Here is a 115,343-nt window from a genome sequence, read left to right as displayed (position 1 = left end):
AGCTACGACAAGTACAACGGAAACACGTATAGATGCAGTAAATGGTGTAGTTTTAGCTGCAACTCAAACCAATACCGATACATCAGGGCAATCAACAACGACTGAGCAGAAAACTACAGTTGGTGCTGGTCATGTGACAACCAATCACCTTGTTGCTGATCGTATTACTTTACAGGGTAAAGATGTACAAGGTGAAATTAATCGTCTGGATAGTCGCGCAGATCAATTGAATCGCCGTGTTGATGATGTGCAAAAAACAGCTTATCGCGGAATTGCTATAGCATTGGCGGCTCAGCAAGCTGTCCCGAATATTCAAGCAGGTCAAGTGGCTGTGTTTGGTGGCGTAGGTCATTATGAAGGTGAAACAGCTGGATCAATTGGTGTTGTTACATCTTTCACGGACCGTGTTTCAGCAAGTGGTGCTTTAGGTTTCGCAGGTGGAAGTGAATTTGGTGGACGAGTCGGAGTTGCTTACTTATTTGGAGGTAAGTAATAAATAATCGAGAGTAAAATAATAAGAATAATGAAGAAAATCTGGGACGGATATCAATTGGCTAGCATTCGTCCTAGATGTTCTTCACACAGGTCTTGGCCTTTTAGATTGTCTTTTTAGCCTGAAGGCAATCTTTTTTAACGGAATAAAATAATCATCCAAGTAAAAAAGATAATAGCCAAAGAAACAAATTGCGCAGCACTGCCCATATCTTTGGCATTCTTAGATAGTGGATTTTTTTCTAAAGAAACACGATCAACCACCGCTTCAATGGCTGAATTAAACAGTTCCACAATGATCGCCAATAAACAGACAGCAACCATCAGGGCTTGCTCAACAGCAGAGACATGTACAAAAAAACTTAGTGGAATCAGAATAATATTCAGCAATAGAACTTGTCGGAAGGCGGCTTCATAACGGAAAGCTGCTTTAAACCCCGCAACAGAATAGCCTGTGGCATTGAGAATCCGTTTAATACCATTTTTGCCTTTATAGGGAGAATATTGCGTCATTACGATTTAGGAATGTTAGAAAGCTCTAGTATAAAAGCAAAGATGTTGCAGTAAATTGGCAATATGTCGCATGCGTGTAGCATAAGCCACATCTTTCTGCCATTAATCTCTACGAAGCTTGCATTTATAAATTGTCAATTTGTGCTGTGCTAAGGATAATAAGCACAGAATTATTGAAGGAAAGCGCTGCATGAAAATTATCGCAGATGAAAATTTGGCATTTACCGATTATTTCTTTGCGGAATTTGCAGAAATACAGCACCGAGCAGGACGTACTCTGACCCATGCGGATGTACAGGATGCCGATGCACTTTTAGTTCGCTCAGTGACCAAAGTAAACCATGCCTTAATTGATCAGAGTAAAATTAAGTTTGTAGGCAGTGCCACTATTGGAACTGACCACCTTGATATTCAAGCCTTAGAGCAAAAACATATTGCGTGGAGTAATGCCGCAGGTTGTAATGCACAAGCTGTTGCAGAATATGTGATTACTGCGTTACTACACTTAGATATCAATCTTTTGGAAAAAAATAAAGCCTTCACTTTAGCCATTGTTGGTTTAGGGAATGTCGGTAGTCGACTTGCCGTGATGGCACAACTGCTTGGTTGGAATGTAATTGGCTATGATCCTTATGTGCAATTAGGCAGTATTGAAAATGTTTCTTTTACTGAGCTGTTAAAACGTGCCGATGCAATTTCAATTCATGTGCCTTTGACCTTATCGGGTGATTTCCCGACGCAGCATTTATTTGATGCGGCTGCTTTGGCTGCAATGAAACCCTCTGCTATTTTAATCAATAGTGCGCGTGGTCCTGTGATTGAACAGGCTGCATTAATGGCTGATATTATCACCACGCAGCGTCAAGTCGTTCTCGATGTATTTGAGTTTGAACCAGAAATTTCTGAGCAACTGTTGGATTTATTGGCATTAGCAACGCCACATATTGCGGGTTATAGTCTGGAAGGGAAGGCCAGAGGCACACAGATGATCTATCAAGCGTTTTGCGATAAGTTTTCTTATCAAGCCTCAAAGCGTTTTGAGAGTCAATTGCCTCAGGTGGAACAATATTTCGGGCAGCAGGATTTAAAAGTTGTGCTTAAACAACATCTGACTCAGATTTATGATATTGCTGCTGATGATCAGCAACTTCGTGCTTGTGTTCAGGGTGGCAAGGTTGAGCAAACCGCATTTGATTTACTTCGAAAAAATTATCCTTTGCGCCGTGAATGGGCTGCACATGGTGGGCCAAAAGCATGAGTCAAGATATGAAAAGCTACCAACCGACCTGTTCACTTGAGGCCTTAAAAGCGCGTGCTGAGATGTACAGCAAGATTCGTCAATTCTTTGCGCATCGGCAAGTGCTGGAAGTGGAAACACCAGTTCTGTCGCAGGCAGGTGTGACGGATGTCCATTTGGCTTCTGTTCAAGTACAGCGTCATATTCACGGTAAATTAAATACCCAGTATTTACAGACCTCGCCTGAATTTCCAATGAAACGTTTATTGGCCAGTGGCAGTGGGGCAATCTATCAAATTTGCAAAGTATTTCGTGATGATGAACATGGGCGTAAGCACAACAGTGAATTTACCATGTTGGAATGGTATCGACCGGGATTAGACTTAAAGGGCTTGATGCATGAAACTGCGGATCTGTTAGAAACCTGTTTGGCACATCGTTTTGGCGATATTCGTCCAGTTGTTCTCAGTTATAAGCATGCTTTTCAGGATCGTTTGGATATTAATCCTTTGCAAGCGAGCTTGAAACAACTCAAAGATACAGCCAATCGTGTTGGGCTTAATCTTGATTTGGGTGATGATCGTCTAGCTTATATGGACCTGTTATTCTCGCACTTTGTCGAACCTAGTCTAGGCTTCGATGCACCTGTATTTTTGACTGATTTTCCACCTGAAATGGCATCACTGGCAAAAGTAAAACAGGATGAGGATGGTGAATCCGTTGCCGCACGTTTTGAGGTGTATATTGAAGGTTTAGAGCTGGCCAATGCCTACGATGAGTTATTAGATGCTGAGGTTCTAGCATCTCGTTTTGAGGCAGATAATGCAGAGCGTGCAAAGCAGGGTTTGGTGGTGATTCCAACGGATCAGCATTTATTGGCAGCTTTACCCCATATGCCTGAATGTTCTGGTATTGCTTTGGGTATCGACCGCTTACTCATGGTTGCCATGAATCAAGTCAAAATTGACCAAGTGATTGCATTTCCTGCTGAGATTGCCTAGGACTTTTATTTTCAATCCTTATAGAAGTTGCATTAATAGCTGCATCAACTCACTTTGGCGATGGGTTCGGGTTTTTTTAAAAATTGATTGCAGATGCTTCTTCACTGTATCGGCTTGAATTTCATGTGAAAGGGCAATTTCTTTGGTGGTTTTACCTTCTAGAAGTTGCTCACATATTTTATGTTCAACAGGCGTAAACATAAACAGCTGGGTACAAATGTCTTTTTGATATTTTGGCTTCTGTTTTAATCCAGAGAAGGTGGCAAGTAAGACTGGACGAAGGCCAAAAATCTTATGAGTTTTATCAGGACTAAGCAAATCCAGCGTTAAGAATAAATGTTGATCTAGCAACATGATTTTAGACCGTTCATGATGTGTCTGTTCTGGATTGTTTTTATAATGGCGTTCGAGCTCAATCAGGTTTTGATCAAACTGAATTTGTCGGTCCTCACTGAAAATAAAGCGACGTTGTTGGATGTGGATATGTGGATTATTTTTCAGTAATTGCTCAGCTTCAGCATTAATTTCTAAGATATCTCCATTGAGATTAATAATCGCAATCGGTTGGTTCATTTTTTGAATTAACTGTGACCCAAGTAGGGTCATGGTGGAATATTCAAAATGATGGCGATATTGTTGAATTTTCTGCTGTACGATCGGCAAAATTTCATAAATCGGCTGAAGTTCAGTACAGCTTAATGCACCACGCTCAGGGCTGGTGAGAAAAGCGAGTAATACACAGACTTTATGATCATAAATGATTTGGATGGCTGAACAGAAACGTAGATCTAAGGGTTGTAAAACACGTTGGTATACTTGGGTTTGAATAATTTCATGCTCTTGAAAATGTTGAAAACAATGCATCCATCCCGTCATCGGTCCCAAAAGCATTTTCTTTAAACGTGGGTCATCATCTATGGCCAAGCGGATTTGGGTCAGTGCGGCTTGTTCAAGTTGATTGGAGTCAAAATTCACACCGTGATGGACGCTAAAGGAGAGTGCTTGGACTTCAAGGTCAACAGCCAACAGTTGCGAAGCTTGCACATCAAAATAGTGATTCAGTTGCTCTAAGAAAATCATCCAATCATCAGCATGTTGAACTTTATTCAAGATGTCCACGACTGGGCTGTGTTGGCTTAGAGTCATCTAAAATCCCATCGAAAATAGAATATATTCCATATAGTTTATATGGATTTTAACTAAATGAAATTATTAAATTAAAAAAATGTGACTTCTTATGCAATTATCAGATGAAATGAGTATTTAAAGTTAAATCAGTTTTGAACGAAATATGCCTAAACGCATTAGCAGGTTTAGGCATATTGGGGTTTAGCAGCGTCCTTTTTTGGCTTGTCCTGGAGGGCAGAAATCACCACGACCATCATGATGGTTGTCTGGATCAACAATTACGCTGCCATGTGGGGTATGTACGGCACAGGCCGATAAGCCGAATGTAAGTAAAGTGCTGAAGCAGAGCAGTATTATTTTCATCCTTGCATCCTATTGTTATTGCTTTCCCTTCTACTGTAAATCGATCAGTCGGTTTCAGCTAGCAGAAGGATACAGGTTTTTAACATAGATTTGTATCATTCTGCTGTACGTAAAACCGTTCTAAATCCGACATGCGTTGCCGCCAAGTCAAATTCTTGTGGATAGCGGCTGCTATTTCGATAACGGGCGCAAAAGTTGGAGGCACATAGAAAAGAACCGCCTTTAAGTACATATTGCGTTGCGGTGCTGTTTTGTTGACGCAGTTCTGCATAATTGCCCATGTGTTGATCATGTGCGCCGTGATAAACAGATGAGGTCCACTCCCAGACATTGCCAATCATATCGAACAGCTTAAAGGCATTGGCAGGGTAGCAGCCGACGGGCGCGACACTTTGAAAATGATCTTCAACTGTATTATTGAAAGGAAATTCACCTTGCCAATAATTGGCTTGTGGATGTTGATGGGCATCCTGTGGTGCTTGGTGTAAAGGGGTATCGGTTTTCGAACCAGCCTTGGCTGCGTATTCCCATTCTTGCTCTGTAGGTAAATCCCGTCCCAACCAAACGGCATAGTGTTCAGCATCATTTTGAGTGACATAGCGAACTGGTTCAGACGGCAATGGGGGCTGACCTTGAGCACCATTGGGTGTTTTCCATGTGTAATCTGTTTTTAGTTGCCACCATTGATTTGGGTTATTCACATCAGGAGAAAATACTGCAGCTTGTTTCTGTTTTTCCGCATCAGTGACATAGCCTGTGGCTTTGATGAAACTGGAGAATTGAGCAACGGTCACTTCGGTTTGATCAATCCAGAAGCCAGCCACTTGCCGCTGTGCTTGGCCAAAATTCAGCTCATCAGGGTAGGCTAAGTTTGAACCCAGATGAAATGAACCTTTAGGAACCCACACCATCCCAGCGGTTTTACTGTTTTGCCATGCTTCGGGTAAGCCCGAATACTGTTGGCATTGCTGTAATGAACCTAGTTGAGCCTCGGTGCTGTTTTGTGTATGTGAATGAGTGGCAGCAGGCTTAACTTTGCTACAGCCTGTCACGAGGGACAGACTGCTCAGTGAAATTAAAAAGCATACCCACTTCATTTAAGGTTGTATTCCTTAACACCATTTTGCTGGGTGTATTGGTTATACACATTTACCAGCTCTTGTAACTTGGCAGGATTATCTTGAGCAAGGTTTTGCGTTTCACCTCGATCATTTTTGAGGTTATACAATTCCCATGCACCTGTTCCGAGTTCTGATTTACCTTGTAATGCAATTTTCCAGTCGCCTTGACGGGCATATTTACTGCCATGTAATTCATCGGCAAAACTAAAGTTGACTGGGCGAATGGCTTGGGCTTTATTGTCGAGTACGGGTTTCCATGAATAGCCGCTTGGTGTATTGATTTGACGACCTTTGTATTGACCTTGTGGGACGGCAATATTTGCGTAGTCGAGCACGGTTGGGAACACATCCAAGACTGAGGCAAAACCATGATGCGTGGCTTGAGCCTTGGTTTGATATGGCAGTTTTACAATTGCAGGTGCGGTGGTTGCACCTTCACCTGCAGTATCTTTCCAGAGATGGAATGGCGCAGCACTGACTTCAGCCCAACGTGGTCCAACATAGTGATAAGAGCTTGAAGTCCCGACATTATTAACGCTGTTATCAAAACCTGACTCGGCTCCATAATTGCCACGAATAAAACCTTCTGAGCCGTTATCGGAAACAAAGAAAATTAAAGTGTTGTCATATAAGTTATTACGTTTTAGATACTGAATCACTCGACCAATATTGGCATCCAGATTTTCCACCATACCTGCGTAGATTTCCATTCTGCGTGCTTCAAGCGCCTTTTGCTCGGTTGAAAGCTCATTCCACTTAGCATATTTTTGTGGTGCATTTTGCGTGGCGATTGGTTCAGCTGCTTTAAAATTTGCTGGAATTAATCCGAGTTGTTTTTGACGGGCTATGCGTGCATCGCGAATCACATCATAGCCAGCATCATAAACACCACGATAACGATCACGATATTCAGCAGGTGCTTGTAAAGGCCAATGTGGTGCGGTGTAAGCAGCATAGGCAAAGAACGGTTTACCTGAGTTTTTACCTGATTCTAGATAGCTGATCAGTTTGTCGGTGAAGTAGTTGGTAGAGAAGAAATCATCAGGTAAGGATGAAATCGGAACTTGTTTGCCGTCTTCGGTATAAGTGGCATTACGCTTATAGGCACTTGGTGCTTGTTTAAAATGTAGATCTAAGCCTTGCAATAACGTAAATGAGTGATCGAATCCTTTGGCATGTGCGTTGGTTGCATCGGTCAAGCCTAAGTGCCATTTACCACTAATATAGGTTCGGTAGCCATTGTCTTTCAGGACTTCGGCAATCGAGAGTGAGCGTTCATTTAAATAACCCTCATAACCCGGTTGACCTTTTAGATGCTCAGGTGTGAGCTCAGCCATTGCACCAATGCCTGCTAAATGGTGATCAGTCCCCGAAATCAATTGTGAGCGTGTTGGAGAGCAGGTCGGCGCGGTATGGTAATCCGTTAAAATACGACCTGCTCGGGTCAGTTCATCGATATTCGGGGTATGAATTTCCCCACCAAAAGCACCTAAGTCGGAATAGCCTAAGTCATCTGCCATGATGAATAAAATGTTGGGCTGTTTCTTGGTTTCAACCACGGTATTGGAGTCATTAGAATCATTATTGCTGCAAGCTGAAATTGAAAGGCTAAATAATGCGATAGAAAGTGTGCTAAGAAGGCTATTACGAGACATTAGAATCGACTTAATTTTATAGAAGAATTAGGGCGAGTTTAGAGAGATGATTTTTATGATAAAAATAATTAAAATTTGATTATTAATCTTAAAAAAAGAAAAGCCCCAATATAGGGGCTTATTTCTAAGATGATTTAAAATGGGATTTTGGTGAGTTGATTCAAGAAATGTGGAACAACCCTTGGTTCCAAGATGATGGTCACCACCACGCCATAGGCAGCACCCCAGAGATGGGCGCTGTGGTTGATATTGCTATTGCCGCGTTTACCTGACCAGATGCTATAGGCCACATATAAAATGGCAAAAATAATCGCAGGAACTGGAATGAAGAACACAAAAATCAAGTTCCAAGGCTGGAACAGGATATAGGCAAACAGTACCGCTGAAACTGCACCAGAAGCACCTAGGCTCGCCCATCGTGCATCATGACGATGTTTCAGATAGCTCGGTAAAATGGCAACAATCAATCCGCCTAGATAAAATAAGACAAAGCCCATATCATAGAAAAACTGACGATAGAAGCTTTCGATAATATTGCCGAAGAAAAACAGCGTGATCATATTGAACAATAGATGCGTGCCATCAGCATGAATGAAACCATGCGTGATAAAACGGTCATATTGCCCACGTTGCATTGCGGGAGGCCAAAAGATCAAACGGTTCATCACCGCCTGATTGGAGAAGGCCAATAAGGAGATTGCAACAGTAATAATGATGAGAGTCACAGTGTGACCAAAGGGTAGATGTAACATATAGGTTTTAAATTGATCAGTGTCTAAGCAATAATGCCATTAAAAACTTAATAAACAATGTTCTTGCATAGAATTCCTACAAAAATGGTTGATTTTTTTTTATTACCCTCCATCTTCGGTTAATATAACGACATCAGCTTGAGGATTATTGTTATGTCGACTGAGAACACCAACACTGCTGTCGCAGAAGAAATTCCAAACCTTTTAATTACTCCATCTGCACAAGAGTATTTAGGTGATTTATTAGCAAAGCAAAATACCCCAGGAATTGGCGTTCGTGTTTTTGTAGAGCATCCAGGTACTCCACGTGCTGAATGTTGTATGGCATATAGCGCACCTGAAGAAGTGGTGCCGACAGACTATAAACAGGATTATCCTAATTTTCCTGCTTATGTTGATGCACCTTCAATTCCGTATTTGGTTGACGCCGTAATTGACTACAACAAAGATCGTTTTGGTGGTCAATTAACATTCCGTGCACCAAACTCGAAAGTACCGCGTGTCGGCCCAGATGCTTCAATTGAAGAGCGTATTACCTATGTACTGCAATCTGAAATTAATCCAGGTCTAGAAGGACATGGCGGTAATTGTAGTTTGGTAGAAGTAAATAATGATCCAGAACATGGTCTAACTGCTGTATTGAAATTCGGTGGTGGTTGCCAAGGTTGTTCTGCGATTGATGTTACCTTGAAGCAAGGGGTAGAAACCACTTTAAGACAGCATGTGCCTGAATTACAGCGTGTAGTGGATCAAACCGATCATACGCAAGCAGAAGGCGCTTATTTTAAATAATTGCTGGAAATTTACTGTATTTTTAAAAGCCCTTTCGAGGGCTTTTTTTATTGTTTAATCAAAACTGAGATGATTTTTCTTTATCCTATAAATAGATGTATGCAAAACAAAGTGAATATATAAATAATAATAATTATCATTTTTATTGAGTTTTATTTGTTTTTTGTTAGAATTCTCATGAATTTTTAAGCAAATTTTAAGATTTTTTCTGAATCGGGTGAAAATATGTCTAATACAATCGTGCGTCAATCGCTCCTCACAATTTCTGTGTTGAGTAGTATGATGACCGTTGCACATGCAGCAGAAACTCAAACCAATAAAGATGCTGTCCAACTTGAAAAAATTGTTGTGACTGCTAGTAGCCAAGCTGTAGATGTAAAAGATGCACCTGCAAGTATTAGTGTGATTACGCGAGAAGACATAGAAAAACAACCAGTAAGCAGCATTGGTGAATTATTGAATAAAGTTCCTGGTGTTACAGGTGGGACGAGTCCTAATGGCGACGGTTCAAAAATTAAATTACGTGGTTTACCAGATAATTACACTTTAATCTTAATTGATGGGAAACGTATTGGCTCTTCGCGTGATACCAATTATCGTCCTGATTTAGGCCGTCAGGATTTAAACTGGATTACACCTGAAATGATTGAACGAATTGAAGTGGTACGTGGCCCAATGTCATCACTTTATGGTTCAGATGCAATGGGTGGGGTAATCAACATCATTACCCGTAAGATTCCAACCAAATGGGGCGGGAGCTTAACTCGTAATTATACTGTTCCAACGACTTCCGGGGATTTAGGACATACTGACCAAATGGGCGTTATGGTGACAGGTCCATTAACTGATAGTTTAGGATTACGCTTAACTGCTGGTCGTACAGAGCGTGAAGCTGATCAGAATATTAAAGCTGGTAAAGGGACTTCTGGATACATTGATGAAAACTATAACGCATTATTGAATTATAAAATTAATGATAAACATCAAGTTGCTGTCGAAGCGGGAATTTCAACTCAAAAAAATAAGGCAGGATTTGGTGAGGTCGTTGGACGTGGTGGTGCGATTAGTGAGGGCGAGATCTCTTGGGGACCAGATAATTTAGAACATCACACTTATAGTATTTCCCATGATGGGGATTGGGGTTTTGGTAAATCTAAACTATCTGCGTATTACAATGATTACGATAGTAGTAATGAGACTGGCATTGCGAAGTCAAATGAAACAATTGTTGAGGGGAATTTGAATATCCCATTCAATGTATTGTTTGAACAATCATTAACGGTTGGTGGGCAGTGGAAGAAAAATGAGTTAACCAATACTCAAACCATTGGAACATCACCAGATGGAAGTTGGGATGGGCAGAAATATTCAGATCCAACTGTTGATAATAAAACTTGGGCAGTTTTCTTGGAAAATAATATAAGTTTATTAGACAACTTAAATTTAACGATTGGTGATCGATTAGACCATGATGATAAATATGGTTCACATCATAGCCCACGAGCTTATCTTGTCTTCCATCCAGTCACTGATTTCACCATTAAAGGTGGGGTTGCAAAAGGTTTCCGAGCACCATCATTAAAAGAAACAACTGCAGGTGCTGCGACTTTTTCTAGAGGAGGTGGTTGTAGTTCTCTAATCCCACTGGGTTATACGACAGGTGGTTGTTACATGGCAGGTAATCCAAATCTGGAACCTGAAGAAAGTACCAACTATGAAATTAGCTTCAATTATACGGGCTTTAACGCTGATCTTGGTGTGACGTATTTCCATACTGATTTCAAAGATAAAATTGATTACGCAGCGTTAGATAAGATTAATGGTCGTTGGTATACCCGTTATGAAAATATTGGCAAAGCACGGACGAAAGGTTTAGAGGTTGTTGCAAACTTCCCACTCACAGATACGTTGTATTGGAATAATAATATGACTTATTTCTTTGAGGCAAAAAACTTAGATACGGGTGAAGAACTAATTACTACACCTAAAATTACAGTGAACTCAGCTTTAAATTGGAAACCAACAGATGCTTTTGCTTTTGAATTCAATGCAAAACATTCAGGAAAACAATATTTTGGTAATAATGTAACAACCAGTAGTCTGCAAAAACCGCATACAATTTTTGGGGTGTCTGCAAACTATAGCTACAATGATAATCTTACCTTTAGAACGGGTTTGAGCAATTTATTTGATAAGAACTTATCAAATGGTGATGATTCATATTTAGTAGAACGTCAACGTGCATTTGTCGGCGTAACTGTTAAATACTAAGTGAATAAGTTAGAAAGATCGTTTAACGATCTTTCTGACTAAGAATGTTTTTAGTTTTTTCAGAATAATAAAATTTCTCTAAATACACGCGTGTGCGTTGTCTTAAATAACCTGTTTGGATGACTTGCTGTAAAACTGGTGAGAGCAGGTCGGTCAACTGATTTTGAATCAACTCTTCATCAATATTTAGGTCACGTAGTAAAAGATCAAAGGTTCGCTCCTGATTACGGGCATACCATGCATAGACGCCATCATGCACTTGCTGTTTTAGGTAAGGGGTTTGACGGATATGCTCCCAAATTTCATGTCCCATACCCACTGTCTTAGGTAAATCTTGTACCTCGAAATAATTACGCAAGACCGATAAAGGCATGACTTTAATTTTATGCCAGAGGTTGGCCTGAAAATGGTAGAGCTTGTCATCATTAAAGTGTTGATTTAACACCTTTTCACTCATTTGACTGATTTTTAAAATGTTCTTTTGTAAGTAGTGGTTAATGGTGTCATTCAGATTGGAATCGGTCACTGTTTCTAAAACAGATTTTCCCATTTTCATAAAATGTCCAACCCCAGGAACACGTTTTGACATGGAATTATCCAGATAATCTTGGATTGAGTGTTGAATCAGTTGGGTAATCAATGCAGAAAAAGCAGGGTTATTCACTACTGTTTTGATCAAGCGTTGGCGATGTCCACTCTTGCTCGCTACATACTGGGCGATTGAGTCGATGGTCAGGACTGGAATGACCTGTTCAATCGTGGTTTGATCATTGATCGGATGAATCAAGGCAAAACGAATATGTTCAGCAATTTGTTCGATTAAAAATGGACTGGCAGGTGTGGCCAAAATCTGCTTTTCAATCAGTTCAAAGATTTGTTCAAACGACCAAAGATGCTGTAACTGTTGTAAGCGTAACCAATGATAGTACTGTTTAAACTCGTGTTGAATCGTTTCTGCCTGTGCAAACTCCTGCTCTAGAAAATCAAGTTGTGCATCAATCAGTTGTTCTATCATGGGGTGTTTCGACATAAAATCTCAAATCGCTCATTAAATTTAGGGTGAAGGTATTGCTGCAGGCTTTTGTGCCTGAATCTTACTGAGGAAAGGTAGATATTGCTGAACCACCAATTGATCTGCCTCCAAGATTGGCATATGTCCAACATTGTCTAAGATTACAGGTGCTTGTGCATTTTTCAGCAGTGATTTTAACTCAGGTGCAACTTCAACATTAATAATTTTATCTTGTTTACCCCATAAAATCAGGGTGGGTGCATCAATTGAGCGCGCCAATAAGGCAAATGAGTCTGGTGTGTAGAGCTTATTCAAGGCAATGATTTGATCAACCATCTTTTGAGTTTGTTCAACCTGACCAATCATCATTTTCTCTTGCGCTTGGGCAATTTCTTTAGGAATGAATGGTGGTGTATGCATGGCTTGTTGCATCAAGAAGTTAAAGTCTCCTTTTTTGCTCACAATCATGTTTCTGACTTGAGTTGGATCTTTAAGATAAGGTGTGGTGGCAGATTTATATACCCCAGCCGCATCAATCAGGAATAAGCTTTTGGTTTCAAATGGATATTGACCTGCATATAGCATCGCAATTGAACCGCCAAGTGAATGACCTGCCACATGTGCTGGGCCGGTGAGGTTGGCTGCTTCAACAAAACGACGTAGTTTTTCAGTCACGTTGGGTACAGAATAATCAAAATCTTTTGGCACCTGAGTTTCACCACTGGCAGGCAAGTCAGGGATGACCACATGATAATTAGCAGTTAAGGCACGTGCGACGCGGTTCCAGTTATCGCGACTGCCAGCCAAGCCATGGATCAAAATCACAATCGGTTTACCTGCTTGGCCACCTTCACTATATGACCACGTAATGTCACCTACTTTTAAAGTTTTACTTTGCAAGCCTGCCCAAGCACGTTCTTGTTGCAGTAGGTTTTGGAAACTCATTTCAATTTCCGCAGCCTGTGTGGTGCTGATTGCAACTGTGGTTAAACTGCATGCCAGTAACGCCGCAGTGAGCGTCCTACGAAAGGGCATTGCAAATTGGGTTTTTGTATTCATTGTTCTGTCCTTGATCTATTTTTACGCCCATTGATTATTGGGGAAAGCGCTAAAGGAGTCATTTGCATAATCTACAACTGTATGGAAATTCTTGCCAATGAAATCATCAATTTTCCATTATTTTCCTGATTAAAACATTAGCAGACATACTGAGAGTTTTTATTTTTGTCAGTGACTTTCAAACAGGCGCACATTACACTATTTGCTCATGTCAACCATAGATGGATTTAAGCATGCTCACTGCTCAAGAAGCCCTAGAACGTTTAAAAGCTGGTAATGCCCGTTTTGTAAAGGGAGAGGCAGTTCAACAAAAATTATTGTCTCACCAAGAACGTGCCGAAATGGCAAGTGAACAAAATCCTTTTGCGATTGTTTTAGGCTGTTCTGATTCCCGAGTACCTGCGGAAATGGTATTTGACCAAGGTTTAGGTGACCTGTTCGTGATTCGTGTAGCCGGTAATATTGTTGCACCGTCACAGGTGGGGAGTGTTGAGTTTGCGGCAGAACGTTATGACTGTGCTGTTGTGGTGGTGTTAGGCCATAGTCACTGTGGCGCGATTCAAGCGACGATTGATACCTTGATGAACCCACAGCAACCGCCATCGTCAAATTTGATGTCGATTGTCAATCGTGTACGCCCTTCGGTTGAAATTTTGATGCAAACAGATTTAAAAAACGATTTGAAAAAACTGTCAGCTCATGCGGTTCGTTCCAATGTATTTGCTTCAGTGAATCAATTACGTCATGGTTCAGCCGTGTTGGAAAGTCTGATCGAGAAAGGCAAAATGATTGTGGTTGGCGCTGAATATTCACTGGAAACAGGTGAAGTCAGTTTCTTCGATTTTTAAAGCAGATGGCGAGTTGAGAGACTCGCCATTATTTTATCATTCATGTTTTATCCTTCATTAATAAAATTTGGATGTTTCACTCAAAGAGCAACTCCACTATGAATATTATGCCGATATCTGAATCACAATTATCAGATTGGCTAGCATTAAGAAGTTTGCTCTGGCCTGATCATGACGATGCGCATTTATTGGAAATGCGTCAGCTACTTAAACAAACTGATACTTTACAATTATTGGCTTATACCGACACCCAACAAGCAATTGGCATGTTGGAAGCTTCGATTCGATATGAATATGTGAATGGTACACAAACCTCACCCGTGGCTTTTCTTGAAGGGATTTATGTATTACCTGAATATCGACGTTCAGGTATCGCGACTCAGTTGGTTCAGTTCGTAGAGGAATGGGCGAAACAATTTGCATGTACTGAGTTCGCTTCAGATGCAGCGCTGGACAATCATATTAGCCATGCAATGCATCGAGCACTCGGTTTTCATGAAACTGAACGTGTGGTGTATTTTAAGAAAAATATCGGCTAAGCGACTTTAGCGACTCAACTGGTGCTTATAAAGCGCCTTTGATATAGGGATAAGCCACATTCAGCATAATTGGTTGTGCTTTGGCATTGGGATGGATTTGATCATTCTGGATTAAATGTTTCTGCCCAGCCACACCTTCAAGGAAGAACGGCAACAGTTTCACTTTATATTGCTGACTTACAATTTTGTAATTATTTTCAAAAGCCGTGCTATAGGCTGTCCCATAATTCGGTGGTATTTTCATACCAAACAGTAAAACATTGGCTTTCTGTTTTTGGCTCAGCTGTACCAATTGAGCGAGATTCTTTTGAATCATTTGTGGCGGTTGACCACGTAAGCCATCATTGCCGCCAAGCTCAATGACCACAATTTCAGGCTTGTAAGTTTGTAATAACTTCGGAAGTCTTGCCAATGCACCGCTGGTGGTTTCACCGCTGACACTTGCATTGACCACTTTGTGTTGTTTCGGATACTGTTGGTCTAGGCGTTGTTGTAATAATTGCACCCAGCCTTGTTTTACATCGATGCCATAACCTGCGCTCAGGCTATCACCCAAAATTAAAATAGTCTTTGCTGAAACCAGTGTTGGGATCAAGCCAATGGCGATGATTCCAACTGCTTTTGATAGTGACCAGATAACTTTAGATTTTTGCATCGTATTTCAAATTTGTCCTAAAGGATACGTGACATCATGCCACAACCGATTATCTCTGCCCAAAAAGTTACACAAAATATTCAAATCAATCAGCAAAGTCTCAGCATCTTAAAAGATATTAATTTAGATATCTATCAAGGTGAACAAATTGCCATTACAGGACGTTCAGGCTCAGGAAAATCAACCTTATTAGGTATCCTCGCGACATTGGATCGACCGAGTTTGGGTGAGTTATGGGTCTGTGGAGAAGCAGTTCATACGCTTACTGAAGAACAACGTGCCCGTGTTCGTTTAGAAAATATTGGCTTTGTCTTTCAATCTTTTCAGTTGTTGCCGCAGTTAAGTGCATTGGAAAATGTGATGTTGCCGTTACGTTTGCAACCCGATTTTAATTTCAAGCAGGCAGAACAAAAAGCATTGGCATGGTTGGAAAGGGTAGGATTGATTCGACAAGCACAGCAAACACCGAAAGTGCTTTCAGGTGGAGAGCAGCAACGTGTTGCGATTGCACGGGCGTTAATTGCAGAGCCAAAAATCATTTTTGCGGATGAACCCACAGGGAATCTGGATGGGCAAACTGCGGAAGAGGTTGAACAACTGTTATTTGATTTAAATAAAGAACTCAGTACAACCTTAGTGCTAGTTACTCATGATCAAAACTTGGCTGCACTTTGCCAACGCCATGTGAAACTCGCCGATGGTCAAATTCAGGAAATCGTTAAGTTGCAGGAGGGGGTATGAGTTCAGTCCTGAAACCCTTACTGTTACAAAGTTTTCGTACTGGGGGCTTATATCTGCTGATTATTGCCTTGTCTTTGGCAATCAGTGCCACTACGGCGCTCAAGTTTAGTAATACTCAAGTCCAAAATGCGGTGGCGCTACAAGCGGCTGAAATGCTGGGTGGGGATTTAGTCCTATCAGACAAGGATCCCATTCACCTGAATTGGCTGCAACAGGCAGATGAACTGAAGTTAAAACATGCTCCAGTGACCGTATTTAGCTCAATGGCACATACCCAAGATCAATTTGTGATGGTGAATGTCAAAGCGGTAGATGCAAATTTTCCCTTACGTGGTCAGTTGGTGATTCAACCCAAAGCACAGGCGATACAACCAGGAGAAGTCTGGTTAAGTCAGCGGGCGATGGATTTATTACATGCAAAAATGGGGGAGCCATTGGCAATTGCCGATGCTCAGTTTAAAGTCACGGGCATTATTGAACGAGATTCTAATCAAGAGACTGGATTTTCAGGGTTCTCTCCGACGGTGATTATTCACCAAGCCGATATTGCTAAAACTAATGCCGTTCAAGTCGGAAGCCGAATTGAATATCGACTGCTGCTTGCGGGTGAGCCTGAGCCAATTAAGGCCTATAAAAAGATTTTCAAACAATCTCAAAAAAATGAACAAGACACTGAACAGCAGGCAGATCAACAATTTGAAGGCGAGCAAAGTTCACTGAAACTCAGAGATGCCAGTCAATCTAATACCCGCTTAATGAAGCCGATTGAAAATTTGGATACTTTCTTACAGCTGGCCAATCTATTGACCATTTTACTCTGTGGTATCGCGATTGCTTTAACCAGTCAGCGTTATGTACAGCAGAATCAAGATCATATTGCTTTGATGCGTTGTTTGGGGGCGAGTAAGCGACAAATTTTATTGGCCTATATTGCCTTGCTTGCAATCGTCAGTGCTTTGTCGATTGTGTTAGGAAGCTTGATTGGGATTGCTTTGGGTTATGGTTTATTGCAACTGATGTTGCAATTGATTCCACAACTGCAATTGAGCTTCGCAGTCGTCGATCTGCTTTATGCCTTACCCATTGCGATTTTTACCAGTGTGATGGTGCTGATCGGCTTTATTTTGCCAAGCATTTGGGAGTTATTAAACACACCACCGATTCGGGTGATTCGCCAACAGGAGCGTTCACGGAAGTCTTATGTGGCAATGTTTGCGATTGGTATTGTCAGCTTGATTCTGTTTAGTTTGGTGCTGAGTGATAATCTACAGTTGAGCTTGTTGGTACTCAGCGCAATCTTACTGCTTTGCTCGATGATGTATGGGGTGATTTGGCTGCTACTCAAAGCGATTAAACAACTGAAACATCCTCTAGCGGCTTATGTACGGATTCCACATCAAACCGCTTTGCAGATCACTGCACTGGCTTTAGGCCTGAGTTTGATTACGGTATTGAGTGTATTGAGAACGGATCTGCTGCAACGCTGGCAACAGCAATTGCCTGAGGGTACGCCGAACCAATTTGTCTATGGTTTACCACCATTTGATATGCCACAGTTCAAACAGCAAATTGAGCAAAATGGTTGGCAATCAACGCCACTGTATCCCAATATTCGCGGACGTTTACTGGCTAAAAATGGACATGCATTCGCGCCTGAATTGGTCAAGCAAAACAACTCATTACGTCGTGAGCTCAATCTGACTCAAGCCAGTCTTTATCCTAAAGACAATGTGATTACCCAAGGGGTTGCAAACTTTAGCAAAGTGGGACAAGTCTCTGTAGAGGAAAAAACAGCGCATGAGCTTGGCATTCAAATTGGTGATCAGCTCAGTTTTAGCCTGCCTGAAGGTACCTTAGAAGCTACAGTGGTGAACTTACGTAGCGTCGAATGGGAAAGTTTTAGTCCGAATTTTTTCTTCATCTTCTCACCCGAAACGATGGATGAAAACGCGGGCAGTTATTTAGGCAGCTTCTATCTGCCACCTGCCGATCAGCCGAAAATGGTGCAATTGATTCAGCAATTTTCCAATACGGTATTTATTGATGTCGGACGGATTCTGGATGAAATTAAACGTTTGGTGAATGTGCTGGTACAGATTGTCACGGTACTCGCCGCATTGGTTGGCTTCTCTGGTGTATTGGTACTGATTGCATGTTTAAATGTGCTGATGGATGAGCGTCGTAAAGAAGTCGCTTTATTACGTTCATTTGGTATTGCCAAGAATAAGCTCAAACGGATGCTCAGTCTTGAAATTGGTTTTATTGGATTGTTGTCAGGTGTGGTGGCATGTTTGTTTGCAGAGGTGATTAGTGCGATTGCCAGTCACAGGATGCAAATGGCTGTGCAATGGCATCCTGAAATTTGGTTGATCCTACCGTTGAGCATGATGATCATTTGTACTTTGATTGGTCGTTATCGTCTGAGCTATTTATGTGATATTCCACCATTACAAAGTCTAAGAGAAATGAATCAGTCTTAAAATGTTGACTGATTCTGGCGCAGGATTTCATGCCATAAAGGATTGAGTCCTGCGCTTAAGGCGGTGCAATACCAATAAAATGCAGCAAGTAATAGCAATCCAAGACTTAAAGCAATGATCTGGAATAAGCCTTTGTTTTGCATTTTTTGACTGAAATACCATGTCGCAGCTAATGAAGCTCCCATGATCATACCGCCGATATGAGCGGCATTATTAATGCCTGAAACGGTAAAACCAAAGACAAGGTTAATTCCCATAATCATCAGTAATGACTTTTTATCGAGCCAAAAACGCTGTTGTGGCAAAGGCGGAAATAATGAGACCACGGTCAACGCGGCACCAATGCCCATCACTGCGCCTGAGGCCCCAGCACTGATGTGAGGAAGCAGTTTAGGATCAAACTGCTGTAATAGTTCATAACCATCACGAATGCTTAAATAGCTTGACAGTACACTTCCCATTAAGCCCGCAAGAAAATACAGACCAATATAGTAGCTTCGTCCAAAGAGTTGTTCGGCAACACTACCAAAAATATAAAGTGCCCACATATTCAGCATTAAATGAATCATGCCAAAGTGGAAAAACATGCTGCTGAATAAACGTTCAGGTTCACCTGTGAAGGTGAGTGGGGTAAAATCTGCACCCCAAGCGATTGCATCTACTGGGGCAGGGTCGGTAATATTCACACCTGAAAGAATCTGCCAGCCAAATAATCCGACATTGACTGCAATCAGTAGCGCAGTAAACCACCATGTTTGTATTTGCAATTTTTGATTGATTTGTGGTGGAGTCGTTTCAGTCATGTGTTTACGCTAGTTATTGATATAAAAAATAGCTTAGCATGAATTTGTTGCACGATGGAGTGATGCACTTTAATGAAAGCCTTTTTAGCACGCGCAGTAATGTTGATTATCGGCGTCATTCTACTGATTCAGTTATGGATCTTTGCTAGTTTGGTCTGGTGGCGTACCCATCCGGTCGAAACGACGATGTTTATGCGTGCAGACTATTTGACTGACTTCAAACCGATTAAACAGGAATGGCGCGATTATGATGAAATTAGTGATAATTTCAAACGCGCAATTTTAGCGGGTGAAGATGCCAAGTTTATCCATCATCATGGTTTTGACTGGGCTGGAATTCAATTTGCATTAGAACGAAATAGTGAAAAAGGCGAGTTAGTTGCGGGTGGATCAACCGTTTCGCAACAGCTGGCTAAAAATTTATTTCTTTATAATCAGCGCTCATTCATCCGTAAGGGGCAAGAAGCCATTGCCACATGGATGATGGAGCGGATGTGGTCAAAACGCCGTATTTTAGAAGTGTATATGAACTCAGTCGAGTTTGGTCAGAACATCTATGGGGTTGAGGCAGCGGCTCAATTCTATTATGGCAAAAGTTCAAAAAGTTTAAGCCGAGAACAAGCGGCTTTCTTGGCGGCATTATTACCTAATCCAAAGTACTATCAAGACAACCGCAATGACCGTAAGCTGCAATATCGCAAACGTGTTATTTTAAAATATATGAATGCGATACAAATTCCGCAATAATCCAAAAAAAATTTAAAAAAGCCCAATATTTTTGGGCTTTTTTACCAAATTGACATAATTTTGCAGCATACTTAAATCATCACTTGATGAATGATAATGCGACAAGGTTCGGTATGAATACTGCAGTGACGACAACAGCGCCCATAGAATACAGTTACAACGATCGTTATATTAATCGTGAAATTTCGATTCTCGATTTTCACCTTCGTGTACTTGAACAGGCCGTCGACCCACTTCACCCCCTTTTAGAACGGATGAACTTCCTGCTGATTTTTTCACGCAATTTAGACGAATTTTTTGAAATTCGCGTTGCGGGAGTGATGGAGCAACTGACCTTAGGCAATGAAAGCCGCACGCCAGATGGATTAACACCTAAACAAGTTTTAGATCAAATTTCAAAAACCACGCATGCTGCAATTGAGCGTCAATACCGTATTCTAAACGAACAAATTTTGCCGAAACTGCGTGAAGAGGATATTTGCTTCTTACGTCGTGGTGAATTAACGCCAGCACAATCGGCTTGGATTAAAAAGTATTTTCAAGAGCAAGTTGCCCCTGTACTGACTCCAATTAGTCTTGATCCAGCACACCCATTCCCACGCTTAGTCAACAAAAGCTTAAACTTCATTGTGACCTTGGAAGGGAAGGATGCGTTTGGTCGTCAGATTGATCTTGCAGTTGTACCCGCACCACGTTCTTTGCCACGTGTGGTACGTTTACCAGATGAGCTCACCGATGGTAAAGAACATCATGTGATGTTGTCTGCAATCATTCACGAACATGTCTCGGACTTGTTCCCAGGCATGACGGCAACAGGTTGCTATCAATTCCGTGTCACGCGTAATGCCGATTTAGCCTTGAACGAAGATGTAGAAGATCTAGCCAAAGCGCTCAAAGGTGAATTAAGTTCACGCCGTTTTGGTCGAGCAGTTCGTTTGGAAGTGACACATAACTGTCCAAAGCATATTTATGAATATTTACTGGATGAGTTTGATCTAAACGAAGAGCAGCTCTATCGTGTTGATGGACCAGTGAATTTGGCACGTTTATTGTCGAACTTTAAACGTCCACATTTGCGTTATGACTCACATACACCAGTCATTCCAAAAGCATTTAAAAAGTCGGAAAGTATTTTTGCTGCCATGCAGAAGCAGGACATTTTATTGCATCATCCGTTTGAATCATTTGCGCCTGTGATTCAATTGTTGCGTGAAGCTGCGCGTGATCCGCAAGTGCTAGCAATTAAGCAAACCCTTTACCGTAGCGGTGCTGATTCAGAAATCGTACAAGTACTTGCTGAAGCAGCACGAAATGGGAAAGAAGTCACCGCAGTCATTGAATTACGTGCCCGTTTTGATGAAGAGTCCAATATTGAAGTGGCCAACGTCCTGCAAGAAGCGGGTGCAGTGGTGGTGTATGGTATCGTGGGTTATAAAACCCATGCCAAGATGATTTTAGTGGTGCGTCGTGAAAATAATAAACTGGTGCGCTATGTTCATTTGGGGACTGGGAATTACCATGCCACCAATGCTCGTATTTATACCGACTACGGTTTGATGACCACAGACAAAGACCTGTGTGAAGACGTACACCGTATTTTCCAAGAATTAACCGGTATGGGCAAAATGGCAAAGCCGAAAAAGCTACTGCACGCGCCATTCACTTTGCACGCTCAACTCATTAATTATATTGATGATGAAATTGCCAATGCCAAAGAAGGCAAACCAGCGCAAATTATTATTAAAGTAAATGCCTTAACCGAAGTTCAATTGATCAATAAATTGTATGAAGCTTCGCAGGCAGGTGTGCAGGTTGATCTGATTATTCGTTCCATTTGTTGTTTACGTCCGGGCTTGCCAAATCTGTCTGAAAACATTCGTGTCCGTTCGATTGTCGGTCGCTTTTTGGAACATACACGTGTTTATTATTTCAGTAATAATGGTAATCCACGTATTTATGGTTCGAGTGCGGACTGGATGGATCGTAACTTATTCAACCGTGTTGAAGCCTGTTTCCCGATTGAAGATCCTGCGTTGAAGAAGCGTATCTATCAACTCGGTTTATTGAATTATCTCAAAGATAATCAGCAAGCATGGTTGTTACAGGGTGATGGTGTTTGGGATCGTGCACGACCTGTAGAAGGTGAGGCGCCACATAATGCACAGCATACTTTGCTTGATGCAATTAAATAAATGTCTGAGTGTTCCAACAAGTCAACAGTACTTGTTGGAACATATTTAAATTAAATCGGAAGAGATGCTTTTATTGCGGTTTTCCCAACCTTGGAGTAAATAACGAGAGTCCCACCCAAACGTTCTAAACGCGTTTGCATACTTCTCAGGCCGACACTCATTCCCGCAGTTTGGACCGCTTCAACATTAAATCCAATTCCGTTGTCCTCAATCTCTAAAATTAATTTTGTATCATTTGAAAAAGACAAGATAAAGCGCACTGAATTTGCTTGGCTATGTTTTAAAATATTCGTCAATGCCTCTTCTGCGACTCGTAGTAAGGTCAGACAAACGAGCGGACTTGGTTGGATTTGCCAAGATTCGGGAAAAGACCATTTTGATGCAATATCAAGTTCATCGAATAGCTGGCTAAACCGATAACGCAATGGAGCTCCCCAGAGCAAAGGCGTATCTGGTACTTTTGCCCCAGTACTTGAGCCACTATCAATCACCTGACGCAAGTCATCTCGTAATAACTTTAACATGGATAAAAATTGTTGATTGCTCAGATTTACATGGCTTTGATCGACAGTCACCATGGAACGAACCAGAGAACCGCCTAAGCCATCATGTAAATCATGTGCAAGTTGTATGCGTTCTTGTAGCTTTGCATTTTCTAATTCAAGTTGATGCTGGGTGCTCAGTGAAACAGCCAATTCATCCCTTGCTTCAACAATATTCTGTGCCAATGTTTGATTAAATTTTTCAATTTTCTTCACATTTTTGGCAAGCCTTAAAGCAAGAATAATCGCAATAAATAAGGTCATTAAAGGCGCTGTATAAGCAACAGTAGCAGCTCTAGTTGAGGACTTGCTAAGAATCAGATACGCGTCATGCAGTACAATAAATAAGAAGAAAACAAAAACACTCGCCAATAAATAGGCTTCGATTTGTCTTACTTTATAAGCAATAAAAGGGAACGAAATACAGTTGGCGATATTAATAAAAACAGCGCAGATAAAGGTGAGTAGTAAAAACCATGTTAATGCTGTATCTGGGAGTAAAATAGCGGATAGAGCTACAACAATAAAGCCAATCAAAAAGGTTCTTTCGATATGGGGAAAACGTTGATGCGCAAAACGCCATGCATATAAACAACCACAAATTGCATGCATAAAAATCATGACGATATTGATGCGTGCAATTTGTAAGGTATTTAAGCCAAAAGGGGGATTGATGATGGCAATATTGCTCATAATAATCACCCAGCAGAAGGAGGTTAGAGCAAACCAACCAAAAGCTTTTTCCTGTCGACGAAAGAGCCAGACCAGAAAAGCAATCAGGCCCAAGATCAGTGAGAAGGAAAGATTAAAAAAGTTTAAAACGCGTTGTTCATATATGAAGGTTTCATATTGAGGAATTGCGATTTCTGGTGTTGCTAAGATAACGTGCCCTAAGCCTGGATCTTGGGTTGCAACTCCAACGACTCGAATCCATAAAGTATTTGAGCCTTGTTTTAATGTAGAGGGGAGTAAATCCCAGTAACGTGGCATATTCCAACTACGAGACAGTGGCTCAACTAGGGATTTATCTTGCCAAAGGCGTTCGTCGTTTAGATAAATCTCTCCTGCCATGTTAATACTATTAATCACTAAGGTAATCGGTTCGTATTGATGCTGTGGACAATGATAATCCCAAGCAATTTTATACCATGCACTACCGGTATAGTCTGGCCAACGTTGATGCCAATGATCAGGCAAAGTTATCGTTTGCCAGTCGGTTTGAGGATGTTGTGTCTGACTTTCTCGGTTTGCTTTTGCAACCTGTATCGAGGTGATTTGAGCTGTACAGCTTGAGTGGCTATTTGCAATAGATGGCAATGAATTCGCCAGCACTACTTGTGCTAAGCAAAGCGACCAGCACAGTACGAGGTACTTTATAAAAGACCTAATGAACGTGCTGTATTGATGGCTTTGGAGCGACTGCCCACTGAAAGCTTTCGATAAATATGTTTGATATGACATTCGATTGTATATTTTGATAAATGAAGAAAATCAGCGATTTCTCGATTACTCATTCCTTGAGAAACCAGTTTTAAAATTTCAAATTCTCGCGCTGAAAGTAAATGATTTTGTTCTACGACTACAATATCTTTTGTTGTCGGTTCAAATGAAATTTTTGACAGAATCTGTTGGGCTATAAACGGGTCTATTGGTGCACCACCTCTTAATATACTCCGAATTGATAAGGTAATTTCAAAATCATCTCGTTCTTTTAACAGATAGCCTGTTGCACCCATTTGGATTGCTTTTAAAATCGTTTCCTGAGTGCTCCAAGCCGAAATAACCAGAACGGGCGAGCTTTCATCGAGCTGTCTTAGGCTTTCGATAAAATCAATGCCATTGCCATCGGGTAATCCGAGATCAACCAGTGCAAATGAAATTGGGCTTTGTTTAAGTATCTCTTTCGCTTGATAGAGGCTTTGCGCAAAAATGAGAGCCTCTTGTGTATAACCAATGTCCAGTAAGATTCTTTTTAGCCGCTGTTGCATGATTGCATCATCTTCCAGAATAAATACGGGCACGGGTAAAGTGAGTTCATTCTGAGACACAAAAATCATCCTTAACCATTATTGTTTTCAGTTGTCATCATAGGGGGGATTTGATTTTTTGACTATCACTGAAATTAGGTATTGTAAGGTCTATGTCTACAATATTTTTTTCAGGCCTCTTTTTTTTCTATTACTTATTTTTAGATCATATATTTTATTTTAACTATTATTTGAATTTTATATGACTATTAAATATTTTTATTATTAAATAAATCTAATCAAGAGTTGTTTTTAAAATACCAGTTTTCAGTGATATTTGAATTTAGTCTAATGTGATCTTATATGGTTTCAATAAAACTTATTTGAATAAATGGAGAAAAACCATGTCAGTTAAACATCTAGATAAATTATATTTACGTTCGTTATTAACAGATTTTTGGAAAAAAGAATTAAATACCAATAAAGATCCAGCCAATGGTAAGTGGTATGAAAAGGGGGCACAAAATGATGGTGGATTATATGGGGATGTGAGTGATGCTGATGATGTTGAAATCATTTTTCATCAAGATCAGGCAAAACTTGAAAAAAATCAGGTTACGATTATCCATAGCGATTTTGACAATTCTAAAAGTAATATTGGCACTGAGTTTTCAACCGAGTTATCGGATACTTGTACTTTGGCAAAAACCCATACGACAACAAAGAGCCATACAATCAAGTTTGGTCTTGGGTATGAAGTAAAAGCAAAAGCTGGAATTGTTTTTGTGGATGTATCAGAGACGATAAAAGTTAATTTTGAATACCAATATGCGACTTCAAAAACAGAGTCTACAACGGAATCCAGCTCTCAAACCATCAAGCAAACAATTAAATGCATTGTACCTGCAGGAAAGATCTACAGAGCTTCTTTGGTTTGTACTAAACAGCGATTATTAATACCATTCACTGCTTTAATTGCTTTTAAGGGTAAAACTGGGACTTGGTTCGAAAGTCGGGTGGATAATCATTATCATTGGATCTCTTCTATTGGACATGCCTTTCAACAAATTAATGCAAAAAAATTAGCTGGAAATGATAGTGAAAGGTTTACCGTACGTGGTATCGAAGATAAAGGAATGATGGATAATTCTCAGCAATTCGATTTTAAAATTATTATTTCGGATATTACTGATCTCGTTAATTTGGGGAATGTAGAGAAATTAATAGAAAAAGAGGAAAACTTTGTAGAGCTTGTTGAGTTAGCATAATTTGATAGTTTTTAAAATGCCCATATATGGGCATTTTTTTGAATTTTTAGAATTATAAAAATATTATTAAGATGATTTAAATTAATAAATTAATTATTTTAAAATTGTGACGATTTATCGAAATACCAGTTTTCAGTGATATACAGGTTTTAGTGTAATGTTTTGTAATTGTACCGATTGATTAAAAAATATAGGTACGGATATGAATCACATTTTTAAAAAAATTTGGAATAAATCACTGGGGCGCATGGTTGTTGTATCTGAAAATGCCAGAAGTGCTGGTAAGACAGATAATACCATTGGGGCGGTAAGCATTTTGGAGGCTGTCACCACTCGTTCTATTACATCTCGGGGATTTGGTCTGCAAACGCTAGTTTTAAGCATTGCTATGGTGACAGGCACTCATGTTTGGGCTGGAAATATTGTTCAAGGCATAACCTGTCCTGGTTTCCAGAGTAACAAAACAATAGAAATGAGCGGAGTTGGCGATATTACATATATAACTCAAACTGCTTCTGCCAGTAGTGACAGTTTTTTTGGTCCTGGTGTTGATGGTGCTGTATCGATTGGAGCAGACTGTAATAATCAAACTCTGGCTCTGGATCATGCAGTGGCAATTGGTGGTGCTGCTGCCTCATCAAATGGAGTAGCAATCGGCTCTGGCGCTTTAGCGAGAAGGATTAATAACGTTGCTCTGGGTAATCAGGCTCAAGCGCTAGGTAAAAATAGTATTGCGCTAGGGGCAAATTTTATTGCAGATCGAGAGAATAGTTTTTCAGTCGGGAATACCGTATTACAGCGACAAATTACGAATGTTGCAGCAGGTACGCAAGGAACGGATGCCGTTAATCTAGGGCAGGTGCAAAGCCTGTTTTCGGCTATTGCAGTATCGGATAACTATGCCCATAACAGCAGTGATACAGCATTAGGATCGACATCTGGTATTGCACATGTGACTGAGAATAATGGTACGACGCTAACCAAAGTTGCAGGGATTTCGGTCACTTCGGCCAGTATCAGTCTTGATGATATCGATTCATTTACCATAAACGGCATTACCACGACTAAAGCTGCTGCCCCTGATAAGGTAGCTGCTTTTATTAAAGCAGCGAAAAACGGCGGTAATATTGCTGTCGGTACAAATAGTAGTGCAGTTGGTGTTGCCAATATCGTCACGAGTGCTTCGAGTACAGCGATAGGTTATTCAAACGAAGCAAGAGGGAATGCGAGTGTCGCAATTGGTTATAACAATACCGCATTGATGCATGGCGGTAGTGCAATAGGTCATGATAACGTTGCGGTCAATGATTATGGAACTTCGATTGGGGTCAATAATTATAGTCAGAATAAATCAAGTGTTGCCGTTGGTTCTAATATTTCCTCCTTAAGATCTACATCTATAACAACAAATGGATTGGGTATTATTATAGGAATCAATGGAATTCCTGTGACGGCGACAGGGAATACAACAGCAACGATTACGCATGTGAATGGTACTGTTGTTAATGATACGCAACGACAAGCCTTTTTAGAGCGATTGCAATGGGGAGGAAATTTAGCATTAGCAGAGAATAGCAGTGTCCTTGGTGTTGGTGGTATTACTTTAGGTACTAACTCGACCGCTGTTGGTTATGGTAATACGGCGAGGGGAGCAAACAGTAGTGCGCTTGGTTATTTGAATACCAGTGTGGGGCAATCCTCAACAGCAATTGGAAGCGCAACGAGTCCAGCAGGCCGAACCCCTCCAGGTGTTGTTGTAACAGCAGGAACTGTGGATGCTATTGATGGCATAACTGTGGTCAGTACAGCAACAAGTTGGGCTGATTTACGAGATAACCCAACAAAACTGACTTCTGTGAATGGGATGGTATTGAGTGAAGAACAGAAATCAGCTTATGTAAATGCGCTGCGTTATGGTAGTAATGCTGCAATTGGTGCGGTAAGTAATGCAATCGGTAATGAAAATATTACTTTGGATGTGAACAGTAATGCTATAGGTTCAAATAATAAGGCGATTGGTTCTACCAGTAATGCATTAGGTCGGACCAATATTGCCTCTGGTGGTTATAGTAGTGCCGTTGGGCATGCCAATACTTCCTCTGGCGTGGATAGTAATGCTTTCGGTTCTTATAATGTTGCATCAGCATCAAGCAGTAATGCATTGGGGCGTCAAAATACTGCAACGGGTTTTGGCAGTAATGCGCTTGGATATCAAAATACTGCAAATGGTGTGCGTAGTGTTGCTGTTGGTAGCAATAACTTAAGCCAACAAACAGGATCAACTGCAATTGGTGCCGCAACAGGTTTCACCTATGCGTTCTATAGCAATGATGGAACTAAGCTTACAGCGATTAATGGTATTCCAGTCACTGCATCGGATTTTTCAACCGCATCAATTACGCATATCAATGGCTTAGCGGTGAGTCAGCAAGAAGTACAAAACTTCCTTAATTCGATTGATCAGGGCGGATCTATTGCCTTTGGTACAAACAGTACTGCTGTTGGTAATCAGAATATTGCGGCAGGAACACACAGTACCGCTGTAGGTGTCAGAAACATTGCTGGAGATATTGCTACAGCGGTGGGGCATAACAACACAGCAACAGGAATTGCCAGTACGGCAATCGGCCAGGCAAATAAGGCATCAGGCGTAAACAGTACCAGTATTGGATATGACAATGAGTCAACGGGTATTTTTTCAAATGCCTTAGGCTTTGATAATCAGGCTGCACATCAAAATAGCACTGCAGTGGGTACAAGTAATAAGGCACTGGGTATCAATAGTAATGCGGTCGGATATTTTAATATCGCGCAAGGTGTAGACAGTTCAGCTATTGGTTTGCAAAACTCGGCAATGGGGGTACGAAGTAGCGCTCTGGGCTATAAAAATGAAGCATCTGGTTTGGATAGCAGTGCTTTAGGTCATGAAAATAAAGCACAAGCAATGGAGAGTGCTGCCTTAGGTACGGATAACCTAGCAAGCGGAATAGGGAGTAATGCGGTCGGGAATGCAAACCAAGCTTTAGGATTTAAGAGCAGCGCCATAGGTTCTAATAACTTGGTAAAAGGTCAATCAAGTAGTGCTGTTGGTAGTTACAACAGCGTGACTGGCAAAAGTAGTAGCGCAACAGGTGTTGGCGGAGCAGCTTTAGGTAATGGTAGCTCGGTGATGGGGGGTGCCTTGGAAGATCAATCAAGTTTTGATCCGACTCAAGCTTTAACTGTTTTGAGTGGTCGAGTGATTGAGATGGATTCATCCACGATGACAGGTAAAATTGATGGTTTAGATTTTGCCTTTGACCCTAGTAATCCTACACATCCAGTGACTTTAGGTGGTAGAGCATTCACGATAGAGGAAATGAATGCCTTGATGCAGGCGGTTGAAAAAGGTGGTGCAATCGCAGTTGGTGAACAAGCATTGGCAGCGGGATCTCGATCTACTGCATTTGGAGATAAAGCGGCAGCAATTGGTGCTGAAAGTAAAGCTTATGCAGATAATAGTGTTGCTCTAGGCGCTGGCTCAATTGCTGATGAAGCCAATACCATCTCTGTTGGTAAAGCTGGGGCAGAAAAACGGATCACCAATGTAGCAGATGCGCAAAATGATTATGATGCGGTCAATAAGAAACTTCTTACAGCCACTGTTGCAGATGCTGTTTTTTATGATGCGGGCAGCAACAAAGAAAAAATTACGCTTGCTGGCGCAACAGGCACCCAAATTACGAACCTAAAGGATGCGACTTTAGATAGTAATTCAGCTGATGCAGTGACTGGAAAACAGCTACATGCGACAAATAATAATGTGACAAACCTAGACGATCGTGTCACAACCGAAGTCGGAACTTTAAATACCCGTATTGATGGCGTGGATACCACAATTGCAGGGATTGATGGACGAGTAACAGTCAATACCAATGATATTGCGACACTTGATGGTCGTGTTACAACCGAAGTCAGTACATTAAATACTCGAATTGATGGTGTAGATACCACAATTTCAGGTGTTGATAGTCGATTGACCACAGAGGTCGGCACCTTAAATACCCGAATTGGTAATGAAGTGGGAACACTGAATACCCGAATTGATGGCGTTGATACCACGATTGCAGGGATTGATGGACGTGTTAGCACCAATACCAATGATATTGCGGCACTTGATGGTCGTGTCACAACGGAAGTCGGTACATTAAATACCCGAATTGGCAATGAAGTTGGAGCACTGAATACCCGTATTGATGGGGTAGATACTACAATTGCAGGGATTGATGGACGCGTTAGTACCAATAGCAATGATATCGCGACACTCGATGGTCGTGTCACAACTGAAGTGGGAACATTAAATACGCGTATTGGCAATGAAGTAGCAGGCTTAAATACCCGTATTGATGGAGTAGATACTACAATTGCAGGGATTGATGGACGAGTTAGCACCAATAGCAATGATATTGCGACACTTGATGGTCGCGTCACAACGGAAGTCGGTACCTTAAATACCCGAGTGACCAATGAAGTGGGGACACTGAATACCCGTATTGATGGGGTAGATACTACAATTGCAGGGATTGATGGACGAGTTAGTACCAATAGCAATGATATCGCGACACTCGATGGTCGTGTCACAACAGAAGTCGGTACATTAAATACGCGTATTGGCAATGAAGTTGGAACACTGAATACCCGTATTGATGGAGTAGATACTACAATTGCAGGGATTGATGGACGAGTTAGCACCAATACTAATGATATTGCGACACTTGATGGTCGTGTCACAACAGAAGTCGGTACATTAAATACCCGAGTGACCAATGAAGTGGGAACTTTAAATACCCGTATTGATGGAGTAGATACCACAATTGCAGGGATTGACGGACGTGTTAGCACCAATACTAATGATATTGCAATACTTGATAGTCGTGTCACAACCGAAGTCGGTACCTTAAATACCCGAGTGACCAATGAAGTTGGGACACTCAATACGCGGATTGATGGTGTTGATACAACGATAGCTGGTATTGATGGGCGAGTAACAGTCAATACCAATGATATCGTTGCCTTACAAAGTGGTTTAGGTCATGTTTCTGCAAGTGCAGTGATTTATGACAGTGCGGCTAAAGATGCGATTACTTTGCAAGGCACATCTGGGACGAAAATTACCAATCTGAAAGATGCAACTTTAGATGCAAACTCTAAAGATGCTGTGACGGGTAAACAGTTGCATGCAACTAATAATAGCATTACAGCATTGGATGGAAGAGTTACAACGGAAGTCGGGAATCTAAATACAGCATTAACCGCAGGTTTGTCCAATACATTAACCGATGCTAAATCTTATGCTGATCAGCAAGCGACGACGAGCTTAACCACATCGAAAGGCTATACAGACCAACAAGCTGTGATTCTAGATGGAAAGATTACAACCAGTGCGAATACCATCAACACACGTATTGATGGAGTAGATACCCGCATTGGTACGGAAGTTACGACTTTAGATGGTAAAATCACAGCCAATACTACAGCTATCAGCACTTTAGATGGGCGTGTGACAACAGAAGTCGGGAATCTAAATACAGCATTCACCACAGGTTTATCTAATACATTAACCGATGCTAAATCTTATGCTGATCAACAAGCGACGATGAGCTTAACCACGTCGAAAGGTTATATAGACCAACAAGCCGTGATTCTGGATGGAAAGATTACAACCAGTGCGAATACCATCAACACACGTATTGATGGAGTAGATACTCGCATTGGTACGGAAGTTGCGACTTTAGATGGTAAAATCACAGCCAATACAACAGCCATTGGTCAAAATGCCTCAGCCATTAGTGCTCTAGATGGTCGAGTCACAATCAATACCAATGATATCGCAGCATTACAAAATGGTTTAGGCAATGTTTCTGCAAGTGCAGTGATTTATGACAGTACCGCTAAAGATACGGTTACTTTGCAAGGCACATCTGGGACGAAAATTACCAATCTGAAAGATGCAACTTTATCAGCTACATCAACGGATGCTGTTACAGGTAAGCAATTACATACAGTAGATGGTCGTATAACAAATGAAGTTGATACATTAAACACTCGGATTGGTTATGAGGTTTCGGGTTTAGATGGCAAAATAATTACCAATACCAATACGATAAATACCCGTATTGATGGTGTGGATACTCGAATTGGTACAGAAGTCGCGGCTCTAGATAGTAAGATTGGTCAAAATACGACGGCGATTGGAAAAAATGCTACAGCAGTCAGTACATTGGATAGTCGAGTTACAACTGAAGTTGGTACTCTAAATACGCGTATTGATGGTGTAGATACGACAGTTGCTAGTATTGATGGTCGAGTCACAACCAATACCAATGATATCGCAGCCTTACAAAATGGCTTAGGTAATGTTTCTGCAAGCGCAGTGATTTATGACAGTGCCGCTAAAGATACAGTTACTTTGCAAGGCACATCTGGGACGAAAATTACCAATCTGAAAGATGCAACTTTATCAGCTACATCAACGGATGCTGTGACAGGTAGACAACTACATACAGTAGATGGTCGTATAACAAATGAGGTTAGCACTTTAAATACGCGAATTGGCAATGAAGTGACAAGTTTAAATACGCGTGTTGACACAACCAATACTGCATTTATCCAGACATTGGGAGGCAGTGCATTATGGAGTAATGGTGTATTCACAGCGCCAACTTTTAGCATTCAAGGGCAAGTGAAAAATACCGTGAGTGATGCCTTTGTCGCCGTTGATCAACAGTTAGGTACAATTAAAACCTCGGTATCAGATTTAAAAACACATACAGAGCAACAAGCTGTATCTAACTTAAATGATGCAAAAAATTATACAGACCAACAAACTACCACAGCATTGAATAATGCAAAAAATTATACCGATCAGCAGACCACTACAACCTTAAATGATGCAAAAATCTATGCTGATCAAAAAGTGGCTGATGGTAAAGCTTATACAGATCAGCAAACAGTATCGGCTCTAAATAGTGCCAAAACCTATGCTGACCAAAAAGCAGCTGATGGTAAAGCCTATACAGATCAGCAAACTACATCTGTACTGAATGATGCAAAAAGCTATACAGATCAAAAAGCAGCTGCATCTTTGCATGGAGCGAAAGACTATACCGACCAGCAAACAACAGCCGCGGTTCAGACAGCAAATGGATATACCGATAGTAAAATTGCAGATGTACAAACTCAATTAACAGCCAGTAATCAGTATATTCAAGTGAATGGCATGAAGGATGCTCAAGCTGCTTCGGCGACAGGCGACAACTCGGTTGCAATAGGAGCCAATACTGTCGTAACAGGTAATCGTTCAACTGCTGTAGGTGTTGGCAATCAAGTTTCAGGCAATGGTTCTGGGGCTTTTGGTGACCCTAATACTGTATCTGGGAATGCGAGTTATGCTATTGGTAATGACAATACCATTAAAGGCGATAAAACCTTTGTGTTAGGTAATAATGTGAATACTGAGGCAAAAAATGCCGTTGTATTAGGTAATGATTCGGAGTCAAATCGTGACAATACGGTTTCAGTGGGAGCTAAAGGTAAAGAACGTCAGGTAATTCATGTTGCAAATGCAACAGAAGACACAGATGCTGTAAATTACCAACAATTAAAAGCATCAGAAAAATCAGCCAATAGCTATACCAATGAACGGGTCAATGCCCTAAATAGTGCATTCCAAGATTATAGAGTCGAGACGGAACAACGTTTCCAAAAAGTGGATGAACGTTTCAATCGTCAGGGCGCCATGACTGCTGCAATGATGAATATGGCAAGCAGTGCTTCCAGTGTGAAGGGGCTAAATCGAGTGGGTGTCGGGGCAGGTTTTCAAGGGCAGGAACAGGCCGTTTCGATTGGTTATCAACGCATAATTAACGAAAACACTTCACTTACCATCGGTGGTGCATTTACCAAAGAGGAGAGTTCGGGTGGCGTCGGTGTTGGCTTCGGTTGGTAAAATAGTTTAAGCAACTTTAAAGAAAACCCATTCATTTTGAGTGGGTTTTCTTTATTTACAGGTTTAGTTGGTTTTCATCTCTAAAACCAGTTGATTGATCAGATCAGCTGCTTCCAATTCTCTGATTTGTGTAACATTGCTGCCCGCCCAAAAGGCACCATAACTAAAATCAAGCTGTCCGCCAGCAACACTCATTAACTGTTTAGCTAAATCATAGGTATATGGATAAGCAGGGACTTTAGGGCGATTGGGTGAATCAATCTGTGTATGCCAAGTCCCGAGCAAGCCCCGTGCAGGTCGGCCAGACAGACTGGCACTGATTTGAGTAATGTTCTGGTTAAATAGAGCTTTACGGTAGGCTGCATTTGCACTTGAACTTTTACATTGTACAAATGCTGTACCTAATTGCACCGCAGCAGCTCCTAGTTTCAGCATGGTTCTAGCCTGTTCGCCATTCATAATCCCACCTGCGGCAATCACAGGGATCGTACAATGTTGAGTGATCAAGGATACTAAATCAGATGTCTTGATGGCTGCATCAAACTGTTGATTGAAAATACCACGATGACCTCCTGCCTCAATTCCTTGTGCGATAATGATATCGATGCCAGCAGCCTCAATCGCTTGGGCTTCAAGCAAATTGGTTGCAGAGACCATCGTGATAATCCCGGCATCTTTTAGTGCTTGAATTTGATGGGGGTGTGGAATCCCAAAATGAAAACTCACCGCTTTGGGGCTAGTTTCAAGTACCACATGTAGATAGTCATCATTGTCTAAAAAGCTGGGATAAATACAATTCAGGTGTGTGGGTGGTTCTGCTTTAAACTTCTCAAATTGAGGACGAAGATAATCAATCCAATGTTGTGCAGTTTCAGGATTCAAAGGTTCTGATTGATGACAAAAGAAATTCACCTGAAAGGGCTGATCTGTTAACGCTTGAGTTTTTAAAATCTGGGCTTTAGCTGCTTCTGGCGTATTTGCACCAAGACCTAAGGAACCTAATGCACCTTGATTAGAAACTTCTGCGGCAAGTTCTGGAGTCGAAACACCTGCCATCGGTGCTAGTAAAATCGGATGTTTTATTTCTAATAATTGTAAAATTGACATGATGCTTTACTCATTCCATTTTTAACCACCTTAACGTAAAAACAAAAAGGCTTGCAAATAATAATCGCTATTTACTTGTTGAATATAGAGGTTATTTTTATATTAAAAAATTAGCTTTCTATATAGGTGTGACATTAAACAGAGAGCCGACCCAACTAGAAAATGCCATTGCCAAGATGCCCCATAACGTAATACGTATACTGCCTTTTAACATAGAGGTACGGGCGAAGTAACTGGATAAAGCACCTAATAAGGCCAATGAAATAACACCTGTGATCAGGACTGAGCGTGCGACCCACGTGCTTGGACTGAGTAAAATCGCGAGCATGGGGAGGGCCGCACCACAAGAGAAAGACGCTGCTGAGGACAAAGCCGCTTGAACTGGGTTGGCAGCAGTATTTTCATGAATCCCAATTTCATCTCGTGCATGTGCACCGAGAGCATCGTGTTCAGTCAGTTGCTTGGCAACCTCGTGGGCAAGCTCAGGATTCAAACCCCGTGAAATATAAATCTGAGTCAGTTCTTTTAATTCAGCATGTGGGTTTTTTTCTAGTTCTCTAGCCTCAAATCGCAGATCAGATTTTTCAATGTCTTCTTGAGATTTGACCGAAATGTATTCGCCAGCTGCCATTGAGGTAGCACCAGAAATGAGTCCTGCGATACAGGTAATCAATAAGGTATGAGAACTTGCGCCGCTCGCAGCCATACCCATAATTAAACTGGTGACGGAAATAATGCCATCATTGGCACCTAAAACAGCGGCTCTCAGCCAGCCAGAACGTTGTATCACATGCGGTTCTGCATGTTGGGAATAGGACATAATCTTGCTCTTTTAGATTGAGTGAATTTCATTATTTATAAAAGTGAATGTAGCGAATATTTGTAAAATTCTATTGATGATTCATAAACTTAATCTATTATAAAATAACTTATTTTAACGATAGCATAACCATGATTTGGTTATAATATGTGAATAATTTAACACTTTAACTTTAGATTACATTGACTTTTTATTGTCTATATTCTGAGTATTTTTAGTTGAGATCTGCGATGAACAATTCCAAAAATAAGCTGCTGAGTCATACACTATTAATTTTAGGTCTTATCTTACCAGTTCAATATGCATTCAGTGCTGATTCTGATTTTGTCAAAGAAGGGGATGCAGCATATAAACCAGGTAACCCAATTTATGATCGTTGGGACAAGTTTTATAAAATTGAACAAAGCCAGCCAGTAGAAGCTGAGAAAATCTTGCTTGAATTAGGACAAATCACGCCACAAGATATCAAGGTTTGGAAAAGTCTGACTTATTTGCAGATTCGCTTAAATAAACAAAATGATGCTATTCAAAGTGTGCGTAAGGCTGAACAGCTTGCACCCGAAGATGATCAACTGAAATTACAAGAAGCGTATTTGTTGAATCAGCAAAAAAGGAACAAAGAAGCCTTAGTGATTTTTAAGAATTTATCGACCTCATCCGACGCTGAAATTGCTGCAAAAGCGCAGCAAGCAGTGCAAAACCTGAGCGGGGCATCTGTTCCCTCGACGTTTAAAGATGTGTATTTTGCCCCGTCTTATGAGTCACGTTATGACGATTTCATTTTTCCCTTAAAAATGCGTTATGGGAAGAATCTTGATAATGGACGGGCGCAAGTGTATGGCTTTGTGAATCTAAACCGTGACACCAAATCTAAAGGCGGCGTACGTCCAGAAATTATTGATGAGAATGCAGTGACGATTGGTGTAGGAGCGAACTATCAACCGTGGCAATCAATTCCGATCCGTGCTTATTTAGAAGTGGGTGGCAGCTATGATCTGATTGACCGTAATCGGGATAAATTCCGGGAAAGTGTGGTGGGTGGGGTCACTGGCTATCAAGAGTGGTATGCAAACCCAGCGATTGAGCAGCGTACGATTTGGAATGATTATTTTACGGATCTGTATGGCAATGTCGCGAGTTACTCTCGCGAGGACTATAATGTAATTGCTGATTTACGCTTGCGTTCAGGCTTCAATGTATATCGCGGTGAAGTAGGTACCGTACAAGCCTATGGCAAACTGCATACTTTGGCAGATTCTAAAGGCGAAAATTACAATAATTTATTTGAATATGGTGCAGGCGTTGCTTGGCAGCCGTTTAACTATGTTCCAGTAAAACTAAGAGTTGAACGACTGTATGGACATTACTTTAAAGATGCTTTAGCTGATGGCACTGAAAACTATAACAACACACGTACTGAACTGGTTTTTTATAAGAGTTTTTAAGGATTGATCTCTGTGCTACGAGCTCGATACTTTAGCCTATACCACAATGCGACTGCATAAACTGTCATACGGTTCATATAATGTGGACCGTCAAAAATATACACTTTTTGTCCTTCGTAGGCTTTCAGTTGTTGCATGATTTCCCATGGGTAGGCGGAGCGAAACTTTCCGCCTTTCACGGGACGAAAAGCTTCTAATACAATCACAATATTATCCTTACCAAATTCTTTTTGAAGGTCTTCTAGCACGACTCGGGCTTGTTGAGGTGAACGCGTTCCAACGCCAACACCATCTTGGAAGAATACACCTGTGTGGCTTGGTAACCAGCTTTTTAACCAGGAATCTAAATGTTCAGGTGCTTGTTCGCCACTATAGATACTGATCCAAAGTGGTTTGGGCAAAGTTCGAATGGCTTTGGCAAGATCATCTACACAAATCCAAGTTGGGTCTGCTTCTACAGGAAAGTAATAACCTTTAAGAGGAATGAACTTGGTATTCTCTATTATTTTTTTAGAATTTTCAGCAAGTTGTAATACATTGGAGCGAGCTATCTTCTCATCATATTCTCCTGCTAATCCAAGTAAAATATGCTGAGCCCATGCTTTTTGCTGGAGCTGTTTCAGATTAATGTTTTTATCCCATTTTTCTAAACCCATGTCATGATCAAACCATGATTTAGATTGCACCACCGACCATTGTGGCACGAAAGTAGAAACACCAAGTAAGTCCCAATTGCCTGACGGTGGCGTTGTAGCCAAGTCAGGTTGCCAGAACATACCTTCAATTTGTGGAGGTTGTACATCTGTTTTGAGATGATGAATACAACCTCCTAAAAATAACAGGGCTGATAAAGCAAGCGTGATTAACGTTGTGGATTTAGTCAGCCTTATTTTTAGCATTTGGTCTTTTTCGCCAGTACCAGAGCAAAATTGCAAGAACCATGATAGCAGAGATTATAACGACCAAGATAAAGAATGATGATTGCTTAACAAGAGGGGCTTTCTGGTTACCGACCATAATCTTTTGTAAAATGAAGACCTGACCACTTTCAGTCACCAATATCTTGCTGGCATTATTGGGGATATTTTGTTGAACCTTTTCCCAAAGCTTGGTGAAGTTTTGAGCGCCTTGCATCGAGTCAGTAATAATATCAAAGCGTTGATCATGGAAACTGACCAAGAAGCCATTCACAGTCGCAGGTGGGTAAAGTGTGCTTTGGTGCATTAATACCTGTTGGCGATAGATATTGGGGTTGACCTGTACATTGAGAAGTTCGGGTTTTGCTGGATCAAGTTTGACTAGATTGAGTGGGATTGGATCATTGGTCATCAGCATTTTTTTAGCCACTTGGCTGACGATCATCGCGATTTCCAAGCTTCCCGCATTGCTATCAATCGCAATGGTTGGATGGGTTGCAAAAGTCATTGATAAGGATGCAACCCCATTTTTGAGTTTATGCGGGAGTTTTACCGTCGATTTTTGTGTATCAATCCAGAGAGAACCTTTTGCGGTTGGTAAACATTGTGAATTTACAATCACCGAATTTTCAAGCTTTAAGTTAAAGGTCGTATTGTTCGAAATAGTTTTGGCAAAATAGTTAAATTGTCGATTTACTGGGTCCGAATCTAAATTGGCTGTTTTCAAACTCCCCGCAAAACCGCCATCAATCCAAGTAGTAATGTTAGAGCCTTCCAATAAACCACTCTGCACACGCAATGCAATTTGACCTTGTAAAATATCCGTTGGCTGCCAAACTGCGGGGAAGTTGAGGAAGAGATTTTTTTCAGCTTGGTTCAAGCGGAAATCACTAATACCTAAATCGGCAAGGGTGTGAATTTGTTTGATTTTAGCCCAGTTTGGTGCTGCAAGCTTATTGGGAAGAAAGGTTGCTGAGGTATTCAGTTGTTGTAAATATTCTGAATTGAGTAAGCCGTTAATTGCAGAGGTTAGTTTTTCTGGTTGGTCATATTGAATTTGTAATGTTGGAATATCATTGACAGTGCTAATTTGCACTAAAGTCCCTTTAGGTAAAGGACTGGCTGATTTTAAAATTTCAATATAAAAGTTGGGTGTTTGCTCCGTTGGTGCGTTTTGTTCATACCATTGGATAGGCGTGACTGAACCCCATGCACTGATCAAACGTCCTAGCATTGAAGCTTCATTGACATTTGCGGGATTATATTTCAAGACTCCAACAAATGGCGTTGGACGGACAACCTGTGGGTTAAATAAAGCATCAGGCAAATCTTTTAAGCGATAAACGGGGCGGTGGCGTGTATATTCAATTTTAGAATTACTTAAATAAGTTACCTGATCGACATCCTCACTACAGAAGGTAGTTCGGTCAGCAGCAGGCGAGGTATTTGGCGAATACTGCTGTAAAATAAAATCTAAACGATGAAAACCGTTTTGAGTTGCAGGAATGTCGAAGCTTAATGTACCGTCGCCATTTAAGGTGGTGTTGTAGATCAGCTTGTCATCAAATTTGACGAGTAAAGTGGTGAAATGCTCTGTGGAGTAATCGCTAGTAAAACGGATGTTCTGCCATTCAGAGCCTTTGCCTACATAAAAGAAGTGCGGTTCAATGGTATATTTATTGGACGTGTTGATGTTGTCAAAGGTCCATGTATTTAATGTATCCGCAGATGTGAATACGGGCAAGGAGAGGACTACACTTGCAAGCATAGCTTTTAAAAATGGATGATGTAAGGTTTTATTTTTCATTTATTTTTTCTCCTTGCTACGCTCAGTTTTATACCACTGTAACGAGTTTCCCTGAATCTTATTTTTAAGCATGTCATAAGCCGCTTTAAACACGATAAATAAGAATACTTGTGAATACGTGACATAAGATAAAACCGCGAAGAAATATAGTTGAGGTTTGGCTCTTTCTAAAGATAGGGTGAACCACATTTGTGCGACATATAAACAGAAGGATAGGCCCCAAAGTAACGTAAATGGACCAGGAACAGTAATCCCTGCAATACCCAATAAGCCTAACGTTAAAGTGATGTGACTCCAGATCAGTGCAGGTACAAATAGCACATAGCACATGATGTTGTTAAAAATTTCGATGCCGATAGGGAATGGTTTTCGAAGTGCGATCGGTAAATATTTACTGGTAACGTAGAAATTCCCTTGAGTCCAACGTGAGCGTTGTTTTACAAATACACTTAGAGAAGGAGGGTCTTGTTGCCAACCAACCGCGTAGGGTACCCATTTAATCCGTCTTTGCCCGAGGAAAATTCTAAAGCTCATCTCGGTATCATCGACCAAAGATTTTTCATCAAAACCACCTAGCGTTTCTAAAGCATCGCGCCAGATTACGTAATTGGTGCCCATTAAGGTCGACAGTTCAAAACGCTGCCAACGACCCCCTTGGAAAATCCATTGGAAGAAAATAAACTCGATCGCAATAAAACGAGTCAAAATACTGTCACGCCAGTTACGGGTACGGACTTTACCATTCACTGCGACTAATTTTTTATCGGCCAGCAAGGTCTGGGCTAATAGGCGGACACAGTCGGGTTCAGGGGTACTATCAGCATCGTAGACGACGATCAGTTCTCCCGTGGCATGCGGTAAACCGTTGTTGAGTGTACGAGATTTACCTTTGCCACCCATACCTTTCGGTACATTAACAATTTTAATGCAAGGATAAATGGCCGCCATTCTTTCAGCAATTTCTAGCGTATTGTCTTTTGAACCATCATTAATCAGTAGTACTTCATAGGCATGTACAGGATAATCCTGTTGTGCAATCGCATGTAAAGTGTCTTCGATGACCACACCTTCGTTATAGGCTGGAATCAAGACACTTAATACGGGCCATCGTTCAGGAATAGGCAGATTTTCCAGTTCTTTTGCTGCATTTTTAGAATATTTCCATGCCTGAAAGCTCAACCATGCCCAAAAGGCTTGTGGAATCCAAATGCCTAAAAAGCCAAATAAGAAAAGAATATCAATTGCGGGCATTTATTCTTCTCCTACGAATGATAGAAATAATCAAGATCAGGAGTAATCCGCCGCCAAGTAATAAAGAAATCCAGGAGATAGAACTCCCAAATGTGCTGAGTAAACTCGGATAATGTGCCGAATAGATATAATCCAGTGGAATAACCACTGTACTTAGCCCAATCAAAATATAGCCAAATAAACTGGTTTCAACTCCATCCGTACTGCTGCTAAATTGTGTGCGATTCAGATCCCATGAGATCCCCAGTTTTGGATACTCAATAGTATTTACGGGCATTCCAAGTGGTGGATTAATTACCACTTGATAACCTGAGCTTTGTGCAGGATCGGTAATCGCTTGATAAAAATAGTGCTGATGATGTTGAATTTTTCGCGCTGGAATACGTAATTCATCAGGGAGGTCTGATTGAATAATATAACTACCAGCGGGTTGAGCAATCAGGTTTTCATCCCAACCCGTTTCAATCAATGCCGCTAAGGGACGTAGGCCAATGGCAGTTGAGAAAGTTGCTTTAGCTGCAAAATACTTTGCATGAGCCATTTGATAGAAGGCAACAGGAATAGCACCTTCATTGACGGCTTTTTTAATTTTATAATATTTAACCGCGCTAAAATATTCATTGGGTAAAATCACACCTGGTTTAACGCCTTGTTCAACCAATTGTTTAAAGCTTTCGGAGTCCAACTGATCAGATGTGAACACAGGCCACCATGTCGCAGGCTGAGGAAAGAATTCAGCAACCGTTTGCGGTGTTTGAATTTGAGTACTTAGATCCGTTTTTGCTGCTTCGATCTGACAGTGATAGTACTGCTGATAAAATTGCTGCAAGGTTGTATCTGGGAAATGGCTGGTTGCAACCAGTACACCACAGATATTGAGTAATACTGACATCAGCGCACCTCTCGACTGGAAGGTGCTAAGTATTCAGTATGTTGCTCAATATGCAGTTTGAGTACAGTCAGTTCCTGAAGGTCTTGAATGAAGTGTGGATAGATGTGATGTTCATCAATGCTCGGTTCGTGAATGACAATACTTTTAATTTCACTGAGTTCTTCATTAATGAAATGGTAAATCACACTCTCTCTTTCATTTGAAAGAATCGCCATAATTTTATTCTGGGTTTCTTTCCAGATGTCTTCGCCCAGCATTTCACGAATTAGTACGGTATTATTGATATGAGTGGTAATAATTTTATAGTGATCTTTATGCGTGAGCTGCAATAGCTTTTTTAATTCGCCTTGGAAATGTTTCAATGCAGTGAGCGGCAAAATATCGTGTTGATAATTTCGATCATAACTCTGAATGTCGCGGAAGCTCTTTAGCGCATTTTGAATATTATGACGTATCGCACTTAAAAAGATCGGTGTAATTGGTAGCACAAACAATAATAGCAGTTGACGTTCGACATAAGTTTGATTGGCGAGGTCAAGGAAAAAATAGACAGCAACACCAACAAATGTGACGAGCCCGAGAACTAAGGCCATACCAACATTTAAAAAAGCCCCTGAAATTAACAAAATAAGTAAAAACACCCAGCTTCCGCGATAACTTGCTGGCAGCCACTCGTACGCAACGATGCCCATAAAAATTTGAGCTGAGATAATCCACAAGACGAGTGCTGGAGCCGGATTTTTTTGCATAATAATTTTAGTTTTAATAAATGTCTTTTGTGAAGAAGTTAGCATTATTTTACAGTTCTGACGACAGTTTTTCTGTTGTTAGCTTTGTAAAATAATTTTATAAACAGTAACATACAGTATAGTCTGTATTTCAAAATAATAAAAAGTATCCTATTTTAGAAGTTTATTTAACTTATGTAAGCTCTGTTAATGTGATTTGAATGCATCGATTGCACGTAGTCGACTGGCCTTTAAATCCACTATCGGCTTAGGATAATCCAGTATTAAAGCCTGATTTTTTGCATAAGGTTCATGAATCATTTTGTTATCAAGATGGGCAAGTTCTGGAATCCATTGACGGATATATTCGCCTTCAGGATCAAACTTTTGTGATTGCGTCGTTGGATTAAACACACGGAAATAAGGAACAGCATCCGTGCCTGTCGAAGCACACCATTGCCATCCCCCATTATTGGCAGCCAAGTCACCATCAATCAGGTGCTGCATAAACCATTGTTCACCTTTACGCCAGTCGATGAGGAGGTTTTTGCTTAAGAACATGGCGCAGATCATACGGACTCGATTATGCATCCAACCCGTGGCTAACATTTGCCGCATACCTGCATCAATAATTGGAATCCCTGTTTGTCCTTGTTGCCATTTTTCTAAAGCAATAGGATCATCTCGCCAGTTGATCTTTTGGGTCTGGGATTGAAAGGGCTGATGTTTGGAGACATTGGGAAAATCAAACAAGATATGTTGGTAGAACTCACGCCAAAGTAATTCATCTAACCATGTTTGTTGGCCTTCAGATTGAATCTCAAAATGACCGTGTTGCTGTCTAAACAGGGCTTGCAGGCATTGCCGAATCGAAATAATCCCAATATTTAAATAGGCTGATAACTGACTGGTGCCTGAAACAGCCGGTAAATCACGTGCAGTTTTATAAGCTGCTAAGTGCTCATCAATAAATTGATCTAAGAGTATGAGTGCATGTGCTTCTCCAACTTGCCATTTGCTAAAGTTGGTATCTTGGATTTGTTTTATATAGTCGCGTTGTAATGTTTGGATGTCATCTTGTTGAAAGGCGGATATATCCAGAGACAGCGGTTGCTGCTCTGTTGGGGAAGGATAACATTGGGGTAAACCGTGCTGTAAACGTTGATAGCAGGTTTTCTTAAATGCACCAAAAACCTGATAGGGTGAGTTAGATTGATTGCGGATAGAGGCCACTGGAAATAGAGTTCGATCATGGAAAAGGATCAATTCTTTTTTATATTGATTGATTTGATGCTGTACAGTCTGATCTCGTTTGAGTTCATTGATCCCAAGTTCGATATTGGCATATATATTTTCAATATTAAGTTTTTGCATTAAACGTGAGAAAAAATCAGGGATATCTTTCCAAAATGGAATTGTTTGAACCAGCAGGGGAATATTCAGGTCTGCAAGTTGCTGTTTGAGTTGTTGTAATTGACGTAGATAAAATTCGATTTTAATCGCTGCATCGTCATGTTGCTGCCACTGCGCAGGGGACAAAATGATAAGTGCAATTGTAGGGCCTGCCTGAGTCGCATGCCAAAGTGCTGCATGATCATGGATTCTTAAATCTTGGCGAAACCAAATCAGTTGATAGGTCTGAGACATAGCTGTGGATTGTAATCGAAAGTTGAATAACGTTAAGCGATTTTTCGATTTTGGAAAAGTGCTTGGCAATAAAAAAGCAAAGCCGAAGCTTTGCTTTTTCCATCTAATTCAAAAATGAATTAGTGGTGGTGACCACCTGCACCGTGAACGTGACCATGATCTAATTCTTCTTGAGAAGCATCACGGATTTCAACGATTTCTACTTCAAAAGTAAGATCTTGGCCAGCAAGTGGGAAGTTCGCATCAACGATGATGTTGTCGCCTTCAATCGCTTTAACAGTTACGATTTGAACGCCATCATCAGTTTGAGCTTGGAATTGCATACCAGGTTGGATGTTGTCCACACCTTGGAACATTTGAGCTGGAACTTCTTGAACGAGGTCTGGGTTATATTCGCCATAACCTTCAGCAGCTGGAACGTTTACAGTGAATTTTTCGCCTACAGTTTTACCTGTAAGTGCATTTTCTAAACCAGGAATGATGTTGCCTGCGCCGTGCAAATATGCAAGTGGTTCACCTTGAGATTGATCAAGTGTTTCACCCTCAGCGTTTGTTAAAGTGTAGTGGAATGAAACCACGTGGTTAAGTGCAATAGCAGTCATGTTTTGAATCCATGTCATCAATAGTTTTAGCTGTATATCATAAAGTGAAAAATAGATTTTGTTGACTATTTTCCACTTTTTGAAACGATTTAGTTAAATATTGAGACGAAATATCAAATTTCAACTCAATACAGCTTAATTTTTGGACGTACACGACGCGTTAGAAAATCCTTCATGGTCAGCATACCTGCTTGGGTATAGCCATGAATATTGGCTTGATGCAATCGGTATAACGATACATACATGGTTTTTGCAATAAAGCCCTGTACGCTGACATCGCCTAACAACTCGCCTACAGCTTGATTATGGCTTAATGACACCAGAGATCCTTTCTCATTAAAGCTAAACATTGGTTGCGGAGAACCCGACAAACGTGCGGCCATTGCATCGACCAAGAATGTTGCTTGCTGACTTGCCACTTGCGCACGTGGGCCTAATGGCGGTTGACGCGCATCTAATTGACAGTTGGCGCAATCACCAAAGGCAAATACATTTGGGTCAGAATAAGTCTGTAGTGTTGCATACACCATTAAACGATTAATCTTGTCACGTTTAAAATCAGTAAATGATTCTAGAACTTTCGGTGCTTTGACGCCTGCTGCCCAAACCGTAATATCGGAGTGCAAGACACTGCCATTACTAAAATAGACATTTGATTCATCGACTTTTTGCACTTTATGTTGGGTCAGAATTTCAATACCCATTTTTTTCAGTTGCTTGGCACTGTGTGCAGCCGTTTTTTCAGTCAGTGCAGGGAGAATGCGATCAGAGGCTTCAATTAGGGTAATCTTAACCTGCTTTGGATCAATTTTCTTTAAACCATATCGATAAAAGTTTTTCGTGGTTTCAATTAGTTCCGCTGCAAGTTCAACCCCCGTTGCACCTGCACCAACAATGCCAATATTTAAAGCACGTTCAGTTGGTTGGTTTTGTGCTTCGATATATAGATGAAACAAATCTTGTTGGAAGATATCAGCCTGTTTTCGACTATCTAAGAAGTGGCAATGTTCACGCACACCTTCGGTACCGAAGTCATTGGATACAGAACCAACTGCAAGTATCAGCGTATCGTAACTGAGACTTTGAGTCAGGGGAGTATGTTCTTTAGAAAGCTGTGGGGGAGAAAGTGTAATTTGTTTTTGATCTTTATTGACATCGATTAAGGTTCCAAGCACGAACTCAAAATGATGTTTTTCTGCGTGAGCAAAATAATTGGTTTGTTCTTCGTGAGGATTAAGTGAACCTGCTGCGATTTCGTGAAGGAGAGGTTTCCATATGTGAGTGAGGTTTTGGTCAACTAGGGTAATTCGGGCTTTCTTGCGTCGACCAAAACGTTCTCCTAGTTGTGTCGCAAGCTCTAAACCACCTGCGCCACCGCCTACAATCACGATATGATGTAAGGTTTTACTCATGATTAACCTAATTTTTTTTGTGAAAGGATGGCAGGATTATGCCATCCTTTTTTTTATATTGTATTGGCAATCTTGATAGAAATAGTAGGTTTTTTTTAACCTTGGTTTAAAGGGTAAAGTTTTGGGTTTTTAGTGTCATTTGTTGAGAAAAAACTGAACAAATTCGAAAACCAGATCATAATTTTCTGAAAAATATTGGCTTCTTCAATCTGTACATCATTCTCAATTTGTAAGCTACGTATCAATTGATTGTTTTGATAAATCGATACCGTTGCCAAGTTCATGACTTGAGTCAAAGGGGCAGTTAAATGCTGTTCATTGAGCTCAATATTGATATGTGTATTGGTGGTTTGAAGCGGTTCAACGGTCGTGACTTGCTGGTTGGCATCTGTCAAATGAATACGTTGGGTGAGTAAGTCAAAAGTGTTTAAATCAATGGGTGCGGTTTGACCATATAAAGAAGTGGTCACAATGGTCGGTTGCTGTGTTTCAACTTTAAATATCTTCAAAGTTGATTTAATCACAGGCAATTCGGCAATCAACCTTTGCTTTGGAATTATTTCTTCATCGCGGGTATAGGTATAGGCCAAGTTCATTAACTTATGTGCCACTTCAGCACGTTTTACTGCGCTAGGTGTACCTAATACCACAACAATCAAACGACGTTTTTCAACTTGTGGATTAAAGGTCGGACGCTCAGCAGTGAGGGCTAAGTTGTAACCCGCCGCTTTGGTAAAACCTGTTTTTAAGCCATCTGCAGTTGGATCCATTTTCAAAGCAAGATTGGTTGCATGATGGAAGCGTTGGTTATAACTAAAACTTGGCATTTTTGAATAATATAAATATTCAGGTGTTTGTTTCACAATCGCTTTTGCAAGTAGGCTTAAATCCGCCGCTGTTGAATAATGATCGGTCATGGTAATCCCAGCAGGATTGCTGAAATGTGTATCTTTCATGCCCAATGCTTGTGCTTCTTGATTCATACGAGCAACGAACTGCGGCACACTGCCTGAAATTTTTTCAGCAAGGGTGACTGCTGCATCATTGGCAGACATCACAATTAAACCTGCCAAAAGCTGATCCACCGAAATCTGTTCGCCAGCTTTCAGGTACATCTGTGACTCATCCCACATCACTGTACTGACCACAGGTGTAGCCGTCAGCACTTCTTCTTTACGTAATTTACCCGCTTTGATCTCTTTTAATGCGATATAGGCAACCATCATTTTGGTTAAAGACGCTGGCGCACGTTGAACGTGGCTATTATGTTCAGCGATGATTTGCCCTGATTGAGCATCAATCACCGACCATGCTTGTGCTTCAACTGTTTCAGGGGCGATGTTCAGTAAATTTGCATGTGCAAGGTTTGCACAGACGAGACTAAACAACGTAAAGAGGGAGAGGAGAAATTTCACGTGAATACCTTGTATTGCCGATCCGATGGCCCAGAATGCGAGACAAGAATGCTATGACTTTTTTGTTGAAGAATCTAGGGGCTATTGACAATTTATATATGAATTGCGTTGTAGGCTAAAAAATCATCAGACGAGGCATGGAACGCAGGGAATGGCTATTCCCTTGCCAAGTTTCATAACGAAGTATGAGGATATTTTAGCCACAACCCTTTGGGACAGGAACATTTTTTGTCGCTACTACGTTATGCCTTGTTCATTTAGAATGACTAAATTTCACAAGACATGCCTTGTATCGCCTAAAAAACATCCGCTGTCGCAACCATAGATAAAGTGACAATAGCCCCTAAACTTTTGCTGACAATTACGACATCTACGCATGACTTTGTAAAAAAATGCTAAGCTGTGTGAAATTGTTCCTATTTTCATGATTAAAAATTATGTTGCACTACCAAATTGAGTTCGACGATTATCGCCAGCACCTGATTCATGTCACACTTCGTTTTCTTGCAAATCCCAATCAAGAACTTTGGCTACCGACTTGGATTCCCGGTAGTTATTTGATTCGAGAATTCTCAAAACATATCGAGTCAGTGAAAGCATCAGATGAAGCTGGACGTTTACTGACGATTAAAAAAACTGAAAAAAATCGTTGGCGTTTATTCAATACTGATCATGAACTGATTACGGTTGAATATGATGTGTATGCCTATGATTTGTCCGTACGTGGTGCTTATGTCGATCAAACACGGTTATATGTTAACCCTGCATGTGTTTGTTTAGGGCTGATAGATCAAGAACAAGCAGCATGTGAGCTTGAACTATTCCTACCTGATGAATTAAAACATTTTCAAATCGCAACAGGTTTGCCATCAAAAAGCTTGGTAAAGGGGCGTTTCACCTTAAAAGCGGAAAATTATGATCAACTGATTGATAGCCCATTTGAGTTGGCAGATCAAAGCCGTTTTAGTTTTGAAGCCAACGGTATTCCACATGAGTTTGTAATCTCAGGGAAGCACACGACCAATTTGTCGCGTTTAGAGGCAGACATTCAAAAGATCTGCCAGACTGAAATCAACATGTTTGGTTCAGCACCATTCCAAAACTATACCTTTATGACCATGGCCACAGGCAATAGTTATGGTGGTTTGGAGCACTGCAACAGTACTAGCTTAATTACCCCACGTGATGATTTACCGAAGGCAGATGAAACAGAAGAACCTTCTAAAGATTATCAACGTTTCTTAGGTCTGTGCAGCCATGAGTATTTTCATTCATGGTTAGTGAAATTTATTCGTCCTGAAAATTTTGCCAACTATGATTTGCATAAAGAATCGTACACCAGCTTACTGTGGATTTTTGAGGGTTTTACGTCTTATTACGATGATTTGATTTTATTGCGTAGTGGGGTGATTTCGCAGAAGTCTTATTTAGAGCTACTGAAAGCGCAAATTGATCGTTATTTACAAAATCCAGGCCGCTTGATTCAATCGGTTTCAGAGTCGAGTTTTGATGCATGGATTAAGTTCTATCGTCAGGATGAAAACTCAAACAATGCAGGCACCAGTTACTATAACAAAGGCAGTTTAGTGGCACTTTGCCTAGACTTAGGCTTACGCTTACGTGGTTCTAACTTAGATGCTTTGATGCGTCGTTTGTATGAAAATACCCAAAACGGCATTCAGGTCAATGATCGGACTATTTTTGAATTATGTAATGAACTGACAGGTGATAACTGGATCGAGCAAATTAATCATTTGATTAACACCACAGATGAGTTACCACTCGATCAACTATTCCCTGAATTTGGTTTAAGTTATAGCATCAAAGATGATAAGGCTTTGCCTTTTGGCTTAAAAGTCGTTGATAAAGCGGAAGGTGTGGTGGTGCAACAGCTTCGTCGTGACAGTGCCGCAGCTCAAGCAGGCTTGTCGGCGAATGATGTGATTATTGCGATTGATGGTATCAAAGCATCAGAAAAACTTTTAGCCAAATATGCGAAGCAAAAAGGTCGCTTTACAGTTTATGCATTCCGTCGCGATGAGTTATTACAACTGGAACTACAAGCGGGTGAAAACTCACTCACAACAGTTGAACTTAAAGTTGAAGACCAACAAAAAGTTGACCGCTGGTTGAAGGGTTAGAACTTGATAAAAAGGACGCTATGAGCGTCCTTTTTATTAGCTGCCACGATAGGTCGAATAACCATAGGGGCTGAGCAGTAATGGAATGTGATAGTGCGGTAAGGTTCCATCAACTTCAAAAATAACAGGAATTTCAGGGAAAAAACTACTTTGCTTTTGCGCTTTATACCAGTCACCTGTTTTAAAAGTTACTTTATAAATACCTGACTTTAATTGTTGTTGCGCCGGATAAAGCGCAGGAATTCGTCCATTCTGATCAGTTTTGGCCTGATTGATTTCTATCCATTGATTTTTTTGTTGTGCTTCGAGAACAACGGTGACATCAGCAGCAGGTAGACCATTTTGCTGATTGAGAACATGCACACTCAATGGGTTTGTTGCTGCGAATAAGCTGCTTGAAGCCGATAGTGCGGCGATGGCGAATAGATTTTTATACATAGCAAAATTCCACCTTTCTTGATCAATGTTTCCGTATGTATTGCCGTCAGTTGTTGTGAGGGCAATGCATAGGCATGGGATAGGAGCGCAAAAAAAAACACTGCTAATCAGTGCTTTTTAATGCTGTTTTAGAATGAATATCTTGCACCGAGATAGAACTCGCTTGAGTATAGATGTGCTTTCATTTGCTCATCTTGCAAACTACGCGCATTGGCAAAGTTGTTTAACCCGCTATCGGCTTTACCCAAGTCTACATAACGGTAGCCCAAATCAAGGTTAAGGTTATCAATTGCTTTATAACTAGCCCCTGCACCTATGCTATACACCAGTTGAGTTTCGGTATTTGAAAGATATTGGCGAGAGGTATTACCTTGCCAGCCTGAAGATTCGGTACGTGCAACACCTAGTCCAAGATTGCCGTATACAGCGACATTTTGCATGACTTCAAAATCACGATAAGCATTCAACATTAAACGTTGTGTATCGACTTTATGATGATTGAGGCTGGTTGGAAAGTTGCTTGAGCCACTGGTAAATTCAGCATTATTTTTAAAGGTATATTCACCATCAGTACGCCAACCATTGCCAAAGTCATAGCCGAAGCCCAATGAGGTATTGGTTAAATCTTTTTTATCTTTACCCGCGATAAATTGACCAATGCCAGGGCGTAAGCTGGTTTCCATATTGTCGGCTTGGAGCTTAGCAGCGGCAACTTTTGCAGAGATATAATAACCTGCATCATTTACGTTCTGAGCGTAACTTAGGGATACAGCAGTCAGTAAAACAGATGAAACCGCGAAACGGGTGAGTAGCTTGTCCATATTCAATTTTCCAAAATCAGTAGAGGAATGTTTGGTGATAAAAATCTTTATTTCCTCAGGACATGGTAGGAAGAAAAAAATCTTGGCGTGATGACAATTGGATTACCGATTTGTAATCTTGGCAATGAATAAACAAGGTTAAGATGTGGGATGCATATTTTAATTGTCGAAGATGAATCTAAAATCGCGCAGTTTTTAGCGAAAGGATTAAATGAATCAGGTTATACCTGTGCTATTGCAAAAGATGGCATAGAGGCATTGTCACGTTTGCAACAAGACCTCTTTGATTTACTGATTTTGGATGTGATGTTGCCACAATTGGACGGTTGGCAAGTTTTGCAAACATTACGTACTTTTTCGAAAATGCCAGTTTTAATGCTAACTGCAAAAGATCATGTTCTAGATCGAGTAAAAGGTTTGGAGCTTGGAGCCGATGATTATTTAATTAAACCATTTTCTTATGTGGAACTCTTGGCAAGGATCAAAAGCCTGTTACGCCGTGTACCGAATGTAGAAAAAGAAATTTATCAAATTTCAAACTTAAGCTTAAACCGACTCAGTCGAGAAGTGTATCGTGCTGATACTAAAATTGATTTAACTGCCAAAGAGTTTGTGTTGTTACAGTTGTTGATTCAACATCGTGGTGAAGTACTGACACGAACGCAAATTGCCTCAATGGTTTGGAATATTAATTTTGATACGGATACCAACGTGGTGGATGTTGCGATACGCCGATTAAGGGCAAAGATTGATGATCATTTTGTTCCCAAGTTAATTTATACCGTCAGGGGCATGGGCTATAAGGTTGATTTAAAAGATGGCAATAATGAATAGACTGTCATTGGCATCCCGCTTAAGTATTGCCTTTAGCTTAATTTCCTGCATAGTTTTTATCAGTATTGGCGGTTTGTCCTATCAAAATTTTCGTGAAATGGTCTATACCCAGCAAGATAAGGCCTTGGCTGCTCGGATCAAACGAATGGAAGTTTTTTTGACCGATGCACATACCGTTCAGATATTGGGGAAATATCCTAAGCTTTATGAAAATATGGTGGGGCACGAGGACAGTATTTTTATTGTCAAAGAATCAGCACAGGATCTCATTAGGATTAATCCATTACAGATCAAAATCCCTGAACTGAATTATTCAAATAAAATTCAGTATCGTAATAATACAGTTGAGCATCCAAGTACACGCTTTGCATTTCAATCCATCCAATATGGTCATAAGCAGTATCAATTGATTGCGGGACAACAATGGGATGGGGCGAACCAGATCCTGAGTCAATATTTTTGGAAAGTCTTGTTCTATAGCGGGCTAGGTATTCTATTGTCCAGTCTTCTGGGATTTATGGTGGGGCATTATTTATTCCGTTCCATGCGTACTTTAATTGCCGAGACCAGTAAAATTAATGTGCAAAAACTGAATCATCGTATTGAAGTTGAATCCACCAATATTGAAGTTCAGCAACTGAGTCAGGCGATGAATGAAATGCTGGATAAAATTCAGCAGGATTATCAGAAACTGGCGCAATTTTCAGAAGATATTGCACATGAACTGAGAACGCCACTCAATAATTTAATGGGACAAACTCAGATTTTATTGTCACAACCCCGTAAAACAGAAGAATTAGAAAATTTATTATATTCGCATTTGGAAGAGTATGAACGACTCACCAAAATGATCGAAAGCATGCTGTTTATTGCACGTTCTGAACATGATGAACAGATACTTGAGAAAAAGTCAGTCAATGTCAAACAGCTGATGAGAAATGTTATTGATTATTTTGATTGTTTGATTGAAGAACATCAGATGACGCTCCAACTGGATGTCATGGATGATTTCAATATCATGGCGAATGAGGCATTAATTCAGCGTGCGATTGCGAATTTAATCAGTAATGCCATTTTACATGGTCGAGCGCATGGTGTGATTGCAGTAGCGGTAAAGCAACGTGATTTAAACTGTGTCATGACGATTGTGACAGAAGGCGTTTTTATTGATGAAAAGCATTTGCCTTACTTATTCGACCGGTTTTATCAGGTCGATGAAAGTCGACATCAAAAAGCACAAACAGGTGGTCTGGGGTTGGCTATTGTGAGCTCAATTATGCAGTTACATGCAGGTTCAACTGAGGTCGAAAATCGATTTGAAGGGGTGGCGTTTAAATTGATCTTACCACTAAAGAATTAACGTAATCTTCATCAAGCTCTGTCAAAATAGGGTTCATGCTTAAGCAATATGCATATTTGTTTGCTAAATGATCAATTCAGTACGTTCATTTAAAGTTGGCAGTGGTTTGTATTTGAAAAGACATAACTTGACCTCATATATACATACCAGAACGCTACTATTATATCATTTTGTAGTATTTTTTATCGAAATGTCGTTATCACAGGATATTGCGTTGACTAGCATGTGATGAACGCTGATACTCTCAAGTTTGTTCAAGCAAATCGGTTCTAGGAGCTGGGCCACAAGCGCAGTTTTCCATAACTCAATCCAACACAAGGGGCTATATATGGCTGGTGGAAAGTCAAAAATCATTTACACACTGACTGATGAGGCGCCTTTATTAGCGACTTATTCATTACTACCGATCATTGAGACCTTTACAAAACCTGCTGGCATTGAGATTGTTAAAAGTGACATCTCAGTTGCGGTTCGTGTGCTCGCAGAATTTTCAGATTACCTCAAAGATGAGCAAAAGGTAAACAATAACCTTGCGGAGTTAGGTCGTCTTACGCAAGATCCAGATACCAATATCATTAAACTTCCGAACATCAGTGCTTCTGTTGCTCAGCTTGTTTCATGTATTAAAGAGCTCCAGTCGAAGGGCTATGCAATTCCTGATTATCCAGAAAACCCAACCACTGAAGAAGAAAAAGAAATCAAGGCACGTTATGGTAAATGCCTTGGTTCAGCTGTAAACCCAGTATTGCGTGAAGGTAACTCTGACCGTCGTGCACCAGCTGCGGTAAAAAATTATGCGAAAAAACACCCGCATTCAATGAGCGAGTGGAAGCAGTGGTCACAGACTCATGTTTCTCACATGGATGAAGGCGACTTCTACCATGGCGAAAAATCAATGACTTTAGACCGTGCACGTAATGTGAAAATGGAACTCATCACTAAGTCTGGTGAAACCATTGTGCTTAAGCCAAAAGTTGCACTTCAAGATGGTGAAATCATTGACTCAATGTTTATGAGCAAAAAAGCATTGTGTGACTTCTACGAGAAAGAACTCGAAGACTGTCGTGAAGCGGGCATTTTGTTCTCATTACACGTGAAAGCAACCATGATGAAAGTTTCACACCCGATCGTATTCGGTCACTGTGTGAAAATCTATTACAAAGATGCTTTTGAAAAACACGGTAAATTGTTTGATGAACTCGGTATTAACGTAAACAATGGTATGGCTGGTCTTTATGAAAAGATCGCAACTTTACCGACGTCTTTACGTGAAGAAATCATCGAAGATTTACATGCTTGCCAAGAACACCGTCCTGCGCTTGCAATGGTTGATTCTGCAAAAGGCATCACCAACTTCCATTCACCAAACGATGTGATTGTCGATGCTTCTATGCCTGCAATGATTCGTGGTGGCGGTAAAATGTGGGGTGCTGACGGCAAACCTTACGACTGTAAAGCAGTCATGCCTGAATCAACTTTCGCACGTATCTACCAAGAAATGATCAATTTCTGTAAGTGGAATGGTAACTTTGACCCACGTACTATGGGTACTGTGCCTAACGTTGGTTTGATGGCGCAAAAAGCAGAAGAATACGGTTCACACGATAAGACTTTTGAAATTTCAGAAGCGGGTATTGCCAACATTACTGATCTAGACACTGGTGAAGTGTTGATGAGCCAAAATGTGGAAGAAGGCGACATCTGGCGTATGTGTCAGGTGAAAGACGCACCGATTCGTGACTGGGTGAAACTTGCAGTAACACGTGCACGTAACTCAGGTATGCCTGCGATTTTCTGGTTAGACCCATACCGTCCACATGAAAATGAATTGATCAAGAAAGTTGAAAAATACTTGAAAGATCATGACACTACTGGTCTTGATATCCAAATCATGTCACAAGTACGTGCAATGCGTTATACGCTTGAGCGTGTAGCACGTGGTTTAGATACCATTTCGGTAACGGGTAACATCTTACGTGATTACTTAACTGACTTGTTCCCGATCATGGAATTGGGTACTTCAGCGAAAATGTTGTCAATCGTGCCGTTAATGGCTGGCGGTGGCATGTACGAAACAGGTGCGGGTGGTTCAGCGCCGAAACATGTACAGCAGTTAGTTGAAGAAAACCACTTACGTTGGGATTCACTCGGTGAGTTCCTTGCATTGGCGGTGTCTTTAGAAGAGCTTGGTATCAAAGAAGACAATAACCGTGCGAAATTGCTTGCCAAGACGCTTGATCAAGCGACAGGAAAATTGTTGGATAACGACAAATCGCCATCACGTCGTACAGGTGAGTTAGATAACCGTGGCAGCCACTTCTATTTAGCATTGTACTGGGCTGAAGCATTAGCAGCTCAAGACGAAGATGCTGAGTTGAAAGCGAAATTTGCTCCGCTTGCAAAATCACTTGCTGAAAACGAACAGAAGATTGTTGCTGAGCTTGCTCAAGTACAAGGTCAAGCTGCTGATATCGGTGGTTACTATGCAATCGATCCAGCGAAAGTAAATGCAGTAATGCGTCCAAGTACAACATTTAATACCACACTTGCGTCACTGTAATTGTTGATATATCACCGACAATATTGTCGGTGATATAAAAAAGCCGATGTGAAAACATCGGCTTTTTTATGCGCTCAATTTAGATTTTAACGACCGTTACGGCTACGTCCGCGTGGTGCTTTGGTATTTGGACGCGTTGTACCATTGGTCTTACGACGTGGTTTATCTGCATCATCAGTTTGCCAAATACGGGTTGTACCACCGCCAGCTTTTTTCTTACCTTTAAATGGTTTTTCACCTCTTTCTTCACGTGCTTTATCTTTTGCACGAGAGAAATGCGGTTTATTATTCGATTTTTTCGCGAAAGAACGACCTTCATAAGGCTTGTCTGCCGGAACGTCTTTAAAGTCTGGATAAAGTAAAGGTTCGATTTCGAGTTGTTCACCAGGCTGTAAACCGAGTTTGACGAGATCAATGCTGCCAATTTGCGTACGAATCAGACGTAAAGTCGGGAAACCCACAGCCGCTGTCATACGACGTACTTGACGATTACGACCTTCGCAGATTTGTAGTTCGATCCAAGTCGTTGGAATATTGGCACGATAACGTACCGGTGGGTTACGTTCCCATAGCCATTCAGGTTGATCAACTTTACGCGCTTTGGCAGGTAAAGTCATACCATCTGCAAGTTCAACACCTTTTTGCAGTTTTTCAATTGCTTCTTCTGTGACATCACCATCAACTTGAGCAAGATAAGTTTTATATTTCTTATTATCAGGATGGGTGATGAATTGATTTAAACCACCATGATCAGTAAGAAACATTAAACCTTCGGAGTCTAAATCTAAACGTCCTGCAATACGAAGTTCAGGATCTTTAATAAAACTTGAAACTGTTAAATGTTTTTCATCTTCGCGAAACTGTGACAAAACGTCAAAAGGTTTATTAAATACGACTACTTTCATATGGATATACTACTTTGGCTATGGGCGGCATCATAACAATAAAGGTTTCTATTTAATGGAGAAATGTTGTTATTTCCCGTATAAATCTCAAAAAAAACCTGTTTTGAACTAAACTGTTTCATGCAATAAAAAACGAAAGTATGCCATAGAAGGCATAGAGATAATCGCTAAATACATGAGGGAGAACCTACAAAATGGGTTATCAGAAGATTGTGGTTCCTGCTGATGGAGACAAAATCACAGTAAATGCAGACCTGTCATTGAATGTTCCAAATCGTCCAATCATCCCTTTTATTGAAGGTGATGGTATTGGTGTGGATATTACACCAGCAATGAAGGCAGTAGTAGATGCCGCCGTGTTAAAAGCTTACGGTGGCAAACGTTCAATCGAATGGATGGAAGTCTACTGCGGCGAAAAAGCAGATAAAATTTATGGCAATTATATGCCAGAAGAAACTTTTGATGCTTTACGCGAGTTTATTATATCAATAAAAGGCCCTTTGACTACACCTGTCGGAGGCGGTATTCGTTCTTTGAATGTTGCATTGCGCCAAGAACTTGATCTATATGTTTGTGTGCGTCCAGTACGTTGGTTTGAAGGTGTGCCTTCACCTGTGCAACATCCAGAACTCACGGATATGGTGATTTTCCGTGAAAACTCAGAAGATATCTATGCGGGGATTGAATGGAAGGCCGATTCTCCAGAAGCGAAAAAAGTTATTAAATTTTTGCAAGAAGAAATGGGGGTGACCAAAATCCGATTCCCTAAAGATTGTGGTATCGGCATTAAGCCTGTTTCTACAGAAGGAACCCAACGTCTGGTGCGTAAAGCCATTCAGTTTGCGATGGATAATGACAAACCTTCTGTGACGCTAGTACACAAAGGTAACATCATGAAATACACCGAAGGTGCGTTTAAAGAGTGGGGCTATGAACTTGCGATGGAGCGTTTTGGTGGGCAGCTGCTGGATGGTGGGCCTTGGGTAAAAATTAAAAATCCGAAAACGGGTAAAGACATCATTATTAAAGATGTGATTGCCGATGCATTCTTACAGCAAATTTTAATGCGTCCAGCCGATTATTCCGTGATTGCGACACTGAACTTAAATGGTGACTATATTTCTGATGCACTTGCAGCAGAAGTGGGCGGTATTGGGATTGCACCGGGTGCGAATATTGGCGGTGCAATTGCAGTCTATGAAGCAACACATGGCACTGCACCGAAGTATGCGGGGCAAGATAAGGTCAACCCAGGCTCGATTATTCTCTCTGCCGAAATGATGCTGCGTGATATGGGCTGGGTTGAAGCTGCAGATCTAATCATTCAAGGTGTTTCGGGTGCAATTTCAGCCAAGACCGTGACGTACGACTTTGAGCGTTTAATGCCCAATGCAACTTTATTACGTTGTTCTGAATTTGGACAAGCTATAATCCAGCATATGGAAGATTAAAGTCTAAGTATGAAATGAAAGAGTGGTTTTGCCGCTCTTTTTTTATTTTAAATTGAGATAAATAAGTCATGAGAAAAACATGTACAAAATTGAATGTATGACATATTTTGATGTATTCGAAAATAAAAATTGAATATCATGGCGGAAAGAAAATATGGTGCAGCAGCACCGAAAACAACAGAAACCATTACCAACTTGGATTGGTATGGACAAGTACTCAATAATCAAAAATATGAGCGGACGCTATTTGTTGACTTAGATCTGTCAGAAGCCCAAAGCACTGGCGCGATTTTTAATGAATGCACTTTTCGACGAGCACGTTTTAATGCATCGGTTCATCAGCGTAGCGCATTTTTAAATTGTACTTTCTATTTCTGCAATTTCTTTGATAGCAAATTCACCGACTGCAAGTTGGTTGGTAGCATGTTTAGCGATTGTCAGTTTCACCATATGCGGGTTGAGGACAGTGATTGGGCTTTTGTTGGATTACCGGGCGCGGATTTAGAGAAAGCTTCTTTTTTGAGAACCCGTTTAAGAGAAGCTGATTTGACTGGAGCGCGTTGCCATGGAAGTTCGATTAGAGAGAGTGATCTCTCTGGTGCATGGCTACACCGCGCAGATTTTACCGAGTGTGATTTAAGAGGTAGTGATTTGAGTACTTTAGATCCGAAAGAGACTCAAATTAAAGAGGCGATTATTAATCTTGATCAAACGCTGATGATTGCAGAAAATCTAGGCTTCGATGTCAGAATTGATTGAGTCTGTGAAAAGAGTTTGATCAAAATGAGTGGTTTTATGCCACTCATTTTTATGGGAGATGGAATAAAGCTTATCTTGTTAAGAAAGATAGAGTCGAATAAAAGGGAGTAATTGTGATCTAAAGAAGCCCGTTAAACGGTTACTTGAATTCAATGCGTGTAGAGATTATCTGTGATAATACTGCTTATGTTTGTGGAGATAGCACATTGGCTATATGTGATATTTGACACGCCACAGTTTAAGAACTTGGGTATTATTTCTTTGCAGAAGGTAAATAGAAAATTAAACAATATGGGAAAGATGAGTATTGACCGATATGTAATAGGTAACATACTCCAAATTGAGAACTAATTAAATTCATGTCGTGCTAAAACAGTCTCAAATTTAATGGTTAAGGCTATTCTGTGATTATATTTTTTCGTTATTCAAATCTGCGTCTCGATGACCTAATTCTGGCTGCTCTCGCTCTAACCATTTTTGATAGCTAATACTGATATTAAATACATTCATACTTATACTCAGTAATAACGCGATGATACTAATTAGAATTTCTATTTTCTGCTTCAGAATTAATGTAATAATTAATATTAAAGCTGAGGTGGAAATGAAAAATGTATCAATTGAAACAGCATAGTGATTGTTCTTTGTCATAAAAGATAGGGTATAAATGAATACAACTCCAATAATGTTTAGGAGAGCAACCCAAAATAAGATTTTAACTTTCATATCACTTCTTCTTTTCAACAATGAATGCTGGAATTCGTTCCCCACCGATTACGTTGCCTACATAGCTGTTATTCCCTCTACTGTAGGCCCATAGATAGATCTCTTTATCTGTAGGTGAAGTTCGCTCATAAACAGCTTCTTTTCTAGAAAAATAAGCCCAGCCTTTTTGACCGTGCACTCTGCATTTTTCTTGTCTAATTGCAAATATATCTGCAATGGATTGAGGTGAAGTCCCTCTTAGTCCTGTATTGCAGCCATGCAAAACGAGATTAGCATTCGGAGACCAGCGCAATTTCTCTAACTGGGATATTTCACTATAGGAAATTGTACCATCCTCTAAAACTTCATTACGAGCGTTTCTGGTGCTCAAAAACTCTAGGCCATCATTACCATCGTCTGTTTTACTAGAATGGCTAAAAACATGCATTTCCCTGACCTTAGCAACATTCTTATTTATCTCGTCATAGATTTCCTTCCAAACTTTTTTAAAGTCTTGGCCTGACGTAACTTGGTACTCTTTAAATACATAGTTATCACCGCAGTTTTTTAGCTTCAGTTGGGATAGCCAGTGATTTGATGCTCGTTGAAAAGCCTTGTCATCGCTCTTTGATGGTTTGTAGTAATAAACACATATTAAATATTCTTTTAACTTGATGGGCTGTTTATGTACAGATTCAGCCTTTGTATTGGTTTTGCAGGTTCCTTGTGTCACTCCGGCTCTCCGATAAAAATGTGAATATCTTCAGGTTTGGTCGTATGAAACCTTTCTGTATATCCATTTTCATCTGTGGTTCCTGAAGCTACGACACTACCAGTAGAGTCTTTGAGGTGATAGGGGATGTTTGCCAAGGGTTCATTATCATCTCTATCGATCAATTGAACACGCTCATCAAAATTTAATTGATCAATAATATTCTGAACATTACTTGCTTGCCCTGAGCTAGCACCCGAACCAGAGCCACCAGTTCGCACAGCTAAATCTGAAATCTTCATGTACTTTGCGCCACATGTTGCTTGGTCGCCAGCCACAATTAAATTATGGCCATTAACCTGCATAAAACCTCGTTGCGTTGCTATGGCTTTTGAAATCACATTACATTTAGGACAATAATGTTTCATTCCCTCTAAATGAGCCGCTTTACCATCTATCAGCCAAAAATCATCTCCCTCAATGATCTTGCCACCGTGGTTAGTAAAACATCCTCTTGTTATAAATGCTTGCATATTATGAATATCCAGGATTATTAAAATAAATAGAAAATTTAAAAATAATTGGATAAAGATTGTCACCTTTATAATTTTTATGCAAAGCATTGCCCAATTTGTTTATAAATTAGATGTTTTGTGTGTATTTGATGAGTTTAAATATAGTAAATTGGATTATATTGAATTTATTGCGGAAATATGAGCTTTCATGAATTACCTATATTATGTACACATCTATTTACCCATGCTGTGAAAACAAATAGCAACTTATTAAAGATGTGGTTATTTAAAGGCTGATTTAAAAATAAAATACCTACAACAAGTGATAATAAAATAAATCTTCATATGCAGCGTTGATCAGCCTGTTTTTACTTACAAAAGGGATCAACGTTTGGATTGCTATTCCAGATATATTCGGCCTCTTCAGCACAAAGCTGGGCAACTTTTTCACCTTGTGTGTCATGAATAAAGGCAAGAGTCATATCCATACCTGCACTCACACCCGATGAAGTATAGAATTTCCCATCAATCACCCAACGGGCTTGGGCTTGCCACAACACTTGGTCATTGAGTTTTTGTACAAATTCAAACGCCATTTTATTCGATGTTGCCTTAACACCATTTAAAACACCTGTCCCTGCAAGTAATGAACTGCCTGTACAAATGGTCAGCACGTATTTACTTTGAGCCGCTAAAGTTTTGAGCTGATCAAGAAACTGTTGATTTTTAATTAATTCAAAAGTCACGATACCGCCAGGAACGAGCAGAATACTTTGGTTATTCACGTGTATTTCGTTAAAGGATTTGGTCTGGATACAAACACCATGCTTATTGGAAACTAGACCGCCATTCAGGCTATAAAACTGGACTTGATAATGTTGTTGCAACAAGCCAAACAATTCAACAGGACCCATAATGTCGAGGGTTTCAAAATCTTCAAATACGACAGCATTTACAGGAATACGCATGGTTTTTCTCGCTTGTTTAATCTGCGTCATACCATAGTGAGCTTCAAATTTTTTATTGTGAATATTCTGTATGGCTTATTTTGAATTATGCTAAATCATTGGACTTTTAGGCTGATCTGTTAGCAAGCGGAACACATTTTGGGCTTAAATTTTATACATTTAGGTAAGTTAAACAACAAATGCTACGGTGTATCGTAAATTTAGAAAAATCTGTATCTATACTTTATAGACCAAATGTTCAAAATAATTGAAAAATAGAGAGAGTGCTGTGACATGAAGATGTACCAAGTTGATGCTTTTACAAAAGAATTATTTAAAGGAAATCCCGCGGCTGTAATCGTCGTCGATGAATGGTTAGATGATCGTTTGATGCAGAATATTGCCATGGAAAATAATCTGTCTGAAACGGCTTTTGTGAAAACGATTGATGAAACCAATTATGAGATTCGTTGGTTTTCTCCACTCAATGAGGTTGCGTTTTGTGGGCATGCGACTTTAGCCAGCGCATTTGTTTTATTTAAAGACTTTACCAAGGTAGAAACGATCCAGTTCCATGTACGTGATCTGGGTGTTTTTATTGTCAGCAAAGATGCCGATGGCAAAATTAAAATGAATTTCCCGATTCGTAAAGCAGAGTTAGTTACTGATTATCCTCAAGTATTACGTGAAGGGCTGACCAAGCCATTTAAAGCGGTCTATCGCAATGTCCAAGCCTATATTATTGAATATGAAACGGTGCAAGATGTATTGGATGAACAACCTGATCTGGAAAAGCTAAAACAACTTGGACAAGTTCGTACAGCAATTACTGCTTCTCAACCCGATGTTGCAATTACCGCCAGAGGTGAAGGGCAGTTTGATTGTGTTTCTCGTTATTTTGCACCAGCAATTGGTATCGATGAAGATCCAGTAACAGGTTCAATCCATACTGCAATCGTTCCACTTTGGGCTGAAAAATTGAATCAGACTCGATTAACAGCCTTTCAGGCATCTAAACGCGGTGGGATTTTAGAATGTGTGATTGTGTCTGAAGATCGTATTGAAATTTCAGGCTATGCCAAATTGTATATGCAAGCCGAACTGACAATCTGATTTTTAGCTTAAACTGTGCAAAAATAAAGATAAAAGCTGTTTAAATAAACAGCTTTTTTCAAAACATAACTATTAAAAATGCGAATCGTTCTCTACTATAGCTTGACGTTTTTATTTAAATCATCAAAAACACTTGGATAAATTATGTTAATGCGGTTTAAGCAACTTACTCTCTCTCTTTGTTTGATTGGGTTGAGTGCAACGTCTTGGTCTCAGACGGTACTCGTAAAAAGTGAAAAAAATATCGAAGAATATAAATTAGATAATGGTTTCAGAGTTATTCTTGCGCCAAACGATAAAGAAAATAAAGTCTATGTAAATACGGTTTATTTAACAGGTTCTTTGAATGATCCTAAGGGTAAAGGCGGACTTGCACATCTATTAGAACATTTGGCCTTTAAAGGCACTCAAAATGTGAAGGGTGACGAGTTTCAACGTCGTCTAGATCAATATACGTTGATGACCAATGCCAGCACAGATTATTATGCGACCAAATATTTAAATATTGTTCGCCCTGAAAAAAATGCACTTAATGAAATTCTGTACCTTGAATCAGAGCGTATGGATAAATTGGTGCTGCAAGAAAAATTTGTTCCTTCTGAAATTGAAATCGTAAAACGTGAACGAGAAATCCGTATGGATCAACCGTTTGCTGTACTGATGGATCAAATGTGGAAAGCGGCTTATGGCAATCAATATTTAGGCCGTTTGCCAATTGGCGATTTACCTGAATTAAAGTCGATTCAGCTGAATGAATTGAACCAGTTCTATAGAACTTGGTATGCGCCAAATAATGCAGTGATGGTGATTTCGGGTAAATTTGATAAGACTGAGGTCCTATCTAAAATTGATCAGTATTTTAGTCCAATTCCAGCACGTCCAGTACCTGCGCAAGTTCAAGTGCCAGTTCTCGATTCAAGTAAAATCGAACAACGTCAGTTTACGGTACAAAAGGGTAGTGATTTAGCCAAATTCCATGTCTATATGAATGGAAAAAATACCCCATTACAACCGACTTTAGCGCTTGCGCCAGCGTTATATACCATGCAGCCAAGTGGTACTTTGTATAAGAGTATGGTGGAGACGGGAATCAGTACGGCAGTGCAATCAACCACTTGGTTAGATCAAGACTTTAACGTGGTCTTTATGGGCGCAATTTATGCCCCGAATCATGATGCGAAAAAGGTTGATGATGCTCTAAAAACAGGTGTTGAAAATAGCCAACCATTCACCGAGGCTGAATTACAGCGGATTAAAAATATTACGCAAAATACCGCAGATACCATTGCTAATGACGCTGTCGCTTTAGGTTCACGCCTGAGCGATTATGCGGTTTCATCACATGGTCAATGGGATCAATACTTTAAGGACTTACAAGCTGTTCAAGACTTAAAGCTGAATGATGCAAATAAAACCTTAAAAGAATTTTTAGTCTCTTCACATCGTATCTCAGGCGATATTTTACCGACGCCTGAAGATCAAAAGAAAGCGATGACCATGAAAGCAGAGGAGAAGCCTAAAACTTTAGATCAAAGCGATGAAAAGCCTGAACCATTAAAAGATGCAAATGTTTACAAGCAGGAAGTGACCCAATTTATGGCACAGTCTGCTCAGCAATTGCAAAAAAATGAGCAGAAAATTCAACGTGGTGAATTAAAGAATGGGATCCGCTATGCACTCTTCCCAACGTCTACACGTGATGATAAAACTTATGCCACGATTAGCTTAGATTTTGGTGATGAAAAAGCATTATTTGGTAAAGGGGTTACTTTAGATTTAGCCAGCTATTTAATGCTGCGTGGTTCTGAAAAGCATACCTTGCAGGAAATTACTGATAAGGCGATTGCGGCTAGTGGTGGCGCATCGGTTAGTTCAAATGGCAATGGTTTTACCATCGTTGTTCAAGCGAAGAAAGACAAGTTCGAAGACTTCTTTAACTTTATTGTTGATGTCCTTAAGCAGCCAAAATTCTCGCAAACTGAGTTTGATCTAGCAAAAAATCAAAGCCTGTCTGTATTGGATCGTCCATATACGGAACCCGCGGTTGTCTCATCGATGACCTTGTCTAAGATTCTGGAAATCTATCAACCAGGCGATATCCGTTATCACTTTGAACCAGAACTGGCGAAGAAACAGATTAGTGAAGTAACCCAGCCGCAAGTGAAACAATTCTATGATCAGTTCTTTGTGACAGACCATGCGCAAATTGCTGTAACAGGTGATTTTGATGCCAAGAAAATGCAAAAGACCTTACAAAAAGCCTTTGGCTCTTGGAAAGCGAAGCAGCCTTTTACTAAAGTAACAGGTCAATATACGGTGTATAAAGCACAGAAAGTGCATGCTTTATCGGAACAACGTGAGTTCGGCAGTTATCAAAGTGTATTGGCATTGCCTGTGGGTTCATACCATAAAGATGCACCTGCATTGATTATTCTTAGCCATATCTTGGGTAACTCGCAATTGTCATCACGATTAGCACAGGAGCTACGTGAGAAAAATGCGTTGGTGTATGGCTTTGGTAGCGGCTTAGATCTTGATCCAGATATTGATGATGGTACTTTAAGCATTACTGCAAATTATACCTCTGGCCGTTCTGAGCAAGTTTCACAATCGGTACACAAGGTATTGAATGAGTTGCTGAGCAAAGGTGTGACTGAGCAGGAAGTGGAAGCAGCCAAAGCAGATATCATGAAAAAACGTGTAACAGCTTTGGAAGATGAACGTAATATTCATGGCATGCTGACAGGTCAGTTAGAGCGTAACAAAACGCTGTTGGATCGCGCAGAGCGCGATCAGGAGCTTGCGAAATTGACCAAAGAAGATGTCAATGCTGCCATCAAAAAATACATCAAGCTTGATCAGTTTGTAGAAGTCATGGCGGATCAATATGGTCAGCCTCAAAACTTGAAATAAGCAAGCAAAAAATAAAGCCACCGATCTGGTGGCTTTATTTTTGCATCAAAGATTAATGATCATGTTTGTGGGTATGAAAATCTTCGTTCTTACGGAATCGTAAGTAGTTTTCAAACTGTTCACAATATTCGTCAAAATTATCTTCTAACATCATTTGGAATTGTTGCAGTAGATAAGACATGACTTGTTCTTTGGCATCACGCATTTCATTGCCATCTTTAAAGTTATTAGCTGCGACCCATGTATTAAAACGGGCAGTGGCAAATAACATGGCTGCACTTACTTGGCCACGTAACTCTTCTGGCTTGGCTTGCTTACCTTTGGGTGGTCGGCAGAAATCATTGGCAAGTTTAATAAATTCATCTGCACGCTCAAAAAACACCGCATTTAAAGCTTCTTCATCAGTCACATCGGTGGCGTTAATTTTTTGAGACATGATATTTTCCAGCGACAAGTTAAGACACTTCATTATAGACAAAGCCTTGTCGAAACTAAACCTTTGCCTTAATCTAAAATAGCCTAAGTAATTAGAATAATCACTATGCAAGATGCAATCGCGATTCAAAGCTTAAAAACAGATATAGCCTTACTGCGCCAACATATTTATCCACCTCAGTATTTAGAAAATGTTGAAGGCTTACCGATTTATTATGGGCTGCAACAAGATATAGATGAATATTATCGGCAATGGCAACCCTTGATTGAGCGGGCACAACAGGTGTGTCGGCCTTTTATGGAAGATGACGTGGTGGATGCGATTCATTTACCAAGTCATTTAAATCTGCCGCTGTTTTTCTTTCATGTCGATCGGATTCGGATTAATAAAACACGCGCTAAAGAGTCGAAAACTTTTCGTGGCGTCGCTGCCTTGTTAGAAAAATGTGGGCAGTTTGAGACGGATCAGATTTTTGCAATGCAGGAATGGTTGGGCAGTGATGATACCGCTGCCTTAGTTGCGCATCGTGAGTTTATTGATTTACGAACTTATGTTTTCCAACACGGACAAAGTGAATATACGCGAACTCGTTTTTATATGAATGGCATGATTCTCAGTGTTGAACCGCATTTTAAATTGGTCGATGCACGGGATAAGCCACGTAAGCAGCGTAATGACAGTTATAGTGATCCGATTGCAGATAATGGAACGTGGACGATTTTTGGGAAATATCGGTAAATGATTTAAGTAGAATAAATAGTTTAACACTCTAATTTTCATTAAAAAATAATAGCACAGCCACAAGTGCTATATAAAGTTTGAATGTTTTCGCGTAGGCGATTTCCTACTTTGTTTTCGGACAAAGTAGGCAAAGCCTGAGGTGCGAATCGCAAAGATTAATAATCTTTGTCGTACCGCAAGGCGAAAGCTATGCTTGAGTATAGACTACGCACTTCGCTTGTCTTGCACTAAGTCAAAGCTTTAGTCGCTTTGACTTGCTCAGGTTGCTGATGACGTTTCCGAGTATCCGCTTTTTTGTAGGACTTAGATTATTTGTGGCGGCATTCATGCCGCCAAGCACGATAGCGATTTAAGGAAATTTGTTTTGGTGGAGCTATCGCTTCTCATCCCAAAAAGCGTCCTGAGCAGATAGGGCTTGAAGCTTTTTATCCGCTTTTTTGGCCACATGTGGTTGCTGAGCCTTAACCCAACCTAATGCAAATAAAAACTGCGGGTGTTCAGCAGTTTGTTGCTCAAAGATTTGCTCAGCAACAAACAGGTCATTATAAAACCCTAAATATTCCTGAATTGGCTGTAACTTATTTAAGAATTGTTGAACCTCTTTTTCAGGATAAATCCCTGCAATAAAGTCGATGCAATAACGCAATTGTTTTACACGCTTACGAGTACGATGTTGTTGCTCAACTTCTAAAGTTGAAAACTGAGCTGCATCTTTTAGAATCTTTTGGTAAAGCTTGGTTAAGCTTTTAGCTGCTTGTTTAGAAAGTTTAGACTTAGACTCATGCTCACTATAGGTGAAGCTGAGTAATGCTAAAAATAGCTGTGTGGTTTTAGTGTGGCTTAATAATTGAGAAACACTGCTGTCAACATTTTCAGGGAATGGGAAATCAAAATCACAGACTTCTTTTACTAAAGGAAGAACAGAATCTTGAATCGCATCATTATCGCGTGATTGACCTAATGCTCTAAAAATATCAGCCAATTGGCTTTCCCAAGTGGGATCAGTTTGCGCAGACCAGTTAGAAAAATGCTTTAAAGCAGAACGTAAACGACGTAAACCAACGCGAGCTTGGTGAATATGATCTGCTTCGGCTACACCATCGGCAATTGCTGCTGCATTGGGCAAGATATGATTAAGCGTATTTTCGATAATCAGTTTGATTGCTTGTTCAGCACTGACATTTTTCTCTAGGCTGAGTGATTTCGCTTTGGTGGCAGGGGATACCGTTTTGCCAATAGCCAATAAATTACCACGTTCAGCCTTACTGCGCACATCAAGCCAGAGTTGATATTTATCGACCCACGTTTTGGCAAAATCAATCAGAGATTGTGCTGAGCCTTGTTTTAATTCAAATTCGACTTCACAGATTTTGGCTTGATCAGTTGGTGTACGGATTTCACCATCGTCTAAGCAGACTTCAATTTGAGATCCCTCAAACTCGAATACATGGAAGGTACGCTGTACATCAGTTTGAAATTGCAGCTTTAGTTCAGCAGGTGCTTCACCTAGCACATCACGGAGTACAGTTTGGACTGTTTGATTATGTTTGTATAAAGATAAATCCAGTTCAGGTTCTTCAGCACATTTGCCTAAATAAATATCTTCTTCGATGCGTTGTAAATGGTTTTTACTGGCAGCTTTAAAGGTTTGCACCCAATGTTCACCTTCCTGACGCAGGCGAATCGCCACATAATTTTTAGCCAGTAAACGGTCAGCAGTGTCATAGTATTTTGCTTGTAGCTGAATTTTCTGTGCTTTTTGTTTGCTTAAAACTTGTAACACACTTTTTTTCTTAGATTCAGGGAGTTGAAATTTTAGTTCTATTTCCATGATGTTATGACTCCTGACCACCGAAAATGATATAGACGAAACGTAGTATAACTTGTTGATCTCAAAAATCATTGTAAAGTTGTTTTAAGCTTGGAAAGGATGGCACGCAATGACTTTATTTTGTACAGAAAATGCATTAACGTGTGGAGAGTCTTGCTCGATTAGGATGATCCAAAAATGAATGCACCAGCGAATATTACCAAGCCAGTGGAATTTTCATTACCTATTAAAAACTATGATGAATTTTATCACTTTTATTTAACAGAACATCGCAGTATAGCCAGCCGTCGTTTGCACGTCGCAGGCAGCTCGATCGGTTTATATTTCTTTAGTAAAGCGATTCGTAAACGTCAGGCAAAATATGCGTTGTATGGTCTGGTTTCTGGCTATGCCTGTGCTTGGGTTGGGCATTTTTTCTTTGAACATAATAAGCCTGCCAGCTTTAAACAGCCGCTGTATAGCTTTATTTCAGATTGGCGCATGTTGTCAGACGTTGCACGAGGCCGTTTGAGTTTGATCGATCGTCAGTTTGATAAAATTGAGTCTTAAAATTAGTTTAATACTTCAAAAGCTGCTCTGGCAGCTTTTTTATTTGTTCTGATTTGCAGCGGTTAATGATGTAAATACACTCCCTCTCTTTAATTTTTAACCAAGAAAATATACCCTGAAGCTAATGTAATTATAGTGAATAGTGAAACGTTCATGCGCGGTCTATACCTCATTACCAATGACGATCCAATCCAATTATTATTAGAAAAATTAGATGTGGCTCTAGCAACAGGACAGATTGCCATTCTGCAATACCGTCGTAAGAAAGTGGCAAAAGCAGATCAGCCAAGTGAAGTTGAGCAGATCAAAGTACTTTGTGAAAAGCATCAAGTCCCATTTGTAATTAATGATGATTTGGCACTGGCAGAGCAATTTGGATTAGGGGTACATCTTGGACAGTCTGATGGTGAAATAAGTGATGCGGCTGCACGCTTACCGCAAGGTGTGATTATTGGTCGTACCTGCTTAAATTCATTGGAGTTGGCGGAGAAGGCAATTGCGGATGGTGCAACTTATGTGGCCTTTGGTGCGGTTTATGCGACTTCAACCAAACCAGAAGCAGGCAATGTTGGGATCGAAGTGATCAAACAAGCGAAACAAAAGTTTGCTGTGCCGATTTGTGCGATTGGTGGTTTGACCGTTGAAAATTCTCAAGTCGTGATTGAGGCTGGGGCAAGCCTTTGTGCGGTAATTAGTGATATATTAGGACGATCAACAGCCGAAATTCCTGCTCGTGTAAATGCATGGGCAATGTTATTTGACTAATTATATGTATCCGCTTCGCGGAACTTTTATTGTTTCTCGGAACCACAACGTTCCTCGTCCTCGATTCTAGGTTGAGTCTTTTATGAGCTTATCTCCAAAGCAAGAACAGCTATTTAAACAAGCAAATAAACATATTCCAGGTGGCGTAAATTCACCTGTACGTGCATTTAACGGTGTTGGTGGTACGCCTGTCTTTATCGAAAAGGCAAAAGGGGCGTACTTGTGGGATGTCGATGGCAAGCGTTATGTGGACTATGTCGGTTCATGGGGACCAATGATTTTAGGTCATGCACATCCTGATATTATTCAAGCAGTACAAACTGCGGCAGAAGATGGCCTAAGTTTTGGAGCACCAACGGTACATGAAACCACTTTGGCAGACACCATTTGCGAGATCATGCCTTCAATTGAATTGGTACGTATGACCAGCTCAGGTACTGAAGCCACCATGACCGCGATTCGTTTGGCACGCGGTTATACTGGCCGTGACAAGATTGTGAAATTTGAAGGCTGCTATCACGGTCATTCCGATTCATTATTGGTCAAAGCAGGTTCAGGCTTATTGACGCTTGGTGAAGGTGAGCCAACTTCAAAAGGTGTACCAGCTGATTTTGCTAAACATACATTAACGCTCCCGTATAACAATATCGAAGCGTTGAAAGAGTGCTTTACCAAGTTCGGTCATGAGATTGCTGGGGTAATCATTGAACCTGTTGCAGGCAACATGAATTTAGTGACGCCAATCGATGGTTTCTTGCAAGCAATTCGTGATGTCTGTGATGAATACAAATCTGTCTTTATCATTGATGAAGTAATGACAGGTTTCCGTGTTGCTTTAGGCGGTGCACAATCGGTCTATAAGGTTAAACCTGATTTGACCACGTTGGGTAAAATCATTGGTGCGGGCTTACCGGTTGGTGCTTTTGGTGGTAAACGTGAAATCATGGAATGCATCGCACCTTTAGGTGGTGTTTATCAAGCAGGTACATTGTCAGGGAATCCATTGGCAATGCGTGCAGGTATTGCGATGTTCAAGCATCTTCGTGAACCAGAGTTTTATGACAAGCTAGCTGCACAGCTCGCAAAATTGCTTGAGGGTTTGCAGGCTGCGGCAGATGAAGCGGGTATTCCATTTAAAACCCAGCAAGTGGGTGGCATGTTCGGCTTGTATTTCACCGATCAAGAGGACATTACCAGCTTTGATTCAATGTTGGCTTGTGACGTTGAAGCATTTAAGAAATTCTTCCATGGCATGTTAAAGCGCGGTGTCTATCTTGCTCCATCTGCATTTGAAGCTGGATTTATTTCATCAATGCATTCAGATCAAGATATTGCAGAGACCATTCAGGCAGCAAAAGAAACCTTTGCAGAAATGAAATAACCCTGTGATGCATAGAAGCCCGATTCGTTCGGGCTTTTTTTATGGGCGCATTTTACTTGAGCCGAATAGAGAGCTTAACGGGTTTAACAATAATGCTTGAGTGTAATGAACTCTTAGCAAGTTCCCAGCTGTTCGTATGATAAACCGCAGCGACGAAGCGCAAAGATAAACAATCTTTACTGTACCGCAAGATGAAATAATGCTTGAATAGTAAACTATATTTGCGTTGGTCTTAGGCTGTGCTTTGGGCCTACGTAGGCTGTAGATGGCAGTTGTATCATATCTAAAAGCTTTTTATAAGAAACCCATAGGAATGGAGTAAAACATGAAAACTAAACATTATTTAACGTCCGCTGATGTGGAAATTTTAGTTGACGCAGCATGGCAATATGCAACAGCGCACAGCTTTAATGTCAGCATTGCAGTTGTCGATGACGGAGGAACTTTATTAATGATGAAGCGTATGGATGGCGCATCGGTACTATCGACACAGATTTGCCAAGAAAAAGCACAATCTGCTGCGGTCAGCCGAAGAACCACCAAGGCATCCGAAGATATGATCCGTGATGGTAAGATCGGCTTTTTAACCATCAATGCAGCAAAAGGCATGTTAGAAGGTGGTGAGCCGATTGTATATCAAGGGCAGGTTGTCGGGGCTGTTGGTATTTCGGGCGTGCAATCTTTTCAAGATGCAGAAATTGCCCAACATGCAATTCAACAATTTCTAGAGCAACAGACCTAAATCATCCTGTAAATGCGATTCTGGATGAAATATCGAGAGAAACACGAAAAAAATCAGTAAAAATACGTGTCATGCATTGTAATTCAGCGCCAAGCTTTTTATGATTGCCCGCTTGTTTTCATCCAGTCGTTGGAAGGTTACCTTGAATGATTTTCTAAGTGAATATTTGATTCATCGTGATGAAGATTTTATGGTCATCCATAAACCTGCAGGCTTACTTACTGTGCCGGGGAAAACACCTGATTTACAAGATTGTTTAATCAATCGTTTATTAGAATTAGAACCAAAAACTTTACTGATTCATCGTTTAGATCGCGATACTTCTGGTATCTTGGTGTTTGGTTTATCCAAATTTGGGCAAAGCAATATTTCACGCCAATTTCAAGATCGTCAAACCTCAAAAATTTATCAAGCTTTGGTAGCTGGACATTTACAGGGTCAGGGCACAGTCGATATTCCTGTGATTTATGATCCAAGCCGTCCTCCATTGCATATTGTGGATGCTTCCTATCACAAGCCGGCATTAACCGAATGGCAAGCGATCGAACATCTAGAAATTCAAGGACAAGCTGTAACTCGAGTTAAACTCATTCCGATTACAGGGCGTTCACATCAGCTTCGTGTGCATATGCAATATTTAGGTCATCCGATTCTAGGCGATACCTTATATGCCACGCCAGAACAGCAACAGCTTTATCCGCGTTTGTGTTTACATGCAACGCAATTGAGCTTTGCGCATCCTAAAACAGGTGCACAACTCAGCTTTGATTGTGCAGTACCGTTTTAGTCTAAAAACTTTTTTATGAAACACGATGTGATGCACGCTATTTGATTGCGCTTTGTGTCAAAATACATCGTTGAAAACTACATAAAATGCCTTAACTTTTATTTGGGTCAAGGCATAAAATATGTAGGCTAACTTGAGATAAAGGTGGAAAAATTGCAGCAGTTTGCTATTGGTCAACGTTGGTTATCAGATACTGAAACTGAACTCGGTTTAGGGGTTCTTATTGATGTAGATGAACGTTCTATCAGCATTTTATTCCCTAAAAGTGATGAAACTCGTGTCTATGCACGTAACAATGCGCCTTTATCTCGCATCATCTTTAATGTTAATGATGAAGTACAAGACCAAGAAGGCATCAAGTGGACTGTTGAGTCGATTGAAGATCGTCATGGCGTACTGCGTTATGATGTGGTTCGTAGCCTTGAAAATGGCGAACAAGAACGTAAGTCACTGAATGAAACCCGTATCGGTGCGCAAATCCAGCTGTCAAAACCATTAGAACGTCTGCTAGCCAGCCAAGTTGATTATAAAGAATGGTATGACCTCCGCATTGAAGCGATGCTGTTGCAGGCACAAATGCACACCAGCCCTTTACGTGGTTTTCTTGGTGCACGTGTAGGCTTGATTCCACACCAGCTCTATATTGCACATGAAGTCGGTAAACGTTTTGCTCCGCGTGTTTTATTGGCCGATGAAGTTGGCTTGGGTAAAACCATTGAAGCAGGTTTGATCATTCACCAACAACTGAAAACAGGCCGTTCAGAACGCATTCTGATTTTAGTCCCTGATTCATTGCAATATCAGTGGATGATTGAAATGCGCCGCCGTTTCAATCTACAATTTTCACTGTTCGATTTAACCCGTACTGCTTCGATCAAAGAACATGATCCTGACCTGAATCCATTCCTGACTGAGCAATGCATTATTGCCAGCGTCGACCTGATGGTTGACCACGATGACTTGCGTGAGCAGGCCATGGAAGCTGGTTTTGATCTATTGGTGGTCGATGAAGCCCATCATTTGATGTGGAGTGAAGAAGAAGGCGGTAATGATCGTTATGATCTGGTCGAAGAATTGGCTGAACAAACAGCAGGTGTGTTACTGCTCACCGCAACACCTGAGCAATTAGGCGTTGAAAGCCATTTTGCCCGTCTTCGTTTACTCGATCCGCAACGTTTCAGCAGCTTGGATCGTTTCCTTGATGAAGAAGAGCAATATCAACATACTGCAAAAATTGCAGAAGTGTTGATGTCAGATCAAGCATTAACAGAAGAGCATCTTGCTGCACTGGACGGTTTATTGGGTCATCGTATTGATGATCAACCTGAACAGCGTATGCGTGCGATTCATGAATTATTAGACCGTCACGGCACAGGTCGTATCCTGTTCCGTAACACCCGTGAAGCGATTCAAGGCTTCCCAGGTCGTGATTGCCAGCCAGCACCTTTACCAGCACCAGAAGACTGGTCATTTGATGGCAAAATGCGTGAGCAAATGTGGCCAGAAGAAGGTCAATTGGATGGCGCATGGATGGAAAATGATCCGCGTGTGCCTTGGTTGATGGAAGTGCTGCGTAAAGAATTAAAACACAAAAAAGTGTTGTTGATTGCACGTAGTGGGCCAGTGGTAGAAGCATTGGAAAACGTCCTACGTTTACATGCGGGTATTCGTACCGCTATGTTCCATGAGGGCATGAGTCTATTAGAGCGTGACCAAGCTGCGGCATATTTTGCAGAAGACAGTTATGGCGCTCAAATCTTATTGTGTTCGGAAATCGGTTCAGAAGGGCGTAACTTCCAGTTTGCCAGTGATTTGATTTTATTTGATCTGCCTGCAAACCCTGATGTATTGGAACAACGTATTGGTCGTTTGGACCGTATTGGTCAGGAAAATCGTATTCAAATTCATGTGCCGTATCTGATGGGTACAGCACAAGAACGTATGTTCCGTTGGTATAACGAAGCGCTCAATATTTTCAGCAGTATTTCTCCAACCGCACAAACGCTACAAGAAAATTTTATTGTTGAATTGAAAGATTGTTTGTTGGCCGATCAAGGTCAGACGTTTGAAGATTTACTTGAAGAAGTGAATGTACAGCGTCAAGCCTTGGAAGCTGAACTACAAGCGGGTCGTGACCGTTTGCTCGAGTACAACTCTTGCCGTCCAGTGGTTGCACAAGGCATTGTACAAGCGCTTGAAGATTATGATGACAACACCACTTTGCCAATGTTCGTGAAGCGTTTCATGTCATCCACCAATATCGATTTTGATGAGCAAAGCAACGGTACCGTGATCATTAAGCCGACTGATCAAATGCAAGTGCAAGGAATTACCTTGGATGAAGAAGGCATGACTGCGACCTTCTATCGTGATCAGGCACAAATCCGTGAAGATGCACAATATTTGACTTTGGAACATCCGTTTATTGAAAGTGTGATGGAAATGATCCGCACACAATCATTTGGTAGTACCAATGTTGCCTTATTGAAGTCGAATGCCTTGAAACAAGGTTCAGTCTTGTTGGAAGTGTGGTTTAAGGTTGATGTGGTTGCGCCGAAAGCATTGAACTTGCCATCAAGTTTGCCGAAACAATTGATTCGCGTATTACTCAGTGAAAATGGTCAGGACTTGTCTGCCAAGATTGACCCAAGCATTTTACGTCCATATCTGCATCACCTAGATGGCAATAGCTGTCGTCAAGTGGTGAAAGCACGCCGTGAAGTGATTGAGTCACGTTATGCGCAAGCTTTAGAGATTGCCAAGGGATCATTGCCTGAATTAATGCAGCAAGCTAAAGAGCATTACAGTGGCAAATGGCAATATGAAATTGACCGTTTAAGCTATCTCAAGCAATTTAATCCAAGTATTCGTGAAGATGAGATTGAGCGTTTACAGAAGTTCCAAAAAGAAGGCCTAGGTCTGTTGGATGGTCTGTCTGTGACACCAGAAGCAATTCAAGTTTTGGTTGTGGTTAAGCCTTAATTGCAACAGCAATAAAAAAGAGGACGATTAAGGTCCTCTTTTTTTATCTATTGATTTAGTGATCAATATTGGCTTCCAAGAACCATAAATATTGATCCAGATCTTCGAGTGCAGCATGGATAATATCTTCGGAAATCGGATCTTGAATTTCATCAATGGTATCGCGCAAATGGTTGGCAACCACACCATAACGATCTGCCAGTTCTTTTAAGTGGTCTTGTACCGCGTGAATCGCCACAGGATATGGCTTGAGGTGTGATGTTTCTGCAACGGTCTGCGTTGTTCCTAATGCGGTTCCACCGATCTGTACCGCACGCTCTGCGACATTGTCCAAATGGGTGATCAATGAAGTGCGGAAGGTATCTAACATTTCATGCACTGCAATAAAGTTGCTACCCCGCATGTTCCAGTGCGCCTGCTTGGTTAATAAGGACAGATCAATCAGGTTGGCAAGGATTTGATTTAAGATTTTTACCGTGGACTCTTTAATTGAGTCATCTAAATTATTACGTGTATATACTTTTAAAGCTTTCGCTGTTGAAGAATTCATAGTTACCTCATTCAATTATAATGTGATGAAACATCGTGAATAAAAACCATTCATTTCTTGGCTAGCTTATCGCTTGAATTGGGGCTTGAGTGTTTTTGTTTTCTAGGCTTTTGTAAGTTTGCTTATCATCAATTTTGTTTTTGATTTTATTGGTTTTGATTCAGATGGAATGATGCTTCCATCTGTTAGACTTCTTTTCGAATTGTTAAAAAATAGCTTAAATCAGCCCTGCATCTTTACATTCCAGTTTGATATAGGCATAGAAAATAGGCGCAACAATCAGACCGCTGAGTCCAAAAATCGACTCGAAAATGAGCATCGCCAATAATACCTCCCATGCACTGGCATTGATTTTGGTGCCAATGATTTTAGCATTGACGAAGTATTCCAGCTTATGAATGATCACGAGATAGGCCAATGCGATTGCCGCCACAGACAAGGATATGGTCAAGCCCGCCATAATGATCAAGGTATTTGAAATCAGATTACCAATAATCGGCAGTAGACCAAAAATAAAGGTCAGAATGGTCAGGGTCTTGGCAAAAGGTAAATGGATATTAAAGATCGGCAGAACGATAAAGACAAAGATCATAAATAATGCGGTATTGATCAGCGAAATTTTCACTTGCGCAAAGACCACATTTTTAAACGAAACGGAAAGCTTTTGAATACGATGCAGCACAGCCGCTTTAAACGCAGGTTGTGGTGCATGCTGTTTAAAATTCTGGATCGACACCAAAATCCCGACAATCAGACCAATCACCATTGTCGCTAGATTATGCAGAATATCAGTTCCCGTATTTTTGACGATTGAAATATTATTTTTGATAAAAGACAGAATCTGGTTTTTGATATCTGCCACGCTATGCGGCAAATAACCCGGCAGGTAATGACTCATTTCCGCTTGGAATTTAATTAGCGTTTGATCGATCTTAAAGTTAAAGGAGTTTAGTCCAGTCCCTTTTAAATCATAGATCACAAAGCTAATCAGACTGGTAATAAAAAAACCAATCAGGAACGTGGTTAAAATACCGAGAATAATACTGATAAAAATACGTGCACGTTGACCATCAATATGTTTTTCAACAATCGAACTTAAACTGTTAATAATTTCAAAGACCAGAAAACCTGCAAAAAAACTCGGAAGTAAATGCAGGGGAATGACCATCATTAAAAACAAAGCCATCAGGATAAAGCTGGCGATGATACTTTGACGGTCACTGAGTAGATTCATGATCTAGATGCCTAGTTTAAGTTGTTGTTATGTTAAAGAACAAACATATGATTTTGATGACATCTATCCTATTGCGCTGCGAATAATTAATCAATTTCCATTTCATTGATATGGCGCGCACCTTCTAAAATCATACGAATCATGACCATGGTTTGTTCTGCCACTTCAGTACGTTGTTCCGCAGGCAAATCCAGCACTTTTGCGCCCATATTGAACACCAATTGCGTGATGGCTTTGGCTGCAAGATCAGCATGACATAGCTTACTGTTATTTAAGCGCTCTAAACGAATCAGGTCTTCTTGAAGCTCTTGCTGAAAGAAGTTCAGTTGACGGTCAACTGCGGCCTTATATGAGGTCGAGCCGGTATAACCTTCACGTAATAACAAACTCAGGTTGCCTTCATCGGTATTCAATTGTTGAATAAACACTTCAACCGAACTGCGGATAATGCTTTGCTGCTTTGAAGCCTGTAAACGCGCTTCACGAATAATACGGCGCAGTACCAAACCCGATTGATCAATCAAGGCAATTGCCAGTTCATCAATATCTTTGAAATGACGATAGAAACTATTTGGTGCAATACCTGCTTCGCGTGCAATTTCACGTAAGCTGAGCGAGGCGATACTTTTTTGCGGGCCAATCAAGTTGAGCGTGGCTTGAAACAACTCTTCTTTGGTAATGGTTGCTTTTCTACCTACTGAGCGCACAGGAGATTTCATAGGAATGACATCTTGTTCGTTTAAGTTGTCATGACCGAGCGGTAAAAAAGAAGAATGAACCATTGTTTTCAATATATAAGTAAGCTACTCGGGATTATAGCGATTGTCAGTGGACTTGTGAAATGTAAATTCTTATACGAGTGTATATACAAATATATATACATATGTATAATAATTAGCAAACAACCAGAGTAAACCTGCTCATGCAAGCAATTGAAAAGAGAAACTCTCTATTTAATTCGTTGGCTCACAGTGTGATGAACAGCCATGACGCCAATTTTTGGTTACAGAAAATCAATCCATTGTGGTCGATTAATCAGTCTCTTGCCAAAATCGTAAAAAAACAAATCGTGGCAAAAGACACCGTCAGTCTTATTCTGCAATGCAACCGACATGTTGCTCGTGGTGTTGCTGGGCAGCATCATCCTGTAACAGTTGATATCGCAGGTCGCCACTACGAGCGTACCTATAGCTTGATGCAGGTGGATGCCGATCATCTCTGTTTAACCGTAAAAAAAGTGGATCAAGGTCTAGTCAGTTCTTGGTTGGTTGAGGGTAGCCAAACCGGGGATATCTTACGTTTAGGACAGCCTTATGGTGAGATGCAACAAACAGTTGCAACACCACATTTAGTATTGTTGGCAGCGGGGAGTGGTATCACCCCGATGTTGAGTTTGATTGAAGGCTTATGTCAGTCTAAACAATTGAATACAACCTCTGTCAAATTGATGTATTGGGTTAAAACCCATACTGATGCTGCTTATGTAGAATATCTGAAAGAAGTATCTGAAAATTTTCCAAATTTTAGTGCCCAAATTTTTTATACCCAAGAACAAGATCAACGTTTAAATCAAAGCCATGTTGATCAAATTCGTGATTTAGCTGAAACCACAGTCTATGCCTGTGGACCATCGGGTTTTGCGGCAACAGCAGAACGTTTGTTCCAAGACGCTGCAACCTTACAAACAGAAGCTTTTAGCTTGAGTCAATTTGATGTGGATGCGACGGACACGGGCTTTGTGAATGTCACGTTGACGCAATCCAATAAGACCATCGCCATTCCTAAAGGCCAATCGATTCTGTCTAGCTTAGAACATCAAGGCATCAAGCCAAATCATGGTTGTCGTATGGGGATTTGTAATAAATGTGCGTGTAATAAAGCACAAGGCGCAACCAAAAACTTATTGAATGGTGCTGCCAATAATGAACCAACACAGCTATTAAAAATTTGTGTCAATTCAGCCCAGTCTGATCTTGTGATTGATCTATAAGAGAGTAATTGATTATGAACATGCCTGTTAAGATGGAATTTTTTAAAAATCCCAAAAATCGTGATTTAACTGCTGCAGAATTAGATGCTTTTGCTCGTGAACTCGATCAAATCAAACAAGACGTGTTAGATGATTTAGGCGAGAAAGATGCCAAATATATCCGCCGTGTCTATTCCACCATTCGTTATAGCAGTTTGGCTGGACGTGCTTGTTTATTTCTTGGTTGGTTCCCGCCAGCTTGGTTACTTGGTACAGGCTTACTCGGTTTCGCCAAAATCATGGAAAATATGGAGTTGGGCCATAATGTCATGCATGGTCAGTATGACTGGATGAATGATCCGAAGTTTAATGGTCAAACCTATGAATGGGATACGGTGGGAACATCAGATAACTGGCGTCAAACCCATAACTATAAGCATCATACCTATACCAATGTAAAAGGCATGGATGATGATGTCGGTTATGGCGTATTCCGATTGTTCCCTGAACAGCGCTGGTCGAAGTTCACTTTAATTCAGCCGATCTATATTGTGCCATTTAGCTTGTTGTTCCAATGGGGGGTCGCAGTTCAAAATCTTGAATTGGGTAAGGTGCTGTATAAGCGTAAAACCATGGCACAATTCAAACGCGAATGGCAGCCTGCGCAAAAGAAAATCCTCAAGCAAATGTTTAAGGACTATGTGTTCTTTCCATTGATTGCAGGTCCTGCAGCGATTCCGGTATTTACTGGTAACTTGGTGGCGAATGGGATTCGCAATGTCTGGACATTCAGCATTATTTTCTGTGGTCACTTTACCAAAGATGTTGAAGTTTTCCCGAAAGCCGTATTGCAAGATGAAAGCCGTGGCCATTGGTATATGCGTCAGATCCGTGGTTCATCCAATCTGACTGGTTCAGAAGCCTTCCATATCTTAACGGGACATTTGAGTCATCAAATTGAGCATCATTTATTCCCTGATATTCCTGCACGTCGCTATCGTCAAGTTGCACCGAAAGTACAGGCGGTGTGTGAGAAATATGGCCTGCATTATAACAATGCCAGCTTTGTAAAGCAGTTTGGTGAAGTGGTAGGACGTATTTTTAAATATGCACTGCCTTTTAAAAAGTAAGCGATAACGCCTAAAAAAGCCCTGAATGCATATGCTTCAGGGCTTTTTTATTTTATTTCTTCTTTTTGGAAATCCACATGGTGATGGTGGCATGGAAAACTTTTTCATTGTGCTGATCAAGTACATCAACATTGACTAAGTATTCGCCAGCTTTTTCCCAATCATAGTGAGGCTCAGCAGGCGTAGCAATCGCAATCAGATCAGTTTCAGCCTTCTTCAAATATTCAACCGTCATACCTTTCGGGATCCAGCGATGGCTTGAAGGAACCGTGACCTCGGTCATGGTACCGCCAGCAAGTTCTGCCATATTACACATCGCGATCGCATGCACCGTACCAATATGATTGAGTACAGTGCGTTTTTTCTTAATGCTGATTTTGCAGGAATTGGGTTTTAGCTCCTCAAATAAGGGAGAAATACTACTGAAATAAGGTGCCTTTAAGCAGAGCATACGGGTAAATGTCCATTTCCCAGCAGGCAAGACAGATACTTTGTTCCATAGATCTAGAGTTGAGGCCATGACTAAACTTCCTATAACAGAATTAAATTCTTTTACAGAATATAATTCTGTTTACAAGTTGTGGTCAAGTCATACACAATAGTTCCGACGATTGGTGAATTTGATTAAACTATGCAAGCAGCCCAACAATTATTAGAACGTTTATATCCACAACGTAGGTCATTATTAAAAAGACAAATTTTGCTGGATGCTTTGTCATGCTTTATTGAATACGGTTTGGAAACCACCAGTATTGAAATGATTCGGGGAAAATCTGACAGTAGTGTGGGGGCGATTTATCATCATTTTAAGAATAAAGATGGCGTCGTTGCAGCATTGGTGTTTGCTGCTTTAGATGATCAGGCTCGACTACGAGATCAATATTTACAACAAGCAAAATCGCTTAAAGAACTGCTCTATGCGTTGATCTATAGCTATACGGATTGGGTTTCTGATCAGCCTAAGTTTGCACAGTTTCTATTACTTGCCCATTTTAGTGTGCGGCAGGGTGAGTATGAACAACAATTAAATGATAAAAATAAACTCAGGAATCAAAAAATAGTTGGTTATATTTCCAATTATGCAGATGCCAGTTTATTAAAATCAGTGCCAGCAGAGTTAATGATGTCTTTGGTCATTGGTGCAACAGAAAGCTATTGTCGCGCTTGGTTGTCTGAAAAAGTAGTGACCAATCCCAGAGCATATCGAGAAACTTTGGCACAAGCCGCTTGGGATTCATTACAACATTTAAGCAAACATCCATAACGCGAAAACGATCAGGATAACAATCGATGAAACCTAGCAGTGAGAATCAAAAATATACAGGGGTGTGTTTATGCGGAGCAGTGGTTTTTCAGCTAAATCTGAAAAAAATTAAAATGATGTATCGTTGCTATTGCAGCCTATGTCGTAAGCAGAGTGGGGCTGCTTCGAATGCTTCAACTTTTGTGCGGACAGAATCATTTCAGTGGCAGCAAGGCGAGTCGTTGATTCAAACTTATATTAAAAATACAGGCTTTAATAGTAGCTTCTGTAAACAATGTGGTTCACCTGTACCGAATGCTTTAGGTATCAATCCAAAGGTGATGTGGATTCCTTTAGGATTGATTCAGGAGGATTTTAGTCCAGAGCTCGAGCTAAATTTTTGTGTGAACTCTAAAGTGAGTTGGGCCGAAACTCATCAAAAACTTAGTGAATTTGATGAGTTACCTAATAGCATTGAGTTGACACATTATTTTGAAATCAATCAATAAAAAGCCGAATACGAACATTCGGCTTTAGAGTGTTAGAAATCAAACGAGGTCTGTAAATAGTAGGTCCGAGAAGGGCCTGCGTAGATGCCACCCACCTGATCTGCGGAACGAGTGTAATAGTCATGATTGAATAGGTTTTTCACACCTAAGCCAACTTTTAAGCCTGACAGGGAGGTATCGGAAAAGTCATAAGCGGCGCGAACACCAACAATACCGTAACCCGGAATATTGCCATAACGACCCGTACCATCATTGTTATTTCCAGAGGCAGTTTGACGCGACTGTGCATAGAGATTGGTGTTGAAGGTCCATTGATCACGTTTGTAGTCCACACCCGCATTGCCAACCCAGTTTGAATAGAAATCCAGTTCATTGCCTGAGTCTTGGCCTGCCGATGCGGTTGCTTTGGTATAGGTGGTATTGGCATACATCGAGACATTGGCTAGGTCATCATTGATTGCACCTAGATTATATTTAAAGCCGAGTTCAGCACCTTTATGCTTGGTCGCCCCCAGATTTGAATAGGTTTGTGTGGCATCATCACGCTTGAGCTGATCGGCGAAATCAATATAGAACAGGGTAAATTCAAGCGATAAATAATCGTCCAGATAATGTGTGCCGATTTCATAATTATCTGCTTTTTCAGGATTTAAACCGTCCATAGTCAAATAAGCACCTCTGGCATTGGTATTGGCCATTTGACTATATTGCAGTGGAGCAAATGATTTACCGTAGTTGGCAAAAATATTCCATTGATCATTGGCTTTGTACATCACCGCAAAGCTTGGCAGTACAGCGTCATAGGATTTGCTAGCATTCACGCCATTCAGAACTGAATAATCACGGTTTAACTTATACATATTTTCATTGGTTTTAATTCGCTCGAAACGAATCCCTGGTGTGAAGGACCATGCGCCTAAATCGGTACGGTTATCGACATAGACGGCATGTGCTTCAGTGTCGCCATCCGCTTTGGTCCAGCCATAAAAATCACTTGGGCCTGTGTCACGGTTATAATTGGCGCGATCAACGGATTCACTGCTCGTTTCCTTTAAATAACGATAACCGACAGACACTTCATTCAGCGTATCGCCGAACTGAAACGCATGTGAATAACGTGGTTCAATGGCAGTTACTTTATAATCACGTGGGGCAATCTGATAAAGACTGGAACCGCTGCGCTCTACACCTGCATCACGATAACTATCGAGGTGGTAAGCGAGCACCTCAAAGGCATTGTTGTCTTTTTTATAATTATATTTGAGCGAGATATCATTACGGTTGCCTTCCATATAGTCGTGGTTGCGTAAAGACTGATATGGGTTTTGTGCATACTGTGCAGGGGTTAAACCGCCAGGCATATCCACCTTGGCTTCATAACGATGCAGATTCGCTTCAATGCTTGAATAATCATCTAAGGCATAGCGGGCTTTTAAACGTAGATCATTGATATTGGCATAATCATTTTGATCACGATAACCATCACCATTCACGCCTGAATAGAGCAAAGCCAGACCGAGGCCATTGTCTAAAGTGGTCCCCACAAACAGGTTTGGATTGACTTTTAAATTGCCATTTTCAGCCACTTCCGTGGTCATGCCGACACTGGCTGCAAAATTTTCGGGAATGCTGCGCGTATTAAAATTGATAATCCCACCGACGTTTTGTGGCCCAAAGCGGACAGAGCCAGCACCACGAACCACATCAATCGATTCCATATTGCCCAAGGTGGTTGGGGCCAATGAAAGCTGAGGCTGTCCATAGGGCGCTACGGCTAAAGGGACACCATCGATCATCAGTTGCGAACGGGGTGAAAATCTTGAGGTCAGGCCTCGAACACCAATACTTAAAGAGGCATCGCTGCCAGAGGTGCCTGAGTTTTCAGAGACTTGAACACCGGGAACAGTACGTAGTGCTTCTTTGACTGAGGTAATACCTCGAGCTTCTAAGCTTTGTTGATTGACCACGGTACGAGCACCGGGGTGGTTGAGCACTTTTTTGGCATTGGCTTGCTCTAACCAGTTGCCTTCAGCTTGGATGGAAATGGTTGTCAACGTTTGAGTGGTATTGCTTTGGCTATCATCTGCAAATGTTGTCGTCGCAACACAGCTGATCAGTGCTGTGATGGCACAGCTTAGGGCAGAGGGCTTAAATTTGGAGAAATCAAGAGGAGCAGAAATCGAGCATGTCATAAGTGGATTGCCGAACGAAATGAGGTAGAGGAGTTATTTTGCGCTGTTATTCTAATTGATTATAATTCTCATTTGTAGTTATTGTTTAGCTAAACTAATTAAAGTTTCACATAATATATATAATTTTTTTTGTTAAGAGGTGAAATGTTGCAGGGTACACAGAATCGAGGTTTTGATTTCATTTAGATTGTGGCTTATCGGCGATATTTGTTGTGAAAGAGATAAAACGCCGAACTTAAAGGTTCGGCGTTTTATATTTAAAAATCATATGATGTTTGCAAGAAAAAGGTTCGTGGTTGGCCCACATATTTACCGCCTGTGGAGTCAGAAGAGCGGGTATAGTATTGCTTATCAAACACGTTCTTTACGCCACCAGCGATCTTTAAGCCCTTGAGCTGATTGCTAAAGTCATAGGCGGTGCGTACAGCGAAGGTTGAATATCCAGGAATGTCACCCGTGCGGCCATCTGCTGTTTCTTCAGTCTGATAAACATCCCCAGAACCTGGTGCATGTTGTTTGGACTGCGCAAACATGTCCGCATTCACAGACCATTGATCTACATGATAAGCCAGACCTAGATTACCTACATGACGTGAGTAAAAGGGGAGGTCTTTGCCTTCAAACTTACCTGCTTCAGATGTTGCTTTGGTAAAGGTGTAATTCCCGTAAACTTTGAGACCTTCTAGCGCATCAGCCAGTTGACCGAAATCATAGCTGATTCCTGTTTCAACGCCTTTATGACTGGTTGCACCTAAGTCTGTCCAAATCCCAGTTCCAATCGTATCTGGACGTTCCAACATTAATTCTTTGTCGAAATCTAAATAAAAGACGGTTAACTCGGCATTCAGACCATTGCCTAGATATTTGGTTCCGATTTCATAGTTTTTAGATTTTTCAGGATGTAATCCATCCAGAGTCGTTGCTGCTGTGTTGACTCCGCCGACAGATTTAGTCGTTACGAGTTGGTTGTATTGCTGTGGACCAAACGAAACGCCAGCATTGGCAAAAATATTCCAGTTCTCATTGGCTTTATACAGCACCGATAAGCTTGGTAAAAACTCGTCAGATTTGATTTTTGGATAAACGGTATTGGTGGCGACACCATTTTGATACGCAGTAAAATCGTTATGAGTATCAATCGATTCAAAACGAACCCCAGGTGTAATCACCCAATTTGCGAGTCCAAAACGGTTGTCGATATAAACTGCATGTGCTTTGGTGCCGCCCTCACTGCTTGTATTGGCAATGCGTTCACCAGGTGTTCCTGTGAGCGCATTATATGCGGCAGTACGACCAGAAAACTCGGAACTTTCTTCCTGTAAATAACGATAGCCAACAGTCACTTCATTATCCATACCCGCCCAACGATAGGCGCGTGAATATCGTGGTTCTATACCAAAATATTTATAATCACGAGGAGAGTTACTAATACGACTGGTACCATTATTGGCAATGGACTCTAAGTCACTGGTTCGGAAAGAGTCGACGTAATAGCCTAATACTTCAAAATTATTCAGTTCATCTTTATGACTATATTTCACAGAAACATCAGAACGACGGCCTGCGAAATAGTTGCGGCTTTGATTGGATTGATAAGGATTATCTGCAAATTGTGCCGCCGTTAAACCTTCTGGCATTTCGCCTCGACCTTCATAATGATGCATATTCACTGCAATCGCATCCTGATCAGTCCATTGGTAGGCGGTTTTTAACATGACATCATCGATATCAATTTTATTATTGGCTTCTCGATAACCATCACCTTTGCTGCCTGAATAAAGTAGAGCCATACCTAGACCATTATCAAGTGTGCCACCAATAAACAGATTCGGTGTGTACTTGAGTTGGTCTGTCCCCGTTGCAAATTCTGTGGTTAACCCGACTGAACCTGAAAATTCTTTGGGGATTGCCCTTGTCGCGAAGTTGATGATGCCACCGACATTTTGTGGCCCAAAGCGAACTGAACCTGCACCACGCACCGCATCTACAGACTCAATATTACCCATTGATACAGGCGCTAATGATAATTGTGGCTGACCATAAGGAGCGAATGAGAGCGGTACACCATCCATAAGTACAGTAGAGCGTGGTGATAAGCGTGAGGTAAGACCTCGTACCCCAATATTTAAAGAAACATCACTGCCACCCGTACCGTTGCTGTCTTGAACTTGTACGCCGGGAATTTGCTTTAAAGCATCACGGATTGAAGTGGTGGCGATTTCATCCAAACGTTTACGATCGATAATGCTACGGGCACCTGCATGTTGTTGTACTTTTTCAGCATTGGCATCGTCCAGCCAATTGCCTTGCGCCTGAATTGAAATCGTCGCAAGCGTTTGCGTTTCAGCGGGTTGTGCTTCATCGGCAAAAGCAGCATGTGATATGCCACTCAATAAAATAGCAATGGCGAGACTCAGAGAAGAAGGCTGGAATTTGATCAATGATGTTGCTGTATAGGATACAATTTTCATATCAGGGGCAAATGCTGTAAATTTCCCGAATATTAATCAGTTATTGCACCGAATGAAATAAGAACGATTATCACTTATAACTATGAGAAGAGTTAAGTTGATTGTTTTTTTGCTCAAGATACTTTTGGCTATTTCAAACAACAAAAAACCGTGCTTAAGCACGGCCTTTTGTTGTTGTCAGACTTATTATTTAAATTGGATTGAACCATTGGCACTGACCGTAATTTTTGATTCACCTGCTGCCATATCCTGAGCAGGGGCTGCTTCAGCCATGGCAAACTTGGCCATGCCACCGCGCATCATCGGTTGCGGAAAGTAGTTGCTGGTATTCAGGTTTAAACTGACAAGGTTGTATTGGCCTTTATTCCATGCTTGGATGATGGCTTGCGCACGTTGCTGGAAGTTCTTCGATGCTTCAATCATCAGCTCATTTTCAACTTTTTTACGCTGTTCATCCGACACGGTAAAGTTAATCGATTGGGTCTGGAAGCTTTGTTGCAATTCGCTGATCAACTGGCTTGCGGCTTTAAAGTCTTTACTTTCCAGTTGGATTTCCGCGCGGGCACGCCATTCTTTCAACTTATTGCTGTCATTGTCATATACAGGATAGGTACTTTGTGCGCCTGTTTCGACTTTGACCTGTGAATATTTACGCGCAATCGCTTGTGCTTGATTCATCAGTTGGTTGATTTGATTTGAGAGTTCTGCAGGTTGTTTATTGCTTTTCTCGACATAAAGCACGGCACGCATTTCATCATTGGCAACCTGACGTGATGCATCCGCTTGGATATTCACAATGTTGTAGTTCAAGTTCTCAGTCTCGTGAGCAAAAAGGCTTGGGCTCAATGCAGCCCCGATCATTAATGTAGCAAGTGCTAAAGTACGCATAAAAATGTCCTTAGAATTTGGTATCGAAAATTTATTTTTACCAGTTCGATATTAAAAAGAACTGATGTCGAACTTCTGCATATTTTGTGGTGACTTTGTAAGAGATTAGCAGTGTTTTGCAACAGGAAAATAAAACAAAAAATATTTAAAATCAGCTTATTAAGTGGAGTAATTTGACCATTTATCTAAAAACGCAGGCGGGATTAAAAAAAGCTTACTTTCTTTAGCTTGTCACATAGTATGATGATAATCCATCATAGTTATTGGAATGAAATATTTTTTCAATAATTTAGATGCATGTAAGACACAAAAAGTGTTTATTTTATTTCAAAATTAGGTATCATCTCGCTCCTAGTTGAAAGATATAAACAAGTGTCTGCACTAGATTCTAAAAAGCACCGAGTCAAACGACCGCAAGTCACCAGACTTATTTCTTTTACCCATATCAGAGATGGTAATTCGATATGAGCGTTACTTCCGTAAATCCTGCCGCTAATGCAACTAACGAATATTATCTGACTCGCCAAAGTCAGATGGAATCGAATGTTCGTAGTTATCCACGTAAATTACCGTTAGCGATAGCAAAAGCACAAGGCTGTTGGGTTACTGATGTTGAAGGTACAGAGTACCTTGATTGTTTAGCTGGGGCAGGAACATTGGCTTTGGGCCATAATCATCCTGCGGTGATTCAAAGTATTCAAGACACATTGGCAAGCGGTTTGCCATTGCATACTTTAGACTTAACGACTCCTTTAAAAGATGCGTTTACTGAAGCGCTTTTGGCTTATTTGCCAGGCGGTCAAGAAGAATATTGCCTACAATTCTGTGGTCCATCTGGTGCAGATGGTACAGAAGCAGCGATTAAATTAGCGAAAACTTATACGGGTCGTAGCACAGTGATTAGTTTCTCTGGTGGCTACCATGGTATGACGCACGGCGCGCTTGCAATGACAGGTAACCTGTCAGCGAAGAATGCGGTGAATGGCTTAATGCCAGGTGTGCAATTTATGCCATACCCACATGAATATCGTTGCCCACTTGGTTTAGGTGGGGAAGCAGGTGTTGACGCTTTAACTTACTTCTTTGAAAACTTCATTGAAGATGTTGAAAGTGGTGTAACCAAGCCTGCAGCTGTGATCCTTGAAGCGATTCAAGGTGAAGGTGGTGTTGTTACTGCGCCAGTAAAATGGTTGCAAAAAATCCGTGAAGTGACTGAAAAGCACAACATCGTTTTAATCTTGGACGAAGTTCAAGCTGGTTTTGCACGTTCAGGTAAAATGTTTGCCTTTGAACATGCTGGAATCGAGCCTGATGTTGTGGTGATGTCTAAAGCGGTAGGTGGTAGCTTACCACTTGCAGTATTGGGTATTAAACGTAAGTTTGATGCTTGGCAGCCTGCGGGTCACACGGGTACTTTCCGTGGTAACCAACTTGCGATGGGTACAGGTTTAGCATCACTTCAAGTGATCAAAGAACAAAACCTTGCTCAAAATGCGCAAGAGCGTGGTGATTTCTTACAAGCAGAGTTCAAGAAACTTGCTCAAGAATTCCCATGTATTGGTAACGTACGTGGCCGTGGTTTGATGATCGGTGTTGAGATCGTTGACGAGCGTAAACCTGCGGATCATATGGGTTCATTACCTGCTGATGCACAATTGGCTGCTGCAATTCAGACTGCTTGTTTCAACAATAAATTATTGCTTGAAAAAGGCGGCCGTAACGGTACTGTTATCCGTTTACTTTGCCCGTTGATTATCAATCAAGAAGAGTGCGTAGAGGCGGTTGCTCGCTTCAAGAAAGCTGTTGCTGAAGCATTAAAAGCAGTACGAGGCTAATTCATGGTTGATTTTGCAGAACATCGTAAAGCGTTACTCTGCAATGATGCTCAATCTATTGCTGACTATCAGTCAGCAATGGGCGAGGCGGTAACTGCCGTTTCAGCATGGTTGCAAAATGATAAAATGTACACTGGCGGTAGCATTAAAGATTTGCGTGAAGCAATCTCTTTTGCACCTTCAAAACAAGGTTTAGGTGTACAGCAATCATTACAACGTATGGTTGAGCTTTTCCTCAACAAAAGCTTAAAAGTACATCACCCACATTCACTTGCACACTTACACTGCCCAACCATGGTGATGAGCCAGATTGCGGAAGTGTTGATCAATGCAACCAACCAATCGATGGACTCATGGGATCAAAGCCCAGCGGGTTCTTTGATGGAAGTTCAACTCATTGATTGGCTTCGCCAAAAAGTGGGCTATGGTGCAGGTCAAGCTGGTGTGTTCACGTCTGGTGGTACACAGTCAAACTTGATGGGTGTATTGCTGGCACGTGACTGGTGCATCTCGAAAAACTGGAAAGACGAAAATGGTAAGCCATGGTCGGTTCAGCGTGATGGTATTCCAGCAGAAGCAATGAAAAACGTCAAAGTCATCTGTTCTGAAAATGCACATTTCTCTGTGCAAAAGAACATGGCCATGATGGGTATGGGCTTCCAGTCTGTTGTCACTGTTCCTGTGAATGAAAATGCACAGATGGATGTTGATGCACTGGAAAAAACCATGGCGCATCTTCAGTCTGAAGGAAAAATCGTGGCCTGTGTTGTTGCAACAGCGGGTACGACTGATGCTGGTGCAATTGATCCACTCAAGAAAATCCGTGAAATTACCACGAAATTTGGTTCATGGATGCATATTGATGCAGCTTGGGGCGGTGCACTGATTCTTTCAAATGACCATCGTTCAATGTTAGATGGAATTGAATTATCAGACTCAATCACGCTTGATTTCCATAAACATTATTTCCAAAGCATTAGCTGTGGCGCTTTCTTGTTGAAAGACGAAGCAAACTATCGCTTTATGCATTATGAGGCAGAATATTTAAACTCTGCTTATGATGAAGAACATGGTGTACCTAACCTTGTGTCTAAATCATTACAAACGACACGTCGTTTTGATGCATTGAAATTATGGATGACGGTTGAAGCATTAGGCGAAGAGCTTTATGGTTCAATGATTGATCATGGTGTGAAATTAACACGTGAAGTTGCAGATTATATTAAAGCAACAGCGGGTCTTGAATTGTTGGTTGAACCACAATTCGCTTCAGTCCTGTTCCGTGTCGTACCAGAAGCTTATCCTGCTGAATTTATCGATAGCTTAAACCAAAACGTGGCAGATGAATTGTTTGCTCGTGGTGAAGCGAATATTGGTGTCACCAAAGTGGGTAATGTTCAATCATTGAAGATGACCACTTTAAGCCCAGTTGCAACGCTTGAAAACGTTCAAAACTTGCTTGCACTTGTGTTGGCAGAAGCTGATCGTATTAAAGATGCAATTGCTGCAGGAACTTATGTTCCAGCGATTGATTAATTTCAATCTGGCACATCCATCAAAATAAAAAAGAGGTCTGAATAGACCTCTTTTTTATTGCGTCTTGGAACTGAATATAAATCAGCTAGGCGGCAAAAATAGCATTAAATCCCATTTTTCTTAGGAGTCGACGATACATACTTGAGCTACGGTCTGCTGGAAAATGCGCTTCCATCGATAAATCCAGGGGGAGATATTCAGGTTTCTGGGTTTCAACAATCAGTCGATCTTCTTCAAAAATCTGTAGATTGAATGCATAGGCATCCTCAACAGGTAAATCTTTATCATAATTACGGCAGATTGGTGCAAACAGGCGAGTTTGTCGCGCGCTTACAGGAGAGGCCGCATTCATGATCACCTGTTTGCTTTGATTCGGAAAATGAATGGTCAGTGTGGCAGTAAAAGGCAGGCTGATTTCAAAATGTCTGAGCCAGTTAAAATTATCTTGCCCTCGTTGCGCTGTGCCAATCGGATAGCGTCCGACACTGCTGATATAATCCGCATTGAAGCCATAACTGGTTTCTGTGGTGCTATAGTCTGGCACTTCAACATCATCAGGATCACCAAAAGTATCAGGATGTACCCACGCAAAATGGGCGACATCAATAAATCCTTCCAGTTGCCGACCGGCAAAGCAATTTAAGTCTACAAAAGGACATAGCAGTTGCTGGTAGTCTGCATCCTCCCAGTAGGGCATGTCAGGAATAATAGGTTTATCATCTTGGCGAGCTGCTAAGCAACACCAGATCAGTCCATACTTTTCAGTGGCAGCATAGGTTTTCAAATGAAAGCGCTCCGAGATTTTATGCTGTGGATGTGCAGGAATACGATTGCATTTGCCGGCATGCCCAAAGCGTAATCCGTGATAGCGACAGACAATACCTTGCCCGTCATGACGGCCCAAGCTAAGGGGAACTCCACGATGTGGGCAAACATCTTTTGCAACAATCAGTTCATCTCCCATTTTGTAAATAACCAATGGCATATCCAGCAACATGGCTGCTGTTGGCTGCTCTGAAATATCACGGGCGAGCGCAATCGGATACCAGTGCTGAGCAAGTAGCTGCCAATCATGCTCTGAAAAGGTCATGTGTATAGGTAAATCCGTATGCTTAAACGTTGTAATCACTTTGCTGTTCATCTTCTTATCTTCTGGCTCATTGGTATTGAATATAGCGAAGCCAGCTGTTCTAAGAAATTTCAATTAATTGAATGAAGTGTCGTAACTTTTAGAACACAGAAGTTGAGATGAAATTACATAAAGGCATGTAGTTGGTTTGCTGTTTAGTTGCATTCTGTCCAGCATCTCTACGATGGTTTTTTATAATGACAAGGTAGAAAATTGTCGCTGTTCTGCACAAATTGTGCATCTTTAATCTAAATCAGAAATAATTATGCATAAACTGTGATGCACAAATTCCATATTGTAGTGAGAGATGCTCAATATTTTGATGGATAGATGTCATCACTTTTGCACTTGGGACCTAGAGCTGAGGTCGGATCAGGCAAAACATCATGATTACAATGAATAGAAGGAACAAGGCATGCAACACTTAAATATGCAAAACCAATTTAAACTGATTATTAACGGTCAATCTTGTCTCGGTGAAGCAGGCGAACTTGAGATTATCAATCCTGCAACAGCTGCTGTTGCAGCAAAGTGTGCGCAGGCTTCGATTGCACAGGTGAATCAAGCAATTGAGGCGGCAAAGCAAGCTTTTGGAAGCTGGCAACGCAGTTCTCATGAGGAACGCAAAAGCATACTGAAAAAGATTGCGGATGGGATTGAACAACATGCCGAAACTCTGGCAGAGTTGATTGTAGTTGAGCAAGGTAAACCCTTGGCATTGGCACAAATGGAAGTACAGGGTGCGATTGGCTGGACACGTTATACCGCAAGTTTAGAAATACCAGTTGATATTATTGAAGACAGTGAACAGAAACGAATTGAACGTCATTATCAGCCCTTAGGTGTGGTGGCTTCGATTACGCCGTGGAACTGGCCGTTGATGATTGCGGTGTGGCATATCATGCCTGCCTTACGTGCGGGCAATGTAGTGATTAATAAACCATCTGAATTTACCCCTTTGGCTACGTTAAAACTCTGTGAAATTATTCAACAAGAAGTGCCTGCGGGTGTGATTTCAATCTTGCTGGGTAAAGGCGACGTCGGTGAGGCATTATCAACTCATCCTGATATCGCCAAAGTGGTTTTTACAGGTTCGACCAAGACGGGTCAGCACATTATGTCAGGTGCGGTAAAAACCTTAAAGCATCTGACCCTAGAGCTGGGTGGCAATGATGCGGGGATTGTTTTACCTGATGCCGATCTTGATCAAATAGCCAAGCGCATTTTTAACGTGGCATTTTTAAATGCTGGGCAAACCTGTGCTGCTTTAAAACGTTTGTATGTGCACGAAAGCCAATATGACGCGCTAGCACAAAAACTGGCTGATATTGCCAATGCCCAAAATGTTGGAGATGGCATGGCGACAGAGACCACATTTGGTCCTGTGCAAAATCAGCTGCAATATCAAAAAGTAAAAGCCTTAATTGCCGATGCGCTTGCGCAAGGTGCCAAGGCGCTGTCGGGTGATCAGACTATACCTGAGCAAGGCTATTTTATTGCGCCAACGATTTTAACTGGACTGGATGAAAGCTGCCGAGTGGTACAAGAGGAGCAGTTTGGCCCCGTGTTACCGATTCTAAAATATCGTGATATTGATGATGCAATTGCACGGGCCAATGCCAGTGAATTTGGATTAGGTGGTTCAATCTGGTCTTCTGATTTAAAAGCTGCACAGTTCTACGCTTCACAACTACAATGCGGCACTGCATGGGTGAATACCCATGCAGAGATTGTTCCACATGCACCGTTTGGTGGTTGGAAAATGTCGGGTGTGGGGGCTGAGTTTGGCATGGAAGGTTTGCTGGAAAATACAGTAGGACAAACTGTGCATATCAATAAAATCTAAACCTTCATATTTTTAAGGCGGATCTAATATCCGCCTTTTTGTTTTTATGCATGGTGCTGCTTAAAACGAGGTCTAAGTGGCTGGATGGTAGCTGTGACCCTTGGATTTGCTGAGAAAGTGATTCTGTTCTTTGATTTTTTTTAACACAATGTAAGATTTTATATGGCCAATAAAACTATAAGACAGTAGTCGCTCTGTCACGAATTGAGACAGCTGTTCCAGATTTTCTGCGACGACTTTTAAAATAAAATCAGCATCGCCGCTAATTGAAAAAGCATCCTGAATATTGTCCTCAGCTTCAATTAAGTCCTGAAAGGCCTGTTGTGACTTGGCCTCGTGAATACGTAAGTTAATGTGGATCATCGCGGTAACCTCCAAGCCTAAAGCTTGTTGGTGGATGCGGGCGGCATAACCCAAGATCACGCCTTTTTGCTCCAGTAACTGTCGTCTTCTGGAACATTGTGATGCCGATAAACCGATTAAATCTCCAACTTCCTGATTGGTGAGCCGTCCATTCTTTTGTAGGGCCTGAATGATTTGCCAGTCGAACTTATCCATTGCATAAAATCCTTTTATGATACACAAATATTGTATTTTTATTAAAATGCGTTTTTATTATGCACGAAATTTAACAGGTAGATGAAATATTATTTTTCTATGGAATAAAAAATTGACTTGAAAGGATGTAGAGCAATGTTCATAGAAATCGGTGATTTTTTAAATCTTCGTCTAAAACAAATGGGTATCCAACATCTGTTTGGTGTACCTGGTGATTTTAACCTTTCTTATCTCGAACAAGTTGAGGCAGATGCCCAACTTGAATTTATTGGTAATTGTAATGAATTAAATGCGGCTTATGCTGCTGACGGTTATGCACGCATCAACGGTTTTGCTGCTTTGACAACGACCTATGGGGTCGGTGATTTAAGTGCGATTAATGGCATTGCAGGTGCTTATGCTGAGAATGTACCAGTGGTGCATATTTCAGGGATTCCGCCTTTACATGTGGTGCAGAAAGGCACTCTGGTTCATCACACGCTGGTAGATGGCAACTATGACAACATCATGAACTGCATGAAAGAGTTCACTGTTGCACAGACCCGTTTAACCCCAGCCAATGCCGCCTATGAAATTGACCGTGTGTTACGTCAATGTTTCCTTGAACGTCGACCTGTACATATCCAGTTGGCATCGGATATTACTCACGTCAAAATTGAAGTGACAGATCGTTCACTCGATTTATCTTACCCGAGGGTTGAGCCAGAGCTGTTACAAAGCGCAGTCACCAAACTGTGTGAGGTGATTGCGCAAGCCAAGCGACCAGCGCTGCTGATTGATAATGAAGCCTCTGTTTTTGGGATTACCTCACTACTGGATGATTTATCCAAAAAATGCTCGATTCCTTTTGCCAGTATGCTGACCGCTAAAAATATTATGGATGAGGGTTCACCGCGTTATGTGGGAACCTATGTCGGTGGCGCAAGCCAAGCGCATGTGCGTCAGGCCATTGAGCAGTCTGATTGCTTGATGGGTATCGGGGTGCGTTTTACTGATGTCGGAACTGGGGTATTTACCCATCAAATTGCCACTGAAAACTATATTGAAATCAAACCTTATGGTTTGACGATTTTTGGACAGGATTTCCCCGGCATCGAAATTGGACAACTTCTGGTGGAACTGAATAAGAAGGTTGCACCACGAAAGTTAAGCCAGCCGATGTTGGAGCAGCAAGCACAACAGACACTTGAGGTGCCTGAACAGCAAAAGCTGAGTCAGGATGTCTTGTGGCGTTATATTGCGGGCTTTCTTAAAGATGATGATGTGGTTATCGGTGAAGTCGGGACTTCTAACTCAGCCTTGGCGGGGCTCAAGCTACCTGCAACTGCTAAATATATTGCACAACCACTGTGGGGCTCGATTGGTTATACCTTGCCAGCATTACTCGGTAGTTTATTGGCTGCACCAGAACGCCGCCAAATCCTATTTATTGGTGATGGTTCATTTCAGCTCACGGTACAGGAGCTTTCGACCATTATCCGTCATGGTCTCAAGCCCATTATTTTTTTACTCAATAATGGTGGCTATACCATTGAACGTTTAATCATGGGCGAGAACGCGGCTTATAACGATGTTCAGGACTGGAAATATAGCGAGATTCCAAATGTTTTTAACGGTAGCCAAGACTATAAAAGCTGTGTGGTAGAAACCGCAGGGCAGTTAAAGCAGGTTTTGGATAATATGCATCAGTTCGACGGAATGACCTTCATTGAACTAAAACTCCCAGCTATGGATGCACCATCTAGTTTGAAAAAATTTGCGTCAGTGATTGCCCGCTTTGATTATGGCGATCGAGGCTATGAAATCTTAAAACAGCGTTCCCAAGCATTACCCAGTAAAAAAGTAATTTCCTTCTGATCAGAAGGAAATTGGAAAATCTTCAACTTTATAAATTGATAAGAGAGCGAATCAGATTCGGAGCTTCATGCTGAGCTTCGAATCATGCGCTGTATAAAAAGGTGTACAGGATGTGACACACACATTGGAGATAACATGATGGATGTAAACAATAAACATGAGTTAAAGCAAGGATTGTCCAATCGGCATATCCAGCTGATTGCGCTAGGCGGGGCAATTGGGACAGGATTATTTCTGGGTCTTTCGCAAACCATCAAACTGGCAGGGCCCTCTATTTTATTGGGTTATGCGATTGCTGGTGTGATTGCGTTTTTAATTATGCGCCATTTAGGAGAAATGGTGGTTGAAGAACCCGTGAGCGGTTCATTTAGTTATTTTGCCAATAAATACTGGGGCCGCATGGCAGGCTTTATGTCGGGCTGGAATTATTGGGTGCTGTATGTGTTGGTCAGTATGGCTGAACTGAGCGCCATCGGGACCTTTATTCAGTTTTGGTGGCCAGACGTGCCCACATGGCTGACTGCCTTGGTGTTCTTTGTGCTGATTAATGCCATTAATCTGGTCAATGTCAGATTCTTTGGTGAGTCCGAATTTCTGTTCTCCTGCATTAAGATTGTTGCGATTTTAAGTATGATCGGTTTTGGTGCTTATTTATTGCTTTCAGGTTCTGCGGGTCCACAGGCGGGGATTGCCAATTTATGGCAACACGGTGGCTTTTTTCCACATGGCACGCATGGCTTTATTATGGCGCTTGCCGTGATCATGTTTGCCTTTGGTGGGCTTGAACTGATCGGAATTGCCGCAGCAGAAACCAAAAATCCTGAAACCACTATTCCTAAGGCGGTGAATCAGATTGTGTACCGTATTTTGATTTTCTATATTGGTGCAATCGGGATTTTACTCTGTCTTTATCCATGGAATATGGTGGCGGAAGGGGGCAGCCCTTTTGTGTTGATCTTCCAGTCTTTGAATAGTAATGGGGTTGCCAATGTCCTCAATTTTGTGGTGTTGATTGCAGCGGTTTCTGTTTATAACAGTTGTATTTATTGTAATAGCCGTATGTTGCATGGCTTGGCCGAACAGGGCAATGCACCTGCGATATTGAAAAAAGTGAATGCGCGTGGAATTCCGGTTCCTGCGGCGATTGTCTCTGCTTCGGTTACGGCGATATGTGTGTTGGTCAACTATTTAATTCCGGGTGAAGCCTTTCAGTTATTCATGATGCTGGTGGTTGCAGCATTGGTGATTAACTGGTTAATGATTTCCGTCACCCATTTGAAATTTAATAAAGCAATGCGCCTGAAACAACATCAAACCAAATTTAAAAGCATCTGGAGCCCATGGAGTAATTATCTCACCATCAGCTTTGTCTGCTTTATTTTGATTATTATGGCGATGACCCCTGATATGCGTTTGGCTGTTATTCTTGGACCGATCTGGCTGGCGATTTTAGCGGCGATGTATATCTTTAAATATCGTAAAAAAATGCTGGTTCTGCCCGAAGCACAGTCCAATCTTTAAATCAAAAAAGGCACAGTAAGGTGCCTTTTTTTTTATTGCATCAAAGTTGTATTGATCTAGAAGGGTGGAAACTTGTCCTGAACCAGATTGAGTTGAATTCCATGCTCTAAATAGGCTTTCAAGCTATCTACGACGGTGGTGAAGCCACCCGTATTATCAATAATAAAGGCAATCAGCTCATCACCTTGTAAGGGGATATTATAATTTTGAATTCTGAGATAGGTTTGATCGTCATTGATCGCTTCAAAGATAAAATCAACCGTACTGCTCGGCTCGCCCCATTGAATCTGAATCAATTCATTGGTAATGATTTTTGTCACCTTTACGTTTGCCGAAACTTGGTATTTTTCCCAAGTCCATTCAACCGTTTTTCCTTGTTCAAGTGGTGCTGTTGCCGAACTAAACCAAAATTTTGAGGTGATTTCTGGATCAATAAATGCTTCAAAAACGCTGTGGGCCGGTTTACGAATCAGCATTTGTGTTTCAATTATGACAGGATTTAGCATTGTATCTGTTCTTTTTGATAGGGAATTGTCATAAAACATATATAAACTGGTTGCTCTGCCCAAGATGCTTTTTGTTAAGCTGAATGCGCGAGTGTTCTTTTAAATCCGATAAAATTCAATATCTAAACGTTATTTTCTGAGTGTAATCGAGTTCCGAGCTGCAAAAAATAAAGCAGAAAATATGACTTTATGACCAATAATTTTCTAAAAATTGAGCTTAAGAAATGGCTATCACAAAAGCGTCATAAAGTTGTCACTTAATTGTCATATTATCTGCTCAAAATGCAGTTAACCAAAGTACAACACTTAACTTAAAAAGAGTTGTAAACCAAATTGCATAAATGAGAGAAAACAGAATGCGCTTAAATCCACGTCACATCGCAATTGCATTAGCTGTATCTGGGGCAACTGTAGCAACGACTGCGAATGCAGCTCGTGATACGATTCAAATTGCTGGTTCATCTACTGTATTACCGTTTGCAAGTATTGTTGCTGAAGAGTTTGGCAACACATTCCCACAGTTCAAAGCACCGGTTGTTGGTTCAGGTGGTACGGGCGGTGGTTTGAAGCAATTCTGCCAAGGTGTAGGTGATAACACCATCGACATCGCAAATGCTTCTCGTCAAATTAAAGACACAGAGCTTGATGCATGTAAAAAATCTGGTGTAAACCAAGTACAAGAAATTAAAGTGGGTTACGACGGTATCGTATTTGCATCAAATGTTAAAAAAGCAGCGTATAAATTAAAACCAATCCATGTATTCACTGCATTATCTGCACAGCTTCCTTCAAATGGTAAATTAGTTCCAAACCCATATACAACTTGGAACCAAATTGATAAATCATTACCAAATGAGCCGATCACTTTAGTTATTCCTGCATCTAACCACGGTACGCGTGAAGTTTTCCAAGAGAAAATGGTTGATGCTGGTTGTGAAGCATTTGATTACTACAAAGCTTTAAGTAAAGACGATCAAAAGAAAGCATGTTCAACCTTCCGTAAAGATGGTCGTGTGATTGAAATTGCGGGTGACTATACTGAAACTCTAGCTCGCTTGAAAACTTCTCCAAATGCAGTCGGTGTATTTGGTCTAGGTTTCTATGATTCAAACCGTGATAAATTACGTGTAGCGACTGTAAATGGCGTGACTCCATCTGAGAAAACTGTACTAGATGGTAGCTACCTTGTTTCGCGTCCATTGTTCTTCTACGTGAAAGGCGAGCACTTGAAATCAATCAAAGGCTTACCGCAATACACAGAATTCTTCTTAAACAAGAAAATTTCTGGTAAAGGTTCTAAATTAGAAAAAGCGGGCTTGATTCCTTTAAGCGACAAAGAGCGCGCAAAAATCCTAGCTGATTTCAAAGCTGGTAAATCAGTTAAGTAATATTGTTAAAAGGGAGGCTGGTGAGACGTTGGATCATCAGCCTTTTTGTCTAGCTAAGTTTTTTCAAATCATGAAAATTGAGAAAACAGTGGAGATTACATGAATCTGCTACTTATCGGTGTGTTATTAGCCCTTGTGGCAATTGCATATCAAATCGGGCTGAGTAAAAGCCGTAACCTAGCAGGTAAGGGAAATAACTCAGCAACACTACATTCTCGTCCAGGATATTATGGGGCGTTGGTTGCTTTGTGGTGTGGTATTCCTGCTTTTTTAATTTTGATTATTTGGAACTTGGTTGAACCAAGTATTTTACAGCATATTATTTTTAATAATATTCCTGCATCTGTAAGTTCGACCTTAGATGCGGCAGGTCGTGATGTTTTAACCAGTCGAGTGCAAGCCATTGCTTCTGGTTTCGGGGTAACAGATCAGCCAGCAGCATATGAAGTTGCAGCAGCGCAACAACTTGCTAAATTCCAGACCATTGGCTCATTTGCAAAACTTGCAGTGGTGATTAGTGCTGGACTGGCTGGTTTAGTGTGGGCAAAGCGTCATGTGAGCCAACAATTCCGTGCACGTAACCAAGTCGAAAAAACCATTAATGTTGCATTGATTCTGTGTTCTGGTGTCGCAATCCTGACAACAATCGGTATTGTTTTATCGATGTTGAGAGAAGCGTTACACTTTTTCCATTTTGTGAGTCCAGTTGATTTCTTCTTTGGTACTGAATGGAATCCAGGTTTTAGCACCTCAGGAAATGCAGAAGGCAGTTACGGTATCTTACCGCTGATTTGGGGAACCTTGATGGTCAGTGGTATCGCATTATTGGTTGCGGTACCGATTGGCTTGTTGGTTGCGATTTATCTGGCTGAATATGCATCGCCAAGGTTGCGTTCTTGGGCAAAACCTGCGATTGAGGTTTTGGCAGGGATTCCAACCATCGTTTATGGCGTATTCGCTTTAATGGTGATTGGCCCATTCTTCAAAATGGTGGGTGAGAGTGTTGGCATCAATATTAATGCGACCAGCGCACTCACCGCAGGTTTTGTAATGGGGATTATGATTATCCCATTCGTCTCCTCATTATCCGATGACATCATTACTCAGGTACCTCGCGCATTACGTGATGGTTCTTTGGGTTTAGGTGCAACGAAATCAGAAACGATTCGTCAAGTCGTTCTACCAGCTGCCCTACCAGGGATTACAGGGGCATTTTTACTTGCCGTATCCCGTGCCGTGGGTGAGACCATGATTGTGGTGCTTGCAGCAGGAAACAGTCCATTGTTGCATGCAAATCCATTTGAAGCAGTTTCAACCGTAACCGTCACGATTGTGAAGCAATTAACGGGGGATACTGACTTTGCCAGCCCGCAAGCACTGGTGGCATTTGCCCTTGGTTTAACGCTGTTTGTGATTACTTTGGGTCTAAACATTATTGCACTGTACATCGTGCGTAAATATCGTGAGCAATACGAATGAGTTCATCAAATACATCTCCTCTGGATCCGAACCTATTGGATCCTCAAGTAGCTGCTGAACAACGTGAGCAGCGTAAAAGAAAGATCCAAAGTTCTTTGGCTAAGCGTCATCGGAAAGAAAAAACCTTTCGCTTTGCCGGTATCTCGGCGGTTGTGATCGCGCTGGCATTTGTTGCCTTACTATTTGGTAGCATCTTGGCGAAAGGTCTGCCTGCTTTTTGGCAAAGCAGTATTACAGTTCCTGTTTATTTTGATCCAGCGATCATTAATGTTGGGGCGAAGCCAAAACAAACAGTTGGTGAAGCCCCAGCTCACTTTGAAGAGCGCATGGTCGCTTGGCAAACTGAAATGGGGATGGTGGATTGGGATGCCTTGATCGTAAATGGCATCGTTGCCAAAAATAAAGCATTAGAGTCTCAACGTGATTATCTAAGCAGTTTATATACCAGTTCTGAAGCATACCGTTTGCGTGATATGGTGCTTAAAAACCCTGCACTGATTGGAAGCAAAGAAGAGATCAAATTCTTAGCGGATGCCAATATAGATGTATGGTTAGCAGGTAATATTGACCGTAGTTTGCCAGATGATCAGCAACAACTTGAACCAGAAGTTCGTCAACTGGCAGATCAGTTAAAAGCAGAAGGAATTATTAAAAGTACCTTCAATACTAACTTGTTCTTTAGTCCAGATTCTCGTAGTTCACCTGCAACAAGTGGTTTAGCCGGCGCATTCATGGGTTCATTATTCATGATGATGATCGTGATTGTGATCTCGATTCCAATTGGTGTTGCGAGTGCAATTTATCTTGAAGAGTTTGCACCAAAGAACATGATGACGGACATTATTGAAGTCAACATTAATAACTTGGCTGCGGTTCCTTCAATTGTATTTGGTTTACTCGGTGCAGCTATCTTTATTGGCTGGATGCAATTGCCATTATCAGCACCACTGGTCGGTGGTTTGGTTCTGAGCTTAATGACTTTACCAACCGTGATTATCACGACACGTGCATCGTTAAAAGCAGTGCCGCCTTCGATTCGTCAAGCCGCGTTGGGTCTAGGCGCGTCGAAAGTACAAACCATTTTTCATCACGTATTGCCGCTGGCGTTACCGGGCATTATGACAGGTGCGATCATTGGGGTTGCACATGCACTGGGTGAAACTGCGCCATTACTTTTAATCGGAATGAGTGCTTTCGTTGCAAGCGTGCCGACAACACCACTCGATCAAGCAACCGCATTGCCAGTACAAGTGTATTTATGGCAAGGTAATGAATTACGTAACTTCTTCGAAGGACGTACTGCAGCAGCGATTATTGTTTTACTAGCGTTAATGATTGGTTTGAATAGCCTTGCCATTTGGCTCCGTAAGAAATTTGAAGTGCGTTGGTAATTGAGGAGAGTACAATGAATACGATTGATATTATGAACGCCGTAGAAAAGGATAAATCAGTGAATCCACAGCAAAAAGAATTTACGTCACCTGAAGCGCAAGTTCAGCAATCAAATACTGCATTTGTCTCTCAGTTTGAAACGGCTTCTTCAAATAAAAAGCCAAAAACGAGCGAAGTGAAAATCAGTACCAAAGATGTTCATGTTTATTATGGTGACGCTGAGGCGATCAAAGGCATCGACCTTGATGTTTACCAGAATGAGGTGATTGCATTTATTGGCCCATCGGGTTGTGGTAAATCAACGTTCTTACGGACTTTAAACCGTATGAATGACACGATTGATAGCTGCCGTGTGACAGGTAAGGTGACTTTGGATGATCAAGATATCTATGATCCAAACCTTGATGTGGTGTTATTGCGTGCGCAAGTAGGCATGGTGTTCCAAAAGCCAAACCCATTCCCAAAATCAATTTTTGACAATGTTGCTTATGGCCCGAAACTACATGGTCTGGCACGTGATAAATATGATTTAGAAGAAATCGTGGAAAACAGTTTACGTAAAGCGGGCTTATGGGATGAAGTCAAAGATCGTTTGAGTCAGCCAGGCACTGGTTTATCAGGTGGTCAGCAACAGCGTTTATGTATTGCACGTACCATTGCGGTGAGTCCAGAAGTGATTTTGATGGATGAACCATGTTCGGCACTCGATCCAATTGCGACCGCAAAAATTGAAGAATTGATCTCAGAATTGTCAGAACAATTCACCATTGCGATCGTCACCCACTCTATGCAACAAGCGGCGCGTGTCTCTGACCGTACAGCTTACTTCCATTTGGGTGACCTGATTGAAGTGAACTCGACTGAAAAAGTGTTTACTCAGCCTGATCATCAATTGACTGAAGCTTATATTACAGGGCGTTTTGGTTAATTTTTTAGGGTTATATAAAAAAGGGTCTTCGGACTCTTTTTTTATATATAAATGAAAATGAATCTATTTTGCAAAATCGCTATTGAATTTTTATTGAGCAGACCACATCTTAGAACAATAACGCCGAACTTATAGAGCACATACTTCATGTTATTCCATTTACCTAAGTTTCCTGCTGAAATTCGTATTAGTCATTTAAATGCGCGTGTGAATGAACAAAGAAAAAGAATTGCGCAAACGACAGCATCTCGTTTGGAGTTATTACAACTTGTTCAACAACTTTCCAAAGAAGCCAAGATCCGCAAAAAGAATGATCAAAAAATCTATGTCCTCGACTTTAAAGGGGATGTCCAAGCTTCTGCCGTAGATACTATTCGTGAAGAAATTACCCTGATTTTAGCGACTGCCAAAGCAGGGCATGACCGTGTTGTTGTTCGCTTGGAAAGTCCTGGTGGAATGGTGCATGGCTATGGTCTTGCAGCAGCTCAATTGGTGCGTTTACGTGATGCAGGCTTTCACGTCACCATCTGTGTAGATAAGGTTGCAGCCAGTGGTGGTTATATGATGGCATGTATTGCCAGCGAAATTATCTCTGCGCCGTTTGCTGTGGTTGGTTCGATTGGTGTGGTCGCACAAGTGCCAAACTTCAATCGTTTGTTAAAACAACATAATGTTGATTTTGAATTATATACCGCAGGTGAATACAAGCGTACCGTGACTATGTTTGGTGAAAATACACCAGAAGGTAAGGCGAAGTTTGAAGAAGAATTGCAGCAAACCCATTCTTTATTTAAACATTTTGTTGAGAAATATCGTCCTCAACTGGATATTACAAAAGTGGCAACAGGCGAGCACTGGTATGGTGAGGATGCCCGTGAACTGAACTTGGTAGATAAGTTGCAAACTTCAGATGAGTATTTATTAAGTCTATTACCAAAGCATGATATTTATGTGATTAATACCCGTAAACGTCCAACTTTTGGTGAGAAATTAGGTTTGCAAGCTGCACAAATGGCTGAGAGTTTAATTCCGACTGTGCTCAGTAAAATTACCGATAGTCTGGCAAAGGCAAATAGCACATTGGTACAAATGCGTGATCCAAAATTTTAATGATTGGAACTGTAAAATGATCTTGAAAAACCAGTCTATAGGGCTGGTTTTTTTATGTGCCTTACTGCTGATTTCTATGAAAATACTTGGCTAGATTTGAATATTTGGTGAATTAAACAAACATGACAAAACTTCTGATCGAAGAGATTGTAGTCATATCAATCATTTGATATTTTATTTGCAAGATGAATTACTTAATTATTCATTAATCGAAGAATTATTTAAAAATATAATTGATAAGTGAGCATAATAATGACAAGAGTTGTTGTTTTTTCAAAGAAAAACTCGAATATCCTACAAGATGCACAACTAAAAAGTGTGGTTTTAGACCAGCCTTCGATCGTACAGATTGGTGTAAATCAAGCAGATATTAAATCAATTATCAAGCAAGGTAATGATCTTGTCATTACACTAAAAAATGGTGAAAAGATTGTTGTTAGTGGTTTTTATAGTAATGAAAATCTAACCGAACACAGCCTAGCACTCGCAAAAGTGGATGGTACTTATGCGGTCGCAGAGTTTGATGATTCGGGTAAATTTGTTCGTTATGCCCCAGCGACCTCATTGACCCAATTTGCATATACTGATGCAGTTACTACACCAGTTTCTCAGCCTCAAAATGTTGATCATGATTCTGCGATTAGTAAATCCCAATTATGGAAAGTGGGTTTGGCTGCTTTAGTCGCAGAAGGTGTGTATTTATGGGCAGTAAAAGATGATGATGACGATAAAAATAAAAGTAGTAACCAACCGATTGATATAACACCACCAGGGACACCGACAGCGAATTTGGGTACAGATACACAAACCATTACGGGTAAAACCGAAGCTAAGGCCAAAATCGAAATTAAGGATGCTGCGGGGAAAGTGATTGCTACGACTCAAGCCGATGCCGAAGGAAATTACACGATTAAGCTGGATCAGCCTTTGGTGAATGGTGGCAAGGTCAGCGTGACCGCGATCGATAGTTCTGGCAATGCCTCTAAAGCAGCTGTCGTGACGGGAAATAAAGATACCATTGCACCAGATGCGCCGACAGCACAACTTAATGCAGATGGCACAATTGTTACTGGCAAGGCAGAAGCCAATGCAAAAGTCTCGATTTATGATGCTGATGGAAAACTATTAGGTACCGTGATTGCGAATAAAGAAGGACTGTATTCGATAAAAGTTTCACCTGTATTAACCAGTGACAAAGGCGGAACAGTGGTTGCCGAAGATGCTGCAGGAAACAAATCGACACCTTCTAAAGTGATTGCCGGAAAAGATACTTTGCCTCCTGATCAACCTTTTGTGGATGTAAATAAGGAAGGTTCCTCAATTCAAGGTCGAGCAGAGGCGAATAGCAAGGTACAGATCAAAGATGCGGATGGAAAAATCATTGGCAGTGGAGTCACAGATGCGCAGGGTAAATTTCAGATTACACTTTCACCCGCATTAGCCACAGATAAAAAGGCAACCATCATTGTAGAAGATGCTGCTGGCAACCAGTCCAAGCCACTTGAGATTACTGCTGGAAAGGACACTATTGCGCCAGATAAAGCGGTTGCTGAAATCAATGCAGCAGGTGATTCGGTGGTAGGGACAGCGGAAGCAAATAGTAAAATTGAAATTAGAAGTGCAGATGGGAAAACGCTGTATGGTTCAGGTACTGTTGGTGCGGATGGAAAATTTAGCATTACACTTTCATCAGCTTTAACCGATAAAAATGTAGGTAAAGTCTATATCATTGATGCTGCAGGGAACCGTTCCGAAGCTTCCGATGTGGTCGGGACAAAAGATACCATTGCGCCCAATAAACCTATTTTGCAAACGGTCATGGATGATGTCGGTGCAGTAAAAGGGGCGATCGCTGCGGGAGGTGATACCGATGATAGCAAACCGACTTTGGCAGGTGTGGGCGAAGCAAAAGCCGTCCTGACGATTTATGACAATGGTCAACCGATTGGTACGGTAACAGTCGGGGATAATGGCAGATGGAGTTTTGAAGTTAAGCAGGATTTGAGTGTAGGGGCGCATAAAATCACCTTAACCCTGACTGATGCAGCAGGGAATATTAGTGAGACGAGTGATGCATTTAGTTTTAATGTGCTTGCACCTGCTGTAGCGAAAGCATCTTTGGCAGATACGGTTGATTTGGAAGCCTTGCAAACCCAGCAAGCTGAACCTGTTTCTGAATCGACCAACACTGAAAAATTGGGCTTAAGCAGCTTATTATCTTCTCCAGAACCAACATCAAATCAGTTGGATGAGGTTTTGAACCAATTGCTTACAGGGCAAAACTCATCTCCTACAATCAGTCATTCAGCAAACGCTGATTTAACAAATCTGGATTATGCTCAGACCATTAAAGCCGATCCTTTAGACCAGCTTACGGTATTGCAACATTCTATTATTTAATTGGTATTCATATTGAGAATAGCGCCTATTTTTGAATAGGCGTTTTTTGTTTGAGCAGTTGAATAATACCGATTAGCAGTGCTCCGATGGTTGCAAGGAACATATCTTTGTGGGCATCCCACACGTCGCCTTGTTGGCCATTATAGTTTTCAGCATCTTCAGGTGATAAACCAATGGCGATCCACCATTCGATCAGTTCATAAAACATGCTCGATGCCATGACAAACTGGATAACCAGCAGAAATAGGGTCAAAGGTTTGGCAGTTGGTAACCAGACTTGAAAACAGCGATAGAAAAAAGGATAGAGTAATAGACCGTAAGCAAAATGCACCAGTCGATCATACATATTACGTGACCAACCCATGGTTTGATTTAAGTCAAAGTGAAAAAGGCTTTCAATCCATTCATTATAAGGCACATAAGAGTAGAGGTAGTGTGCCCCTAAGATATGGATCAAAAGAAAGCCCAGATAGAGGCAAAAACTATAAAAACTGATGCCAATCTTTTTCATCGTGACGATGAGGGCGATGAGCATCAACACGGTACCCGCTTGGTGTAGTAGATAAGCCTCAAACTCAAGCGGTTGAATACTTGCAATTGCAACCACCAGAAGCACAATCGCCAGTGCAATATAATGTTTTAAACTCAGTTGTTGTTCGATCATACTGTATCCTAAATACAGTCAGGCAAGTTTTATTGCTGTTACTCAGTGGCCTTTACTGCAATTGTTCCTTTGGCTGTAGAGACGCCACCGAGTGCCTGACATGCTTGCTTATATAATTGATATTTTTGTTGTACAACTTCATCGAGCGGAATGTCAAAGAGATCTTCACCATTCTTATATTGTTCAATATAAGATGCTGCTTTGTCTTTATTCGCCGCCAGTGATTGTTGATAAAAATTTGAAATAGAAGAAGTTGCTAACTCATTGGATTCAATATTGTTACATTGAAAACTCTGTAGGACTTTTTCAGCGCGTTTTACTTCGCTTGATTTCCCAAAGATACAACCGGTTAAGCTCACGGTGGCAATGAGCAAGTACAAAAGCTTCATGATCGATAGAGTAGAATTTTAAAGGTGCTATTATTGTATATAAGGTGAATTTTATAAATTAATTATTTATGTCTAACACGATAAAAATTAATATTTTTTTACTCTGCATATCTAATTGTACAAAAGTTAAATAGACTGGATGTAAAATGAAAATAAGAAAAGCGCGGCTGTGTGATTGTTGATGCCTGTGTACCCTATAATTTATAGCGCTGCAGGTAATCAAGGAAACGAGCTTTGAAGGGGGAGTCCCCATATAATTCCAGATGGTCGCCGTATGGAGTGGTTATTTTAAACAGCAGTTTGTAAATAGTAGATAAAAACATTCAATTGATTGATAAAAAATGATTTTTAGCGGTATGCTAAATAGGAAAGTCATCAACACATCTTGTTATGTACATTAAGCACCCTTTTTTATTCTGTTTTTTGATTGGTCTCTCTGCTGGAGCTTATGCGGATGATTATGATTTTTTTGCAGAGCCGAGCGAAGATACAGAACATATGTTTGATGCTGCTTATCCTGAAATGAAAACAGCATATTCAGTTTTGCATAACCAATTTTTTCAAAATGAACGTTGGCGTGTCTATAACTATACGGCTTATCAAACCAATCAGTTTAACCATAAGATGTTGACAGGCGATACCACTAGCCTGTCACTGGATGATTTTTCGATTTCAGTCGGTTATGGCATGATGTATCAGTTGAACCAGACCAATCGAATTGGCTATGAATATCTTTCCAGTTTTCCCTTTGACCGAGGGCAATTGATTCGATTTTTCTGGTTACGGATTTTTTAACTGACTTTTTGATATAAACCGGCTCTGACCATACCTGCTTTGGTTTCTTTTATTTTCTGCCAAGTAGGCGGTAGGGTGAGTTGAGCTAAATCTCGATCTGCTTCTACATAAATATAAGCATGGTTTGCAATCATTGGGTTAGCCAGCTCAGCTAACTCTTGCCATAAATCTAGACTATAGGGCGGATCAAGAAACACCACATCAAAACTTGCGTTTAATTTTTTTAAAGCTTGCTGTGCCGTTGCAACATGCAGTTGGCAATTTTCCGCTTTTAGCAGTTGAATATTGTCTTTTAAGACTTTGGCTTGTGTTGGATTCGGTTCAATCATTACGACTTTTGCAGCTCCACGAGAAAGCGCTTCGAAACCTAATGCACCAGAGCCACTGCACAAGTCTAAAACCTGTGCGTTTTGAATATCCCACATCAACCAGTTGAATAGTGTTTCACGGACACGATCTGGTGTTGGACGTAAACCATCAATACTGGCAAAGGGTAAAGTACGGCGTTTCCAGTTACCACCGATGATACGTAATTGATTTTTCATTATTCAGTCACTCCATCCGTAGGTTGAGCACCTGTTGCTGGTGCAACAGGTGTAGAAGCTGGAGCGGATGAAGCGACGGGTGTAGATGCTGCTTGGCCATTCTGTGTTGCCGTGGTTGCAACACTGCTGCTTGGTAGTTCACCTGGTTTAATTCCCGCAGTCATTAAGCCTCCACTGACTTGATGGCTAGCTGGACGAAGTGGATTCTTTTTACGTGTCACCAGCCAATAGTCAAAGATTGGACGTGCTAGTTGGGCAGCTGAACCGCCATGTTTACCATTTTCCCAAACCACGGCAATGGCAATTTCAGGATTATCGGCAGGCGCAAAACCAACGAATAAGCCATGGTCCCATTGTCGAGATGAAAGTGCTGCTTCGTTATAACGTTTACCTTGAGCAATACTCTTGACTTGGGCTGTCCCTGTTTTACCTGCGATTGAATATTGCAAACCACCTTTAATACCACGACCTGTACCAGATTGAATCACATCCACCATTGCATCATGCATGTTGATCCAATCTTGTTCTGTACCATTGAAATTAATTTTGCCATCAGGCGCGTTATGGACACTAAATTTTTTGGCACCTTTGGTTTCTCTGAGTACATGTGGTGTGACATGTGAACCTTTATTGGCTGTGATCGCAGTTGCCATAGCAAGTTGTAAAGGTGTAGAGGTAAATGCCCCTTGCCCGATACTGACTGAAATGGTTTCACCTTTTAGCCATTTGGATTTACGCGTTCGCATTTTCCATTCAGGACTCGGGTAGAGACCTGTGCTTTCACTTGGTAAATCAACTCCAGTTTTTTCACCAAAGCCAAATTGGCGCATCCAGTCATTCATTTTCTCAATGCCCATGCGATAGGACAGGACATAGAAATAGGTATCGCAGGACACAATTTGAGCTTTATGCATGTTCACTGAACCATGACCCGTTTTTTTATGGTCACGGAAGCGGTGACTGTCACCAGGCAATGAGAAATAACCTGGATCGGAAATTGCAGTGCTCCAATCGACGAGACCATAATGAATACCACCTAAACCAAACATTGGTTTAATGGTTGAACCTGGTGGATATGCCCCCTGAACCGCACGGTTATAAAGCGGTTGATCGAGGTTGTCACGCAGTCCACTATAGTCTTTGGAACTAATTCCTGTCACGAAGAGGTTTGGATTAAAACTTGGGCTGGAGACCAATGCGAGGATTTCACCTGTACGTGGGTCCATGGCTACAATTGCACCACGGCGATCTGCCAATTGTTTTGCGGCAATAGTTTGTAAACCGTAATCAAGTGATAAATACAGATCATTACCACGCGCTGGATTTTGGCGACCTAAATTACGTAGTACATTGCCGTGTGCATCGGCTTCAACAGATTCATAGCCAGGAATACCATGCAACAGGTCTTCATAGCTTTTTTCGACCCCAATTTTACCAATCAGGTTGGTACCCGCATATAAATCCTTATCAATAGACTTGAGTTCTTTATCATTGATACGCCCCACATAACCAATCACATGCGCAAACAATTCACCATGTGGATAGTAGCGGGTCATTTGGGTTTCAATTTTGACCCCAGGAAAGGCATATTTCACTTCACTGAATTTGGCAATATCGGTTTCAGTCAAATTCAATTTGATCGCAAGGCGTTCAGTTTTACGTGCAGTTTTGACACGGCTTTTAAAGCGGTCAACATCATCTTGGGTCAAGCCCAGAATTGGAATGAGACGGGTAATGGTGTCATCAATATCGCTGACATCGGCACGACTCAGTGTTGCAGTGAAAACTGGATAGTTATCTGCTAATAGCACGCCGTTACGATCGTAGATGTAGCCACGAGCGGGTGCTAATGGCTGTAAGCGAATACGGTTCTTATCTGATGCCGTTGTAAAATCATCGTAATGAACGATCTGTAAATATGCATAACGACAGATCAATAAAAGTAGAAAAATCGCCACGACAAAGATTGCAAAAAAGATTCGACCCTTATAAATGCGCTTTTCTTGTTGCATATTTTTTAAAGGAAAGTGCTGTTTCATAGGGTGTCGACTTAATTACAAGATGGAGAGAATACAAAGGCTACGCATTTTAACGTAAGTTGCATGATCATACTGTAGAATTTTCAACAAATCATGCAAATGATGCTGCGACAGCTTTTGACTTTGCAGACATTAAAATTGTATGGTCTTGTATATTAGAAGCAAAATAATTCTGTTAAAGTCACAAACAGTTTGAAATAGGATTTTCCAATACACTCTTAGGGAAAATGGAGAAAATAATGAGAAAAATTTGCCTTTTATTATCGGTTTTAACACTTACTGGTTTTGCCCATGCTGACGAAAATCCGTTTAAGCCTGAGCCTAAATTAAAAGATGCAAACGTTTCAACGTGGAATGTAGGTGCAGGTTTTACTAAGAAATTATTACATGCCAACCTTGAATGGGTAAATCCGTATGGGATTGCCTACGCCAAAGCGGGTGCATTTTTAAATGATGACAATGAACCCGGTGGACAAATTGGATTCCGTTACCCGTACTACTTAACTGGTACCGATAAAAATGGTTATTACCTTGGTGTCTATGCAGGACATTTAGACAGTAAGAACTATGGGGGTAAACAAAAGGGCAACTTGGGTGTTGGTGCCGATCTTGCTTATGTCTGGTTGAATAGTGAGCGTATCAGCACATTCAGTGTAGGCGCAGGAGTACGCGAAAAAATAGAAGATGGGAATGGCAATACTGTGAAAAAATCAGAACCTGTCCTTCAGTTTTCTTATACCTTAAGTTTTGGTTTGTAAGAGGAAATTAACGTTCATCCTTTTATAGGCCATCATGTATCAATAATTCAGAGAGTCATGCATGTTTGATTACGTCAATGAATTGTGGCAGATTTTCCTAAATCGACCTGACCATCTGGCAGTCTTGAGTATCATCCCTGTGACCGCCTTTGTAACATGGGCACACGTATGGATGGCATTGAAAATGGTATTTTACCCAATCAACTTTTGGGGCTTCCATTTAGGACCATTACCTGTCGGTTGGCAAGGAATTGTGCCACGTAAAGCTGGACGTATTTCAGGCATCATCACTGATAACACGCTATCTAAATTGGGTTCATTGCGAGAGTTTTTAGAAGCAATGGATCCAGAAGATATGGCGATGATCATCGGTGAGCAGGTAGGGTTTGAGCTTGAGCATCTGATTGATGAAGTGATGATTGATCGTAATGCTGTACTTTGGGAAAACCTACCTTATTCGATTAAGCGTCGTATCTACGCGCAAGCACATAAACAGTTACCCACGACACTTAGGGAACTTGTGACTGAGCTGACCATGAACGTTGAGTCACTGGTGGACATGCGTGAAATGGTGGTGAGCCAAATGGAAGGTGACCGCCGTTTAATGGTACGCATGTTCCTGAAAGTGGGTCAGAAAGAAATTAATTTTATTTGGCATATCAGTGCATTAATAGGGATGTTCTTTGGTATATTCCAAATGATCGTTTGGTTTGTAGTGCCATGGCACTGGACGGTTCCGTTTTGGGCAGCAATCTGGGGCTTTTTAACCAACTGGATTGCGATCTGGATGGTCTTCAATCCGATTGAACCACACTATATTCGTTATCCGCAGATTTTTCGTCTGACCAAAGACCGCAAATTTCCTTGGATTGTGCCTGTGTTAAAGATTGGTACTTACAACGTTCAAGGCGCATTTATGAAGCGTCAGGAAGAGGTTTCCGATGTATTTGCCAGTGTAGTGACTGAAGATTTAATTACCTTAAAGTCCATCATGACTGAAATGATGTATGGTAGTAGAAAAGACAAAACTCGTCGTATTGTCAAGCGTCATATCAATGAAATTATGGAAACTCCACTGGTCAGAACCTCATTGCAGCTTTCATTAGGGCCAAGAGAATATGCTAGACTCAAGACCGACTTGATTGATCGCTCAATTGAAATTACCATGGGACCAGTATGTGACCCAGCTTTGAATGCAAGTCGTGCGCAGAAGATCTTTCAAATGTTTAGAGACCGCATCCGTGAACTAACACCGAAAGAGTTCCAAAACTTATTGCGTCCTGCGTTCCAAGAAGATGAGTGGATCTTAATTGTACTCGGTGGGGTGACTGGTTTCTTTGCTGGTTTAATTCACTTATTTGTTGCTTTCTTATAATTAATTTGATGTTGGTTGAGTGATAAGTCTGTATGATATTGCTCAATTTAAGATTTATTGTTTTTAAATGAGGATGTTCTTTTATGCGCATTATTTTACTCGGACCACCTGGGGCAGGCAAAGGTACTCAAGCTCAGTTGATCTGTAAGCGCTACAATATCCCACAAATTTCAACCGGTGATATGCTCCGTGCTGCAATTCGTGAAGGTACTGAACTTGGCTTAAAAGCGAAAAGCGTCATGGAATCAGGCGGTTTAGTCTCTGATGAACTGATTATTGGCTTGGTTAAAGAACGTATTGCTCAGCCTGACTGTGAAAATGGTTGTATCTTTGACGGTTTCCCGCGCACAATTCCACAAGCTGAAGCATTAGAAACAGCTGGAATTAGCATTGATCACGTGATTGAGATTGCTGTACCTGACGAAGAAATCGTGCAACGTCTTTCTGGTCGTCGTCAGCACCCTGCATCGGGTCGTGTTTATCACATTGTTTACAATCCACCAAAAGTGGA

93 protein-coding genes and 1 pseudogene (2 of these 94 cut by a window edge) are annotated in these 115,343 nt (G+C 41.0%); 48 read left to right on the top strand and 46 right to left on the bottom strand.

Annotated elements, in window-relative coordinates:
* A pseudogene (locus MN869_RS03355) lies at positions 1–493 on the top strand (YadA C-terminal domain-containing protein) (it extends 2,179 nt beyond the left edge of the window).
* A 137-nt stretch (positions 494–630) separates the two neighbouring features.
* Here the strand turns inward: MN869_RS03355 and MN869_RS03345 are convergent.
* Complete coding sequence (locus MN869_RS03345; protein ID WP_004652036.1) at positions 631–1,005, bottom strand: diacylglycerol kinase; 375 nt, start codon at positions 1,003–1,005, stop codon at positions 631–633.
* Between the two features lie 190 nt (positions 1,006–1,195).
* Here MN869_RS03345 and MN869_RS03340 point away from each other — a divergent pair, with 190 nt between their 5' ends.
* Together MN869_RS03340 and epmA are read left to right on the top strand one after the other, a co-directional pair.
* On the top strand, positions 1,196–2,263 hold the full coding sequence (locus MN869_RS03340; protein ID WP_033133367.1) for a 4-phosphoerythronate dehydrogenase: 1,068 nt from the start codon (positions 1,196–1,198) through the stop codon (positions 2,261–2,263).
* Positions 2,260–3,243, top strand: coding sequence for an EF-P lysine aminoacylase EpmA (gene epmA, locus MN869_RS03335; protein ID WP_033133368.1), 984 nt, complete (start codon positions 2,260–2,262; stop codon positions 3,241–3,243). The genes MN869_RS03340 and epmA overlap by 4 nt, the downstream gene beginning before the upstream one ends.
* Before the next feature lie 18 nt (positions 3,244–3,261).
* Here epmA and MN869_RS03330 read toward each other — a convergent pair whose 3' ends face one another.
* The 5 genes from MN869_RS03330 to MN869_RS03310 form a co-directional block, all read right to left on the bottom strand.
* Positions 3,262–4,389, bottom strand: a complete 1,128-nt coding sequence (locus tag MN869_RS03330) for a LuxR C-terminal-related transcriptional regulator (protein ID WP_005322941.1) — start codon at positions 4,387–4,389, stop codon at positions 3,262–3,264.
* A gap of 183 nt (positions 4,390–4,572) precedes the next feature.
* Entirely contained in the window at positions 4,573–4,734 is a 162-nt protein-coding gene (locus tag MN869_RS03325; RefSeq protein WP_005184220.1) for a hypothetical protein, read from the bottom strand.
* 95 nt (positions 4,735–4,829) lie between these two features.
* Positions 4,830–5,831 (bottom strand): SUMF1/EgtB/PvdO family nonheme iron enzyme, encoded by a 1,002-nt coding sequence (locus MN869_RS03320; protein WP_033133369.1) that lies wholly within the window; start codon positions 5,829–5,831, stop codon positions 4,830–4,832.
* Complete coding sequence (locus tag MN869_RS03315; protein ID WP_033133370.1) at positions 5,828–7,510, bottom strand: arylsulfatase; 1,683 nt, start codon at positions 7,508–7,510, stop codon at positions 5,828–5,830. Before MN869_RS03315 ends, MN869_RS03320 begins: the two co-directional genes overlap by 4 nt.
* Positions 7,511–7,644: 134 nt before the next feature.
* Positions 7,645–8,262, bottom strand: a complete 618-nt coding sequence (locus MN869_RS03310) for a rhomboid family intramembrane serine protease (protein WP_005145015.1) — start codon at positions 8,260–8,262, stop codon at positions 7,645–7,647.
* A gap of 153 nt (positions 8,263–8,415) precedes the next feature.
* On the opposite strand from MN869_RS03310, the gene nfuA reads away from it, so the two are divergent.
* Together nfuA and MN869_RS03300 are read left to right on the top strand one after the other, a co-directional pair.
* Complete coding sequence (gene nfuA / locus MN869_RS03305; protein WP_004652044.1) at positions 8,416–9,054, top strand: Fe-S biogenesis protein NfuA; 639 nt, start codon at positions 8,416–8,418, stop codon at positions 9,052–9,054.
* Positions 9,055–9,279: 225 nt separating this feature from the next.
* Entirely contained in the window at positions 9,280–11,325 is a 2,046-nt protein-coding gene (locus MN869_RS03300; RefSeq protein WP_033133371.1) for a TonB-dependent receptor, read from the top strand.
* A gap of 22 nt (positions 11,326–11,347) precedes the next feature.
* Here the strand turns inward: MN869_RS03300 and MN869_RS03295 are convergent, their stop codons facing one another.
* Both MN869_RS03295 and MN869_RS03290 read right to left on the bottom strand, forming a co-directional pair.
* A complete protein-coding gene (locus tag MN869_RS03295) occupies positions 11,348–12,355 on the bottom strand; it encodes a hypothetical protein (RefSeq protein ID WP_243306876.1) in 1,008 nt (335 codons plus the stop codon).
* 24 nt (positions 12,356–12,379) lie between these two features.
* Positions 12,380–13,396 carry an alpha/beta hydrolase gene (locus MN869_RS03290; protein ID WP_033133373.1) on the bottom strand — a complete coding sequence of 339 codons (1,017 nt, stop codon included), beginning with the start codon at positions 13,394–13,396 and terminating at the stop codon, positions 12,380–12,382.
* A 233-nt stretch (positions 13,397–13,629) separates the two neighbouring features.
* On the opposite strand from MN869_RS03290, the gene MN869_RS03285 reads away from it, so the two are divergent.
* Both MN869_RS03285 and aac(6')-I read left to right on the top strand, forming a co-directional pair.
* Positions 13,630–14,244, top strand: coding sequence for a carbonic anhydrase (locus MN869_RS03285; protein WP_004652048.1), 615 nt, complete (start codon positions 13,630–13,632; stop codon positions 14,242–14,244).
* Positions 14,245–14,342: 98 nt separating this feature from the next.
* Entirely contained in the window at positions 14,343–14,783 is a 441-nt protein-coding gene (gene aac(6')-I, locus MN869_RS03280) for an AAC(6')-Ighjkrstuvwx family aminoglycoside N-acetyltransferase (protein WP_005202238.1), read from the top strand.
* Positions 14,784–14,808: 25 nt separating this feature from the next.
* Here aac(6')-I and MN869_RS03275 read toward each other — a convergent pair whose 3' ends face one another.
* Positions 14,809–15,438, bottom strand: coding sequence for an arylesterase (locus MN869_RS03275; protein WP_005202239.1), 630 nt, complete (start codon positions 15,436–15,438; stop codon positions 14,809–14,811).
* Positions 15,439–15,474: 36 nt separating this feature from the next.
* Between MN869_RS03275 and MN869_RS03270 the strand changes: the two genes are divergently transcribed.
* Both MN869_RS03270 and MN869_RS03265 read left to right on the top strand, forming a co-directional pair.
* Entirely contained in the window at positions 15,475–16,179 is a 705-nt protein-coding gene (locus tag MN869_RS03270; protein WP_033133374.1) for an ABC transporter ATP-binding protein, read from the top strand.
* Positions 16,176–18,659 carry an FtsX-like permease family protein gene (locus MN869_RS03265; RefSeq protein WP_033133375.1) on the top strand — a complete coding sequence of 828 codons (2,484 nt, stop codon included), beginning with the start codon at positions 16,176–16,178 and terminating at the stop codon, positions 18,657–18,659. The genes MN869_RS03270 and MN869_RS03265 overlap by 4 nt, the downstream gene beginning before the upstream one ends.
* On the opposite strand, the gene MN869_RS03260 is transcribed toward MN869_RS03265, so the two are convergent.
* The gene (locus MN869_RS03260) at positions 18,656–19,462 is read right to left on the bottom strand and encodes a rhomboid family intramembrane serine protease (RefSeq protein WP_033133376.1); all 807 of its coding nucleotides are present in this window, start codon (positions 19,460–19,462) and stop codon (positions 18,656–18,658) included. The two genes, MN869_RS03265 and MN869_RS03260, sit on opposite strands and share 4 nt — an antisense overlap.
* Positions 19,463–19,534: 72 nt before the next feature.
* Here MN869_RS03260 and mtgA point away from each other — a divergent pair, with 72 nt between their 5' ends.
* Both mtgA and ppk1 read left to right on the top strand, forming a co-directional pair.
* The gene (mtgA, locus tag MN869_RS03255) at positions 19,535–20,209 is read left to right on the top strand and encodes a monofunctional biosynthetic peptidoglycan transglycosylase (protein WP_033133377.1); all 675 of its coding nucleotides are present in this window, start codon (positions 19,535–19,537) and stop codon (positions 20,207–20,209) included.
* Positions 20,210–20,322: 113 nt separating this feature from the next.
* On the top strand, positions 20,323–22,401 hold the full coding sequence (gene ppk1 / locus MN869_RS03250; protein WP_005184183.1) for a polyphosphate kinase 1: 2,079 nt from the start codon (positions 20,323–20,325) through the stop codon (positions 22,399–22,401).
* Positions 22,402–22,451: 50 nt separating this feature from the next.
* On the opposite strand, the gene MN869_RS03245 is transcribed toward ppk1, so the two are convergent.
* The gene (locus tag MN869_RS03245) at positions 22,452–24,275 is read right to left on the bottom strand and encodes an ATP-binding protein (RefSeq protein WP_081406943.1); all 1,824 of its coding nucleotides are present in this window, start codon (positions 24,273–24,275) and stop codon (positions 22,452–22,454) included.
* A 41-nt stretch (positions 24,276–24,316) separates the two neighbouring features.
* Positions 24,317–25,000 (bottom strand): response regulator transcription factor, encoded by a 684-nt coding sequence (locus MN869_RS03240; protein ID WP_033133378.1) that lies wholly within the window; start codon positions 24,998–25,000, stop codon positions 24,317–24,319.
* A 314-nt stretch (positions 25,001–25,314) separates the two neighbouring features.
* On the opposite strand from MN869_RS03240, the gene MN869_RS03235 reads away from it, so the two are divergent.
* Positions 25,315–26,178, top strand: coding sequence for an ETX/MTX2 family pore-forming toxin (locus MN869_RS03235; protein ID WP_033133379.1), 864 nt, complete (start codon positions 25,315–25,317; stop codon positions 26,176–26,178).
* Between the two features lie 202 nt (positions 26,179–26,380).
* Positions 26,381–34,165: an ESPR-type extended signal peptide-containing protein gene (locus MN869_RS03230; protein ID WP_033133380.1), complete on the top strand. Its 7,785-nt coding sequence runs from the start codon at positions 26,381–26,383 to the stop codon at positions 34,163–34,165.
* A 63-nt stretch (positions 34,166–34,228) separates the two neighbouring features.
* Here MN869_RS03230 and MN869_RS03225 read toward each other — a convergent pair whose 3' ends face one another.
* Both MN869_RS03225 and MN869_RS03220 read right to left on the bottom strand, forming a co-directional pair.
* The gene (locus tag MN869_RS03225) at positions 34,229–35,272 is read right to left on the bottom strand and encodes a nitronate monooxygenase (RefSeq protein WP_033133381.1); all 1,044 of its coding nucleotides are present in this window, start codon (positions 35,270–35,272) and stop codon (positions 34,229–34,231) included.
* Positions 35,273–35,390: 118 nt separating this feature from the next.
* Positions 35,391–36,092, bottom strand: coding sequence for a VIT family protein (locus MN869_RS03220; protein ID WP_005322975.1), 702 nt, complete (start codon positions 36,090–36,092; stop codon positions 35,391–35,393).
* Positions 36,093–36,322: 230 nt separating this feature from the next.
* Here MN869_RS03220 and MN869_RS03215 point away from each other — a divergent pair, with 230 nt between their 5' ends.
* Positions 36,323–37,537, top strand: coding sequence for a hypothetical protein (locus MN869_RS03215; protein WP_005322977.1), 1,215 nt, complete (start codon positions 36,323–36,325; stop codon positions 37,535–37,537).
* Here MN869_RS03215 and MN869_RS03210 read toward each other — a convergent pair.
* The 9 genes from MN869_RS03210 to MN869_RS03170 all read right to left on the bottom strand — a co-directional run bounded on the left by MN869_RS03210 (position 37,534) and on the right by MN869_RS03170 (position 48,208).
* Positions 37,534–38,436: a hypothetical protein gene (locus MN869_RS03210; protein WP_033133382.1), complete on the bottom strand. Its 903-nt coding sequence runs from the start codon at positions 38,434–38,436 to the stop codon at positions 37,534–37,536. The genes MN869_RS03215 and MN869_RS03210 overlap by 4 nt on opposite strands.
* A complete protein-coding gene (locus MN869_RS03205; protein WP_033133383.1) occupies positions 38,414–40,261 on the bottom strand; it encodes a hypothetical protein in 1,848 nt (615 codons plus the stop codon). The genes MN869_RS03210 and MN869_RS03205 overlap by 23 nt, the downstream gene beginning before the upstream one ends.
* Entirely contained in the window at positions 40,262–41,512 is a 1,251-nt protein-coding gene (locus tag MN869_RS03200; RefSeq protein ID WP_033133384.1) for a glycosyltransferase, read from the bottom strand.
* Positions 41,499–42,404: a hypothetical protein gene (locus MN869_RS03195; protein ID WP_005202266.1), complete on the bottom strand. Its 906-nt coding sequence runs from the start codon at positions 42,402–42,404 to the stop codon at positions 41,499–41,501. The genes MN869_RS03200 and MN869_RS03195 overlap by 14 nt, the downstream gene beginning before the upstream one ends.
* Positions 42,404–43,153: a hypothetical protein gene (locus MN869_RS03190; protein ID WP_032859887.1), complete on the bottom strand. Its 750-nt coding sequence runs from the start codon at positions 43,151–43,153 to the stop codon at positions 42,404–42,406. Before MN869_RS03190 ends, MN869_RS03195 begins: the two co-directional genes overlap by 1 nt.
* 186 nt (positions 43,154–43,339) lie before the next feature.
* Positions 43,340–44,779, bottom strand: a complete 1,440-nt coding sequence (gene phrB / locus MN869_RS03185) for a deoxyribodipyrimidine photo-lyase (RefSeq protein WP_033133385.1) — start codon at positions 44,777–44,779, stop codon at positions 43,340–43,342.
* A gap of 119 nt (positions 44,780–44,898) precedes the next feature.
* Positions 44,899–45,381, bottom strand: a complete 483-nt coding sequence (locus MN869_RS03180; RefSeq protein WP_004801387.1) for a peptidylprolyl isomerase — start codon at positions 45,379–45,381, stop codon at positions 44,899–44,901.
* A gap of 125 nt (positions 45,382–45,506) precedes the next feature.
* Positions 45,507–46,793 carry an NAD(P)/FAD-dependent oxidoreductase gene (locus tag MN869_RS03175; RefSeq protein WP_005322983.1) on the bottom strand — a complete coding sequence of 429 codons (1,287 nt, stop codon included), beginning with the start codon at positions 46,791–46,793 and terminating at the stop codon, positions 45,507–45,509.
* Between the two features lie 95 nt (positions 46,794–46,888).
* Positions 46,889–48,208 (bottom strand): D-alanyl-D-alanine carboxypeptidase PBP6B, encoded by a 1,320-nt coding sequence (locus MN869_RS03170; RefSeq protein ID WP_033133386.1) that lies wholly within the window; start codon positions 48,206–48,208, stop codon positions 46,889–46,891.
* A 437-nt stretch (positions 48,209–48,645) separates the two neighbouring features.
* On the opposite strand from MN869_RS03170, the gene MN869_RS03165 reads away from it, so the two are divergent.
* The gene (locus tag MN869_RS03165; RefSeq protein WP_033133387.1) at positions 48,646–50,349 is read left to right on the top strand and encodes a PDZ domain-containing protein; all 1,704 of its coding nucleotides are present in this window, start codon (positions 48,646–48,648) and stop codon (positions 50,347–50,349) included.
* Positions 50,350–50,385: 36 nt separating this feature from the next.
* Here MN869_RS03165 and uraH read toward each other — a convergent pair whose 3' ends face one another.
* Positions 50,386–50,787 carry a hydroxyisourate hydrolase gene (gene uraH, locus MN869_RS03160; RefSeq protein WP_005322985.1) on the bottom strand — a complete coding sequence of 134 codons (402 nt, stop codon included), beginning with the start codon at positions 50,785–50,787 and terminating at the stop codon, positions 50,386–50,388.
* Positions 50,788–50,915: 128 nt separating this feature from the next.
* Positions 50,916–51,608 (bottom strand): outer membrane beta-barrel protein, encoded by a 693-nt coding sequence (locus MN869_RS03155; protein ID WP_033133388.1) that lies wholly within the window; start codon positions 51,606–51,608, stop codon positions 50,916–50,918.
* Between the two features lie 150 nt (positions 51,609–51,758).
* On the opposite strand from MN869_RS03155, the gene MN869_RS03150 reads away from it, so the two are divergent.
* The 3 genes from MN869_RS03150 to MN869_RS03140 all read left to right on the top strand — a co-directional run bounded on the left by MN869_RS03150 (position 51,759) and on the right by MN869_RS03140 (position 56,362).
* Entirely contained in the window at positions 51,759–52,442 is a 684-nt protein-coding gene (locus MN869_RS03150; RefSeq protein ID WP_005322987.1) for a heavy metal response regulator transcription factor, read from the top strand.
* Positions 52,426–53,802: a heavy metal sensor histidine kinase gene (locus MN869_RS03145; protein ID WP_033133389.1), complete on the top strand. Its 1,377-nt coding sequence runs from the start codon at positions 52,426–52,428 to the stop codon at positions 53,800–53,802. Before MN869_RS03150 ends, MN869_RS03145 begins: the two co-directional genes overlap by 17 nt.
* A gap of 328 nt (positions 53,803–54,130) precedes the next feature.
* Positions 54,131–56,362 (top strand): NADP-dependent isocitrate dehydrogenase, encoded by a 2,232-nt coding sequence (locus tag MN869_RS03140; RefSeq protein ID WP_033133390.1) that lies wholly within the window; start codon positions 54,131–54,133, stop codon positions 56,360–56,362.
* 86 nt (positions 56,363–56,448) lie between these two features.
* Here MN869_RS03140 and MN869_RS03135 read toward each other — a convergent pair whose 3' ends face one another.
* Positions 56,449–57,267 carry an rRNA large subunit pseudouridine synthase E gene (locus tag MN869_RS03135; RefSeq protein ID WP_005184119.1) on the bottom strand — a complete coding sequence of 273 codons (819 nt, stop codon included), beginning with the start codon at positions 57,265–57,267 and terminating at the stop codon, positions 56,449–56,451.
* Positions 57,268–57,461: 194 nt separating this feature from the next.
* Between MN869_RS03135 and icd the strand changes: the two genes are divergently transcribed.
* Complete coding sequence (gene icd, locus MN869_RS03130; protein ID WP_243306866.1) at positions 57,462–58,718, top strand: NADP-dependent isocitrate dehydrogenase; 1,257 nt, start codon at positions 57,462–57,464, stop codon at positions 58,716–58,718.
* A gap of 138 nt (positions 58,719–58,856) precedes the next feature.
* On the top strand, positions 58,857–59,477 hold the full coding sequence (locus MN869_RS03125; protein ID WP_033133392.1) for a pentapeptide repeat-containing protein: 621 nt from the start codon (positions 58,857–58,859) through the stop codon (positions 59,475–59,477).
* 408 nt (positions 59,478–59,885) lie between these two features.
* Here MN869_RS03125 and MN869_RS03120 read toward each other — a convergent pair whose 3' ends face one another.
* The 4 genes from MN869_RS03120 to MN869_RS03105 form a co-directional block, all read right to left on the bottom strand.
* On the bottom strand, positions 59,886–60,203 hold the full coding sequence (locus tag MN869_RS03120; protein ID WP_005202282.1) for a hypothetical protein: 318 nt from the start codon (positions 60,201–60,203) through the stop codon (positions 59,886–59,888).
* Position 60,204: 1 nt separating this feature from the next.
* Positions 60,205–60,915 (bottom strand): hypothetical protein, encoded by a 711-nt coding sequence (locus MN869_RS03115; RefSeq protein WP_033133393.1) that lies wholly within the window; start codon positions 60,913–60,915, stop codon positions 60,205–60,207.
* Positions 60,912–61,427 (bottom strand): PAAR domain-containing protein, encoded by a 516-nt coding sequence (locus tag MN869_RS03110; protein WP_005202285.1) that lies wholly within the window; start codon positions 61,425–61,427, stop codon positions 60,912–60,914. Before MN869_RS03110 ends, MN869_RS03115 begins: the two co-directional genes overlap by 4 nt.
* A 350-nt stretch (positions 61,428–61,777) precedes the next feature.
* The gene (locus MN869_RS03105) at positions 61,778–62,377 is read right to left on the bottom strand and encodes a DJ-1/PfpI family protein (protein WP_033133417.1); all 600 of its coding nucleotides are present in this window, start codon (positions 62,375–62,377) and stop codon (positions 61,778–61,780) included.
* A 273-nt stretch (positions 62,378–62,650) separates the two neighbouring features.
* Between MN869_RS03105 and MN869_RS03100 the strand changes: the two genes are divergently transcribed.
* The gene (locus tag MN869_RS03100) at positions 62,651–63,469 is read left to right on the top strand and encodes a PhzF family phenazine biosynthesis protein (protein WP_033133394.1); all 819 of its coding nucleotides are present in this window, start codon (positions 62,651–62,653) and stop codon (positions 63,467–63,469) included.
* A 144-nt stretch (positions 63,470–63,613) separates the two neighbouring features.
* The gene (locus tag MN869_RS03095; RefSeq protein WP_033133395.1) at positions 63,614–66,382 is read left to right on the top strand and encodes a pitrilysin family protein; all 2,769 of its coding nucleotides are present in this window, start codon (positions 63,614–63,616) and stop codon (positions 66,380–66,382) included.
* A 52-nt stretch (positions 66,383–66,434) separates the two neighbouring features.
* Here the strand turns inward: MN869_RS03095 and MN869_RS03090 are convergent, their stop codons facing one another.
* Positions 66,435–66,818 (bottom strand): DUF3144 domain-containing protein, encoded by a 384-nt coding sequence (locus MN869_RS03090; protein WP_033133396.1) that lies wholly within the window; start codon positions 66,816–66,818, stop codon positions 66,435–66,437.
* Between the two features lie 105 nt (positions 66,819–66,923).
* On the opposite strand from MN869_RS03090, the gene MN869_RS03085 reads away from it, so the two are divergent.
* On the top strand, positions 66,924–67,556 hold the full coding sequence (locus MN869_RS03085; protein ID WP_033133397.1) for a hypothetical protein: 633 nt from the start codon (positions 66,924–66,926) through the stop codon (positions 67,554–67,556).
* 376 nt (positions 67,557–67,932) lie between these two features.
* Here MN869_RS03085 and MN869_RS03080 read toward each other — a convergent pair whose 3' ends face one another.
* Positions 67,933–69,390 carry a CYTH and CHAD domain-containing protein gene (locus tag MN869_RS03080; RefSeq protein WP_033133398.1) on the bottom strand — a complete coding sequence of 486 codons (1,458 nt, stop codon included), beginning with the start codon at positions 69,388–69,390 and terminating at the stop codon, positions 67,933–67,935.
* Positions 69,391–69,567: 177 nt separating this feature from the next.
* Between MN869_RS03080 and MN869_RS03075 the strand changes: the two genes are divergently transcribed.
* The 6 genes from MN869_RS03075 (at position 69,568) to rapA (ending at position 76,596) form a co-directional block, all read left to right on the top strand.
* Positions 69,568–69,939: a DUF962 domain-containing protein gene (locus MN869_RS03075; protein ID WP_004801345.1), complete on the top strand. Its 372-nt coding sequence runs from the start codon at positions 69,568–69,570 to the stop codon at positions 69,937–69,939.
* A gap of 153 nt (positions 69,940–70,092) precedes the next feature.
* On the top strand, positions 70,093–70,704 hold the full coding sequence (gene thiE / locus MN869_RS03070) for a thiamine phosphate synthase (RefSeq protein ID WP_033133399.1): 612 nt from the start codon (positions 70,093–70,095) through the stop codon (positions 70,702–70,704).
* 82 nt (positions 70,705–70,786) lie between these two features.
* A complete protein-coding gene (gene hemL, locus MN869_RS03065) occupies positions 70,787–72,085 on the top strand; it encodes a glutamate-1-semialdehyde 2,1-aminomutase (protein ID WP_033133400.1) in 1,299 nt (432 codons plus the stop codon).
* A 325-nt stretch (positions 72,086–72,410) separates the two neighbouring features.
* Positions 72,411–72,827: a heme-binding protein gene (locus tag MN869_RS03060; protein WP_033133401.1), complete on the top strand. Its 417-nt coding sequence runs from the start codon at positions 72,411–72,413 to the stop codon at positions 72,825–72,827.
* Positions 72,828–72,969: 142 nt separating this feature from the next.
* Positions 72,970–73,614 carry an RluA family pseudouridine synthase gene (locus MN869_RS03055; protein ID WP_171248653.1) on the top strand — a complete coding sequence of 215 codons (645 nt, stop codon included), beginning with the start codon at positions 72,970–72,972 and terminating at the stop codon, positions 73,612–73,614.
* 144 nt (positions 73,615–73,758) lie between these two features.
* Positions 73,759–76,596, top strand: a complete 2,838-nt coding sequence (gene rapA / locus MN869_RS03050; RefSeq protein WP_033133403.1) for an RNA polymerase-associated protein RapA — start codon at positions 73,759–73,761, stop codon at positions 76,594–76,596.
* Positions 76,597–76,651: 55 nt separating this feature from the next.
* Here rapA and dps read toward each other — a convergent pair whose 3' ends face one another.
* The 3 genes from dps to fabR form a co-directional block, all read right to left on the bottom strand.
* Positions 76,652–77,146: a DNA starvation/stationary phase protection protein Dps gene (dps, locus tag MN869_RS03045; RefSeq protein ID WP_004801316.1), complete on the bottom strand. Its 495-nt coding sequence runs from the start codon at positions 77,144–77,146 to the stop codon at positions 76,652–76,654.
* A 217-nt stretch (positions 77,147–77,363) separates the two neighbouring features.
* Complete coding sequence (locus tag MN869_RS03040; RefSeq protein ID WP_004801314.1) at positions 77,364–78,380, bottom strand: AI-2E family transporter; 1,017 nt, start codon at positions 78,378–78,380, stop codon at positions 77,364–77,366.
* A gap of 86 nt (positions 78,381–78,466) precedes the next feature.
* Positions 78,467–79,162, bottom strand: coding sequence for an HTH-type transcriptional repressor FabR (gene fabR, locus MN869_RS03035; protein ID WP_033133404.1), 696 nt, complete (start codon positions 79,160–79,162; stop codon positions 78,467–78,469).
* A 140-nt stretch (positions 79,163–79,302) separates the two neighbouring features.
* Between fabR and MN869_RS03030 the strand changes: the two genes are divergently transcribed.
* Together MN869_RS03030 and MN869_RS03025 are read left to right on the top strand one after the other, a co-directional pair.
* A complete protein-coding gene (locus MN869_RS03030; RefSeq protein WP_033133405.1) occupies positions 79,303–80,370 on the top strand; it encodes a ferredoxin reductase in 1,068 nt (355 codons plus the stop codon).
* Positions 80,371–80,384: 14 nt separating this feature from the next.
* Positions 80,385–81,479, top strand: coding sequence for an acyl-CoA desaturase (locus tag MN869_RS03025; RefSeq protein ID WP_004652109.1), 1,095 nt, complete (start codon positions 80,385–80,387; stop codon positions 81,477–81,479).
* Between the two features lie 52 nt (positions 81,480–81,531).
* Here the strand turns inward: MN869_RS03025 and MN869_RS03020 are convergent, their stop codons facing one another.
* Complete coding sequence (locus MN869_RS03020; RefSeq protein WP_033133406.1) at positions 81,532–81,999, bottom strand: hotdog fold domain-containing protein; 468 nt, start codon at positions 81,997–81,999, stop codon at positions 81,532–81,534.
* A 111-nt stretch (positions 82,000–82,110) separates the two neighbouring features.
* On the opposite strand from MN869_RS03020, the gene MN869_RS03015 reads away from it, so the two are divergent.
* Entirely contained in the window at positions 82,111–82,743 is a 633-nt protein-coding gene (locus MN869_RS03015; RefSeq protein ID WP_033133407.1) for a TetR/AcrR family transcriptional regulator, read from the top strand.
* Positions 82,744–82,769: 26 nt separating this feature from the next.
* Positions 82,770–83,231 carry a GFA family protein gene (locus tag MN869_RS03010; protein ID WP_033133408.1) on the top strand — a complete coding sequence of 154 codons (462 nt, stop codon included), beginning with the start codon at positions 82,770–82,772 and terminating at the stop codon, positions 83,229–83,231.
* Positions 83,232–83,263: 32 nt separating this feature from the next.
* Here MN869_RS03010 and MN869_RS03005 read toward each other — a convergent pair whose 3' ends face one another.
* From MN869_RS03005 to MN869_RS02995, 3 genes are all read right to left on the bottom strand, one after another.
* Complete coding sequence (locus tag MN869_RS03005; RefSeq protein WP_033133409.1) at positions 83,264–85,423, bottom strand: TonB-dependent siderophore receptor; 2,160 nt, start codon at positions 85,421–85,423, stop codon at positions 83,264–83,266.
* 257 nt (positions 85,424–85,680) lie between these two features.
* Positions 85,681–87,894, bottom strand: coding sequence for a TonB-dependent siderophore receptor (locus MN869_RS03000; RefSeq protein ID WP_033133410.1), 2,214 nt, complete (start codon positions 87,892–87,894; stop codon positions 85,681–85,683).
* A 186-nt stretch (positions 87,895–88,080) separates the two neighbouring features.
* Positions 88,081–88,782: an SIMPL domain-containing protein gene (locus MN869_RS02995; protein WP_033133411.1), complete on the bottom strand. Its 702-nt coding sequence runs from the start codon at positions 88,780–88,782 to the stop codon at positions 88,081–88,083.
* A 464-nt stretch (positions 88,783–89,246) separates the two neighbouring features.
* Here MN869_RS02995 and MN869_RS02990 point away from each other — a divergent pair, with 464 nt between their 5' ends.
* Positions 89,247–90,617, top strand: a complete 1,371-nt coding sequence (locus tag MN869_RS02990) for a diaminobutyrate--2-oxoglutarate transaminase (protein ID WP_004652118.1) — start codon at positions 89,247–89,249, stop codon at positions 90,615–90,617.
* Positions 90,618–90,620: 3 nt separating this feature from the next.
* Positions 90,621–92,153, top strand: a complete 1,533-nt coding sequence (locus MN869_RS02985) for an aspartate aminotransferase family protein (RefSeq protein ID WP_016162941.1) — start codon at positions 90,621–90,623, stop codon at positions 92,151–92,153.
* An 85-nt stretch (positions 92,154–92,238) separates the two neighbouring features.
* On the opposite strand, the gene MN869_RS02980 is transcribed toward MN869_RS02985, so the two are convergent.
* Positions 92,239–93,294, bottom strand: coding sequence for an aromatic ring-hydroxylating dioxygenase subunit alpha (locus MN869_RS02980; protein WP_241345343.1), 1,056 nt, complete (start codon positions 93,292–93,294; stop codon positions 92,239–92,241).
* A 403-nt stretch (positions 93,295–93,697) separates the two neighbouring features.
* Between MN869_RS02980 and MN869_RS02975 the strand changes: the two genes are divergently transcribed.
* Positions 93,698–95,128 (top strand): aldehyde dehydrogenase family protein, encoded by a 1,431-nt coding sequence (locus MN869_RS02975; RefSeq protein WP_033133412.1) that lies wholly within the window; start codon positions 93,698–93,700, stop codon positions 95,126–95,128.
* A 72-nt stretch (positions 95,129–95,200) separates the two neighbouring features.
* Here MN869_RS02975 and MN869_RS02970 read toward each other — a convergent pair whose 3' ends face one another.
* Entirely contained in the window at positions 95,201–95,686 is a 486-nt protein-coding gene (locus tag MN869_RS02970; RefSeq protein WP_033133413.1) for an Lrp/AsnC family transcriptional regulator, read from the bottom strand.
* Positions 95,687–95,821: 135 nt separating this feature from the next.
* Between MN869_RS02970 and MN869_RS02965 the strand changes: the two genes are divergently transcribed.
* Entirely contained in the window at positions 95,822–97,543 is a 1,722-nt protein-coding gene (locus MN869_RS02965) for a thiamine pyrophosphate-binding protein (RefSeq protein WP_033133414.1), read from the top strand.
* A 138-nt stretch (positions 97,544–97,681) separates the two neighbouring features.
* The gene (locus MN869_RS02960; RefSeq protein WP_017402412.1) at positions 97,682–99,064 is read left to right on the top strand and encodes an amino acid permease; all 1,383 of its coding nucleotides are present in this window, start codon (positions 97,682–97,684) and stop codon (positions 99,062–99,064) included.
* Positions 99,065–99,120: 56 nt separating this feature from the next.
* Here the strand turns inward: MN869_RS02960 and MN869_RS02955 are convergent, their stop codons facing one another.
* On the bottom strand, positions 99,121–99,570 hold the full coding sequence (locus MN869_RS02955) for an SRPBCC family protein (RefSeq protein ID WP_005202319.1): 450 nt from the start codon (positions 99,568–99,570) through the stop codon (positions 99,121–99,123).
* A gap of 356 nt (positions 99,571–99,926) precedes the next feature.
* On the opposite strand from MN869_RS02955, the gene MN869_RS02950 reads away from it, so the two are divergent.
* The 6 genes from MN869_RS02950 (at position 99,927) to blp2 (ending at position 108,267) form a co-directional block, all read left to right on the top strand.
* The gene (locus tag MN869_RS02950) at positions 99,927–100,958 is read left to right on the top strand and encodes a substrate-binding domain-containing protein (RefSeq protein WP_004801282.1); all 1,032 of its coding nucleotides are present in this window, start codon (positions 99,927–99,929) and stop codon (positions 100,956–100,958) included.
* A gap of 99 nt (positions 100,959–101,057) precedes the next feature.
* A complete protein-coding gene (gene pstC / locus MN869_RS02945; RefSeq protein WP_004652128.1) occupies positions 101,058–102,437 on the top strand; it encodes a phosphate ABC transporter permease subunit PstC in 1,380 nt (459 codons plus the stop codon).
* Positions 102,434–103,828: a phosphate ABC transporter permease PstA gene (pstA, locus tag MN869_RS02940; protein WP_005202321.1), complete on the top strand. Its 1,395-nt coding sequence runs from the start codon at positions 102,434–102,436 to the stop codon at positions 103,826–103,828. The genes pstC and pstA overlap by 4 nt, the downstream gene beginning before the upstream one ends.
* Before the next feature lie 14 nt (positions 103,829–103,842).
* Positions 103,843–104,757, top strand: coding sequence for a phosphate ABC transporter ATP-binding protein PstB (gene pstB, locus MN869_RS02935; protein ID WP_005202323.1), 915 nt, complete (start codon positions 103,843–103,845; stop codon positions 104,755–104,757).
* A gap of 147 nt (positions 104,758–104,904) precedes the next feature.
* A complete protein-coding gene (gene sohB / locus MN869_RS02930; RefSeq protein ID WP_005202324.1) occupies positions 104,905–105,867 on the top strand; it encodes a protease SohB in 963 nt (320 codons plus the stop codon).
* A 252-nt stretch (positions 105,868–106,119) separates the two neighbouring features.
* Positions 106,120–108,267 carry an Ig-like repeat protein Blp2 gene (gene blp2, locus MN869_RS02925; RefSeq protein ID WP_005202326.1) on the top strand — a complete coding sequence of 716 codons (2,148 nt, stop codon included), beginning with the start codon at positions 106,120–106,122 and terminating at the stop codon, positions 108,265–108,267.
* 25 nt (positions 108,268–108,292) lie between these two features.
* On the opposite strand, the gene MN869_RS02920 is transcribed toward blp2, so the two are convergent.
* Together MN869_RS02920 and MN869_RS02915 are read right to left on the bottom strand one after the other, a co-directional pair.
* A complete protein-coding gene (locus MN869_RS02920) occupies positions 108,293–108,931 on the bottom strand; it encodes a DUF2238 domain-containing protein (RefSeq protein WP_005202327.1) in 639 nt (212 codons plus the stop codon).
* A 38-nt stretch (positions 108,932–108,969) separates the two neighbouring features.
* Positions 108,970–109,320: a hypothetical protein gene (locus tag MN869_RS02915; protein WP_004801268.1), complete on the bottom strand. Its 351-nt coding sequence runs from the start codon at positions 109,318–109,320 to the stop codon at positions 108,970–108,972.
* A gap of 390 nt (positions 109,321–109,710) precedes the next feature.
* Between MN869_RS02915 and MN869_RS02910 the strand changes: the two genes are divergently transcribed.
* Positions 109,711–110,115 carry a hypothetical protein gene (locus MN869_RS02910; RefSeq protein ID WP_005202329.1) on the top strand — a complete coding sequence of 135 codons (405 nt, stop codon included), beginning with the start codon at positions 109,711–109,713 and terminating at the stop codon, positions 110,113–110,115.
* Here MN869_RS02910 and rsmD read toward each other — a convergent pair.
* The gene (gene rsmD, locus MN869_RS02905; protein WP_005202330.1) at positions 110,112–110,660 is read right to left on the bottom strand and encodes a 16S rRNA (guanine(966)-N(2))-methyltransferase RsmD; all 549 of its coding nucleotides are present in this window, start codon (positions 110,658–110,660) and stop codon (positions 110,112–110,114) included. The two genes, MN869_RS02910 and rsmD, sit on opposite strands and share 4 nt — an antisense overlap.
* Entirely contained in the window at positions 110,660–112,699 is a 2,040-nt protein-coding gene (mrdA, locus tag MN869_RS02900; RefSeq protein ID WP_005202332.1) for a penicillin-binding protein 2, read from the bottom strand. Before mrdA ends, rsmD begins: the two co-directional genes overlap by 1 nt.
* A gap of 239 nt (positions 112,700–112,938) precedes the next feature.
* Between mrdA and MN869_RS02895 the strand changes: the two genes are divergently transcribed.
* The 3 genes from MN869_RS02895 to adk all read left to right on the top strand — a co-directional run.
* Entirely contained in the window at positions 112,939–113,457 is a 519-nt protein-coding gene (locus MN869_RS02895; RefSeq protein ID WP_004801255.1) for a hypothetical protein, read from the top strand.
* A 61-nt stretch (positions 113,458–113,518) separates the two neighbouring features.
* Positions 113,519–114,832, top strand: a complete 1,314-nt coding sequence (locus MN869_RS02890; RefSeq protein ID WP_005202334.1) for a hypothetical protein — start codon at positions 113,519–113,521, stop codon at positions 114,830–114,832.
* Positions 114,833–114,915: 83 nt separating this feature from the next.
* Positions 114,916–115,343, top strand: partial view of an adenylate kinase gene (adk, locus tag MN869_RS02885; RefSeq protein WP_004801251.1) — the 5' portion only. The gene runs 226 nt beyond the window's last position; 428 of the gene's 654 nt are visible here — the first part of the coding sequence; the start codon lies at positions 114,916–114,918; its stop codon lies off the right edge, out of view.

Source organism: Acinetobacter sp. NIPH1876 (assembly GCF_022808535.1).
Classification (GTDB): domain Bacteria; phylum Pseudomonadota; class Gammaproteobacteria; order Pseudomonadales; family Moraxellaceae; genus Acinetobacter; species Acinetobacter higginsii.
The sequence above is the reverse complement of the archived record's forward strand: the minus strand, read 5'-3'. Positions and strand labels throughout refer to the sequence as shown.

What these genes read in the sequence shown, in the direction of transcription:
- MN869_RS03025 (WP_004652109.1), top strand. Translation starts at nt 80,385, where the DNA reads ATGAACATGCCTGTTAAGATGGAATTTTTTAAAAATCCCAAAAATCGT.
- fabR (WP_033133404.1), bottom strand. Translation starts at nt 79,162, where the DNA reads ATGGTTCATTCTTCTTTTTTACCGCTCGGTCATGACAACTTAAACGAA.
- nfuA (WP_004652044.1), top strand. Translation starts at nt 8,416, where the DNA reads ATGTCGACTGAGAACACCAACACTGCTGTCGCAGAAGAAATTCCAAAC.
- MN869_RS03230 (WP_033133380.1), top strand. Translation starts at nt 26,381, where the DNA reads ATGAATCACATTTTTAAAAAAATTTGGAATAAATCACTGGGGCGCATG.
- MN869_RS03150 (WP_005322987.1), top strand. Translation starts at nt 51,759, where the DNA reads ATGCATATTTTAATTGTCGAAGATGAATCTAAAATCGCGCAGTTTTTA.
- MN869_RS03275 (WP_005202239.1), bottom strand. Translation starts at nt 15,438, where the DNA reads ATGCAAAAATCTAAAGTTATCTGGTCACTATCAAAAGCAGTTGGAATC.
- MN869_RS03015 (WP_033133407.1), top strand. Translation starts at nt 82,111, where the DNA reads ATGCAAGCAGCCCAACAATTATTAGAACGTTTATATCCACAACGTAGG.
- MN869_RS03345 (WP_004652036.1), bottom strand. Translation starts at nt 1,005, where the DNA reads ATGACGCAATATTCTCCCTATAAAGGCAAAAATGGTATTAAACGGATT.
- MN869_RS03080 (WP_033133398.1), bottom strand. Translation starts at nt 69,390, where the DNA reads ATGGAAATAGAACTAAAATTTCAACTCCCTGAATCTAAGAAAAAAAGT.
- MN869_RS02895 (WP_004801255.1), top strand. Translation starts at nt 112,939, where the DNA reads ATGAGAAAAATTTGCCTTTTATTATCGGTTTTAACACTTACTGGTTTT.
- MN869_RS03235 (WP_033133379.1), top strand. Translation starts at nt 25,315, where the DNA reads ATGTCAGTTAAACATCTAGATAAATTATATTTACGTTCGTTATTAACA.
- MN869_RS03225 (WP_033133381.1), bottom strand. Translation starts at nt 35,272, where the DNA reads ATGTCAATTTTACAATTATTAGAAATAAAACATCCGATTTTACTAGCA.
- MN869_RS03220 (WP_005322975.1), bottom strand. Translation starts at nt 36,092, where the DNA reads ATGTCCTATTCCCAACATGCAGAACCGCATGTGATACAACGTTCTGGC.
- MN869_RS03215 (WP_005322977.1), top strand. Translation starts at nt 36,323, where the DNA reads ATGAACAATTCCAAAAATAAGCTGCTGAGTCATACACTATTAATTTTA.
- MN869_RS03005 (WP_033133409.1), bottom strand. Translation starts at nt 85,423, where the DNA reads ATGACATGCTCGATTTCTGCTCCTCTTGATTTCTCCAAATTTAAGCCC.
- MN869_RS03290 (WP_033133373.1), bottom strand. Translation starts at nt 13,396, where the DNA reads ATGAATACAAAAACCCAATTTGCAATGCCCTTTCGTAGGACGCTCACT.
- hemL (WP_033133400.1), top strand. Translation starts at nt 70,787, where the DNA reads ATGAGCTTATCTCCAAAGCAAGAACAGCTATTTAAACAAGCAAATAAA.
- MN869_RS03260 (WP_033133376.1), bottom strand. Translation starts at nt 19,462, where the DNA reads ATGACTGAAACGACTCCACCACAAATCAATCAAAAATTGCAAATACAA.
- MN869_RS03120 (WP_005202282.1), bottom strand. Translation starts at nt 60,203, where the DNA reads ATGAAAGTTAAAATCTTATTTTGGGTTGCTCTCCTAAACATTATTGGA.
- MN869_RS03180 (WP_004801387.1), bottom strand. Translation starts at nt 45,381, where the DNA reads ATGACTGCTATTGCACTTAACCACGTGGTTTCATTCCACTACACTTTA.
- mtgA (WP_033133377.1), top strand. Translation starts at nt 19,535, where the DNA reads ATGAAAGCCTTTTTAGCACGCGCAGTAATGTTGATTATCGGCGTCATT.
- MN869_RS03190 (WP_032859887.1), bottom strand. Translation starts at nt 43,153, where the DNA reads ATGCAAAAAAATCCGGCTCCAGCACTCGTCTTGTGGATTATCTCAGCT.
- MN869_RS02960 (WP_017402412.1), top strand. Translation starts at nt 97,682, where the DNA reads ATGGATGTAAACAATAAACATGAGTTAAAGCAAGGATTGTCCAATCGG.
- MN869_RS02985 (WP_016162941.1), top strand. Translation starts at nt 90,621, where the DNA reads ATGGTTGATTTTGCAGAACATCGTAAAGCGTTACTCTGCAATGATGCT.
- MN869_RS03125 (WP_033133392.1), top strand. Translation starts at nt 58,857, where the DNA reads ATGGCGGAAAGAAAATATGGTGCAGCAGCACCGAAAACAACAGAAACC.
- ppk1 (WP_005184183.1), top strand. Translation starts at nt 20,323, where the DNA reads ATGAATACTGCAGTGACGACAACAGCGCCCATAGAATACAGTTACAAC.
- MN869_RS03090 (WP_033133396.1), bottom strand. Translation starts at nt 66,818, where the DNA reads ATGTCTCAAAAAATTAACGCCACCGATGTGACTGATGAAGAAGCTTTA.
- MN869_RS03240 (WP_033133378.1), bottom strand. Translation starts at nt 25,000, where the DNA reads ATGATTTTTGTGTCTCAGAATGAACTCACTTTACCCGTGCCCGTATTT.
- MN869_RS03195 (WP_005202266.1), bottom strand. Translation starts at nt 42,404, where the DNA reads ATGTCAGTATTACTCAATATCTGTGGTGTACTGGTTGCAACCAGCCAT.
- thiE (WP_033133399.1), top strand. Translation starts at nt 70,093, where the DNA reads ATGCGCGGTCTATACCTCATTACCAATGACGATCCAATCCAATTATTA.
- MN869_RS02995 (WP_033133411.1), bottom strand. Translation starts at nt 88,782, where the DNA reads ATGCGTACTTTAGCACTTGCTACATTAATGATCGGGGCTGCATTGAGC.
- rsmD (WP_005202330.1), bottom strand. Translation starts at nt 110,660, where the DNA reads ATGAAAAATCAATTACGTATCATCGGTGGTAACTGGAAACGCCGTACT.
- MN869_RS03140 (WP_033133390.1), top strand. Translation starts at nt 54,131, where the DNA reads ATGGCTGGTGGAAAGTCAAAAATCATTTACACACTGACTGATGAGGCG.
- MN869_RS03285 (WP_004652048.1), top strand. Translation starts at nt 13,630, where the DNA reads ATGCTCACTGCTCAAGAAGCCCTAGAACGTTTAAAAGCTGGTAATGCC.
- MN869_RS02910 (WP_005202329.1), top strand. Translation starts at nt 109,711, where the DNA reads ATGTACATTAAGCACCCTTTTTTATTCTGTTTTTTGATTGGTCTCTCT.
- pstB (WP_005202323.1), top strand. Translation starts at nt 103,843, where the DNA reads ATGAATACGATTGATATTATGAACGCCGTAGAAAAGGATAAATCAGTG.
- MN869_RS03315 (WP_033133370.1), bottom strand. Translation starts at nt 7,510, where the DNA reads ATGTCTCGTAATAGCCTTCTTAGCACACTTTCTATCGCATTATTTAGC.
- MN869_RS03205 (WP_033133383.1), bottom strand. Translation starts at nt 40,261, where the DNA reads ATGAAAAATAAAACCTTACATCATCCATTTTTAAAAGCTATGCTTGCA.
- MN869_RS03330 (WP_005322941.1), bottom strand. Translation starts at nt 4,389, where the DNA reads ATGACTCTAAGCCAACACAGCCCAGTCGTGGACATCTTGAATAAAGTT.
- icd (WP_243306866.1), top strand. Translation starts at nt 57,462, where the DNA reads ATGGGTTATCAGAAGATTGTGGTTCCTGCTGATGGAGACAAAATCACA.
- MN869_RS03000 (WP_033133410.1), bottom strand. Translation starts at nt 87,894, where the DNA reads ATGAAAATTGTATCCTATACAGCAACATCATTGATCAAATTCCAGCCT.
- MN869_RS02920 (WP_005202327.1), bottom strand. Translation starts at nt 108,931, where the DNA reads ATGATCGAACAACAACTGAGTTTAAAACATTATATTGCACTGGCGATT.
- MN869_RS03095 (WP_033133395.1), top strand. Translation starts at nt 63,614, where the DNA reads ATGTTAATGCGGTTTAAGCAACTTACTCTCTCTCTTTGTTTGATTGGG.
- uraH (WP_005322985.1), bottom strand. Translation starts at nt 50,787, where the DNA reads ATGTATAAAAATCTATTCGCCATCGCCGCACTATCGGCTTCAAGCAGC.
- MN869_RS03320 (WP_033133369.1), bottom strand. Translation starts at nt 5,831, where the DNA reads ATGAAGTGGGTATGCTTTTTAATTTCACTGAGCAGTCTGTCCCTCGTG.
- MN869_RS02955 (WP_005202319.1), bottom strand. Translation starts at nt 99,570, where the DNA reads ATGCTAAATCCTGTCATAATTGAAACACAAATGCTGATTCGTAAACCG.
- MN869_RS03085 (WP_033133397.1), top strand. Translation starts at nt 66,924, where the DNA reads ATGCAAGATGCAATCGCGATTCAAAGCTTAAAAACAGATATAGCCTTA.
- MN869_RS03300 (WP_033133371.1), top strand. Translation starts at nt 9,280, where the DNA reads ATGTCTAATACAATCGTGCGTCAATCGCTCCTCACAATTTCTGTGTTG.
- MN869_RS02980 (WP_241345343.1), bottom strand. Translation starts at nt 93,294, where the DNA reads ATGAACAGCAAAGTGATTACAACGTTTAAGCATACGGATTTACCTATA.
- sohB (WP_005202324.1), top strand. Translation starts at nt 104,905, where the DNA reads ATGTTATTCCATTTACCTAAGTTTCCTGCTGAAATTCGTATTAGTCAT.
- MN869_RS02965 (WP_033133414.1), top strand. Translation starts at nt 95,822, where the DNA reads ATGTTCATAGAAATCGGTGATTTTTTAAATCTTCGTCTAAAACAAATG.
- MN869_RS03100 (WP_033133394.1), top strand. Translation starts at nt 62,651, where the DNA reads ATGAAGATGTACCAAGTTGATGCTTTTACAAAAGAATTATTTAAAGGA.
- MN869_RS03295 (WP_243306876.1), bottom strand. Translation starts at nt 12,355, where the DNA reads ATGTCGAAACACCCCATGATAGAACAACTGATTGATGCACAACTTGAT.
- MN869_RS03105 (WP_033133417.1), bottom strand. Translation starts at nt 62,377, where the DNA reads ATGCGTATTCCTGTAAATGCTGTCGTATTTGAAGATTTTGAAACCCTC.
- MN869_RS03030 (WP_033133405.1), top strand. Translation starts at nt 79,303, where the DNA reads ATGCAAGCAATTGAAAAGAGAAACTCTCTATTTAATTCGTTGGCTCAC.
- MN869_RS02915 (WP_004801268.1), bottom strand. Translation starts at nt 109,320, where the DNA reads ATGAAGCTTTTGTACTTGCTCATTGCCACCGTGAGCTTAACCGGTTGT.
- blp2 (WP_005202326.1), top strand. Translation starts at nt 106,120, where the DNA reads ATGACAAGAGTTGTTGTTTTTTCAAAGAAAAACTCGAATATCCTACAA.
- MN869_RS03340 (WP_033133367.1), top strand. Translation starts at nt 1,196, where the DNA reads ATGAAAATTATCGCAGATGAAAATTTGGCATTTACCGATTATTTCTTT.
- MN869_RS02990 (WP_004652118.1), top strand. Translation starts at nt 89,247, where the DNA reads ATGAGCGTTACTTCCGTAAATCCTGCCGCTAATGCAACTAACGAATAT.
- dps (WP_004801316.1), bottom strand. Translation starts at nt 77,146, where the DNA reads ATGAATTCTTCAACAGCGAAAGCTTTAAAAGTATATACACGTAATAAT.
- MN869_RS03135 (WP_005184119.1), bottom strand. Translation starts at nt 57,267, where the DNA reads ATGAAAGTAGTCGTATTTAATAAACCTTTTGACGTTTTGTCACAGTTT.
- pstA (WP_005202321.1), top strand. Translation starts at nt 102,434, where the DNA reads ATGAGTTCATCAAATACATCTCCTCTGGATCCGAACCTATTGGATCCT.
- MN869_RS03060 (WP_033133401.1), top strand. Translation starts at nt 72,411, where the DNA reads ATGAAAACTAAACATTATTTAACGTCCGCTGATGTGGAAATTTTAGTT.
- MN869_RS03075 (WP_004801345.1), top strand. Translation starts at nt 69,568, where the DNA reads ATGAATGCACCAGCGAATATTACCAAGCCAGTGGAATTTTCATTACCT.
- MN869_RS03020 (WP_033133406.1), bottom strand. Translation starts at nt 81,999, where the DNA reads ATGGCCTCAACTCTAGATCTATGGAACAAAGTATCTGTCTTGCCTGCT.
- MN869_RS03145 (WP_033133389.1), top strand. Translation starts at nt 52,426, where the DNA reads ATGGCAATAATGAATAGACTGTCATTGGCATCCCGCTTAAGTATTGCC.
- MN869_RS03165 (WP_033133387.1), top strand. Translation starts at nt 48,646, where the DNA reads ATGTTGCACTACCAAATTGAGTTCGACGATTATCGCCAGCACCTGATT.
- MN869_RS03155 (WP_033133388.1), bottom strand. Translation starts at nt 51,608, where the DNA reads ATGGACAAGCTACTCACCCGTTTCGCGGTTTCATCTGTTTTACTGACT.
- MN869_RS02970 (WP_033133413.1), bottom strand. Translation starts at nt 95,686, where the DNA reads ATGGATAAGTTCGACTGGCAAATCATTCAGGCCCTACAAAAGAATGGA.
- MN869_RS03325 (WP_005184220.1), bottom strand. Translation starts at nt 4,734, where the DNA reads ATGAAAATAATACTGCTCTGCTTCAGCACTTTACTTACATTCGGCTTA.
- MN869_RS03210 (WP_033133382.1), bottom strand. Translation starts at nt 38,436, where the DNA reads ATGCTAAAAATAAGGCTGACTAAATCCACAACGTTAATCACGCTTGCT.
- MN869_RS03310 (WP_005145015.1), bottom strand. Translation starts at nt 8,262, where the DNA reads ATGTTACATCTACCCTTTGGTCACACTGTGACTCTCATCATTATTACT.
- epmA (WP_033133368.1), top strand. Translation starts at nt 2,260, where the DNA reads ATGAGTCAAGATATGAAAAGCTACCAACCGACCTGTTCACTTGAGGCC.
- MN869_RS03270 (WP_033133374.1), top strand. Translation starts at nt 15,475, where the DNA reads ATGCCACAACCGATTATCTCTGCCCAAAAAGTTACACAAAATATTCAA.
- MN869_RS03175 (WP_005322983.1), bottom strand. Translation starts at nt 46,793, where the DNA reads ATGAGTAAAACCTTACATCATATCGTGATTGTAGGCGGTGGCGCAGGT.
- MN869_RS03265 (WP_033133375.1), top strand. Translation starts at nt 16,176, where the DNA reads ATGAGTTCAGTCCTGAAACCCTTACTGTTACAAAGTTTTCGTACTGGG.
- MN869_RS03200 (WP_033133384.1), bottom strand. Translation starts at nt 41,512, where the DNA reads ATGCCCGCAATTGATATTCTTTTCTTATTTGGCTTTTTAGGCATTTGG.
- MN869_RS03040 (WP_004801314.1), bottom strand. Translation starts at nt 78,380, where the DNA reads ATGAATCTACTCAGTGACCGTCAAAGTATCATCGCCAGCTTTATCCTG.
- phrB (WP_033133385.1), bottom strand. Translation starts at nt 44,779, where the DNA reads ATGTCTCAGACCTATCAACTGATTTGGTTTCGCCAAGATTTAAGAATC.
- MN869_RS02890 (WP_005202334.1), top strand. Translation starts at nt 113,519, where the DNA reads ATGTTTGATTACGTCAATGAATTGTGGCAGATTTTCCTAAATCGACCT.
- MN869_RS02950 (WP_004801282.1), top strand. Translation starts at nt 99,927, where the DNA reads ATGCGCTTAAATCCACGTCACATCGCAATTGCATTAGCTGTATCTGGG.
- mrdA (WP_005202332.1), bottom strand. Translation starts at nt 112,699, where the DNA reads ATGAAACAGCACTTTCCTTTAAAAAATATGCAACAAGAAAAGCGCATT.
- MN869_RS02975 (WP_033133412.1), top strand. Translation starts at nt 93,698, where the DNA reads ATGCAACACTTAAATATGCAAAACCAATTTAAACTGATTATTAACGGT.
- pstC (WP_004652128.1), top strand. Translation starts at nt 101,058, where the DNA reads ATGAATCTGCTACTTATCGGTGTGTTATTAGCCCTTGTGGCAATTGCA.
- MN869_RS03110 (WP_005202285.1), bottom strand. Translation starts at nt 61,427, where the DNA reads ATGCAAGCATTTATAACAAGAGGATGTTTTACTAACCACGGTGGCAAG.
- MN869_RS03010 (WP_033133408.1), top strand. Translation starts at nt 82,770, where the DNA reads ATGAAACCTAGCAGTGAGAATCAAAAATATACAGGGGTGTGTTTATGC.